A 110,859-nucleotide genomic window follows, 5' to 3' on the forward strand; every position below is an offset into this window, starting at 1 on the left:
CGGAATAGGTGTCGTGGGTCAGCGCGGCGCGGATGCCCGGCACCTTGTTAGCCGAGATGCAGACGCCGATGCCGGTGCCGCAAAACAGGATGCCGCGCTCGTTCTCGCCATCGACGATGGTCTGCGCCAGCTTCTGCGACAGGTCGGCGTAGAAGCCGGACTGGCTGAGGTCGCTGACCTCGAGGTCGGCCTTGCCCTTCAGGTGAGCCGCGATGACGTCGAGCAAGGGCTTGCCGGCGCTGTCTGCTCCGATTGCGATTTTCATGATGGTTCCTTTCCGTCGTTTTGGTTGGCGTGCGGAGGCTCAGATCGCCCCGGAGACACGCTTGAGAATGTCGAGATACCCGTTGACGTCCCAGGCGGAGCGGCCGATGAACAGGCCGTCGATATGCGCCTGAGTAACCAGTTCCTCGCAATTGCCGGGATTGACGCTGCCGCCGTAGAGCACGGGAACGCGCACGCCGAGCGCAGCCTCCGCCACATCGGCGATGCGCTTGTGGCGCTCGTCGGCGTAATCGGATGTGGCCGGAATGCCGTTGACGCCGATGGCCCAGACCGGCTCGTAGGCAAGCAGGATCGTCGCCTTGCGGGCGTCGCCGTCAAGAAGCGCCAGCGCGCCTTCCACCTGCCGCTTCAACACGGCATCCGCCTCGCCAGCCTCGCGCTCGGCAAGCGTTTCACCAATGCAGATCAGCGGCACAAGGCCATGACGCACGGCTGCCGCCGTCTTCAGGCCAACGGTCCGGTCGGTCTCGCCGAAATGCTCGCGCCGTTCGCTGTGGCCGAGCTCGACCACGTCGAGATTGCAGTCCCTCAGCATCACCGGCGACACCTCGCCGGTCCAGGCGCCGGCATCATCCCAATGCATGTTCTGTGCGCCGACCTTGACGCTGGTTTGAGCCAGCCGGTCCTTGACCTGGCGAACGGCGGTAAAGGGCGGAATGACGAAACGCTGGATGCGATCGTCGCGCGCAGCGTCCGCTGCCGCCAGTCCGTCGGCAAAGACCATGGCCTCGGCCAGCGTCTTGTTCATCTTCCAGCTTGTGCCCACCCAGAGCTGCGGCGTCGTCATGCTTTCTCCGATACTTTTTGTGTGTCGACCTTGACCAGGCGTACGCCGGCTTCGCTCAGCGCGTCGGCATGCTCATCCGCCACCTCGGCGCCTGTCAGCACCGCGTCGAAGGCGTCGAGCCCGGTCAGAAAATGCAGGGCGGATCGCCCGAACTTGTCGTGATCAACAAGCAGATACTTGCGCGCCGCCGATTTCACCATCAGGCGCTTCGCCTGCACGACCTCCTGGTCCTGGTGGAAGGCTGCCGTGCCAGCGACGGCGGAGCTGGAAAGGAAGGCGATGTCGACGCGCAGCGAGCGCAGCGCCTCTTCCGTCACAATGCCAAAGAAGCCATTGAACTTCTTGCTGTACTGGCCGCCGAGCGCGATCACGTTGATACCCGGCGCGCCGGAGAGGCCTGAGATGACGCCGAGATTGTTGGTGATGACGGTGAGCGGCCTGATGTCCCGGATGCAGGCAGCAATCGCGCCAGCGGTCGAACTGTCGTCGATGAGGATGCTCTGCCCCGGCTCGATCAGACCAGCCGCATATTCGGCGATCCGGTTCTTCTCGGCGGCGGCAATCTTCTCACGGTAGCGGAAATCGCTTTCGAACTGCGGGCTCGACTGGATCGAGGCGCCACCATGCACCTTGCGCAACAGGCCGGCCTGTTCAAGGTCGTCGAGGTCGCGATGCACAGTCATCTTGCTGACGCCGAAACGGAGCGAAAGATCCTCGACGGACGCCGTGCCGGCCTCCATCAGAACATCCATGATCGCCTGTCGCCTGTCTTCCGGCTTCATCGCCATCCGCCTCGATCCGATGGCGCAGGAGCACGCCATCACTTCCGGGAAGATAACATCTGAATGTTATATTTCAATATATATGGTGATATTTTGTGATTTTTTAATGTGATTTTGATGGTCGATTGAAGCCCGTGTCGATGTAGGGCTCCCAGAACTCCACGGATTCCCGGATCATATCGACGACATTGTGATCCGTTGGCTCACGCTCGCGGAAGGAAAGCTCCAGGCAGATCTCGTTATCGGTGCCGCCGCCGGCCTTGACCGCGTCGATCAGCTTTTCCGGCGTGATGCGTCCGTCCTTGTTGTAGGCGGCGGTGAACGGCCAATGCCCGCCCTTGTTCATCGACGACTGCTTGATGTGGATGATCGGCGAGCGCTCGGGAAAGGCGCCAGCCCAGGCATAGGGGTCGATATCATCGGGATCGTCGGAGGTGACGTCGCCGTGGTCGATATCGACCATCATCTTCATCGGGATCGGCAGGCCGGCCTCTGCCAGCCGCCGGTCGAGCGCACGGCACTCGGCGATCGTGTGGCCGAACTCGCGGCCGACCGACATCGGCTCCCAGAAGACATAGGAAAGACCGGCCGCCTTGCCGTGCTCCGCCACCTCGCGCCAGCAGTCGATGGCGATCTTCATCAGCTCCTCGCGCCGCGCCGGGTCGTCGTAATCCCGGAGCGTGAAGATCGCGAACTGCGTGCCCATGCCGGAAGCGCCGAGCTCGGCGGAGATATCAGCGAAGGTCTTGAACCAGTCGACGTAGTAACGCCGCACATCCGGATCCGGGTGGCCGAAATGATTGAGCCTGCCATAGGGCCCGGTCATGCCCGAGGTGATCTTCACGCCGGTGCGGGCGAGTGCCGCCCTGAACTGGCGTATGGTCTTGGAGATCGTCGCCGCCGGCCAGCCCGGATTGACGAACTCGTGCGTCAATTGCACGTAGCCGATGCGGATTTGTTCGCCGATCGTCTCGATCAGGTCGTCGGGTTCGGCAAAGCGGTTGACCAGCGGATTGGTGTTGAGCGACAGCGTGAAGGCCAAGGCAGTACTCCTGACTACCAGAGAAATTTCGGAAGGATGAAATCGGGAGTAGCGCCATGGTCGGCAAAAAGCTTTTGCCGCTCCGCGTCGGAGGCATGTTCCAATATGCCCGTGGTCACCAGCACCGAGCCGAGCCCGGCACTCGCCGCGCCGGCGATATCGTGCTCGATGCTATCGCCGATGGCGCAGACACGCGACGGATCGGGACGGCCGAGAAAGTCGAGGGCAAAATCGTAGATGTCGGAGAATGGTTTGCCGATCCATCGCACCTTGCCGCCAATGTCCTCGTAAAGCTCGGCGATCCGCCCAGCGCCGAAGGCCGTTCCGCTCTTCGTCAGCATGACCTTGTCGGGGTTGGTGCAGAGGCACGGCACGCCGCGCCGCGCCGCCGGCGCCAGCAGCGCCTCGTAGTGCGACAGCGGCAGCACATCGCCTTCGCTTGCCGCCAGCAGCACAAAGTGCGCCTCTTCACCCCAGTGAGTGCGCTCAAGATCGAGCCCCTTCAGCGGCGAGAGGTCGCCGTCACGGCTGACCAGGAGGCATTTGCGCGGCAGCCCGCTTGCCTGCCTGCCTTCGCGCTTCAGGATCTGCCAGGCCACCTCGCCCGAGGTCAAAAACCAGTCCCAGCTGCCGGCGACGAAACCGAGGTCGACGAGGCGACGATCGTTTTCCGCCGAGCGCTTGCCGGAATTGGAGAGAATGACGATGCGCTTGCCCTGATCCTTCAGCCGCACCAGCGTCTCGGCGGCGCCGAGATAAGGCCCGCGACCGTCGCGCAGCACACCGAACTGATCGATCAGAAACGCATCGTAACGATCGGCGATATCGGCAAGGCCGGTGATGTCGGTTGTCATAATATACCTGCCTGTCTTGCGCCCATGAGCGCCAGCCGCGCCGCGCCGGCCGCGGCTTCCTCGGAGCGCACCGCCAGGAACGGCACGCCGAGCTTGCGTGCGCGGATTGACGACCACACGCCATTTTTAGCACCGCCACCGACGGTGCGGATGGAGCTGAGCTTCGGCCCGCCAAGTGCTGTCAGCCTGTCATAGGCGAGGCTTTCGACACCGGCGATGCCCTCGAAGATCGCCTGCAGAAACACGGCATCATCCTCAGGCCGCGGTGTCATGCGCGGTGCCAAGTTCGGATCGGCGATCGGAAAGCGCTCGCCCGGCTTGGTCAGCGGATAATAGTCGAGCCCGGTATCGCTGGCCGGATCTATGCGGGCGGAGAGCGCCTCGATTTGTTCGCCGGAGAAATGCGCCGCCAGAACCACGCCGCCGGTGTTCGACGCGCCGCCCGCCAGCCACATGTCGCCGATGCGGTGGCTGTAGAGCCCGTATTCCGGCGCAAACAGCGGCCGGTCGGAAAGCACCTTCACCGTCAAGGTCGTGCCAAGCGCGCTGACGCCATCACCTGGCCGGTCAGCGCCCGTCGCCAGGAACGAGGCGCAGCCATCAGTGGTGCCTGCAACGACGACCACCTCTCGCGAAAGGCCGAAAGCTTCGGCAGCCGCCGGCGAGATCGTCGCCACCGGCTCTCCGGCAGGCAGCACCTCCGGCAGCAGCCCGGTGCACGCCCCGGTCTTTTCGATCCAATCGGGCCAGCATCGTGCAACCGGATCGTAGCCTGTCTTCAAGGCATTGTTCTCGTCGGACACATCGTAAAGCCCGGTAAAATGCCCGGCCAGCCAGTCGGCCTGGTGGATCACGCGGAAGACGCCCGGCACCGACTGGAATGTCAGCGCCTTGGCAAGCCCTGATGTCGCGCCATGAGCGGCACTTTCCTTTGGCGCATGGGCGGCAATCGCCTGCAGGATTGCAGCATCGCCAACCGCATCGTTGTACATCATCGGGCGGGCGAGCGGCGCACCGTCGGCGGTCACCGGCAGCATCGTTCCAGAGGTGCCGTCGATGCTGATCGCCCGGATCACACCGCGATCGACCGCGACGAGCACGTCGCCAAGTGCCGCCTGCACCGCCTTCCACCAGCCGATAGGATCGCGGTGATCGTCCGAGAAGGCAGAAAGCCTGGCGGCGCCAGACGCGGCAATCGCGCCATCGGATGCCATCGCGACGGCGCGCGCACCCGAGGTGCCGATATCGATACCGACGACGAGAGCGTCGTGTTCTCCACTCATTGCAGCGCCTGCCCTGCCCGGTTGAGTTTCTGGCGATATTTCTCCGCGTCCCAACCGAGCAGCTCCGCATTTTCGGCGGCGCTCAGGTAGCGCAGCCGCCCGCTCGCCGGGATGCGGGCCGTAACGTCGGCAAGGCAGCGGGCCATGGCGAGCGCACCGGCGGAAATGCCCTTCTCGACCAGCACGCCCTTGCCGGGAAAGAGCAGCAGCGGCGGCAGGCTTTCGCCCCGCTCCGTCCTGCCCTTCTCGATCGAAGCCGCTGTCTCGCCGGGCGCGGCGATCACGGCCCCCTTGCCGAGGAAGATGACATGGTCTGGATAGAGGCTGCCGCCGGCGGCAATCCGGCAGCTTTCCAGATCGGTTGCGACCGCATGCAGCCTGATATCGTCGGGCAGGCAATAGCCACTATCAACGGCAAGGCGCGACAACACCGCGAGGTCCGCCGCGGGCGCCGTCCGGCGCTGTACGGTCAGCCGCCGAGAGACATCGGTCAGAAGGATCGCCGCATCGGCGACGGTCTCGGCGGCAACGGCCAGGCCGTGATTGCCGAGGATCAGCACTGAGGTCTTCTCCTGCATTCGCTCGGCAATCGCCCGGGCAAGCGGCAGGCCCGGCCGGGCATAGGGCACGAAGACATGCGGGATGCCGGCGAGACGCTCGGCGGCGATGGCGGCACCGTTTGTCTGGACCGCTGTCGCAATCGTTTCGACGCAATGAACGTGGATCACCACCTTCTGCGGCATCAGCGCATGCACCGTCGTCTCGATCGAGGGCCTGAGGCCGGAAGGGTTCATCTCGGAAATGACGAAGTCCTGCGCCTTCTCGGTGGCGGGGTCATTGCGTTCCAGCGCGTCCAGCAATGGGTCGAGCGCCACCGGCACCATGACGTCGCGCTGCCGGGCATGGGCAAGCCAGAGGCCGGAGGCCTTGATCCAGAGCGTGCCGACCTCCTTGATCGACGTGTTGCCGCCCGCCCCCTGCACCAGTAGTGGATCGGCGCCGACACGCGCCGAGATATCAAGCAAGGCCTCGAATTCCAGACTGCGCATTCCCACTCTCCTTCAGGCCGCCGCCTGCTGGCGTTCCAGCCAGCCGGTGAAAGCCTGTCGTTCGGCCGGCGTCATGTGCAGGCCATGTTTCGTCCGACGCTCCAAGAGATCGTCGGCAGTCATGGCCCATTCGTTGTCGATCAGGAAGCGGGCCTCGCATTCGCGAAACAGCGGACTGAAGACGGCACCGAGGTCGTCGAGCGACCGGGCATTGCCGATCAGATCATGCGCGCGCGTACCGTAGAGCCGCGCATAGTGCTTGGCGAGATCGGCCGTCAGCCAGCGATAGCGTGCCCTGAGATTGCCAAGAAACTGCTCGAAATCCGCATCGGCCATGTCGCCCCCGGGCAGATGCGCCTTTGCCGTCCAGGCCGCGCCCATCTGAGGGAAAAACGGTTTCAGCCGCTCCAGTGCATGCTCCGACAGCTTGCGGAACGTGGTGATCTTGCCGCCGAAGACGGAGAGCAGCGGAGCCTGGCCGTTTGCGGCATCCACCTCGAAGATATAGTCGCGCGTCACTGCCGACGGGTTCTCGGCATTGTCGTCATAGAGCGGCCGCACGCCTGAGAAGGAATGAACGATATCGTCCTCGGTCAGCTGCTGCTTGAAATAGCGGTTGACCGATTTCAGCAGATAGGCGATCTCGTTGCCGTCGGCAGACACATCCTCGGGACGGCCCTCATAGGGGATGTCGGTCGTGCCGATCAGCGCCAGGTCGTTCTGGTAGGGATTGATGAAGATCACCCGCTTGTCCGGGTTCTGCACCAGATAGGCCTGCCGCCCCTCCCAGAATTTCGGCACGACGATATGGCTGCCCTTGACCAGCCGCACGCTGCGGCTGGAATTGAGCCCGGCGATCCGCCCGATCACGTCGTTGACCCATGGCCCGGCGGTGTTGACGACCGAGCGCGCCCGGACCTCGGATTTCGCGCCGGTGCGCAGATCCGTCATCTCCACGTGCCAGAGGCCGTCGACGCGGCGGATGGCGCTGCAGGCGGTACGGGTCAGGACGCGCGCGCCCTTCTTCTGCGCATCGAGCGCGTTGAGCACGACGAGCCGGGCGTCATCCACCCAACAGTCAGAATATTCAAAGGCCTTGCGATAATCCCGCTTGATCGGAGCGCCCTCCGGTGCGGTTCTCAAATCGAGGCTGCGTGTGCCCGGCAGGCGCTTGCGACCGCCGAGGTGGTCGTAGAGGAAAAGCCCGAGCCGGACGAGCCAGGCGGGCCGGTCGGCCGGATTGTGCGGCAGCACGAAACGCATCGGCCAGATGATATGCGGCGCGGAGGAGAGCAGCACCTCGCGCTCGATCAGCGCCTCGCGCACCAGCCGGAACTCGTAATACTCAAGATAGCGCAAGCCACCATGCACAAGCTTGCCCGAGCGCGAACTCGTGCCCTGCGCCAGGTCGTCCTTTTCGCACAAAAGCACCGAGAGCCCGCGTCCGGCGGCGTCGCGCGCGATGCCGGCACCGTTGACGCCGCCGCCGACGACGAAGAGATCGTATATTCCCGTCTCGGAACCCACGTTCTTGCCCCCTGTCATCAGCACGGATTGACCGGCGGCAGGCCGGCGATGTAGCGGCGCACTTCTTCCGCCGCCATCTCGGCGGCAAAGGTGACGGTGCGCACCGAGGCGCCGGCGATATGCGGCGTCAGCGTCACGTTCGGCAGCTGCAGCAGCGGCCAGTCCTCCGGCACCGGCTCCACCGAGAAGGTCTCGAGCATTGCCGCCGAGAGATGCCCGCTCACCAGGTTCTCATAGAGCGCGTCATAGTCGCAGAGCGGCCCTCGCGCCGTGTTGACGAAGATCGCGCCGGGTTTCATCTTGGCGAAGGTCTCGGCATTCATCATGTTCCGGGTTTCCTCGGTCACGCGCGGGTGCAGCGTCACGACGTCGGAGCGCGACAGGAGGTTGTCGAGCGAGACGTGTTCGACACCGCCGTTGAGGTCGTCGGCCGACAGTTGCACATAGGGATCGTGCACCAGGACCTTGGTGCCAAACGCCCGGAGCAGCCGCACCACCTTGGTGCCGATATTGCCATAGCCGATGACGCCGACGGTCAATTCTGAGAGTTCGCGGCCGGTGCGGTCCGCCCGGTAGAGATCGCCGCGCCACTCCCCCTTGCGCAACGCCTCGTGGCCGGTGCGGATCAGCCGCGTCTCGGCGAGGATCGCGCCAAGCGTGAATTCGGCAACGGCACTGGCATTTCGGCCGGGCGTGTTGACGACGCTGATGCCGGCGTCACGCGCGGCCGCCATGTCTATGTTGACAGGGCCGCCGCGCGAGACGGCAACGAGCTTCAGCCCGGGAAGCGAGGTCAGCATGCCTCGCGACAGGGGCGCCAGTTGCGTCACCAGGATTTCGGCGTCGCCGATGAACTCGATGATATCGTCCGCCTTGCCGAGATACTCTTTCAGGCCGTCCATGCCTTCGACGGCGTAGCCATGTTCCATCGGCACATCCGGCCAGGGCAGTTCGAGGGTGCGGATGTCATGGCCGTCGCCGCTTGCTTCGACGATCTTGTCGCGAAACACGTCCGGCAGCATGAACCGGTCGCCGATGATGGCTATCTTCTTCATTTCAGTCTTTCCTGTTGTGGTCCCGCGGCCGCACCCTGGGAAAGTGCGTGCCAGACAGGGCGAAGCGCGATGCGCGACTGCTGGTAGGAGGGGAAAAGGCCGTCGTAACGGCGCGCCAGCGCCTCGTCGGCCGGTTCGGCGGCACGCTGGTGCGGCGACACCCAGTCGCGCACGCAGTCTGCCATCGAGGGATAGATGCCGAGCGACACGGCGGCGATCATGGCGGCACCCGCCGCCCCCGCTTCCTCGCGCTCGCTGGTCTGGACGCTGGCGCCGAGGGCGCCCCCGAGAATGCGCCGAAGCGAGGCGCTGCGCGCCGCACCACCGGTCAGCCGGATGCGGCCGGGAAGCGGCCCCATTTCGGCGTAGCAATCGCGCGCGGCCATGGCGAGCCCGTCGAACACCGCCTTCACCATGTCGCCGAAACCGTGGGTGATCGACAGCCCGACAAAGGACGCCCGCGCCGAAGCGTCGACGAAGGGCCCGCGCTCGCCGGCTTCCGAGATATAGGGCTGGAACATGAGCGAGCTATCCTTGGCCTCAGCCAGCCAGCCGTCGACGTGGGACAGAAGCTCAGCCTTGGTCTTCTCGACGCCCATGCCCTTCAGGAGCCCGCCAGCAACCGAAAGGATCCAGTCGATATTCAGCGTTGCCGCCATGTTCGACTGCATCTGCGCGTAGGTGTCGGCAATCGGCATGCACATGGTGTAGCCGGTGAGATCGCGGTTGAGCCGCACGTCGTCGGCGCTGGTCGCAAGTCGCATGTGCATGCCTGTCGAGCCGATGATCGAGCAGCCGGTGTCGGTGCCGGGATCGTAAAGCCCGGCGCCAAGGGCCGTGCAGACCACGTCGACATAGCCGAGCACCACCGGTGTGCCCGTGGGAAGGCCAGTGGCGGCAGCCGCATCCGTCGAGAGCAGATGATGCGATGTCGCCCCGTCGACGATCTCCGGCAGGAAATGCTTGAGCTTTTGCAGGCCGAGAAAACGGATGACGTCGTCGTTGTAGCTGCGGGTGCGGAAGTTGCCGAAGGTGAAATTGGCTTCGGACGGATCCGTCGCACGCACCTGCGTCAACTTGAAATAGAGCCAGTCCTTGCAGTGGAACGTGGTCGCGACACCCGACAGCATTTCCGGCGCGTTGTCGCTCATCCAGCGCAGTTGCGCGCCCTGCTGGCAGGCAGCAAGGCCGGAGCCTGTGCTGGCAAAGCGCTCGACATCGCCGCTGTCGCCGCGCAGCCGCTCGACGGTGTCGCCGGCGCGCGCGTCGAGCCAGAGCCAGCCCTTGCCGATCGGTTCGCCTCCCTTGTCGATCATCCAGGTGCCATCGCCCTGGCCTGTCACCGCGATCGCGGCAACGCGGCCCGGGAGGTTCTCGATCTTGGCCGACAGCTCCGTCAGGGTGGTGACGGTATCGGCCCAGGTGCGGTTGAGATCCTGCACGCTGCCGGTCCTGCCGACGGCCTCATAGGTGTTCGGCACCGCGGCCATGGCGAGCTGCCGCCCGCCGAGGTCGAAGGCCACCGACTTGATGACCGACGTTCCCGCATCGATACCGATGAGGATGTCCCGCATCAGGCAAGCTCCTCGCCATGGCTGATCGCCTTGCCGCTGTCGCCGTCGAACACGTGCAGGCTGGACGGGTCGAGGCGAATGCCGATCGGCTGGCCGACGGCAAGTTCCGTGCGGTCATGCTCCACCAGCACCATGGTGCCACCGGCAAAATCCGCGGCGATATGCGTCTGGTCGCCGAGCCACTGGTTGACGGCCACCCGGCCGGCGACCCCGTCGGCGCTGCGGCGCACGGAGTAAGGTCTAATGCCGAGCACCACCTTCTGCCGCTTCATCAGCGCATCACGCACGGCATGGGAAAAGTCCGACGCCGGATATTCGAGCCTGACGCCATCCTTGAGGCCGAATGAGACCCTGGTCTCGGAACCGGTGATGCTCGCCTCGAACACGTTCATCGGCGGCTCGCCGACGAAAGTGCCGGTGAAGAGATTGGCCGGACGCTCCTTGATCTTCTGCGGCGTATCGAACTGCTGCAGCACGCCGCCCTCCATGACGGCAATGCGGTCGGCAAGAGCGTTTGCCTCCGTCTGGTCGTGAGTGACGAGGATCGCCGTCAGCCCGCGCTCCTTGATGTAGTGCTTGATGCGGCCGCGCAACACGGCGCGCAGCTGCGGCTCGAGTTGGCCCATCGGCTCGTCGAGCAGGTGCAGGCTGGCGTCGCGGATCAGCGCTCGGCCGAGCGAGGCGCGCTGCTGCTGGCCGCCGGAGATCGAGCTCGGATAGCGCCCGAGAATGTCCTCGATTTCCAAGAGCTTGGCGATACCGGCCACCTTGTCGTCGACGACGCTTTGCGACAGCTTGGAAGCCTTGAGCGCGAAGGCGATGTTCTCGCGCACCGTCAGTGGCGGGTAGAGCGAATAGCCCTCGAAGGCCATGGCGACGTTGCGACGCACCGGTGCAAAGGTCTGCACCTCGCGTCCGCCAAGCGAGATCGTGCCGCGCGACACCGCCTCGAAGCCGGCGATCATGCGCAAGGTCGAGGTCTTGCCGCAGCCCGACGAGCCCAGAAGCGCGATGATCTCACCCTTCCTGACGTCCATGTTGAGCTTCTTGACGGCATGGACGCCGTAGTCGACGGGCCCATAGAACTTGTCGACGTCCCGGATCAAAAGAGCGGTGTCGGTCATGCCGCTTCTCCATTGCGCTTGGATTCCATGTCGGCGCGCGGCAGAAGCCGGCCGCTCGCCTTGTCGAAGAGAAAGGCCTGGGCGCCGTTGACGGCGATATGGGCAGGACCTGCCAGCGGCCCCGGCGTTCCGGCCGGGCGCGACACCAGGATTTCGCGACCGCGCGCCGTCATCGCCAAAGTCACCGTCTTTTCGTTGAGCGGCGTTTCCGCCTCGACCGTCACGGGAATGGCGCCCGGCGCCGATGCGTCGACAAAGACGATGGCCTCAGGGCGAAGACCGAGAACGCAGGCCTTGCCCGAGACATCGCCATCATAATCGGAAAGGCGCACCCGGACGTTGGAAAGTTCGACGAAAACACCGTCGCCGCTCTTTTGCGGCGTCACATCCAGTAGGTTGATCGTCGGATCGCCGAAGAGGCGGGCAATCTCGATATCGGCGGGCGCGTTGTAGATCTGCTGCGGGGTTCCGATCTGGCGGATGCGGCCCTGCGACATCACGGCGATCCGGTCGCCGAGCGCCATCGCTTCCTTGTAGTCCTGGGTGACATAGACGACCGTTGCGCCCTGGGCGGCCAACAGCCGCGGCAGTTCCAGCCGCATCTCGAAGCGCAGTTTCGCATCGACATTGCGCAAGGGATCGTCGAGCAAAAGCAAAGGCGGCGAGCCGACGAGCGCACGGGCAAGCGCCGTGCGCTGCTTCTGGCCGTTGGACAGCGCCTTCGGGTGATGGCTCAGCACATGGTCGATCTTGAGCAGCTTTGCGACCTTGTGCACGCCGGCGGCAATCGCATCCTTCGAAGAACGCGTCGCCGTCAGCGGGCTGGCGATATTGTCGAAGGCGCTCATGTGCGGAAAGAGCGCAAAGTTCTGGAAGGCCATGCCGACACCGCGATGCTCGGCATCGACATCGGTCATGTCCTCGCCGCCGATCAGCACCCTGCCCTCGTCCGGCTCGATGACGCCGGCGACCAGGCGCAGGAGCACCGTCTTGCCGGAACCGGACGGGCCAAAGAGCACCAGGCGTTCGCCATTGGCGACGTCGAGCGACAGGTCGTCGAGAACCGTGTGGCTCTTGTAGCGCTTGACGATGTTTTTCAGTTGAAGCGTCGTCATGTCTTACCCTTTCACCGCGCCAAGCGACAGGCCTTCGACGAGGTAGCGCTGAGCGTAGAGTGCGAGCGCCAGCGTCGGCGTCACCGAGAGAACGATGGCCGAGGCGATCTGCCCGTATTGGATGCCTGAAGAGGTGATGAAGGCAAGCGCGCCCACGGTCACCGGCTGCTTGTCGGCGGACGCCAGCACCAGCGCAAAGACGAAATTGTTCCAGGCGAAGATGAAGGCGAGCAGGCCGGCCGCCGCAATGCCCGGACCGGCAAGCGGCAGGGCGATCTTGCGGAAGGTCGCAAACCAGGAGTGGCCGGCGATGCGATAGGCATATTCGACGTCGGCCGAGATATCCTCGAAGTAACCGCGCACGATCCACAGGATCAGCGGCAGGCAGATGAGCTGGTAGACCCAGATCAGGCCGAAATAGGTGTTGGAGAGGCCCAGCCACTGGAAATACTGGGTCAGCGGCAGGAGCACCAGCAGCGGCGGCGCAAAGCGGAACGACAGCAGCGTGAACGCGATGTCCTCCGATCCCTTGAACTTGTGCCGGGCAAAGGCATAGGCCGCGGGGACACCCAGCACCAGCGCCACGGCAACGGAGGTCACCGACAGGAAGATCGAGTTGCCGAGATTGCGCATGAACGCGATGTCGAGCGTGCCGGCGGCCGTCTGCAGCTTGCCGGTGATCAGCGCGGCATAGTTCGACAGCGTCGGCGAAAACACGATCGACGGCGGGATCGACAGGATCGTCTCGTTCGTCTGGAACGACATCAGGAAGATCCAGAAGATCGGGAACATGAAGAAGACGACGACGAGCGTCAGGGCGAGTGCGCGCAAGACCCGTTCGACAGGAGACATGGTATCCATTGGAACCTCCTTACGCTTCGCCGCGAGCGCGTTCGCGCAGGCGCAGCCAGTTTTTGATGAAGACATTGGAGAGCGTGTAGGTGATCGCCCAAAGGATGATCAGAAGCGCTGCCGAACGCCCGACATTGGTCGACTGGAAGAAATTGAGATAGGCCTCCACCTGGAAGACGGTCAGCGTATTGCCGGGGCCCCCTTGCGTCATCGCATAGATGATGTCGAACTGCTGGATGCTGTCGAGCAATCGGAACAAGGTCGCCGTCAGGATATAGGGCGTCAGCATCGGCAAGGTGATGCGGAAAAACACAAAGCTTCTCGGCACGCCGTCAAGGGCAGCCGCCTCGAACGGCTGGGTCGGCAGCGACCGGAGGCCGGCCAGAAGCAGGATCATGATGAAGGGCGTGTAGACCCAGATATCGACCAGAACCACGGTCAGAAGTGCGGTATCCGGTGACGAGGCCCAGCGGAAATCATGCAGACCGATCAGGCTTGCGAGATAGCTGAGAATGCCGAAGCTCGGATTGGTCATCAGCTTCCACATCAGCGCCGCCAGCGCCGGCGCGATCATCAGCGGCAGAAGCAGCATGATCGAGATGAAGTTGTTGATGGTGGAGCGGCGCTGCAGGAGCAGCGCGATGCCGAGGCCGAGCAGCAGTTCCAGCGTCACGGTGATGCCGGCATAAAGCAGCGATACCCTCAGCGTGTTCCAGAAGGCCGGGTCGGTGACGAAGTTCAGGTAGTTTTCGCCCCAGTTGAACTGGCGCGCCCAAGGCTGGCTCAGCCGGTAGCGCTGGAACGAATAGATGACCGCCGTGAAGAAGGGGATGAGAATGCCGATGCACACCAGAAGCGCCGGCAGGCTCAGCACATAGGGAAGCATCTTCCTGCTGATCCTGAAACCCGACGCCGGTTTGCGGAGGGTTGCTGTTGAAGCCATGTCAAGCTCCGTTCTCTAACTCTTGAAGAAAGCACGCGGCACGCGAGGCGTCTCGCGCCCGCGCCAGTCCATCGGCATCTCAGGTTGCTTTGGGCGGCCACCGGCCGGTCGCGGGACGCCCGACGCTCAAGTGCCTTTTGCGTTCATGTGAACACGCGGCTCTCAAGTCGCCGGGCATCGCTTGGGAGGCCTATCAGCCGAGACCAGCTTCCTTCAGCTGGCGATCGATGCTTTCGACGAGCTGGTCGAGACCTTCATCGACCGGCACCTGCTTGGCGACCATCTTCTGCAGCGTCGCCGCCCACTCGGTGGTGACGTCGAAGAACAGCGGCTGCGCGGTAAAGTGGATCTTGGCGCCCGGTGCGGAAATGTCGTGCATCTCCACATAACCCGGATAGCTCTTGTTCAGCCGCTCGCGGAAGATCTCGTCCTTCCAGACCGATGCGCGAACCGGGTTGACGAAGTCCATCTTGGTTGCGCCGAAGATGGCATGCTCGAGGCCGGTCGCCCACTGCAGGAAGTACCAGGTCGCGTCCTTGTCCTTGGCGAAGTTGGACATGGCAAGCGACCAGATCCAGATGTTCGGCGTCGGTGCGGAAGCGGCCGGATTGGCGGCGAACGGCGCGTAAGCCAGCTTGCCCGCCATCTTGTTGTCGCCGCCGTTCATGAAGTAGCCGAGAATGTCGGCATCGTAGATCATGGCGGAGGCGCCAGCGCCGAGATCGGTGCCGACCTGATACCAGGTGTAGGTCGACCAGTCCTTCGGCCCGCTTTCCTGGATCATCGACACCCATTTGGTGTGGAAGGCCTTGGATTCGGCAGTGTTCATCGCCGCGGAAAGCTTGCCGTCAGCCGAGACGTTCAGGTCCTTCTGCCCGAAATTGGCGTAACCCGACAGGAAGCCCGGATGGATCGTCGCCCACGAGCGCGAACCACGCACGCCGATGCCGTAGACACCGCCACCAACATCCTTGGTGAGTTTCGCTGCAGCTGCGGAAAGCTCGTCGAGGTTCTTCGGAACGGCGACGCCGGCCTTGTCGAACATTTCCTGGTTGTATGAGAGGTTGTTCTGCTCATAGCCCCACGGAATGCACCATTGCTTGGCGTCTTCCGAACCGAGCGCGCCGCCCGGCTGGCCGTTCCAGGCGCAGGAGTTCTTCACGCCCGGCAGGAAGTCGTCCCAAGCATATTGCGGATTGGTCTTGGTCGGATCCTTGATCCATTCGTTGAGATCGGTGATCCAGCCTGCGGGACCGTAGGTCCAGGTCATGTAGGCGCCGGTCATGAAGGCGTCGTACTCGGTGGAACCCGAGGACAGCGCTGCCGTCACCTTGTCGAAATAGACGTCTTCCGGGAACACGTCATAGGTAACTTCGATACCGGTCAGATCCTTGAAGGCCTGAAGGTTGGCAATCATCGCGTCGGCATAGGGATGCTTGTTCAAAAGCAGCTTCAGCGACTTTCCGGAATGCGCCTTCCAGTCGAAATCGGCGGCCAGCGCCTGGGTCGACATCATGTTGAAGAGCGTACCGGCGGTGCCGGCGGCAAGGCCCGCAGCACCGAGACCCTTGAGCATGCCGCGACGATCTACCTCTCCGCGCAGAAACGCGCTGATGAGGTCTTTCTCCTTCTCGTACATAAGTCTTCTCCTCCGTTGCGGGTATGATTGCATCATGCGATCACCGGCTACCCGACCGGTATTCCTCCCCTTGAGGCTTGAGAGCGACACCTCTTCGCCCTCGCCTCTCGACTTGTCAGACACTCCTCATTTGACGTCGGCGGCGAGCGCCCGTGCCGTCTTTTCGTCGGTGATGAGCCCGCTCAACAGGCCGCTGCCAAGCACGGCGCGAATGGCGGGCGTCTTGATCTTGCCGCCGGCGACCGCCACCGTGCGACGATCCTTCAGGTCGTCGCGGCTGAGCGTGAAGGTGCGGTTCGACAGCGTCGTCTCGATCGGGCGGCCATCCTCATCGAAGAAGTGGCCGAGCAACTCGCCCTTGCCGCCGCCCCTTTGAATTTCCTCGATCTCGCTCATTTCGATCATGCCGGTCGAAACCAGCGACGCCTCGCGCTCCGCCGTGCCGATGCCGACCATCAGCAGGTCTGCTGTCTTGGCGAGATCGAAGACCTCGCGCACGCCGCGCTGGCTGAAGAGCACATCGCGATCCTCGACCGTGTTGGCGAAGAACGGTACGGGCATGACATAGGCCTCGGCACCCGTGCGCTCGGCCAGCCGGTGGATCACGTCATGCGGGTTGGCCGAGAACTTACGGGTGAGCCCGCCGAGCAGTGAGACGAACCGGGTGTTGTTGCTGGTCGTTCGCGGCAGATATTCGACGCACGCGGCAAGCGTACGGCCATGGCCTACGCCGACGAGCGCGGTCTCGCCGCGTTCGATCTCGCGCTTGAGGAACTGCGCGCCGGATATGCCGAGCGCCTTCAGCGGCAGGTCGTCCGCATCGAAATCCGGAACAACCTCGCAATAGTCGAGGCCGTAGCGCGCCGAGAGCTTCTGCTCCAGCTCGACACATTCCGACACTTCGCCGTCGATATAGACCTTCACCAGGCCTTCCTGGTTGGCCTTCATGATCAGGCGGTGGGCCTTGAGCGATGTCAGCCCCAGCCGTTTGGCGACCTCCGCCTGGGTTAGACCGCCGGCATAGTGCAGCCAAGCCGCCCGCGTCGCCATGCTGGTTTCGTCGTCGCGAAGGTTTGTACCGCCGATGATCGCCATCGTTCCCACCCGATTTTATGTTGCAGTGCCCGATATTTTTTGCACTGCATGATATTTTTATCTCGTTGATGAAAGAAATTTCATGTCGTGAAAAAAATGTCAAGCGAGAACGCGCAAGCGGCGATCACGGTTTGTGGATCGGTGGGCGTAATGAGGAGAAGGGATCAGCGACGAGGGTGCCGCTGGCCGAGAAAAAATGGCAACGAGACTGCTGCCTTCGGCGGACCAATGGAAAGCAGCGGGCGCCGCGAAGCGCCGAATCCCTGTGCCCGCTACAGGGTTGCAACCAACCTAAATCATTGCACTGAAAGCGCTTTTAACGCGACAGACGTCAGGTCTCTGGATTCCGGCACAAGGCGGGAACGAGGGAGAATGGATTGTGCAACACCTCCAAGCCCCCTCTGAAAGGTCTCGTACGCCCCTACTGGCCGAGATTGCGCAGATAGAGCGAGAGAAGCTGCGTCTGCGAGGAGATGCCGAGCTTGCGGTAGACATTGCGGCGGTGAACCTTGACGGTCCCGGTCGAGATGCCGAGCTTCAGCCCGATCGATTCCGACGAATGCCCCTGCAGCACCAGTTCGATGATCGAGGATTCGCGCTCGGTCAGATTGAGATGTTGCCAGACGCCGTCGGCCGGTGGATGCGTGGACTTCCGGCGGCTGCGCCCGGTCTTTGCCAACGCCGCGTCGAACCGGCGCCCGAGATCGGCCCAATGGTGGCGCACGAGTGCCGAGACCAGCGGCTCGGCCTTCTTCAACAGGGCGAATTCTGCAGGACTGAAGGCCCCGGTCGCCTCGCGCCGCATCAGCGACAGCACGATCGTGATCTCGTCGCTGATCGGCACGAAGAACCCGACCTCCTCGGCCAGCCCCGTCTGGACGTAGTAGGTCCGGTAATACTCGCTGGAGAAAAACCGGTCCGGCGCCCGCTCGCGCATCCGCCAGACGCCCGGCTTGCCTTCGCAGGCCGCGTGGTAGAACGGGTCGAGCAGATAGGGACCAGCCTGGTAGAGGCTGACGAACAGCACATGATCCCTGGCATTGAAGGTGCTGTAGAGATCGATCGGCCGTTCCTTGCCGCGATAGGCGAACACCACCACGTAATCGAATGTCATCAGCGCCGACATCAATTGCCGATAGGCCGAGCCCACGGCCTCGTCTTCCATCGCCGCCCCGTCGACCATGGGCGCCAAGACCTGAAATAACCCCTCGAGATCGATGCCCAAACCGCTCTCCCGCCGATCCGGCCCTGTTCAGGGGTATACTCCTCCCACAAGCCATTCTGAGTTAAAATACCTCTCTCGGGGTATATACCGGCACCGGGCGCTTTGACTAGGCTGCCTGTCAATGACGGTGGAACGCCAGGGCATCCGAGCCTTGGCGGTATCCGACAACAACCGCAGGGAACAGACGTGACATCCGCTTCGACGAACGACATCGAGTTCCGTTCGGTCGCCAAACGCTATGGCAGCGTGACCGCCGTTTCGGACATCAACTTCGCGGTGCCCAAGGGCGCCTTCATGGCGCTGCTCGGCCCATCCGGCTGCGGCAAGACCACCTGCCTGCGCATGATCGGCGGCTTCGAGCAGCCGAGCGAAGGCACTGTTTATATCAGCGGCGAGCCGATGAACGGCGTTGCCGCCTACCGGCGCCCGGTCAACATGGTGTTCCAGCAGTATGCGCTGTTTCCCCATCTCGACGTCGAGCAGAACGTCTCCTACGGCCTGAGGCAGATGCGGCCGCGCATCGCGAGCGCCGAGATTACGCGCCGCGCCCAGGAGGCGCTGGAGATGGTCCGCCTCGGCGGCTTCGGCAAGCGCCGGATCCATGAAATGTCCGGCGGCCAGCAACAGCGCGTGGCGCTTGCCCGCGCTATCGTCAACAAGCCGAAAGTGCTTCTGCTCGACGAGCCGTTGGCGGCCCTCGACAAGAAGCTGCGCACCGCCATGCAGATCGAGTTGCAGACCCTGCAGCGCGAACTCGGCATCACCTTCGTGCTCGTCACCCACGACCAGGAGGAAGCGCTGTCGATGAGCGACTTCGTCTGCGTCATGAATGCCGGCCGCATCGTCCAGGTCGGGCCGCCGCAGGAGATCTACGACCGCCCGGCAAGCCTTTTCGTCGCCGATTTCGTCGGCAAGACCAACAGGATCTCTGCCACTGTCGACAATGGTGGAGCCTCGCTCGTCTTTGCCGATGGCACCCGGATTGCATCACCCGCCACGGCGACGCCGAGCGCCGGTTCAGCCATGGTCGCCCTACGCGCGGAAGCAATCAGCCTGAAACGCAACGGCGCGGCAGGCACCGCTGCCCTCTCCGGCACCGTCACGCACCGCATTTTCCTCGGATCGTCGGTCGAATACTCCGTCGACGTCGACGGCCTCGGTGATTTCCTCGTTACCGCCGATCGCAGGGCGCTCGGCGACAGCGATCTTGTCGAGCCTGGCGACAAGGTCGGGCTCGCCTTCGATCCCAACGCGCTTCACGTCTTTCCGGCCTGAAATCTCTTCCCGGCCAAGCCGGCCGGGACCTTGCATGAACGTCAAACAATAAAGGGAACAGCGTCATGACCAAATGGTACAGAGAAAATGCCCCGATCACCGCCGAGCAGCTCGCCGACGAACTGATGCGCCTGAAGCGCGGTTCGGTCACCCGCCGTCATTTCCTCGGCGTTACCGGCCTTGGCCTTGCAACCGCAGTGCTGGCGCGCCAGCCCGGCCTGTTCTCCTCGACCGCTTTCGCGCAGGATCTCGGCACCCAGATGTCGATCGCCACCTGGCCGAACTACCATGACCCAGCCACCTTCGAGGCGTTCCAGGCCGCAACCGGCGTTGCCGTCGAGGTCAACGTCTTCGGCTCCAACGAGGAGATGCTGGCCAAGCTCCAGGCCGGCGGCACCGGCTGGGACCTGTTCGTGCCGACCAACTACACGATCTCCACCTATGTGAAGCTCGGCCTCATCGACGAGCTCGATCTCTCCAAGCTGCCGAACTACGACGCCGCGACCGAGACCGCGCGCTTCACCAACGAGGGCGTCGTCGACGGCAAGACCTATGCCGTGCCGAAGAACTGGGGCACCACCGGCATTGCGCTCAACTCGACCAAGATCAAGACCCCGATCACCAGCTGGAAGGACTTCTTCGAGGTGGCCATGACCGAGGCCGACGGCCGCGCCATGGTGCACGACTACCAGTTGACCACCATCGGCAATGCGCTGGTCTCGCTCGGCTATTCCTTCAACTCGACCAAGCCGGACGAACTCGCCAAGGCCGAGGAACTCTTGATCAAGGTGAAGCCGCATCTCTACGCCATCAACAGCGATTACCAGCCATCGATGCGCGCCACCGATGCCTGGATGACCATGTGCTGGACCAACGACGGCGCGCAGCTCAACCGCGACATGCCGGAAATCCAGTTCGTGCTCGGCAAGGACGGTGGCGAGATCTGGTCGGATTTCTACGCGGTCCCGAAGAGTGCCGCCAACAAGGCGGCCGGCTACGCGCTGCTCAACTACCTGATGGCGCCGGAAAACGCCGTCAAGGAACACATCGCCAACGGCGCGCCCACCACCGACAGCCGCGTGCTGAAGCTGCTTCCGGCTGATGTTACCGGCAACAAGATCGTCTATCCCGACGAAGCCTCGCTGACGCCACTCGAATTCGGCGCTGCGGTGACACTGACCGATCCGGGCCGCGCCGAACTGATGGCACGGTTCAAGTCGGCCTGATCAGCGCCCGGACCGTACTGTCCTCACTTGCGTCGAGAGGGAAGCGCCCCTCATCCGCCTGCCGGCACCTTCTCCCCGTTCTGACGAGGAGAAGGGACAAGTGACGGGCTCACCGCTCCCCCTTCCCGCTGTTCATGCGTGGGACCGGGCGAGCGCCACGTGTCTCCTTCCCCCCGCCTGCGGGGAGAAGGTGGCCGGCAGGCCGGATGAGGGGCTTCACTCACCGTGTGGAAGATGGGCTTCCATCACCGTGCGAATGAGGAGGCTCCCTCGCTGCGCCGATGGGCCCGAAAACACGACTGAAACGCGAACGGATAAGCTTTATGCCTGTGGCAACGAACACGAAGAGAAACCTGGTGACGGCGGCGCTGGTGGCGCCGGCGGCGGCATGGCTGATGATCTTTCTCGTGCTGCCGTTCATCGCCATGCTGGTGTTCGCCTTTGGCGAACGCGCGCCGGAAGGCGGCTATCAGGCAGCCTTCACCTTCGCCCAGTTTGCAAGACTTCCGACGCGGGCGGCCGCCTTCTGGAATACGATGGTGCTGGCGCCGGTCGGTGCGCTCGTCTGCCTGCTGGTCGCCTACCCCGTCGCCTATTATCTCGCCGTCAAGGCCGATCCGCGCTACCGCCTGATCCTCGTGTCGCTGGTGGTCGTGCCCTTCTGGACGAGCCTGCTCGTGCGCACCTATGCCTGGATGTACATCCTCGGCTCGCGCGGCATCCCGAACCTCCTGTCGATGATCGGCCTTGAGGATGTGCGGCTATTGAATACGCCCGGCGCCGTGCTGCTCGGCATCGTCTATGGCTATCTGCCGCTGATGATCATGCCGATCTATGTCAGTCTCGAAAAGCTCGACCGCCGACTGCTCGAAGCCTCCGCCGATCTCGGCGCCAAACCGGTATCGACGTTCTTCGGCGTCACTCTGCCCTTGTCGCTACCGGGCGTGATGACCGGCGTCGCGCTCGTCACCATCCTGCTGCTTGGTGAATACCTGATCCCGCAATTGCTTGGCGGCGGCAAGGTGTTCTTCATCGGCAATGCGCTGGTCGATCTCTTCCTGCAATCGCGAAACTGGCCCTTCGGCTCGGCGATCGCCGTAACGCTGGTGGCCGTGGTCGTGGTGATCCTGATGGTGGCGATGCGCATCGCCTTCAGGGTCGCCGGTACAAGACAAGTGGATCTCGTCTGATGCGCGCCTTCATCTCCTCGGTCTACATCTTCCTTTACGCGCCGATCGCACTCGTCGTCTTGTTCTCGTTCAATGCCGGACGCAGCGCCAGCGAGTTCACCGGGTTTTCGACCGCCTGGTACGGCAAGGCGCTCGGCAATACCTTCCTGGTCTCGGCGCTGCAGAACAGCCTGATGATCGCGTTCACCAGTGCGACCCTTGCCGCGATCTTCGGCACCATGGCCGCCCTTGGCATGGAGCGGTTGGCACCGCGCAACCGGGCGATCTTCGATGCGCTCTTTGCCGCGGCAATCGTCGTGCCGGGCGTCGTCATCGGCATCGCCACGCTGGTTGCCCTCGTTGCGGTCTTCTCCTTCGTCAACCCGGCGCTCGCCACGATCTGGCCGGGCGAGCAGCCGCCACAACTCGGGCTCGGCTATGGCTCGATCATCGCCGCGCACGGCCTGTTTTCGATGGCGCTCGTCACCATGATCGTCAAGGCCCGCATCGCCAGCCTCGGACGCGATATCGTCGAAGCCTCCAGCGATCTCTATGCGACACCGCTGACCACCTTCCGGCTGATCGTGCTGCCGCAGATCCTGCCGTCGATCCTCGCCGGCTTCCTGCTCGCCTTCACCTTCTCCTTCGACGATTTCATCATCGCCTTCTTCGTCGCCGGCTCGAAGACGACCTTGCCGATCTACGTCTTCGCCTCGATCCGCCGCGGCGTGACGCCGGAGATCAACGCGATCGCGACGCTCGTCCTCGTCGCCTCGCTGCTCCTGATCCTGACCGCCCGCATCCTGATGCGGGATAAAAAACCGAAATCCGGGGAGTGAACAGATGATCCTGAAAGACCGGGTCGCGATCGTGACCGGAGCGGGCTCCGGGATTGGACAGGCAGGCGCTGCCATCATGGCGCGCGAGGGCGCGCACGTCGTCGTCGTCGACCGCAGCGTCGAGGCCGGCAGCCTGACCGTCGACACCATTCGCGCCATGGGCGGCAAGGCCGAGGCCGTCACCCTCGATGTCACCGACGACGCGGCACTTGCCGACGGCATCGCTGATGTCCTCTATCGCCACGGCCGCATCGACATCCTGCACAACCACGCCGGCGCACAGGTTGCGGGCAGCCTTGAAGACGTGGAGGTCTCCGGCTTCGACCGCTCCTGGAGCCTCAATGTCCGCGCCCATTTCATGGCCGCCCGCCTGGTCGTGCCGTCGATGAAGGCCGCCGGCCGTGGTGTCATCGTCAACACCTCGTCATCGTCAGGCGTGCTCTACGACCGCGAGATGATCGCCTACACCACGACGAAACACGCCGTTATCGCCATGACCAAGCAGATGGCCGGCGATTACGCCCGCCATGGCATCCGCGTCAACGCGCTCTGCCCCGGCTGGGTCGATACCCCCTTCAACGAGCCCTTCATTGCGCAAATGGGCGGCCGCGGCGCGATCGAGGCCTATATCCGCGAAAAGGTGCCGCTCGGCCGCTGGGCGAGCGTCGAGGAGATCGCCGAGTCGGTCCTTTTTCTCGTCTCGGATCGCTCGTCCTACATGACCGGCCAGATCCTGGTGGTCGATGGCGGCGAGACGGTGGTGTGATGGTCAGGTGTGCAGGGATGCAGTACATCCCGCCGCCTCAGGTTGGTGAGTGCCTAGTAGCCCCGCAGCGGTCCCACACCTCCTCGTTCCTGTGCTCGTCACAGGGATCCAGCCACGGCGCGTCCGCGCCGTGAATGACTGTTGCGGGACACGGGGCGAGCGAGTCGCTGGCGCCGCCGACGCGGCACCGCTGGATCCCTGTGACGAGCACAGGGATGAGGGTCGGCGCGCAGCAAAGGCCCTCACACCTTCACATGCCCGATGCCTTTTGCAGCAATCTCCTCGAAACTCTCCTCGTACCCCGCATCGGCATAGCGGATGACACCGAGCGACGTATCGTTGGTGAGCGCATGGTCGAGCCGCTCGTCGGCCTCGACTGTGCCGTCGGCAATCACCGTCACGCCGCAGCTGGTCATATACCCGGCATAGCCGCCACCGCCGGAATGCACGACAACGAGATCGGCCATCGACGAGCAGAGCAGCATGGCGTCGAGCAACGGCCAGTCAGCGATCGCGTCCGATCCGTCCTTCATCCGCTCGGTCATGATGTTGGGATGCGCCATGGCGCCGGCATCGAGATGGTCGCGCGAAAAGGCGACCGGGCCTTTCAGTTCGCCGGATGCCACCAGCACGTTGACGCGGCGGGCCAGCGCCGTGCGCTCGCCATGGCCGAGCCAGGCGATGCGGGCCGGCAGGCCCTCGAACGGGATATGCTGGCGCGCAAGCCTGATCCAGTTGGTGACGATCTTGTTGTTCGGGAACATGTCGAGGAGCAGGTCGTCGATGCGGGCGATGTCGCTCTCTTCGCCCGACAGCGCCATCCAGCGGAAGGGGCCGATTGCCCGGGCAAAGAGCGGGCGCAGATAGGCCTCGGTGAAGATCGGAATGTCGAAAGCGTTGGCGACGCCACCCTCGCGCGCCTGTGTGCGGATCAGGTTGCCGTTGTCGAAGACCTCGGCGCCTTGCCTCTGGAAGTCGAGCATCGCCTTGACGTGCTCGACGATCGAGGCCCGGCTTGCCGCCATCAACTGTCCCTGGCCGTCGTCGCGCAGCGATTTCACCTGGTCGACCGTCATGCCCTTCGGCACGTAGCCGTAGACGAGATCGTGCGCGGAAGTCTGGTCGGTCACCACATCGGGCACGATGCCGCGCCTTGCGATCTCCGGATAGATTTCCGCGGCATTGCCGACGAGGCCGACGGACAGCGCCCGCTTGTCCTTCACCGCCGCGTCGATCATCAACAGTGCCGTATCGAGATCCGGCGCGATCTCCTGGAGATAGCCGATCTCCCGGCGTTTCTTCGCCCGCTCCGCATCGATGTCGACGCAGAGGATCGCAGCCCCGGCCATGCGGCCGGCAAGCGGCTGCGCCCCGCCCATGCCGCCGAGGCCTGCCGTCAGCACGAAGCGGCCGGCAAGGTCGCCACCGAAGCGGCGCTCGGCGATGCGCATGAAGATCTCGTAGGTGCCCTGGATCACCCCCTGGCTGCCGATATACTGCCAGGCGCCGGCCGTCAGCCCGCCCCAGCAGATCAGACCCTTGCGCTGCAATTCATAGAACACCTCGGCCTTCGCCCACTGGCCGACGATGTTGCAGTTGGCCATGATGACGAGCGGCGCCTTGGCATGAGTCTTGAGCAATCCCACGGGCTTGCCCGACTGGATGATCAGCGTCTGGTCCTCATCCATCTCGGTGAGTGCCTTGACGATGGCGCGATGCGCCGGCCAGCTGCGCGCCGCCTTGCCGAGGGCGGCATAGACGATGAGGTTATCCGGATCCTCGCCGACGGAGAGCACGTTTTCGAGCAGCCGCAGCAACGCCTCCTGCCGCCAGCCCCTGGCGCGCAGCTCCGGTCCGCCGGGGATGGGAAAGTCAGGATGACGGGGGTTGGCCTTGGGCATCGTCTCGTTCCTCTTTGTTGTCTTGGGGATTGAGCGTTTGCCCCTCACCCTAGCCCTCTCCCCGCAAGCGGGGAGAGGGGATCGCGTTGTGCTCGCCGCACCTGCAGCATACAGATTGCAACGTTTCACGCCCGTATCGGACGAGTAACCGGCTCATTGCCTGCCGCGACCGATCTTATGGATCGCAGCGGTGTCCCCTCTCCCCGCCTGCGGGGAGAGGGCTAGGGTGAGGGGCCAATCGCCAACGCTCGTTGGCACAACAGACAACCGGCTTTCACTTCGGCGGCAACGTCTCCGCGAACGCTATCGCGCCATCGAGCAGCCGCTTGCGCAAAGCGTCGTCGCCATAGGCCTCCGCCCCGGCCCGCACCCAGCCATGCATCGCCCGCCCGTTCATCACCATCAGCTCGATATCGGGTTGCACCAGCGCCCAGCCGTCATTGCCCTTGCCGAGCCTGACCAGCATCGAGCCTTCGCGGGCACCGCAGAGCAGGTTGCCGTTCAGCAGAAACGCCCAGCCACCGAACATCGCCTTCTCCGAGAGCCCCGGTCGACCGGCGAGCTCGTCCTTGATCAGTTCCTCAAGTCCCGCATCCCGTGCCATGACGGCGCTCCCTTGATTACCGCCCAGCGAGCGCGTAGCGGGCAAGCTCGATGCCCATGGCTTTCTCCACCGAGGGATAAACCGTCGGATCGAGAACGCTCGAGGCAAGCGGAATGACGGTCTTCGGCACATGCAGCACGAAGATTTCCATGCCGACCTGCAACTGACCGACACTCAAGGGCTCGCCCTCCGGCGACAGCGTGGTGATGACGTCAGGGAAGGTGGCGAGCCGCGTGCCTTCCGCAGAGTCAACCGCCATGTATTCGTTCATCACGTGCAATACGGTTGAGTCAGAGCCCTTCCCCAGCGTCACCGTGCCGATGTCGAAGGCTTCCCTCGTGTAAACCACGGATTTTTCGGTGATCACACCTTCGGCAAGCAGCGCGCCATTGGTCGTCTTGACGATCGCATCGATTATGGCGCTACCACCCTTTGCCTCGGCCGCGATGATCGCCTCGCCGAGCGACAGGGCCAACGAGATACCGCCGAGCGCCGCATTGTCCCTGACATAGGAGGCGCGCACCGGATTGCGGCAGGAAGCGATGAACCCGCCGGACATGTCCGACGCCGTGCGCAGGATCGGCGACACCCTGGCCGTTGCGCCGCGCACCACCAGCTCGATATAGCGGTTCTCGTCGCGATTTCCGCCAACCGCCGTCTGGATCATCGGCTCGGGCGAGCCGGCAAGGCCGATCGAGCCCATGTCGCCGGTCGGATGCGCGCGGATGTCGCCGACCGCGTCGACCACCTTGGTGCCGAGAATTGCGGATGGCAGCCAGCCGTTCAGCGTCGAGGACTTGCCGTTCTGGCCGATGATCAGGCCGGTGAGCTTTTCGCCCAGCGCCTCCTGCAGCATTTGCACCGCCTTCACATAGTCCACGCCGCGCATTTCCCAGGGCGTGGTCGATGCCGGTGCGCCGATGGCCGCCGCCGTCGCCACCCAGTCGTTCGCATCCAGTTCGTCGATCGACACCAACTCCGGCTTGCCGATCGAGACCGCGGCATAGCCGAGCATGCGGCCATGATCGGCCCAGCCGCCACCGCCGGCAGCATAGACGGAGCCGCCCTTGACCGCTGCCTCCACATCCTTTTCCTTGAGTATCCGGCCCATCTCAAACCTTCTCCTGCAATCTCTTGTCGAGCGTCTTCACCGTTTCCAAAAGAACGGCGGCGCCGAGCGCGATGTCATCGTTCTCGGCCCACTCCTCGGGGGCATGCGAGCGCCCGCCGAGGCACGGGATGAAGATCATCGCCGAGCGGGTTATACGGCCCATCCAGGCGGTGTCGTGTCCGGCGCCCGATGCCATGCGCCGGTGCCGGGCACCGATCCCGTCGCAGCTTTCTTCCAGCGTCGACAGCAACAGCGCATCGCCGGGCGTCGGGTGATTGTCGGAAATCACATTGGCAGGCGCGATCGTCACGCCGGCATCGCCGGCGACATCGAGGCAAAGCGGCCCGAGCTCCGCGAGGAACCGTTCCATCTGCGGCCGCAACTCGGCGCGGGCGTCGATCAGCAACCGCACCTTCGACGGCACCACATTGGCTGCGTTCGGCTCGATCGAGAACTCGCCGACCGTAGCGGTGAAATGCCCCTCGCCCTTGGAAAACTCTGTCGCCAGCGCCTCGATCGCGAGCACCAGCCGCGAGGCCGCAACCAGCGCGTCACGCCGGTGGCCCATCGGCGTCGTGCCGGCATGGTCTGCCTGGCCCTCGACGATGATCTCGATACGGGTGATGCCCGAGATGGCCGTGACGACGCCGATATCGAGCCGCCCTTTCTCCAGTACCGGCCCCTGTTCGATATGCAGCTCCAGAAACGCCTTGATGTCGGAGCGCTTCAGCGCTGACAGCCGCGATGGATCACCGCCGACTTCGACGATGCCCTGCCGCAGGCTGAGATCCCCCTGCATCCGGCTCAGCCAACCATCCGGCAGGATGCCGGCCATGCCGCGGCTGCCGACGCAGGAGACGCCGAAGATCGACACTTCCTCCGCCAGGAAGTCGACGATCTCAAGATCGTGGTCGAGTTCGATGCCGGCGTCTGTCAATGCGCGCGCCACTTCAAGCGCGGCGGCGACGCCGGCAATGCCGTCGAAACGGCCGCCTTCCGGCACCGTGTCGGAGTGCGACCCCAGCATCAGCGTGCCGAGCGCCGACTTTCGCCCCTTGCGCCGACCAATAAGATTGCCGGCCGCATCGATGCGCGTCTCCAGTCCCGCCGCCCGGAAGCGCCGATCGAGAAAGGCGCGGCCCTCGAGGAACAGCGGCGTGAAGGCGCGGCGGGTATAGGGCCGGTCCGGTTCGGTGATACCCGCAAGCCCGTTGACGATACCGGCGATCCGGCTCGCATCCACCGGCAGGTTGGTCTTGACGCTAGTGCTCATCGGGCCTCCTGCAGGGCAAGGGTCTGAAGTGGGCGAACGAAGAAGCCGGTGCCGGGCTTGGCAACGACGGTGCGCCCATCGAAGGCAAGCGCCCCGCGCAGATAGGTGGCAGACACCCGCCAGGGCAGCTGGATGCCGTTATAGGGCGACCAGCCGACGACATTGTTGCCGCTTGTCGCCGCGTCGTACGTGTAGGGCTCCGGCGTCATGACGATGATGTCGGCATCCTTGCCGGCTTCGAGCGCGCCCTTGCGGTGGTCGAGCCGGAAGTGCCGCGCCGGGTTCAGCGTCATCAACTCGGCTGCCCGCGTCAGCGGGATGCCGCGCTCCAGCGCGCCCTTGATAAACAGCGGAACCATCACTTCGAGACCGGGCACACCAGAGGCATTGGAGAGCATATCCGGGTTGGTCTTGCGATCCTCCGACCAGCTGACATGGTCTGTCGAGACCATCGTCACCGTGCCGTCGGCCACGTGTCGCCAGAGCTTTTCCACCTCCGCACGCGGCCGTATCGGCGGATTGATCTTGGCCTTGCCGCCGAGGCGACGAACGTCGTTCTCCTCGTCGAGCGTCAGGTAGTGGATGCAGCACTCGATCGTCGCCGCATGGCCCTGGGCGCGGTAGGCGGCGGCAATCTCGTAGCCGCGGCCGAGCGAGCAGTGCACCACATGCGCCGGGCATCCGGTCGCAGCCCCGGTCTCGTAGATCTGGTTGGTGGCAAGCAGCTCCGTCAGCGGCGGGCGCGACAGGCCGTGAGCGCGATAGTCGGCAATGCCAGCGGCCCTCACGCGCTCGATCGCAGCGCGCACCGCCTCGTCATCCTCATTGTGCACGCCTGCGGAAAGTCCCGTCGGCGCGATGGCGCGAAAGCAATTCTCGAGCAGGGCTGCCGGAATGCGCGGAAAGCGCTTGGGATCGGTGCCGAAGGTGGAGAACTTGAAGGCGGCGACACCGGCCTCGACCATTTCGAGGATGCGGGCCGGTCCCTCCTCGGGATCGACGGTGCCGTAGAGTGCGAAGTCGACGCGCGCCTGCGGGCTCGCATGCTCCACCTTGTAGGCAACCGCCTCGGCCGAGCAGACGAGATTGCCCTCGTCATAGGGCATGTCGACAATCGTCGTCACGCCCCCGGCAGCAGCCGACCGTGTCGACCAGACGAAATCCTCCTGGTTCTTCTGTGACAACGAATGCGTCTGCGCATCGACGGCGCCGGGCAGGATCATCGCCGTCCCGAGATCGTGGCGCTCGCGGGCCGCGGGTGCCACCCCCTGCCCGACATGCACGACCTTGCCGTCGCGCACCGCCACATGTCCGCCCTCGACGATCCGGTGAGGAAGGACCACGGTGCCTTTCAGGACAAGATCGAAATCGGACATCGTGCTCTTCCCTCGGATCAGGCTGGTTGGATCAGTGCTCGGTCACTTGCTCAGCGCAAAGAAGTCGTCGAACTCCGGCATCGGCGCCATGGCAACGAAGGTGCGCAAGAGGTCATGGCAGGTGAAGGCCTGCTGTAGCGCCTCGATCTCCTTCGAAAGCGGCCTGTCCTTGATGTACATCGGGCTGATCGACCGGGTGCGCTCATGCGCAAGCTTGACGATCCCCTGCGGCGCGTCGCCGACGAGGTCGATTGCCTGCGACGACAGGATCGCCTCGATCGCCGCCAGTTGCCTGAGATCGCGCACCTGGGTTTCCATGCGTTCGACGATCAGAGGCAGGAACGTCGCCTCTTCTTCCAGCCCGCCGGCAACGACGATCGACTGGGCAGAGAGCGGTACCGCCATCGACTGCACGCGCATGTAGAGTTCGACGGCAAGCTTCATCAGCGGGCCGAGACCAGTCGCGACTTCCCCCGGTGCTACCAGATTGACCGACAGGTTGCGGCGCCCGCCGTTCGACAGGAGGATGCAGCGATTGAGCACGTTGCGCGCCACATGCGAAAAGGCGATCTGCGCGGTCTCGACATAGAGCGTCGTCGTCAGGGGCAGCGACGCGCCCGAGGCATGCACCTGACCGCCGAGCACCACCGGATTGTCGTCGGAGAGATAGGTCGCCTCGACCAGCCGACCGGCGGCGACCAGCAGTGTATCGACGACGGCGCCGAACACCTGGGCGGTCATGCGCAGGCTCAAGGGATCGTGGATGGCCGTCGGCAGCGGCCAGTCGGCAACGCCGGACTGGCCATAGAGCCAGGAGCCGACCAGCGCCTCGCCGCGCGTCGACAGCGTCGCTGCCACCCGCCACGGATCGGCCGAGGCACCGAGTGCCTGGGAAGACATGACGCCGGTGACGAGCAACACGCGAATGGCCGCTGCCGCCTCGCGCAGCACGTCGGCTGCTGCCGAATAGGCGATTGCGTTGACGCTGAGGGCGGCCAGCGCATCGCGCGGCCGCATCACCAGGGGTTCAAGCCCGGCATCGGCAAGGGCTGTTTCGGCCGGCACCAGCCGGCCACGATGATAGGCTTCGCCGACCCCGGTCAACACGGCGGCAATCTGCCCCATCAGGCCGATATCGGCGCAGCCCATCGAGCCGTGGCGACGCACCGCCGGAATGATGTCGTGTTCGATGAGGGCGAGGAAAGCGGTGATCAGGTCGGGGCTGCAGCCGGTATGCCCGCGCATCGCGGTGTTGCAGCGGATGGCGATCGCCTTGCGCACGATCGGCACCGTGAAGAACTCGCCGGTGCCGAAATGGTGGGCGCGCACCAGCGAAGTGTTGAACTCGGCCAGATCGTCCGCCGTCCACAGCCGGTCCTTCATCGAGCCGACGCCGGTGTTGGAGCCGTAAACCGGCAGGCCGAGCGCGACGCGATCGGCAATCACCTTATGTGCAGCCGCGACCCGCTCCATGCCGCCCTCGTCCGCAACAGGCCGCGCCGCCCCGGAGCCGATTTCCTCGAGCGTCGCGAAGTCGAGCGGTTTCCCGCAGAGAACGATGGACTTGACCTGTTGCAGCATGCCTAGAGAACCTTACCACGCGAGCCGCCCCGACGTCGAAACGATGCGTGGATGCAAAGACTTGATCCTATCCCGCCCCGTTGGACGAGGGATTGCCTGCAGGCATGCTATGCGTTTTGTTCGCTCTCGTGATATATCCCAAATCCGGAACGGATGATGCCTAAAGCCGAACGAGGTTCGGGTGGCGCTACCGGCGGAGAACCCTTTGCGATGGATATTGCCACGATCCTGCTCGTCGAGGCCGTGATGAACGAAGGCGGCATCCGGCGCGCTGCCGCCTCGACCAACCGTGCACCCTCGAGTGTCAGCGCCGCCGTTCGCCGCTTCGAGCAGGCCGTTTCGATCCCGCTCTTTCGTCGCGATGGCAACCTCCTGGCGCTCACCCTCGAGGCCCGCTCGCGCCAAGCCGATGTGGCGGCGGCGAGCACCACCATCCGGGCACTGCTCGCCACCGCCAACACCGAACCGACAGCGGCAATCCCGCCTGTCGGCCTCGTCGCGCTCGATCGGTTCATGCGCATCGCTCGCGCCGGCAGCATCCGCGCTGCCGCCCGCGTCCTCGGCCTAGGCCAGCCACAACTGACGCGACAAATCGCCGATCTCGAACACCATTTGCAATGCCGGCTGTTCGAACGCTCCCATGGCGGCATCGCCTGCACGAAGACCGCTCTCGACCTCATTCCCGACGTCGAACGCCTGCTCGACATCTGGGCGCGGTTGACGCGCGCGTCTGCCGACCGCTTCCGGCGCGACGTCACCACCTGGCGCCTCGGCGCCGTCATGCCGCTCGGGCCGGAAAGCGAGATCGCCCGCATGCTGGCGGCATTGACGGCCACCTGGCACCGCTCCCGCCCGCGCCAGTCGCTGTTCATTTCCAGCACCACCGCCGATGAGCTTCTGGCCGGCCTCAAGAGCCGGCGCTTCGACGCAGCCCTGCTCGACATCGCCGGCATCCCCCCCGATTTCGACGGCCGGCTCGTCACAGAGACACCGCTGGTGCTTGCCGGCCCGGCGCCGGCCTTGTCCGATATGGGTGGCGATTTCCCGCGGCTGCTCGCCACCTGCCCGATCGCCGTGCCGAGCGCCCGCAGCGGTCTGCGCCGCGAGGTCACGCGCTTTCTCGAAGACAGGCTGAGCGATGCGGAGCGGCGCCGGGTGACGTTGGTCGAGGTCGATTCCATTCCCGTCATCATCAACCTAGTCACGCATCACGGCTATCTCTCGGTGCTGCCGGAAACCTCCCTGTCGCGTATCCACCGTCCACCCGCGATGATCAGGCTCGGGCCCCAATACCGCCAGTCGCTGACGCTGATCTGGCCGCGTGGCGCCTTTTCCAGTGAGGTCGGCGAGCTGATGATTTCGATGATGCGAACAAGCGCGCAGACGTGACGGCGTGCGCTGTCACGCAGGGTTCAGCACAAAATTTCGCGAACTCGGGTTCTCCATCCCTCATTCCTGTGACGAGCACAGGAATGAGGGATGGAGAACCCATCGTCGACGAAGGCAGGCCCAATGACTGAAGCAACGGCTTTGGAATCAATTCCTGATCATCCGCGGCCAACCACCTGAAACGACTCCCGAATTCGTACCCTGAATCAGTACTTGAAGTGCGCTTTCAGCCCTTCAGCTTCAGTCGCCTGCGCGTCTCGCTCGGGCTTTCGCGATAATGGGCACGATAGCTGCGCGAGAAGGACGACGACGAGTTGAAGCCGGAGATCGCGGCGATATCGGCAAATTCCATGCGCGTCTCGATCACCTTGCGACGTGCAGCGTTGAGCCGCAGCGCCAGGTAATGCTCGTGCGGCCCCACCCCCATTGTGTCGCGAAACAGGTCCTGCAGGTGACGGACGCTGACGCCGATGCGGCGGGCGAGACGCGCGAGTGTCAGCGGCGCTTCCACTGTTTCTTCCATAAGCTTGACGGCAGTGCCGACGCGGGGGTCGAGAATGCGCATGTTGCCGATTGCCGGCATCTGCAGGAGGTCGCCGCGCGTGCGCTCCTGCTCGTAGATGAACAGTCGCGACACTTCGAGCGCCAGCGAGTAGCCGTGCGCCCGGCGGATCAGCTCCAGCATCAGGTCGAGCGTCGGCAGCGATCCTCCCGTCGTGATGCGCTTGCCGTCGATGACGAAGCGTTCGGGCACCATCGTCACCTGCGGATAGCTGGCGGTAAAATCCTCGAAGTCTTCCCAGTGGGTGGTGGCCTTCGAACTGTCGAGCAAGCTGGTTTCTGCCAGCAGCCACGAGCCGGACTCGATGCCCGCCATCATCTCACGGTGCCGGGCCGTTTGCGACAGCATCATCTTCAGCTGCGAGGTGGCGCTCCTCTGCCAGTTGTAGCTTGAGAGAATGAACAGTGGCGCCGTCTCGCGCTGCGGCCGGAAGGCGCCGGAGACGGGAATAGGAATGCCGCTTTTTGTCTCGATCGGCTCGCCGTCAGGGCTGTAGATCGTCCAGTCATAGAGCGGCCGCCCTGCGATGCGGTTGGCGGCGCGCATCGGCTCGATAACCGAGGCAACCAGGATCAGATTGGTCTCCGGCAGCACCAGGATATCGACGTGCTGCACCTGCGAAACGTTCTGATCCATGCCCAAACTTCTCCAGCCTACCGCCGATAATGTATAGGATGGAACCGATAATGAAAAGCAGCGCGGTCTTTCTTGGCTCGTAATGAGGGCAATAAAAGGGAGACAGCAATGCCGCTCAGCATGAACCGCGAGGTATTCATCACCTGTGCCGTCACCGGCTCGGGAGACACCGTTTCAAAGTCCAGCCACGTTCCGATCACGCCGAAACAGATCGCCGAAGCGGCAGTCGAGGCGGCCAAGGCCGGCGCCGCCGTGATCCACTGCCACGTTCGCGATCCGGAGACCGGCGCACCCTCCCGCAGGCTCGATCTCTACAGGGAAGTGACCGACCGCATTCGCTCCGCCGATATCGACATCGTGCTGAACCTGACGGCCGGCATGGGCGGAGACCTGGTGTTCGGCAATGTCGAGAGCCCCTTGCCCGTCAACGAGAAATTCACAGACATGGCCGGCGCCACCGAGCGCGTCGCCCATGTGGCCGAATGTCTGCCGGAGATCTGCACGCTCGATTGCGGCACCATGAACTTCTCGCTCGGCGACTATGTCATGACCAACACGCCGTCGATGCTGCGCGAAATGGCCCGCCAGATGACGGCGCTCGGCGTTCGCCCCGAGATCGAGGCCTTCGATACGGGCCATCTCTGGTTCGCCAAGCAGCTCGCCGAGGAAGGCCTGATCGAGGATCCGGTGCTGATCCAGCTCTGCATGGGCATTCCGTGGGGTGCGCCCGACGATCTCAACACCTACATGGCCATGGTCAACAACGTGCCTTCCAACTGGACCTTCTCGGCCTTCTCCATCGGTCGCAACGCGGTTGCCTATCCGGCAGCAGCCGTCCTTGCCGGCGGCAACGTTCGCGTCGGCCTGGAAGACAACCTCTATATCGGCAAGGGCCAGCTCGCGACCAACGGCCAGCTCGTCGAAAAGGCTGTCGGCGTCATCGAGGGCATGGGCGCCAGGATCATCGGGCCGGATGAAGTCCGCAAGAAACTGAAGCTGACGAAGCGCTGAGCCAATCGAGCGAGGCCCCCTCATCCGCCTGCCGGCACCTTCTCCCCGCAGGACGGGGAGAAGCCAGAACGCCGAAGGCGCACAGTCCCCTCTCCACGGGAGCGGGGACAGGGTCAGGTCAAGAGCAGTTTGCCATTTTACAAGTCGAGGTGAGGAATGACTGAAATCAAGAATGCAGCCTGCGTTGGTGGCGGTGTTATCGGCGGCGCCTGGGTGGCGCGCTTCGCCCTTGCCGGCATCGACGTGAAGATCTTCGATCCGCATCCGGAAGCCGAGCGCATCATCGGCGAAGTCATGGCCAATGCCGAGCGCGCCTATGCCATGCTGACCATGGCGCCGCTGCCGCCGAAGGGAAAACTCACCTTCTGCAAAAGCATCGAAGAAACCGTCAAGGACGCTGATTGGATTCAGGAAAGCGTGCCCGAGCGACTGGAGCTGAAGCGCGGCGTCATCACGCAGATCGACGCGGCGGCACGGCCCGACGCGCTGATCGGCTCGTCGACCTCGGGCCTGCTGCCGTCTGATCTGCAAGCCGAGATGAAACATCCCGAGCGCATGTTCGTGGCGCATCCCTATAACCCCGTCTACCTGCTGCCGTTGGTCGAACTCGTCGGCGGCAAGAAGACCTCGAAGGCGACGATCGAGCGCGCCATGCAGGGCGTCGAGCAGATCGGCATGAAGGGCGTCGTCATCGCCAAGGAGATCGAGGCCTTCGTCGGTGACCGCCTGCTGGAAGCGCTGTGGCGCGAGGCGCTGTGGCTGATCCAGGACGATATCTGCGATACCGAGACGCTCGACAACGTCATGCGCTATTCCTTCGGCATGCGCTGGGCGCAGATGGGCCTGTTCGAGACCTACCGCATCGCCGGCGGCGAAGCCGGCATGCGCCACTTCCTCGCCCAGTTCGGCCCCTGCCTCAAATGGCCCTGGACCAAGTTCACCGACGTCGTCGACCTCGACGATGCGCTGGTGGAAAAGATCGGCGCCCAGTCGGACGCGCAGGCCGCCGGCCGCTCGATCCGCGAACTCGAACGCATCCGCGACGAAAACCTCGTCGGCATCATGCATGCGCTGAAATCGGGCAATGGCGGGGAAGGCTGGGGGGCCGGCAAACTGCTTGCCGATTTCGAGGCGAAGCTCTGGGCCAACGCCAAGAAACCTGATGCCGATCTCGGCGACGTCAAGCCGCTGCACATTCTCGACACCAAGGTCAGCGCTGCCTGGGTCGACTACAACGGCCACATGACCGAACACCGCTATCTCCAGGTCTTCGGCGACACCTCTGATGGCCTCTTGCGCCTGATCGGCGTCGACCTCGAATACGTCCGCGACGGCCACAGCTACTATACGGTCGAGACCCATATCCGTAATCTCGGCGAGGCCAAGCTTGGGGACGCGCTCTACTCGACCTGCCAGCTCCTGTCCTCGGACGAAAAGCGCCTGCATCTGTTCTCGACGATCTACAATGCCGAAACGAAGGAAGCGGTCGCGACCGCCGAGCAGATGATGCTGCATGTCGACAGCAAGGCCGGCAAGTCGGTCGCAGCGCCTGCCAAGGTCCTCGACAAGCTGAAGGCGATCACCGAGGCGCATGCCGGCTTGCCGACACCCGAAGGCGCCGGACGGTTTGTCGGGCAGAAGCGCTGAGATTGGGCCTCCACCTTCGGAGGGATCGCGGGTAACGTAGGGTCAAGCCCCTCATCCCGCTGCCGCGACCTTCTCCCCGTAGACGGGGAGAAGGGATCTGCCGCAACCGCTGGCTCCTTCAAAGGTCGCAGCGGTTCTGGTGGCCGCAGCGATGAGCTGCGCGAGAGGCGTCCCCTCTCCCCGCCTGCGGGGAGAGGGTTAGGGTGAGGGGCAGGATAAGCACGCCTGCGGTCGATGGGGAGATTGACCGCAGAACGCGCCAAACGAATTGCGAGGGAGAACACATGAATTTCGCACTGACCGAAGAACAGCAGATGATCGTCGACACGGTCAGGAGCTTTGTCGAAACCGAAATCTATCCACATGAAGACGAAGTAGAGCGCACCGGCATCGTGCCGCGCGAACTCGGCCAGGACATTGCCCGCAAGTGCAAGGAACTCGGCTTCTTCGGCTGCAATTTCCCCGAAGAGGTCGGCGGCGCCGGCCTTGATCACACGTCTTTCACGCTGGTCGAGCGCGAACTCGGCCGCGGCTCCATGGGCCTCACCGTCTTTTTCGGCCGCCCCTCGGGCATCCTGATGGCCTGCAACGATGAGCAGCGCGAAAGATATCTGCTGCCGGCCGTCAAGGGCGACAAGTTCGACGCGCTCGCCATGACCGAGCCGGATGCCGGCTCGGACGTGCGCGGCATGAAGTGTTTTGCCCGCCAGGACGGCGACGACTGGATCGTCAACGGCACCAAGCATTTCATCAGTCATGCCGACATCGCCGACTTCGTCATTGTCTTCATCGCCACCGGCGAGGAAGACACGCCGCGCGGCCCGAAGAAGAAGATCACCTGTTTCCTCGTTGATCGCGGCACGCCGGGCTTCGAGATCCGCAAGGGCTACAACTCCGTCTCGCACCGCGGCTACAACAATTGCGTCCTGACCTTTGACGACTGCCGCCTGCCCTCCGCCCAGATCCTCGGCGAGGTGCACAAGGGCTTCGACGTCGCCAACGACTGGCTGTTCGCAACCCGGCTGACGGTGGCGGCAACGTCGGTCGGCCGCGCCCGTCGCGCCTTCGACTATGCGCTCAACTATGCCGCCGAGCGCAAGCAGTTCGGCAAGCCGATCGGCGCCAACCAGGGCGTCTCCTTCAAGCTCGCCGACATGATCACCGAGATCGACGCCGCCGATCTCCTGACGCTGTCGGCCGCCTGGCGCCTCGACCAGGGCCTGCCGTCCAACCGCGAGATCGCGTCTGCCAAGGTCTACGCCACCGAAATGCTCGCCCGCGTCACCGACGAGGCGATCCAGATCTTCGGCGGCATGGGGCTGATGGACGACCTGCCGCTCGCCCGTTTCTGGCGCGACGCCCGCGTCGAGCGCATCTGGGACGGCACCTCCGAAATCCAGCGCCACATCATCAGCCGCGATCTGCTCAGGCCGCTGGGAGCGTGATCGGATGATCGAGCAGGCGTCCTCTCCCTTCCTCATTCCTGTGCTCGTCACAGGAATCCAGCAGCGGCACGTCCGTGCCGCGCAAGACCAGAACCGGACCGGCGTTGGCGCCGTGAAAAAGAGCGCACCTACGGGCTTGCCGACGCAAGCCGGCTGGATTCCTCTGACAAGCACAGGAATGAGGGCGTTGGCGGCTAGCAGTCAGACGGCCAGCGACCCGGCGCCAGGCGCTCCTGCGGCCATCGACATGAGGGAGTGCGAAGCGGCATGATCCACGCTCCCCGTTCCCTCGACCGTCTGATCCGACCGAAATCCATCGCCGTCTTCGGCGGCAAGGAGGCGCGTCGGGTCATCGAACAATGTGACAAGATGGGTTTTGCCGGCGATATCTGGCCGGTGCATCCGAGAGAGGACCGGATCCTCGGCCGCAAATGCTACCGCTCGGTGGCGGAACTGCCCGGCGCCCCGGATGCCTCCTTCGTCGGCGTCAACCGACAGCTCACCATCGATATCATTGCGGCGCTGGCTTCGCGCGGTGCCGGCGGCGCTGTCTGCTATGCCTCGGGTTTCCGCGAGGCGGCAAGCGAACTCGACGACGGCAACGACATGCAGGAGGCGTTGGTCGCGGCGGCCGGCGACATGCCGATCGTTGGCCCCAATTGCTACGGCTTCATCAACATGCTCGATGGCGCCCTGCTCTGGCCCGACCAGCATGGCATGCAGCGTGTCGACAGGGGCGTCGCCGTGCTGACGCAATCCTCCAACATCGCCTGCAACATCTCGATGCAGACGCGCGGCCTGCCGCTTGCCTACCTGATGACCGCCGGCAACCAGGCGCAGACGGGCCTCTCAGACATTGCCTGCGCCGTGCTCGAAGACCCGCGCGTCACGGCCGTCGGCCTGCATATCGAAGGCTTCGACAGCATTGCCAGCCTCGAGCGGTTAGCAGCGCGCGCCCGCGAACTCGGCAAGCCGGTGGTGACGCTGAAGGTCGGCAAGTCGGAGGCAGCCCAGCTTGCCACCGTCTCGCACACGGCCTCGCTTGCCGGCAACGACCGGGTCTCGTCGGCACTGCTTGCCCGCCTCGGCATCGGCCGCGTCGACACGCTGCCGGCGCTGCTCGAAACGCTGAAGCTGCTGCATGTGGCCGGCCCGCTCGAGAGCAACGAGATCTCCTCGATGAGCTGCTCGGGTGGCGAGGCCTCGCTGATGGCCGATGCCGGCGTGCGCTACCGGGTGAACTACCGGGCGCTGCGAGACGAGCAACGCCGCCCCTTGAAGGAAGCGCTCGGCGAGATGGTCACGATCGCCAACCCGCTCGACTACCACACCTTCGTCTGGGGCAATCGCGAGAAGCAGACGACGGCCTTCAGCGCCATGATGAAGGGCGGCTATGCGCTGAACCTGATCGTGCTCGACTTTCCCCGCCAGGACCGCTGCGACGCGGCCGACTGGGTGACGACCTGCGACTCGGTGATCGACGCGGCGACGGCAACCGGCGCCCGCGCCGGCATCGTCGCAAGCCTTGGCGAAAACATGCCGGAACAGACGGCGCTGTCGCTGATGGCCGCCGGCGTCATCCCCTTCTTCGGCATCGACGAGGCTTTGGCGGCGGTCGAAACCGCGGCCGGCATCGGCGCGGCCTGGGCAAAGCCAGCACCGCCGAAGCTCCTCAATGGCGGTGTTTCCGGCGGTGGCGGAGCGTCGATCACGCTCAGCGAGCATGACGCCAAGACGGAGCTTTCCGCCTCGGGCTTGAGCATCCCGGCAGGCAGAACTGCATCGACGCCGCAGGATGCTGCCAATGCTGCCGAAAGCCTCGGCTTTCCGGTCGTTCTCAAGGGTCTGGGCGTTGCCCACAAGACCGAGGCGGGCGCGGTCAAGCTCAATCTGGCAACCCGCGAGGAGGTGCTTGCGGCGGCGGAAGCCATGGCTTCTGTGGCGTCGGGCTATCTCGTCGAGAAGATGGTGGCAAAGCCGGTGGCCGAACTGATCATCGGCGCGATGCGCGATCCGGTGGCCGGCCCGGTGCTGACCATCGGTGCCGGCGGCATCCTCGTGGAACTGCTGGATGATTCCGCCATCCTGACGCTGCCGACGACGCCGGATCTCATCCGCGAGGCGATCGACGGCCTGAAGATCCGCAAGCTTCTCGACGGCTATCGCGGTGGACCGAAGGGGGATTTTGCCGCCCTTGCCGACGCTGTCGCCGCTGCAGCATCCTATGTCGTTTCAAACGCTTCAATGCTCGAAGAACTCGATATCAATCCTTTGATGGTGTTACCGGAAGGCCATGGAGCCATCGCCGCCGACGCCCTGATACGCCGGAGGAACTGACGCCATGACCGGACCGATCCTGACACGCCGCGAAGGCGGCATTCTGGAAGTGACGATCGACCGGCCGAAGGCGAATGCCATCGACCTGAAGACCAGCCGGGTCATGGGCGAAATCTTCGCCGACTTCCGGGACGACGACAGCTTACGCGTCGCCATCATCACCGGCGCCGGCGAAAAATTCTTCTGTCCGGGATGGGACCTGAAGGCGGCTGCCGCCGGCGATGCGGTCGATGGCGATTACGGCATCGGCGGCTTCGGTGGCCTGCAGGAGCTGCGCGACCTCAACAAGCCGGTCATCGCCGCCGTCAACGGCATCTGCTGCGGTGGCGGTCTCGAGATTGCGCTCTCCACCGACCTGATCCTGGCGGCAGAGCATGCGACCTTCGCGCTGCCGGAAATCCGCTCGGGCACCGTTGCCGACGCCGCCTCCATCAAGCTGCCGAAGCGCATCCCCTATCACATCGCCATGGACATGCTCCTGACCGGCCGCTGGCTCGATGTCGTCGAGGCAAACCGCTGGGGCTTCGTCAACGAGATCCTGCCCGCGGATAAGCTGATGGCACGCGCCTGGGAGCTGGCACGGCTGCTCGAAAGCGGCCCACCGCTCGTCTATGCCGCGATCAAGGAAGTGGTGCGCGCTGCCGAGGGCGAGACCTTCCAGACGACGATGAACAAGATCACCCGCCGGCAGTTCAAGACCGTCGACATTCTCTATTCGAGCGAGGACCAGCTGGAGGGCGCAAAGGCCTTTGCCGAAAAGCGCGACCCGGTCTGGAAGGGGCGCTGACACGCTGCGTGCGGCGACGCAGGACTGAAAAACGTGCCGGTAATCCGGCCAAACGACGGCATGGAACGCGCGGGGGCATACTCGCGCGCCGCCGAAGGTCATGCATAAGTCATGCTTATGGAAATAAATGATAATTTAGGACGTTACAAGGTTCATCCAAGCGATTAGGCTTATCGATCTGAAGCCAAAAGCGTCCGCCCGGGAAAGGAGACAACAGGCAATCGAAGATGAAAAATGGCCCGAACGGCCGATCCGAAAGCCATCCGCAAGGTGGCGGTACGCAGCAATCTCTACCAACCACAACGAACGGCGAATGCCGACAAAGAAGGGAACAGGGGAATGAGCGATTACAAGGATTACCTCACACGACAGGTCATGCTCGGCAAGATGAACCGGCGTGAATTTCTCGGACGCGCGGCTGCAGCCGGCATCCTCGCATCGACCGCCGGCACGCTGTTTGCCACGAGCGCGGAGGCCCAGGAGCCCAAGCGCGGCGGCCATCTGAAGCTTGGCCTCGAAGGCGCTGCCGCAACCGACAGCAAGGACCCGGCCAAGGCACTCTCGCAATTCATGTTCGTTGTCGGCCGCAACTGGGGCGACATGCTCGTCGAAAGCCATCCGACCACAGGCGCGCCGGTGCCGGCGCTTGCCGAATCCTGGGAACCGTCAGCCGACGCCTCGACCTGGACCTTCGCCATCCGCAAGGGCGTGAAGTTTCACGACGGCAAGGAGCTGACGATCGACGACGTCATCAAGACACTGCAGCGCCACACCGACGAAAAGTCGGAGTCCGGCGCGCTTGGCGTGATGAAGTCGATCAAGGAAATCAAGGCGGACGGCGACAAGCTGGTCTTGACCCTGACGGAAGGCAATGCCGACCTGCCGCTGCTCCTGACCGATTACCACCTGATCATCCAGCCGAACGGCGGTCTCGACGCTCCCGACGCCATGATCGGCACCGGCCCCTACAAGGTCGCAAGCTTCGAAGCCGGCGTGCGCGCCACGTTCGAGCGCAATGCCGACGACTGGCGCACCGATCGCGGCTTCGTCGATTCGGTCGAACTGATCGCGATGAACGACGCCACGGCCCGCATCGCGGCCCTGTCCTCCGGTCAGGTCCACTTCATCAACCGCGTGGACCCGAAAACCGTCAACCTCCTGAAGAAGGCGCCGACCGTCGAAATCTTGAATACGTCCGGCCGCGGCCACTACGTCTTCATCATGCACGCCAACACCGCGCCGTTCGACAACAATGACCTGCGCATGGCGCTGAAATATTCGATGGACCGCGAAACCATGGTCCAGCGCATCCTCGGCGGTTACGGCAAGGTCGGCAACGACTTCCCGATCAACGACACCTATGCCCTCTTCCCCGAAGGCATCGAGCAGCGCGCCTACGACCCCGACAAGGCGGCCTTCCACTACAAGAAGTCCGGCCACAGCGGCCCGGTGCTGCTGCGCACCTCCGACGTCGCCTTCCCGGGCGCGGTCGACGCGGCCGTTCTCTACCAGGAAAGCGCCAAGAAGGCCGGCATCGAGATCGAGGTCAAGCGCGAACCGGGCGACGGCTACTGGACCAACGTCTGGAACGTCCAGCCCTTCTCGACATCCTACTGGGGCGGTCGCCCGACCCAGGATCAGATGTATTCGACGGCCTATCTGTCGACCGCCGACTGGAACGACACCCGCTTCCTCAGGCCCGACTTCGACAAGATCCTGCTCGAGGCCCGCGCCGAACTGGATGAGGCCAAGCGCAAGGACATGTATCGCACCATGGCGATGATGGTGCGCGACGAAGGCGGCCTGATCCTGCCGATGTTCAACGACTTCGTGAACGCCTCCACCAAGCAGGTGAAGGGCTTCGTCCACGATATCGGCAACGACATGTCGAACGGCTACGTCGCCACCCGCGTCTGGCTCGACGCCTGATGATGGAAAGCGGACCGCTCACTGGTCCGGTTCCGACGGATGGGACCGCGGATGGAACACATCCGCGGTCTGCCGCTCTTTCCGGTGTACCAGCAAAACCCAACCCCGCCGATGCCAAGGGTGAAATCGACGGCACCTTCTGGCGGCGCTTCACCTTTCGCCGCCCGCTCGCGGCGCTGATCCTGCAGCGCCTCGGCTTGAGCGTCGGGCTGCTTTTTGCCGTGTCGCTGATGATTTTCGGCGGCATCGAGGCGCTTCCGGGCGATTTCGCCACCACCTATCTCGGCCAGTCGGCAACGCCGCAGGCCGTCGAAAACATTCGCAAGGACCTCGGCCTCGACAAGCCTTGGAGCGAGCGATATCTCTCCTGGCTCGGTGGTGCCGTGCAGGGTGACTTCGGCACGTCCTGGGCCAGCAAGAATTCGGTCGGCGAACAGATCGGTAAGCGGCTCGGCAATTCGCTGTTCCTCGCCTTCTTCGCCGCAATCGTCTCCGTACCGCTTGCCGTCGGCCTCGGCATGCTGGCGGTGCAGTTCCGAAACCGGCTGCCCGACAAGATCATCAACGTCGTCTCGCTTGCGGCCATCTCGCTGCCCGAGTTCTTCGTCGGTTATCTTCTGATCATGTTTTTCGCCGTCAAATTCGGCGTCGCCACCTTCCCGGCGACGGTCTATGACAGCATGAGCTTCACCGAGCGCCTCTCCGCGATCGCGCTGCCGGTCGCAACCCTCGTGCTCGTCGTTCTCGCCCACATGATGCGCATGACCAGGGCCGCGATCCTCAACGTCATGTCGTCGGCCTATGTCGAGACGGCCGAGCTCAAGGGCCTCGGCATGTTCCGTATCATCGCCCGCCACGCCGCTCCCAATGCCGTGGCGCCCGTCATCAACGTCATCGCCCTCAATCTCGCCTATCTCGTCGTCGGAGTTGTCGTGGTCGAGGTTGTGTTCGTCTATCCCGGCATGGGGCAGTACATGGTGGATGCGGTGACCGTGCGTGACATGCCGGTGGTTCAGGCCTGCGGCCTGATCTTTGCGGCCTTCTACATCTTCCTCAACATGGCGGCGGACATTATCGCCATTCTCGCCAATCCGAGACTGAGGCACCCGCGATGAACCTGAGATCCATCCCTCTGAGCGCCTGGATCGGCATTGCCGGCATAACGATCGCGATCTTCTGCGCGCTGTTTGCGCCTGTTATCGCCCCGTTCGGCGAACGCGAAGTCGTCGGCGACGTCTGGCTTCCCGCCGGCGGCGACTTCCTGCTCGGCACCGACAATCTCGGTCGCGACCTGCTGTCGCGTCTGATCTATGGCGCCCGCACCACCATATTCGTGGCTTTGGCGGCAACCGTGCTGTCCTTTTCGCTCGGCATGATCCTGTCGTTCACGGCGGCTGTCATGGGCGGCTTCGTCGACCAGTTCTTTTCCCGCTTCAACGATCTGATGATGGCGATCCCGACGCTGATCTTCGCCCTCGTCGTACTGGCGGTGCTGCCGCAGCATCTCTGGATCCTGATCCTGGTCATGGCGGTGCTCGATAGCACCCGCGTCTTCCGTATCGGCCGGGCCGTCGCACTCGATGTCGCCGTCATGGAGTTCGTCGAGGCGGCGCGGCTGCGCGGCGAAGGCAGCACGTGGATCATCTTCCGCGAGATCCTGCCCAACACGTTGTCACCGCTCTTGGCCGAGTTCGGCCTGCGCTTTGCCTTTTCCATCCTGTTTCTCTCCACCCTCTCCTTCCTCGGCCTCGGCATCCAGCCGCCTGCAGCCGACTGGGGTGGCATGGTCAAGGACAACAAGGACGGCATCATCTTCGGCATCTCCGCAGCCCTCATCCCGGGTGCGGCGATCGCGACGCTGGCGATCTGCGTCAACCTCGTGGTCGATTGGCTGATGAAGCGAACCTCCAGCCTCAAGGGAGGACGCGGCGATGCCTGAGTCTTCATCTGCAAAGAACATGCTTCTTTCGGTCAGAAACCTGAAGATCGAAGCAACCAGCTATCCACCGGGCGAACCGCCGAAAACCGTGACGCTTGTCGAAGGTGTGTCCTTCGACCTTGAGAAGGGAAAGGTGCTCGGCCTGATCGGCGAATCCGGTGCCGGCAAATCGACCATCGGCCTGTCGGCGCTCGCCTATGGCCGCGGCGGCGTGCGCATCACCGGCGGCCAGGCGCTGCTCGATGGCAAGGATATCCTGACGCTCGACAAGAACGGCATCCGCTCGATCCGCGGCGCGCGTGTCTGCTACGTCGCCCAATCGGCAGCCGCCGCCTTCAACCCGGCGCACCGGCTCGGCGACCAGGTGATCGAGGCGTCGCTTCGCCACGGCATCATGAACCGCGAAGAGGCGAAGAAGCGCGCACTCTATCTCTTCCGGGTGCTCGGCCTGCCGAACCCGGAGACCTTCGGCGACCGTTACCCTCATCAGGTCTCGGGCGGCCAGTTGCAGCGGGCGATGACCGCGATGGCACTCTGCCCCAATCCGGAGCTGATCGTCTTCGACGAACCGACGACGGCGCTCGACGTCACCACCCAGATCGACGTGCTGGCGGCGATCAAGCACGCGATCGAGGAAACGCACACCGCAGCCCTCTACATCACCCACGATCTCGCGGTCGTCGCCCAGATCTCCGACGACATCATGGTGCTGCGCCACGGCAAGACAGTGGAATATGGCACGACCCAGCAGATCATCGAGGCACCAAAGGAAGACTATACGCGCGCCCTCGTCAGCGTGCGCCAGACCAAGCGCGACGAGGCGCCTGATCAGACCGGCACGCAGCTGAAGATCGAGCATATCAGCGCCGGCTATGCCAACGGCTTCAAGGTGCTGCATGACGTGTCCATGCATCTGCCTAAGGGCCAGACGCTGGCGATCGTCGGCGAAAGCGGTTCGGGCAAGTCGACGCTGGCGCGCGTGATCACTGGCCTGCTACCGCCGACCGAGGGCCGCATCACCTTCGAAGGCAAGGAACTGCCGCGGGCGCTGAAGGGCCGCAGCAATGACGAGCTGCGCCGGATCCAGATGATCTACCAGATGGCCGATACGGCGATGAATCCGCGCCAGACAGTGCGCGACATCGTCGGCAGGCCGCTCTCCTTCTACTTCGGCATGCACGGCGCCAAGAAGACGGCGCGGGTCAAGGAACTGCTCGACCAGATCGAGATGGGAACGCGTTTCCTCGATCGTTATCCGGCCGAGCTTTCCGGCGGACAGAAGCAGCGTGTCGCCATTGCACGAGCGCTTGCCGCAGAGCCGGAACTGATCCTCTGCGACGAACCGACCTCGGCGCTCGATCCGCTGGTGGCCGAAGGCATTCTGAATCTGCTTCTGAAGCTGCAGGAGGAAACCGCTGTTTCCTATGTCTTTATCACCCACGATATCGCCATCGTCAGGGCGATTGCCGACAGCGTCGCCGTGATGCATCGCGGCAAGCTTGTGCGGTTCGGGCCGAAGTCGAAAGTGCTGGCGCCACCCTTCGACGACTATACCGACCTCTTGCTGAAATCCGTGCCCGAGATGGAAATCGGCTGGCTGGAACGGGTGCTGAAGACGCGGCGCATGGAAAGCGCCGGCAACTGAGGACCGACACGGTCTCCTCTCCCGGCTCACCGGGAGGGGAGAAAGCAGCGATCATTTCGCCTTGCAGGCGACATCGCCCAGCCGCTGCGCCGCCTGGCCTTCGAATGTCACCGTCGGTTCTCCCTTGGCGGTGCAATCTCCCGCAGCACCACTGCCGGAGCGAAAATGCACCACCGGCTGCCCCTCGATCATGATGCTCGGCACCACCTCGTAAAGCTCTGGCGGGCAGTTGGCGACGTCGGAAAGCCTGAGCGCCGGTTGGCCGCCGATCATGACACTGGTGGAGCCCGAAAGCGCGCAGGCCGGGATCGGTGGGCGCGCGTCTTGCGCCTCCGACGGCATGGCCGAGACCACGAACAGAAATCCTGACCCGACAACAGCAGATTTCATCGGCTTCCCTCAACGATACGGTCACTTGCTCCTGGCGCAATCTAGGACGGCAACGCCAAGGCCGCCACCTCAATAATCGGTCGGCACCGTCAGCACGTCGGCGTCAGGCGTTTCGAGAAAGGTTCGCACCGTCGCTGGCAATTGCCGCGACCCCGCAGCCAGCACCCCGCAGCGCGACAGCATCTGCCGCAGATCCGGCTCCTGACCAAGCGTGCGCCAGATCATCCGCGAGGCATAGGGCAGGTTCTCCTTGCGCCAGGAGACGCCCATGGTCGTGCCGCGCAGATAGACGCGCTGATGCACCTCGAACGGCATCAGTATCGTCTGCGACAGCATAGGCTGGCGCCCGACGCTGCGCTCGGCGATGAAGATGCGGTTGCGCCAGAAGGTGACGAGGCCGACATACTTGGAAAACTGCTGGATTTCGTTGGCAGCGTCGCGGATGCGCTCGATCGATTTCACCCGGATCGAGCCGCTCTCCTCATGGATACGGGCGCAGGAGCAGACGACGCGGCCCGGCCAGGACGGCGACAGATGATAGGTCTGGTAATAGCCGACATGGCGGCGCAGCCCGGCGAGATCGCCCGGAAAGCCTTCTAGCAGCAGCCCGGCTTCGGAGCGGTCGCGATCGGGCCTGACCACGCGGGTCTCGAACAGTTTCGACGACAGCGAAAAGTCCTGCGCCTGCAGCCCGAAGAAACTGGCGATGCGGGCGACATTGTGCGCTGAAGGCCGCGCCTCGCCGCTGATATAGCGGTTGAACTGCTGACGGTTGATGCCGATCTCGCGGCAGATCTGCGAGATCGAACGTCGCGTCGCGCAGGCAAAACGAAGGTTGGCGGCAAAGAGGTCGGCGTCGTGCACGTGCGGCTCCCCAATGGTCTGGAGATGGTAGCGTAAAGTCGCGTAAACCAGCGTCAAGTCGCGAAATTGTGTGACCTGCTGCAGGGGTTAGGTTTTCCCTTGAAACAACACATAAGAGGGAACCTGCACATGACCGATTTCACCAAGCGTCCCGACGGCCTTCTGGTACCGGCCGGCATCAACCGCCGCGGATTTCTGGCCGGCACCGCAGCTCTCGGTCTGGCGGCAGGCCTTGGCGGCACGATGCTGGCAGGCGATGCGCGCGCCGAAGAGCCCAAGCGCGGCGGCCACCTGAAGCTGGGCCTCAAGGGCGGCGCCACCACCGATACGCTCGATCCCGCCGGCTACAGCGGCTCGGTCTCCTTCGTCATCGGCCATCTCTGGGGCGACACGCTGGTCGAATCCGATCCGAAGACCGGCGCGCCGCTGCCGGCCCTTGCCGAATCCTGGGAGCCCTCGGCGGATGCGTCGCAATGGACCTTCAAGATCCGCAGTGACGTCAGCTTCCATGACGGCAGCAAGATGACGATTGCCGATGTCATCGCCACGCTGAAGCGGCATTCGGACGAAGGTTCGAAATCGGGCGCGCTCGGCCTGATGCGCTCGATCAAGACCATCGAGGAGAAAGCCGGCGCGCTGGTGCTGACGCTGACCGAAGGCAATGCCGACCTGCCGCTGCTGCTCACCGATTACCACCTGATCATCCAGCCGCGCGGCGGCGTCGACAACCCCGCCTCGCCGATCGGCACCGGCCCCTACAAGCTTGCAAGCTACGAGGCGGGCCTGCGCTCGACCTTCGAGAAGAACACCAACGACTGGCGCCAGGATCGTGGCTTCGTCGACAGCGTCGAAATCATCGTGATGAACGACACGACCGCCCGCATTGCGGCGCTCTCCTCCGGCCAGGTGCACTTCATCAACAACATCGATCCGAAGACGGTGCCGCTCTTGAAGCGCGCGCCGCGCGTCGAGATCCTCAGGACCGCCGGCAAGGGCTTCTACAGCTTCCTGATGCACTGCGACACCGCCCCCTTCGACAACAACGACCTCCGGCTGGCGCTGAAGTATGCGATCGACCGTCAGGCGATCCTCGACCGGGTCGTCGGCGGCTTCGGCACGCTCGGCAACGACTACCCCGTCAACGAGAACTATGCGCTGGCGCCAGAGGGCATCGAGCAGCGCGCCTACGACCCCGACAAGGCCGCCTTCCACTTCAAGAAGTCGGGCCACGACCGGCCGATCCTCTTGCGCACCTCGGATGCCGCCTTCCCCGGCGCCATCGACGCGGCGGTCCTGTTCCAGGAAAGCGCCAAGAAGGCCGGCATCGAACTCGAGGTTCGCCGCGAGCCGGAGGATGGCTACTGGACCAATGTCTGGAACGTCCAGCCCTTCTGCGCCTCCTACTGGGGCGGCCGCCCAACGCAGGATTCGCGTTACTCCACCTCCTACCTCTCGAGCGCCGAGTGGAACGACACCCGCTTCAAGCGCGAAGACTTCGACAAGCTCCTGCTCCAGGCCCGCTCGGAACTCGACGATGCCAAGCGCAAGGAGATGTACAAGACGATGGCGATGACCGTGCGCGACGAAGGCGGCCTGATCCTGCCGGTGTTCAACGACTACGTGAACGCGGCCACCGCCTCGCTGAAGGGCTTCGTGCACGACATCGGCAACGACCTGTCGAACGGCTATGTCGCAAGCCGCGTGTGGTTCGACAGCTAAGACGGCGGATTTTGGCCGGCAAAGAAAGAGACAGGGCATTTCCAGCAAAAGCGCGTGACGGTCTTGCCGGAAATGCCTGAAAACCATGAGAATGAGCGGAACAAGCGATATGTCAGACCGTGACTTCACCCTGATCGAGAACGAGTGGATCCGATTGAAGGACGGCACCCGCCTTGCCGCCCGGATCTGGATGCCCGCCGGCACGGACGCAGATCCTGTGCCGGCTGTGCTCGAATACCTGCCCTACCGCAAGCGCGGCGGCACCAGCCTTCGCGATGAATCGACCTATCCAGTGTTTGCCGCCGCCGGCATTGCCGGCGTGCGTGTCGACATCCGCGGCTCGGGCGAAAGCGACGGCGTCATCGACGGCGAGTATACGCCGCGCGAGCTTGCAGACGGCTGCGAGATCATCGAGTGGATCGCCGCCCAGCCCTGGTCAAACGGCAAGGTCGGCATGATGGGCATCTCCTGGGGCGGCTTCAACTGCCTGCAGGTCGCAGCCCTCAAGCCGCCGGCCCTGAAAGCCGTCATCTCCATCGCCTCCACCGTAGACCGCTATAACGACGACATCCACTACAAGAACGGCTGCCATCTCTCCGCCCAACTCTCCTGGGCAGCGACGATGCTGGCCTATCAATCACGCTCGCCGGACCCTGCCATCGTCGGCGATCGCTGGAAGGAAATGTGGCTGGAGCGCCTGGAAAACGAGCCCTATTTCATGGAGGAATGGCTTGAGCATCAGCGCCGCGACGCCTTCTGGCAGCACGGCTCGATCTCGGACAATTTCGACAGCTTCGACACGCCGGCGCTCGTCATCGCCGGCTGGGCCGACGGCTATCGCAACACGCCGCTGAAAGCCGTCGAGGGTCTCGGCACGAAGGCCAAGGCGATGATCGGCCCCTGGGTGCACAAATATCCGCATTTCGCCTGGCCGAAGCCGCGCGCCGATTTCCACGGCGAGGCGATCCGCTGGTGGAACCGGTTTCTGCGCGACGACAACAACGGCGCCGAGGGCGGACCGCAGGTGCGCGCCTACATCCTCGACGGCCCGCGCCCGGCAGTGCGGCGCGACAACGACCCCGGCCGCTGGGTCGCCAAGGATGTCTGGCAGACGCCGGTGATGCAGGTTCTCGGCGTCACACTCGACGGCCGGCTTGCGGTGGAGACCAAAGCCGTGGGCATCGGCGAGGTCTACCTGAAATCGCCGCTCGACACCGGCACGGCGTCAGGCGAGTACTTCACCCTGAAACCTGATGCCGAAATGGCCGGCGACCAGCGCATCGACGATGCCGGCGCGCTGACCTTCGAAACCCGGCCGCTGCTGGGGGCTGAAGACTATCTCGGCCAGGCAAGCCTCTCGGTCGACGTCACCTGCGCCGCAGACACCGCCAACCTCGTCGCCCGCATCGTCGACGTGCACCCGGATGGCACGTCCACCCGCATTGCCTTCGGCGTGCTCAACCTGGCGCACCGCGACGGCAATGCCGAACCGCGAGCGATGGAAAAAGGTCGGCGGACCCGGATCACCCTGGTGCTCGATGCCTGCGGCTACCGCGTGCGCGCCGGTCACCGCATCCGGCTGTCGCTGTCGACCTCATATTGGCCGATGATCCTGCCGCCGCCGAGCGATCCCGGCCTGACAATCGACACGTCCACCCTGGCGTTGTCTCTCCCGCTGCTCGGCCAGCACAACGAGGTCGTGGTGCCGGAGCCGGAAAACCCCGATCCGCTGCCGAAATACATCGAGCATACGGCCGGCAGCACCAGCCGCACCGTCGAGCGCGACATGACCAACGGCGTCACGCACTACCGGATCTACGAGGATGGCGGCCTGAGCGAGCACCCCGATACCGGTCTTTCGACGCAGGACATCCGCGACGAGACCTGGTCGATCGCCCCCGACGATCCGCATTCGATGGTCGGGACCTCCACATGGACCTGCATCGCCAGGCGCGACGGCTGGTCGGTGCGCACCGTCTCGACCTCGGTTCTCACCTGTGACGCCAACGACTGGATCACCGAAGCCAAGATCGTCGCCTATGAAAACGACGCTCCGATCTTTGAGAAGACCTTCTCCAAGCGGGTCGCGCGCGACCTGATGTAAGCGCATCATGTAAGCGCATCTTGACTCCAACGGCGCATGACTGTACCAATCGGTAAACAATTTACTGATCGGTACAGTCATGCGCCGTTTCTTCTTTCGTCACCAGCCTCCCATCCACATCGGCCGCGGCCTGATCGCCGGCATCGGCGGCCTTGTCGCCATCGCCGCCGTCGGCGCGCTCACCAACATCGTCGGCGAGCCACTGCTGATGGCGCCGTTCGGCGCCAGTTGCGTGCTGATCTTCTCGGTGGCCGGCAGCCCGCTTTCCCAGCCTGCCAACGTCGTCGGCGGCCATCTGGTCGCGACATTCGTTGGCCTAGTCCTGCGCGCGCTCCTGCCTAACGAATGGTGGGCGGTCGGCCTTGCCGTCGGCGCGGCGATCGCGCTGATGGCGGCGCTGCGCATCACCCACCCGCCGGCCGGCGCCAACCCGCTGGTGGTCTTTGCCAGCGACCCCGGCTTCGAATTTCTACTGTTCCCCGTTCTGACCGGCTCGCTGATACTGGTCGCCGTCGGCACGCTGTTTCATCGTTTCGGCAAGGTCGAGTATCCGCTCTTGAGGAAGCCCGCATGAGCCGCGTCGTCGCCGAACGCCAGGACGTCATCGCCACGCTTGCCGAGGTCTTTCGCGAGCACGGTTATGACGGCGCGAGCCTGAGCCTGATCACCGAGAAGACCGGGCTCGGCAAGGGCAGCCTCTATCACTTCTTTCCCGGCGGGAAGGAAGAGATGGCCGAGGCGGTGCTTGGCGACATCGCCTCATGGTTCCAGACCCACATCTTCGTCCGGCTGAACGACAGTCAAACGCCGACAGCGGCGATCGACGACATGTTTGCTTCCGTCGACGGCTACTTTCGCCAGGGTCGCCGCCTCTGCCTGATGGGCGTCATTGCCGCGAGCGGCGCCCATGATCGCTTCTCGGTCGAACTCAACCGCTACTTCGCCGACTGGCGGACGGCGCTGGCCGAAGCGCTCGGCCGCCAGGGCATGGCGGAAAAAGAACGGCAGGCGCTCGCCGAAGAGGTCATCGGCGGCATTCAGGGCGCGCTCATCCTTGCGCGCAGCCTCGATGATCCCCAGGCCTTCAGCCGGATCCTCGCCCGCCTCAAGGCGCGCTGCCAGCCCTCAAAAAACTGACAAACATCAGGTCCGGGCCCCTCGCGCCTTGACAATTCCCTGCTCGTCCAGTTATTAACCTTCAAGTTAAATAACTTTCGAGTTAAAGAACCGCCACGCACGACGATTGCGCTGGCCGCGGGAGGTTTGTCATGGCATTGGCCGGGGAAAGCGCATCGCGCGAACACAGACTGAGCCTCGAGATCACCAGGAACTTCGATGCACCGCGCAGCCTCGTCTTCAAGGTCTGGTCGACGCCCGAGCACGCCTTGCGCTGGTGGGGGCCGCGCGACTTCACCGCCCATTCCATGAAGATGGACTTCCGCCCAGGCGGCGCCTGGCGCGGCTGCATCCGCTCGCCGGAAGGGCAAGACTATTGGATGGGCGGCGTCTATCGCGAGGTGATCGAGCCGGAAAAACTCATCTTCACCTTTGCCTGGGACGAGGAGGGCAAGCCGGGAGCTGACACCCTGATCACGGTGTCCTTCACAGATGTCGGCGGCAAGACCCGCCTGACCTTCCACCAGACCCCGTTCGACAGCGTGGACGAGCGCGACTCGCACCAGGAAGGCTGGGGCGAGTGCCTCGAAAGGCTGCAGGAGTATCTCTCTGATGTCTGAGCCGATCGACACGACAAGCACGGCACCTGGCCCGAAGGCGACGCGGCGGGAATGGATCGGCCTTGCCGTCCTTGCCCTGCCCTGCATGCTCTATTCCATGGACCTGACCGTCCTGAACCTCGCGGTTCCACAGCTCACCGAACAGTTGAAGCCCACGGCTTCGCAGCTTCTGTGGATCGTCGATATCTACGGCTTCATGGTCGCGGGATCGCTGATCACCATGGGCACGCTCGGCGATCGCATCGGTCGCCGCCGGCTGCTGATGATCGGCTCGATCGCCTTCGGCATCGCCTCGGTGCTCGCCGCCTTTGCCTGGAGTGCGGAAACGCTGATCCTGGCGCGCGCAGTCCTTGGCGTCGCCGCCGCCACGCTCGCGCCCTCGACGCTATCGCTGATCCGCAATATGTTTCTCGACGACAAGCAGCGCACACTCGCCATCGGCATCTGGATCGCCAGCTTCTCCGCCGGCGGCGCCATCGGTCCCGTCGTTGGCGGGCTGATGCTGTCGCAGTTCTGGTGGGGCTCGGTCTTTCTGCTCGCCGTGCCGGTGATGATCCTGCTTCTGATCCTCGGCCCGATGCTGCTGCCGGAATTCCGCGATCCCGATGCCGGCCGGCTCGATTTCATCAGCGCCGGGCAATCGCTTGTTGCCGTTCTGTCGGTGATCTATGGCATGAAGCGGATTGCCGAAGATGGTCTCGACGTCACCGCCGTGTTCTTCATCCTGCTCGGGCTGACGGTCGCCCTCCTGTTTGCCAGGCGCCAGAGCCGGCTTGCCGATCCGCTGATCGACCTTGCGCTGTTCAGGACCCCGGCCTTCAGCGCGGCGCTCGGCGTCAACATTCTCGGCCTGTTCGTCGGCTTCGGCGCCTTCCTGTTCGTGGCGCAGTACCTACAGCTCGTGCTTGGCCTGTCGCCGTTCGTTGCCGGCCTCTGGTCGGTGCCGACGGGCGTGGCCATGGTGCTCGGCTCGATCCTCGTGCCGTCACTGGCTACGCGTTACGCTGCCTCCAACCTGATTGCGGCCGGCTTCGTCCTGACCGCCATCGGCTTTGCCATCTGCACCCAGGTCGAAACGACGAGCAGCCCCCTGCTCGTCACGACAGGCCTGGTCGTCCTCTGCCTCGGCTTCGCACCGGTCGGCACATTGACCACGGACCTGATCGTCGGCTCCGCCCCGCCGGAGCGCGCAGGCGCGGCATCGGCGATCTCTGAGACAAGCTTCGAATTTGGCGGCGCGCTTGGCATCGCCGTGCTTGGCAGCATGTTGACGGCAGCCTACCGCAGCCGCATGGACGCGGTGGTCGTCACCGGCCTTCCCGAAGACACGGTCGAGGCGGCGCGCCAGACGCTGGGTGGTGCCGTCGCCATCGCCGAACAGCTTCCGGGGGAACAGTCCGAACGGTTGCTGACTGCCGCCCGCGACGTCTTCACCAATTCCTTCGCCTTCACCGCATCGATCTGCGTCGCCCTGTCGCTGCTGACGGCGCTGCTCGCCTTCCTGCTTCTGCGCAAGGCGACCGGCAACGGCGCCGACAACGATCCTGTGATCGCCGACGAGGCGGAAGTCTCGGCCAAGGCCGGATAGCAAGTGGCGTCCGCGTCGCGGACGCCAGCCCATGATTTGCATCAACGTCCATCTCTGCAGCGTCATCGTCCCCGGCCGAATGACCGGGGCCGGCTGACCGCTGCCCAACGACAGGAGACCTTCCGATGAAAAAGCCCTATCGCGGCAGCTGCCATTGCGGCACCGTTGCCTTCGAATGCCAGCTCGATTTTGCCGAAGGCATCCGCCGCTGCAATTGCAGCTTCTGCGCCAAGACGCGCATGCAGAAATCCTTCGCGCTCCGCGACGAATTTTCGATCATGAGGGGCGAGGAAGCGCTGACGAGTTATCGGGCGCAGCCGTCGAACTGGCAGGAGGGCGACGTCGACCATTATTTCTGCAGCCGCTGCGGCGTCAGGCCGTTTTCCCGCGGCTACCTCAAGGATTTCCTCGGCCATTTCTACGCTGTCAACGTCGCCTGCCTCGACGGCGTCAGCGATGAGGAACTGGGCGCGGCCCCCATCATCTACGAGAACGGCCGTCACGACGACTACGAAAACCCGCCCGCCGACATCCGCTTCATGTGATCGGCAAAGCCCGGAAAGCCGGTAAGGTACCAAGCGGGGTCAGGTCAGGCGGGGCTCAGCGCCCGCAGTGCCTCAAGCGCACGTTCGGCGTCCGCCTCAGGTACGAAGATGTGGTCGTGATAATAGGCAGCGACGACATTCGCGCTGATGCCTTCGCGCGTCAGCGCCGTCGCCACCGCTGCCGTGAGCCCGACGGCTTCGAGCGCCGAATGCACGTTGAGCGTGATGCGAGCAAGCAACGGCCCATAGGAAAGGTCGGCGGCATCCGCCGCCGGGCGCTCCAGGATCAGGGTCACCCCTTCGTCCTCGCGATAGGTCGCAAGCGGCTCGAGCGTCATGTAACGCTGCGCCTCGTCATGGGGCACGGTGCAATAGACATAGGTTTGTGGAAACAACACCGGCGCCATCGTCGCCAGCAGCTTCGCAAGATCCGTTTCCCCGGCCATCATCCCTCCCCGCAATGTCTCGCGATCCTCATTTCGAGGGGCCGCCGAGTCCTCGTGACTGTGGTAGCGGATCGTCACATTGCCGTGAAGCACGCTCTTGCGATTTGCTTTCGAAAGGTCTCGCGAAAAACATGGGCGCAACACGGCCGCCGCCCGACCGCGGCAGAGGAACCCACCGATGTTTGCAAAACCCGACAGTCAGCCACGCACTGTGAAGGCCGGCCGACGCTTGCAATGGATTGCCCGCGCATTCGCACTCAGTGCCACGATTTCCGGCGCATCGATGGCAAGAGCCGCCGAACCGGCCATATCCATTCCGCCGCCGTCACTCGACGAAAAAACCGCCAGCGGACCGGAGACGGCGGTGTTTGCCGGCGGCTGCTTCTGGGGCGTCCAGGGTGTGTTCCAGCATGTGAAGGGTGTGAGCAAAGCCGTCTCCGGCTACGCCGGCGGCAGCCGCGACACAGCATCCTACGAGGCCGTCAGCAATGGTGATACCGGCCATGCGGAGTCGGTGGAAGTGACCTACGACCCGAGCAAGGTCAGCTATGGCAAGCTGCTGCAGATCTTCTTCTCTGTCGGCCACAACCCGACGCAGCTGAATTATCAGGGGCCTGATCACGGCACGCAGTATCGCTCGGCCCTGTTCGTCACCACGCCGGAGCAGAAGAAGATCGCCGAGGCCTATATCGCCGAACTCGGCAAATCCGGCGCGTTCCCGGCCGCGATCGTCACCGAGATTTCGCCGCTCAAAGGCTTCTATGCCGCCGAGGCCTATCACCAGGATTTCCTGACGCGCAATCCGACCTACCCCTACATCGTCTATAACGACATGCCGAAGATCGAGAACCTGCGCCAACTGTTCCCGCAGAGCTTCCGCACCAATCCAGCGCTGGTGTTCAAGGCGAAGAGCTAGCCCGACCCAGAAAGAACCGAGGCGCACTGAAGCCGGATTTACGCATCCATCAGGACCGAAACGTTCATCCGGTTCCAACAAGAACGGCAATGCCGCCAGCCAGACGGCGAAAGCCTTCCAGCGCACCCTCGCTCATGTGCCGGGCGCGAAGCCAGGCATGGATCATCTGCGGCTCTTCGCGAAAGGTGACGTTGACGCCAGCCATCGTGAGCCGTGCAGCATAGATGCGGGCGTCGTCGCGCAACGGATCGAAGAACGCGCCGGTGATATAGGTCGGCGGCAGACCCGAAAGATCCGTCTCCGCCAGCGGTGCTGCAAACGGATTATCGGCCGGCGCCTGCAGTATGTCCCGGTAGTACTTCGTATCGGCCGTCGTCAGCCCCGGCGCTTCGGACATCTCGATATAGGAGCCGGAAACGAGATCGCCGCCGAGACCGGGATAGATCAATGCCTGCCCGACGATACCGGGCAGTCCGTCGGCCCGTGCCTTGAGCACAATGCCCGCCGTCAGATTTCCACCGGCGCTGTCGCCGGCAACGACAACAGGACGGCCATCCGCGAGCAGGGCCTGAAGCACCGCGTAGCAATCCTCGAAGGCAGCCGGCCAGACATGGTCCGGCGCCAGGCGGTAATCGACACTGACGAGTTCGGCGTGAGCGAAATCGGCAAGCTCGGCGCAGATGGCATCATGGCTGTCGAGCGAGCCGACGACGAAGCCCCCGCCGTGAATGTAGTAGATCCGGGTGTCGGTAGAGACCGTCGCCGGCCGGTAGCGCCGGATCGGGATGCGGTCCTCGACAAGCGCATCCTCGCGCGTCAGGCCTTCGGGCGATGGCGCGTCGAACTCGGCGCAGAGCGCATCGTACCACTTGCGCTGCTGTTCGATCGACGCATCCACCGCATCGGCGGGATAGAAGGCTTCGCAGCGCCGATGGAAGGCGAGGATGCCCTCTTCCGTCGGCATCGGTTTCAATACGCCCTGATCCAAAGTCCGCCTCCCTGATCTTACCGGCGCAAGTCTAGCATCGGCCGGCCCGCCTTCTGTCCGGAAACCGACATCATCCAGAAAATCCCGCCGCGGTTGCATTGTCGGGGACGATCTCGTGGCCGCGCTTGCAACCGCGCCTTCACAGCGATTAACTGCGCGGATGGCCTTCACCTTCAGACAGTTGCAGTACTTTGTCGCCGTCGCCGAGCAAGGCTCGATCACCCGCGCGGCCCAGAACCTGTCGATCTCGCAATCCTCGATCACCGAGGCGATCAAGGAGCTTGAAGGCGACCTCGGCGTCGAACTGTTCGACCGACATCCGCGCGGCCTGTCGATCACCCACAATGGCCACCAGTTTCTGCGGCACGCGACAAAAATCCTGTCCAATGTCTCCGACGCAAGACGCAGCTTTTCCGACAGCCGCGAGGAGACGGGAGGCAAGCTCAATCTCGGCGTAACATCGCTGGTGGCCGGCTACGTGCTGTCGGACCTGCTCGCGCGCTATCGCCGCGCCTGCCCCGGCGTCGATGTCAGTGCCATCGAGGACAACGGCTCCTATCTCGAACATCTCTTGATCGGCGGTGAACTCGACGTCGCCGTCATGGTCATCTCCAACCTTCGCGACCGCATGGCGCTGCAGGCCGAAATCCTGGAAACCTCCCCCTATCGCCTCTGGCTGCCGATCGGCCATCCGCTGGTCAGCGCCGACATCATCTCGATCAGCGATATCGCCAAGGAACCGCTGATCATGCTGACGGTCGACGAAATCGAGGAGAACACCGGCAAGCTCTTGTCGGCGCTCGGCGCGCGGCCGCATGTCGCCTTCCGCACCCGATCGGTGGAGGCCGTGCGCAGCCTGGTGGCGACAGGCGCGGGCATCGCCCTTCTGCCCGACCTCGTCTACCGCCCATGGTCTCTTGAAGGCGACCGGATCGAGAGCCGCGACGTCTCGGGCGCCCTTCCGGTCGTCCAGGTCGGCATGGTCTGGCGCAAGGGCTCCAGCCTGCCGCAATCGGCACGCGATTTCGTCGGTATCGCCGAAGCGCTGCGCAGCGCCCGTCCACGCTAAAAATCCGAAACAGGTCAAAAATACAAAGAAAATCATGAGGATGCGTCACCGCAGATGAGTGCGCTCCCGTTCACTTACGTCGATATATCGGAAAAACCGATAGCGGCATTCTGATTAATGAATTTGCGAATGCGGAGAAATCAAGGCACGCTTCAACCTGGGAACGAAGCCGTAAAATGCGGCTCAAAACTGGGAGAATTCAGATGAAGCAGATCCTGAAATCCTGCACTGCGCTGACGCTGTCGCTCGGCCTCGTGGCGCCTGCCTTGGCGCAGGAACCGCTGAAGGAACTGGGCAAGGGCGAAGGCGAACTGTCGATCGTTGCATGGGCCGGCTATATCGAGCGCGGCGAGACCGACAAGAACTACGACTGGGTCACCGATTTCGAAAAGCAGACCGGCTGCAAGGTCTCGGTCAAAACGGCCGCCACCTCGGACGAAATGGTCGCGCTGATGAACGAGGGCGGCTTCGACCTCGTCACCGCCTCGGGCGACGCCTCGATGCGGCTCGTCGCCGGCAAGCGTGTCCAGCCTGTTAACACCGATCTCATCCCCAGCTGGAAGACCATCGACGAGCGCATGCAGAGCGCGCCCTGGCACACGGTCAACGGCGTTCACTACGGCACCCCTTATGTCTGGGGCCCGAACGTGTTGATGTACAACAAGGACGCCTTCAAGGGCGAAGCGCCGAAGAGCTGGAACGTCGTCTTCGAGGAAATGACCCTGCCTGACGGCAAGTCCAACAAGGGCCGCGTCCAGGCCTATGACGGCCCGATCCACGTGGCGGATGCCGCCAACTACCTGATGAAGCACAAGCCGGAACTCGGCATCAAGGATCCCTACGAACTGAACGAAGACCAGTACAAGGCAGCGCTCGAGCTGCTGCGCACCCAGCGCACGCTCGTGGGTCGCTACTGGCACGACGCGATGATCCAGATCGACGACTTCAAGAACGAAGGCGTCGTCGCCTCCGGCTCCTGGCCGTTCCAGGTCAACCTGATGGAAGCCGAAAAGCTGCCGATCGCCTCGACCATTCCGGAAGAAGGCGTGACCGGATGGGCCGACACCACCATGCTGCACGCCGAAAGCGCCCATCCGAACTGCGCCTATATGTGGATGGAGCATTCGCTTTCGCCCAAGGTCCAGGGTGACGTCTCCGCCTGGTTCGGCGCCAACCCTTCAGTCGGCGCCGCCTGCAAGGGCAACGAGCTTCTGACCGACGCCGGCTGCAAGACCAACGGCTACGAGGACTTCGAGAAGGTCAAGTTCTGGAAGACGCCGGTGACGAAGTGCGCAAGCCAGGGCGAATGCGTGCCCTACCACCGTTGGGTCTCTGACTACATCGGCGTCATCGGCGGCCGCTGAGCCTCAGCCGCATCGCAAGCATTAGCCCCTCGCCCTGACCCTCTCCCCGCATGCGGGGAGAGGGAACGCCCCCGGCAAACCCGCCGGATGAGCTTTGGGCGAGACGCCGACCGCACATCCCCTTCTCCCCGCGAGCGGGGAGAAGGTCGCGGCAGCGGGATGAGGGGCTGGAATCCTGGAGCAATTTGATGTCCACCGCCGTTCTTTTCGACAATGTTTCCCGCCACTTCGGCGCCGTGCGCGCGGTCGATGGCGTGAACCTCGAGATCGCCGAGGGCGAATTCTTCGCCATGCTCGGCCCCTCGGGCTCGGGCAAGACCACGTGTCTCCGCCTGATGGCCGGCTTCGAGCAGCCAACCGGCGGCCATATCGAAATCTTCGGCGAGACAGCCGAGGGCGTGCCGCCCTATCGCCGCAGCGTCAACACCGTATTCCAGGACTATGCCCTCTTCCCGCACCTCTCGATCCTCGACAACGTCGCCTATGGGCTGATGGTCAAGGGTGTCGGCCGCGAGGAGCGTCGCAAGGCGGCCGAGGATGCGCTCGCCATGGTCAAGCTGCCGAGCTACGGCAGCCGCCGCCCAGGCCAGCTCTCCGGCGGCCAGCGCCAGCGCGTGGCGCTCGCCCGCGCCCTCGTCAACAAACCGAAGGTACTGCTCCTCGACGAGCCGCTCGGCGCGCTCGACCTCAAGCTGCGCGAGCAGATGCAGGAAGAACTGAAAACCCTGCAGAAATCGCTCGGCATCACCTTCGTGTTCGTCACTCACGACCAGGGTGAAGCGCTGTCGATGGCCGACCGCATCGCCGTCTTCAACGATGGCCGCATCCAGCAGCTCGGCAGCCCCGAGGAAGTCTACAAGCAGCCGAAGACCCGCTTCGTCGCCGATTTCGTCGGCTCGTCGAACGTGCTGCCGGCAAAGCTCTGCCAGAAGCTCGGCGTCAGATCCGCCTATGCCAGCCTTCGCCCCGAGGCGATCGTGCTGTCGGCACCGGGCGAAGGCGCGCTCAGCCTCAACGGTACCGTCTCCGCCCATAGTTTCCTTGGCGCGGTCAACCGCGTCGTCGTCGATGTCGATGGCGCGCGCATCGCGGTCGCAAGCCCGGCCGCACTTGCCGTGCCCAAGGTCGGCAGCCCCGTCACCATCAGCTTTGCGGCGCATGAGTTGCACCCGATGGAGGACGCATGACCGCCGTCACTGAAAATATCGTCCTGCCGGACCGCCGCGGCCCAGCGGGCCGGCTGTCGGACTTCTTCTGGAAGCATCCGCACGTATTGCTCACCGTCCTGCTGGCGCCGCCGCTTCTGTGGCTCGGCGTCGTCTATGTCGGCTCGCTCTTTGCCCTGCTGCTGCAGAGCTTCTTCTCGATCGACGACTTTTCCGGCCTGATCAATTACGAGTTCACCTTCGCCACCTACCGCCAGCTGCTCAGCGAAACCAACCTCGACATCATCCTGCGCACCGTGTCGATGGCGGCCATCGTCACCATCGCCTCCGCGCTCATCGCCTTCCCGATCGCCTACTACGCCGCGCGCTACGCGCAAGGCAAATGGAAGGTGCTGTTCTATCTCGGCGTCATGCTGCCGCTCTGGTCGAGCTACCTCGTCAAGATCTATGCGTGGAAGCTCATTCTCGCCAAGGAAGGCATCGTCACCTGGTTCCTGGGAAAGCTGCATCTGCAGTGGCTGCTCGACGCCTGGCTCTCGCTTCCCGTCGTCGGCGGCAACTCTCTCTCGGTCAGCTACACCGGCACTTTCATCGTCTTCGTCTATGTCTGGCTGCCGTTCATGATCCTGCCGATCCAGGCAGCGCTGGAACGCGTGCCCGGCAACCTGATCGAGGCCTCCTCCGATCTCGGCGGCACGCCGGCACAAACCTTCCGCCACGTGCTTTTCCCCCTGGCGCTTCCCGGCATCGTCGCCGGTTCGATCTTCACCTTTTCGCTGACGCTCGGCGATTACATCATTCCGCAGATCATCGGCTCGTCCCGGCTGTTCATCGGCCAGGCGGTCTATGCCCAGCAGGGCACGGCCGGCAACATTCCGCTTGCCGCCGCCTTCACCGTCGTGCCGATCGTCATCATGGGCGCCTATCTCTTCGTCGCCAAACGCATGGGGGCCTTCGATGCGCTCTGAACGCAACCGCTCCCCCCTCGGCCTCAAGATCGCCGCCGCCGCCGGCCTTGCCTTCATGCATGTGCCGATCCTCTTGATCTTCCTCTACGCCTTCACCACGGAGGAAAAGAGCTACCAGTTCCCGCCGCCGGGGCTGACGACGCAATGGTTCGCCGTCGCCTGGAACCGGCCGGATGTCTGGGCAGCGCTGACGCTGTCGGTCAAGGTCGCCTCGATCGCGACCGCCGTCGCGCTGGTGCTCGGCACGCTCTGTGCCGCCGCCGTCAGCCAGACGCGCTTCTTCGGCCGCGAGACGATCTCGCTCCTGGTCATCCTGCCGATCGCGCTTCCCGGCATCATCACCGGCATCGCCTTGCGCTCGGCTTTTTCCATGGCGGAGATCCCGTTTTCGTTCTGGACGATCGTGCTCGGCCACGCGACCTTCTGCATCGTCGTCGTCTACAACAACGCAGTCGCCCGCTTCCGCCGCATCTCCGGCTCGCTGATCGAGGCCTCGATGGATCTCGGCGCCGACGGCTTCCAGACCTTCCGCTACATCATCCTGCCGAACATCGGCACGGCGCTTCTGGCCGGCGGCATGCTCGCCTTTGCGCTGTCCTTCGACGAGGTGATCGTCACCACCTTTACCGCCGGCCAACAGTCGACGCTGCCGATCTGGATGCTCGAAGAGCTCATCCGCCCGCGCCAACGCCCGGTGACCAACGTGGTCGCCATGATCGTGGTGCTGGTCACCTTCCTGCCGATCCTCGGCGCCTACTACCTGACCCGCGACGGCGACCAGATCGCCGGCGGCGGCAAATAATTCGACGTTCAAGGGAGAACAGACATGGACACCCAGCTTTTGATCGGATCGCGCTTCGAGGCCGGAACCGAAGCCGAGGAGCTTATCCTCAACCCGCGCACCGGCGCCAAGATCATCGATCTCGCCGAAGCCTCGCACATGCAGGTCGAGGCGGCCGTCGACGCGGCGGAGCGCGCCTTCGTTTCCTGGTCGATGACAACGCCCGGCGAGCGCTCCGGTTATCTGCTGAAGATCGCCGACGCGATCGAAAGGAACGCCGACGATTTCGCGGCGCTCGAAGCCCTCAACTGCGGCAAACCGATCAACGCGGTAAGGAACGACGAGCTGCCCGCGATCGTCGACTGCTGGCGTTTCTTCGCCGGCGCCATCCGCAACCTGCATGCGCCGACGGCAGGCGAATACCTCCCGGGGCACACGTCCATGGTCCGCCGCGATCCGGTCGGCATCGTCGGCTCAATCGCGCCGTGGAACTACCCGCTGATGATGATGGCGTGGAAGCTGGCGCCGGCGATCGCCGGCGGCAACACCGTCGTCTTCAAGCCGTCGGAACAGACGCCGCTGACGGCGCTGAAACTCGCCCGCCTTCTCGCCGACATCCTGCCGGAAGGCGTGGTCAACGTCGTCACCGGCCGGGGCGAAACCGTCGGCAATGCGCTGATCAACCACCCGAAGATCGCGATGGTCTCGATCACCGGCGATATCGCCACCGGCAAGAAGGTGCTGACGGCCGCCGCCAAGACGGTCAAGCGCACGCATCTGGAACTCGGCGGCAAGGCGCCCGTCATCGTCTATGACGACGCCGACCTCGAAGCGGTCGTGGGCGGCATCCGCACTTTCGGCTACTACAATGCCGGCCAGGATTGCACCGCCGCCTGCCGCATCTATGCCGAGGCCGGCATCTACGAAAAGCTCGTCGCCGACCTCAGCTCGGCCGTCTCCACTATCCGCTACAATCTCGCCGACGACACCGAAAACGAGATCGGCCCGCTGATCTCGCGCCGCCAGCGCGACCGCGTCGCGAGCTTCGTCGAGCGTGCCGCCGACCAGAAGCACATCGAAATCACCACCGGCGGTGCGCCCGGCAGCGCCGATGGCTTCTTCTTCCAGCCGACGGTGATCGCCGGTGCAACCCAGGAGGACGAGATCGTCCGGCGTGAGGTGTTCGGCCCGGTCGTTTCCGTCACCCGCTTCACCGGCAAGGACGATGCCGTCGCCTGGGCCAATGACAGCGATTACGGCCTTGCCTCCTCTGTCTGGACCAAGGACATCTCCAAGGCGATGAACGCCGCATCGCGCCTGCAATATGGCTGCACCTGGATCAACACCCACTTCATGCTGACCAACGAGATGCCGCATGGCGGCGTCAAGCAGTCCGGCTATGGCAAGGACATGTCCGTCTATGCGCTGGAGGACTACACTGCGGTGCGCCACATCATGATCAACCACGGCTAGGAGTTAAGGGCGTGGCGCGGCCTTCGCTCAGGCAGCGCCCGCCCCCTCAGGCCACCACAAACGGGAGGAAATACCATGTACCGCCGCCAACTGCTTGTTGCTGCAGGTGCTCTGGGTCTGAGCGCCGTTCTGCAGGTGCCCTCAGGCTTTGCCGCCGATGCGGCGCCTGATGTCGTCAAAGCCTATGTCGCAGCGTGGAACGCCCATGATGCGAGCAAGGCCGCATCCTACTTCGCCGATGACGTCACCTATTACGACGCATCCGTCGGCAAGCCGGTCAACGGGAAGGACGCCGCCAAGACCGGCGTCATCGACAACTTTCTCAATGCAGCTCCGGATGCCGTCTGGACCATGAAGGGTGATCCCATCGCCGCCGGCGACAAGGTCTCCTTCGAATGGGAGTTCTCCGGCACCAATTCGGGCGCCTGGGCCGATGGCACGGCCGCAACCGGCAAGGCCTTCAAGTTCACCGGCGCCTCGGTGTTCACGGTCAAGGACGGCAAGATCGCCGCACAGAACGACTATTACGATGCGCTCGGCTTCTACAAACAGCTCGGCCTGCTGTAACCGAGAACAAAACCGGCCACTGGCAAACCGCGAGTGAAGGCTTGCGGTTCTTCCCGGCTCGCTTTCCCAGCATCGAAACATGGTCGCAAATCATAAAATGACTTGCGCCTGAAGAAATCATGAGTAACACGATCACCTTATGAGTTTCTGACCGTTGCTCAGAAGGTGTATCGCATGCTTGCAACAAGGTTCGCTGCTTCAGCCGGGCGCCCGGTTGTGTCTCGCTCGCGTAAGGTGATGCGATGACGGCTGCCGCGTCCGAAGCGATCATGGAGACGGGCGGCACCAAGGTGCTCTCATCCGCCTTTTCCGGGCCACATGCCTGGTGCAACGAGAAGATGATGCTGTCGGGCGATCTTTCCGACGGCATCGCGCTGCCGGAGTTCTTCGCCTCCGGCGCCTTTGACCGCGCGCTCGACACCTACGCCGAGAAGTCAGGGGGAACAGACCGCCGCGCGGTCGCCTCCATGTGGTCGCTCTACTATTTCTCGGCCCTCACCATCCCCTACCTCGTCGCCCGCGTGCTCGATCATCAGGTGCTGCCGGTCGCCTTCAACCGCATGAAGGTGGCGCTGGCAGACGATGGCCTGCCGCGCGCCTTTGGCGTTGACGATGCCGGCGACTGGCAGGCGGGTGATGACGACGACGTCTTTGCCACCCTGGCGCCGCTGATGGGCGAGCACCTGCGCGAGGTCGTCGGCTATCTCAAGTCGAGCGGCGGCATCGCCCCGAAACTCGCCTGGAACAACGCGCTCGTTTACATCGACTATGCCCTGCGCGCTGCCGGCGTCGAGCCGCTTCATGCCCAGGCTGAAGCCTTGATTGGCAGCAAATCCCTGCCGGACGGCTCTCCCAATCCCTTCTTCGATTGCCTGCGCCACGAGGAAGAGGACGGTGCGCGCGTGTGCCGACGCAAGATCTGCTGCCTGCGTTACCTGCTCCCGGGCGTTCGCAGCTGCGGCAGTCTCTGCGCCCTCCCCAGCCAACGGAATCAGTAGTTTGCTTCATCTCGCTTTGCGGTCCGCGGTCCGGATTATACTGGCCCTCCTCGTCACCATCCCGCTTTTCGCCATGCCCGCACGGGCCGAAGGCAAATGGCCGATGACAGTGAAGGACGCAGCCGGGCGCGAGGTGACGATCTCAGCGCCGCCAAAGGCGATCCTGCTCGGTAGCGGCTTTAACCTCGTCGCCCTGTCGCTCATCCATCCGGATCCCGTCAGCCTGCTCGCCGGCTGGTCCGGCGACATGAAGGGTGCCAATCCCGAGATCTACGAGAGCTTCCGCCAGAAATTCCCGGCGATATCAGACGTGCCACTGATCGATGACGGCACGATTCCGGGCCTGTCTTACGAAACACTGCTGACGCTGAAGGCTGACCTCGCAATCCTCGCCAACTGGCAGGCCGACAACGAGCCGGGCCAGCGCGCCATCGACTATCTCACCAGCACCGGCGTGCCTGTCATCGTCGTCGATTTCAACAGCGATCCGCTCAAGACCACGCCCGACATGATGCGGCTTCTCGGCCGGATCCTGGAGCGCGACGAGCAGGCGGAAGCTTTCGCCCGCTTTTACGAAGACAAGCTGGCGCTCATCCGCTCCAGAGTCGCCGCCAAGCCCGAGCCGCGGCCGAGCGTGCTGATGGATGCCTTCCCGAAGCCCGACCAGTGCTGCTGGGCCTATGGCGTCGGCGGCCTCGGCGAGTTCCTGACGATTGCCGGCGGCCGCAACATCGCCGAAGGCACGCTGCCGCGCCCGGGCGGCACAGTGAGCGCCGAAGCCGTCATCGCCGCAAATCCGGATGTCTACATTGCCACTTCGTCTCCCGGTGGAACCTACAGCAGCTTCTCGATCGGCCCCGGCGTTGCCAGGGATGAGGCCGAACAGACACTGGCCGCTGCGGTCAAGGCGCCGGTCCTTACCGGTATCGCAGCGGTCGAGAGCGGCCGCGTCCATGGCATCTGGAACTTCTTCAACGCCATCCCGCTCAACATCGTCGCTGCCGAAGCCTTCGCCCATTGGCTGCGCCCCGACATCTTTGCCGATCTCGACCCGGAAAAGAGCCTCGCTGAGATCAACGAACGCTTTGCCGCCGTGCCCTTCGAAGGCACCTATACCGTCAGCCTGGGCGCCGATACGCCGCGTTAGAGACCCCGCGAAACCCAACACAATTGCAATGGCAGCAAGGGGTTGGCGAAAAGACGTGCGATCCAAACCAGGAAATGCCGAAGGCGTGACCTTCGAGCGCGCCCGGCGATGTTGCCACCCGCTCCGCACCCTATATAAGGGTTGATAAGGAGGAGCTTCATGCTTTGGTTGGTAGCGTTGGTTGGCGTGGCGATCGTGTATCTGGCGGCGCGTTTCAGCCGCTTTCGCCGGTGGGCCGAGCCCATCCTTTCGGTCGCAGTGGCAATCGCCCTGCTCTCCGCTTTCATCGTCTGGATCAGCGATCGCGGCGAGCGCAAGGCTCAGGCACCTGAGCCAGTAGCGACAGTTCCCGCGGTTCCGGCAGCAAAGAACATCAGTCTCGGCGATATGACCTTCGAGCAAAGCCAGCCCGAGCGAAGCTTCCGCCTGCGCGGCACGGTCACCAACAACGGCGCCACACCGCTCGAATATTTCCGGCTCTCCGTGACGCTTGAAGACTGCCCCCAGGACGCCTGCACGAAGATCGGCGACGACACCGCGCTTGTGCTTTCCCGTGTGCCCGTCGGACAGGCAAGGCCATTCGAAACCTTCCTCACCTTCCCGAGCCGCGAGGGCGAGAGCCTGACGACGCCGAAGTGGACCTACCAGGTGCTGGAAGTCCGCGGCGCCGCCAGCAAGTAAGTCTCTGCCAGCTTTGCGGTCCGCTCAAGCCGCCGATGCCGGCCGCAACGCCGAGACGATCTGCGCTGTCGTCGTCACCTCTGCGAATTCCGCCCGCAACGTCGCGACATGTGCCCGGTGAATGTCCCGCGCCGGGATCGTGCCGCCCGCGCCATCTGGCTGGTCGAAACAATCGCAGGCATCCTCCACCAGGATGACCCGATAGCCGAGATTGGCGCCGACCCGCACGGAGGTCGAGACACACATATCCGTCGAGATGCCGAAGAGCACGATCGTATCAACGCCGAGCCGGCGCAGGCGCAGATCGAGGTCGGTACCGACGAAGGCGGCGTTGACGCTCTTGCTGACCAGTGGCTCGTCGCCGACGGGTGCAAACCCCGTACGCGGCGCATTGCCGGCCGCACCCGGCGCAAGGGTCGAGCCCGGCGCGACGCTGTCGTGGCGCACATGGATGATCGGCCGGCCGGCCGCGCGCCATGAGGCAAGCAAGGCGCGGCCATTTTCATCGACGGCATCATTCCAGCGCGGCGGCCAGGGAGCGGCATCGAACGCCTGCTGCATGTCGATCGGGATAAGCACGGCATTGTCGGGAAGTCGCTGTTTGGTCATGGCTAACGCTCCTTGGTTGCCTGAGGAAGCTAGCTGCCTTATCGTCCGGTTTCACTGGACAAGATGACGTCCGGCCGGACGAAGTTCCGGCCTGGCGCGCATGGGGGCGACACATTGACAGAAATGGATGAGAAAGACCGGCTTCTGGTAGCAGCGCTTCGACAGGATTCGCGTCAGAGCCTCGTGGCGCTTGCCCGCCATTCTGGCCTGTCGCGCAGTGCTGCCCATGAACGTCTGCGCCGGCTGGAAACGAAGGGCGTGATTGCCGGTTACACCATTCGCTTGGGGGTCGAGGACAAGGCACCGGTGGTGCGCGCGCTGATCGCCGTCTCCTTCCAGCCCGGCAAGAACTGCGACCACATCGTCCCGCATCTGGCCGGCATGCCGCCGGTCGTCAGCTGCTGGTCGCTTGCCGGCGAGACCGATCTTATGCTCCTGATCGAATGCGCCTCCAATGGCGATCTCGACACCATCCGCCGTCAGATCTCGCTGATCTCGGGCGTCGCGACGGTGCAGACCCATGTGGCACTGCGCACCCATTTCGACCGACGGGATTGATCGCGCAACGGCGCTGCACGACGCGCTTTGTTTCGGCCTCAATGCCGTAACTGAGCCATAGATACTTGCCTCAATCCCGTGCTCGTCACGGGAATCTAGCGACGGCGCGTCCGCGCCGTCAGTGAGGTGCTTCGCCCAGCTGCAGTGTTCAAAGTGTTTTCACACCGCCGACGCGGCGCTGCCCGCTCCCTGTGGCAGGCTCATGGATGAAGGTTGGGACGGCCGGCTGATCTCGTCGAGATACCAGTTGATGTAGCGCAGCTCGTTCTGCTCCATCGGCGCGATCGGCCCCGGCACGAAATAATGCGAGCGCACGCCGCGCGAGGTGTGCTCGATGATCGTCTTGTCCTCGTCCGTCGTCACCGTCCACAGCCAGATGAGCTTTTCGAGATCGTAGTCCCGTCCCTCCTCTGCCTTGCCGTCGACGAGCCAGATGAGTTCCATCTCGCAGGTGCCGGCCGTCTTCGGAATGAAGCGGTAGATCATGCCGTGGTCGGGGTAACAGACGAGGAATGTCGTGCCGCCGAGATGGATGGAGGTAACGCCGCCATCGAAATCGCTGAAGCGGCCCATCAGGGTGCTGAGCGGCTGGCCATCCTTGCTGCCGGTCTTGACGCCGTCATAGAGCGCGTAGCGGAAGGCATGCACCGTTTCCTTGCCGCCTGCCGAGGACTGCCAGTGGTCGCCGGAGCCGACCTCGATACCGAGCGCGCAGGTGCGCGCTTCCATCTTGGCATTCAGCTCCTCGATCATGTGCAGCGGCTGTTCCAGCGCATGCGTCTCGGAATATTCCGGATGGGCCGGGCCGCAATGGTAACACTCGACATAGTTCTCGACTGCGAGCTTCCAGTTGGCATCGACGGGATAGGATTGCCGGTGCGCGACCTTGGCCTCCGCCCAGCCATACTGGCCGCAGGTAGCGTGCAAGAGGTTCTCGACCTCGGAGAAGTCGAGCGGCTGTTCGGCAAAGGAGATGAAGATCAGACCTTCGACCACGCGCACATGCAGCTTCTTCAGCCCATGGTCCTCGCGCTTGAAATCCTTGGGCATCAGCCGCGCCGCCTTCAGCGCGCCGTCGTTGCCATAGGTCCAGGCGTGATAGGGACAGACGAAGGCGCGGGCATTGCCCTTGTCCTTGGTGCAGACCTCGGCGCCGCGATGGCGGCAGACATTCAGCATCGCATGGATCGCGCCGGTAGCGGTGCGTGTGACGATCACCTGCTCGGAGGCCATGCGAAAGACTTCGAAATCATTGGGGTTCGGGATCACGCTTTCATGCGCGACGCAGTGCCAGTGGCGGCGAAACACCCGGTCGAGATCGCGCTCGTAGATGTCCTCGTCGTGGTAGAAGGCGCGGGCGAGCCCATGGCCCGGCCGATGCGCTGCCACCAGCTGATCGATGCGGTCGCCCGCGACGGTGGTATTGGAAAGGTCCGATGCGAACATGGGCCTGTACTCCCGAAAGATGGACCGGAAGAACCGCGTTCCGGCGCGCGTATTTTCGTTGTGCCTCGAAAGGCCCCTCATCCGCCTGCCGGCACCTTCTCCCCGCAAGCGGGGCGAAGGGACATCGCAGCACCCACTCGTTCCCCAAATCCATTTGCGACTCCGCCATTTCGACGACTGCCATCGTATGGCAAGCGTGCCGCATTCTCGTCCCCTCACCCCGCCTGCGGGGAGAGGGTTAGGGTTTGGGGCAACTCCAAGCGCGAGTTCACATCCGCACCCGCTCCGCCCGTGGGTCGTACATCGCCTTCAGCGACGCCTCGGCCTTCACCCGCGTGCCGGCGATCTCGATCTCGAAGCTGGAGCCAAGCACATCGGCGTCGCTCTCGCCTTCCGACGGCACGTAACCGAGGCCGATGGCACCGCCGAGGTGGTGGCCGTAGTTGCCCGAGGTGATGGTGCCGACGATCTTGCCGTCGCGCACGATCGCCTCGTTGTGGAAGAGCAGCGGCTCCGGATCGGCGAGGCGAAACTGCACCAGCCGGCGCGACAGCCCACGATTGTGTTTGGCAAGCACCGCCTCGCGCCCGATGAAATCGCCCTTGTCGGTTTTGACCGCAAAGCCGAGCCCGGCTTCGAGCACGTGGTCCTCGTCGGTGATATCGTGACCGAAATGCCGGAAGGCCTTTTCGATGCGGCAACTGTCAAGCGTGTGGATGCCGCAGAGCTTCAGCCCGAGATCCTGCCCCGCCGCCTCCAGCGCCTCGAACACATGCGCCGTCTGGTCGGTGGAGACATAGAGTTCCCAGCCGAGTTCGCCGACATAGGTGACGCGGTGGGCACGGGCGAGCCCCATGCCGATCTCGATCTCGCGCGCCGTGCCGAAGGGATGCGCGGCATTCGAGAAATCGTTCGGGCTCACCTTTTGCAGAAGGTCGCGCGATTTCGGCCCCATGACGCAGAGCACGCTTTCGCCGGCACCGACATCGGTGATGACGACGAACTCATCGCGCAAATGCTTGCGCAGCCAGGCGAGATCGCGTTGCAGCGTGGCGCCAGGCACGACGAGCAGGAAGGCGGTCTCCGAAAGGCGCGTGACCGTCAGGTCGCTTTCGATGCCGCCGCGGCCGTTGAGCATCTGGGTGTAGACGATGCGGCCGGCCTCGACATTCATCTCGTTGGCGCAGAGCCTCTGCAGGAACGAAAGCGCGTCGCGCCCCTCAACCCGGATCTTGCCGAAGGAGGTCATGTCGAACAGGCCAACGCCATTGCGCACGGCCAGGTGCTCGGCCTTCTGGTTCTCGAACCAGTTCTGCCGCTTCCAGGAATAGCGGTATTCGCGCTCCTGGCCGTCATTGGCAAACCAGTTGGCCCGCTCCCAGCCTGCGACTTCGCCGAAGACGGCGCCGCGGCTCTTAAGGTGTTCATGCAGTGGCGAGCGCCGCACGCCGCGGGCCGTCGCCATCTGGCGATAGGGGAAATGATCGGCATAGAGCAGCCCCAGCGTCTCGGAGACCCTATCCTTGAGGTAGGCGCGGTTCTTCTGGAACGGCTGCGCCCGGCGGATATCCACTTCCCAGAGATCGAACGGCGGCTCGCCGTCGTTCATCCATTGAGCCAGCGCCATGCCCGCCCCGCCGGAAGAAACGATGCCGATCGAGTTGTAGCCGGCAGCAACCCAGTAGCCTTTCACCTCCGGCGCCTCGCCGAGATAGTAGCGATCGTCGGGCGTAAAGCTCTCCGGGCCATTGAAGAAGGTATGGATGCCGGCCGTCTCCAGCATCGGCATGCGATTGACCGCCATTTCGAGGATCGGCGAGAAGTGGTCGAAATCGTCGGGCAACTGGTCGAAGCAGAAGTCCTCGCGGATACCGTCCATGCCCCAGGGCTTCGCCTTGAGTTCGAAGGCGCCGACCAGCATCTTGCCGGCATCCTCCTTGTAGTAGGTGCACTCGTCCGGCACGCGCAGAACCGGCAGGCGCGTGAGGCCGGGGATCGCCTCGGTGACGATGTAGAAGTGCTCGCAGGCATGCAGCGGCACGGTCACGCCGGATTGCCGCGCGAACTCGCGGCCCCACATGCCGGCACAGTTGACGACGTGGTCGGTCTCGATCGTATAGGTCTCGCCATTCTGCTCGCAGGTGACCCCGGTTACCCGGCCATCCTTCTTCAGCACGGCCGTAACCTTGACGCCCTCGATGATCGTAGCGCCGTTCTGCCGCGCACCCTTGGCAAGCGCCATGGCGATGTTGGCCGGGTCGCACTGGCCGTCGAGCGGCAGGTGCACGGCCGCCTTCACGTCCGAGGTGTTGAGGTGCGGATACATCGCCTTCACCTCGTCGGGCGTGATCTCACGCACGTCGACATTGAAGGCGCGCGCGAGCGATGCCTGGCGATAGATCTCTTCCTTTCGCTCCTCCGTCAGCGCCACGGTGATCGAGCCGTTCTGGCGCATGCCGGTGGAAATGCCGGTCTCGGCCTCGAGCTTGACGTAGAGGTCGGCGGAATATTTCGCGAGCCGCGTCATGTTCTGCGAGGCGCGCAGTTGCCCGATCAGGCCGGCCGCATGCCAGGTGGTGCCCGACGTCAGCTGCTTGCGCTCAAGCAGCACCACGTCGGTCCAGCCGAGCTTGGCCAGGTGATAGGCGACGGAACAGCCGGAGACGCCGCCGCCGATGATGACGGCCCGGGCTTTCGAGGGGATGGGCTTGGTCATGCGCGCAGTCTTTCATTGGAGGGATCCCAGAGCGGCTGGTCGGCCTCGACCGTCGCCTTGAAGCGGTCGCCGAAGATCTCGACCTCGATCTCGTTGCCGGGTACGGCGAGATCGGCCCTGAGCATGCCGAGCGCGATCGACTTGCCGACGCGGTAGCCCCAGTTGCCCGAGGTGGTCTCGCCGACCACCTGGCCGTCCGCCCAGAGCGTCGACATATAGGGCGCATCGCAGCCGTCGGCGGCGACCGTCAGGGTGACGAAGCGCTTGGAAACGCCCTGCTGCTTCTCCCGCTCCAGTGCGGCCTTGCCCTTGAAGCCCGGCTTTGCCCAGTCGACGAAGCGCTCGAGCCCGCCCTGCAGGATGGTGTAGTCGGTGGAGAGATCGCCCTTCCAGGCGCGGTAGCCTTTCTCGATGCGCAGGCTGTCGAGCGCCTCCATGCCGAAGGGTTTCAGGCCATGCTTCTCGCCGGCCGCCCACACGGCGTCGAAGATCGTTGCCGTGTCCTCGACCTTCGTATGGATCTCCCAGCCGAGTTCACCGGCAAAGGAGACGCGCACCAGCTGGCAATAACGCCCGGCGATTTGCGCCGTCTGGTGCGTGAGCCACCCCTTGGCGAGATCCGCGTCGCTGACCTCTGCGAGGATGTCGCGCGATTTCGGCCCCGTCAGGATCTGGCAGCTGAATTGCGTGGTGACGTCGTCGAGCGTGAAGGCGGCATCTGCCGGCAGGTGCTTTTGCAGCCACTCGAGATCGTGCCACTGCGCCGTTGCCGCCGTGATCAGGAAGAAGAAATCCTCGTCCAGCATCATGACCGACATTTCGGTGACGATGCGTCCCTTGTCGTCGGAGAAATAGGCAAGGCCGATGCGGCCGGGCTTCGGCACGCGCCCGGTGATCAGGCCTGACAGCCACTCGGTCGCGCCCTTGCCCTTCACCCGGAAGCGCGAGAAGCCCGGCAGGTCGAGAATGCCCGCGGCATCGCGCACGGCGAGACATTCCTCCTCGATGCGTTTGGCCCATGGCCCTGCCCGCCCCCAGGTCTGCGTCGCCTCTTCCGAGGTGTCGTCGCCCGGTTTGGCGTACCACATCGCCCGTTCCCAGCCGTTATAGGGCTTGAACTGGGCGCCGAGCGCTGCGATCCGGTCGTGGATCGGCGACAGCTTCTTGCCGCGGCCGGCAGCCCAGTAATGCTTCGGGAAATGCATCGCGTATTCGTGGCCGTAGATCTCCATGCCCTTGGCGATGCAATAATCCTGGTCGGTATAGTCGGTGTAGCGGCGCGGATCGCAGGACCACATGTCCCACTCCGTCTGGCCCTCGGTGATCCACTCGGCGAGCACCTTGCCGGCACCGCCCGCCTGGCAGATGCCGAAGGTGAAGACGCAGGCCTCGAAGGCATTGGGCACGCCAGGCATCGGCCCGATCAGAGGGTTGCCATCGGGCGCATAGGGGATCGGCCCGTTGATGATCCGCGACAGCCCGGCGGTTCCGAGGATCGGCACGCGCTCGACGGCATCGTTCAGATACCATTCCAGCCGGTCGAGATCGTCAGGGAAGAGCTGGAACGAAAAGTCTTCGGGCATCGGGTCGTCGGGCGTTACCCAGTGGGCGCGGCAGTTGCGCTCATAGGGCCCGAGGTTCATGCCGTTCTTCTCCTGGCGGAGATAGTAGGAGCTGTCGACGTCGCGCAGGAGCGGCAGCTTGTGGCCTGCCTCCTTCGACCAGGCGGCAAGCTCCGGGATCTCGTCGAACAGGATGTACTGATGGCTCATCACCATCATCGGCACGTCGCGGCCGAACATCTTGCCGACCTCGCGGGCGTAATAGCCGGCGGCGTTGACGACGTATTCGCAGCGGATTTCCCCCTGCGGCGTGGTGATCACCCACTCGTCGTTCTCGCGGCGCGCCGCCGTGACGGGACAGAAGCGGATGATCTTTGCGCCCATGTCGCGCGCGCCCTTGGCCAGCGCCTGCGTCAGCTGCGCCGGATCGATATCGCCGTCATAGGGGTCGTAGAGCGCGCCGGTCAGATCATGCGTTTCGAGGAACGGGTAGCGGCTGCGCATTTCGTCCGGCGACAGGATATCGAGGTCCATGCCCTGGTAGCGGCCCATGCCGACGACGCGCTTGAACTCCTGCAGCCTCTCCTTGGAGTGACCAAGCCGGATCGAGCCGGTGACATGATAGTTCATCGGATAATCGACGAGCGCGCCGAGATCGCGATAGAGCGACGCGGAATAGCGCTGCATGTTCATGATCGACCAGGACGACGAAAACGTCGGCACGTTGCCGGCCGCATGCCAGGTCGAGCCGGCCGTCAGCTCGTTCTTTTCCAGAAGCACGCAGTCGGTCCAGCCGGCCTTGGCAAGATGGTAGAGCGAGGAAGCGCCGATCGCTCCCCCACCGATGATCACGACACGCGCGTGAGACGGCAAATTCGACATGCACTGTTCCCTCGTTTTGCCGGAATTCTTGCCGTTGAAACGAGGCGCCATCAAGCGACGGAAACAGGCTTTATTGATCGATGAATTCGATTAGATTGGACGGACCTTCGAAAACGGACGCAATGCCGATGCAAGTGGATCTGATCGAGACGTTCCTGGACCTGATGGAGACCCGCTCCTTCAACCGCACCGCCGAGCGGCTGAACATCACCCAGTCCACCGTTTCCCACCGGGTCAAGGCGCTGGAGGGCCAGTTCAACCGCAAGCTCTTCACCCGTAACAAGGGCGGGACCGTGCCGACGGCTGCAGGCCTCAGGTTTCTGGATTACGCAAAAGCCCTGCAAAACCAGTGGCATGAGGCAACACGCGCGGTCACCAGTGCGGGCGCGCTGGAGCGCTCGATGCGGCTCGGCATCCAGCACGATCTCGCCGAAGCCTTTGCCGGCGAATGGCTATCTGCCATCCGGCTGGAGCTGCCGACCACCGAATTTTACATGGAGGCGGATTACTCCAACCAGATGAACCGGGATCTCGGCGCCGGCGATCTCGACCTCGCTTTGCTCTACACCCCGCACTACCTGCCCGATCTTCACTACGAAAGGATCGGCGATGTGCATTACGTGATGGTCGGCACCGATGCCGCCTCGCTGTCAGATATCAAGGTCGAGACCTATATCCAGGCAATCTATTCGCCGGCGTTTGACCGCGCTCACCGGCTGGCTTTGCCGCATCTCTCGGCGGCACCGGTGGCGACCGGCCAGAACATGGCGATTACCGTGCTCCTGCACTCGCTCGGCGGTGCCGCCTATGTCACCGCCGCAACAGCCGATCGGCTCGTCCAGTCCGGCCGAGCAAAGCTCGTCGCCGATGCGCCGGTGATCCCGCAGTCGATCTATGCCGCCACCAGCCTTCGCACCCGCCACGCGCACCAGCACCGCAAGATCATCGGCGCGATGCAGGCTCTGCTTTCCGCAGGAAGTGAGGCCCTGGGCTGAAGCTAGGCCATGCGGCGCTGGATCAAGCGCTGCAGGACCATCAGGATGGAGACGATCGCCAGATAATAGACGAGCGCTGCCGAATACCATTCGACGAAGCGGAAGCTTGAGGCGATCGCGTCGTTGACGACGGCCATGATCTCTCGCATCGAGATGACGTAGGCAAGCGAGGTCAGCTTGATCAGGTTGATGAACTCGTTGACGAGCACCGGCATGACGATGCGCAGGGCCTGCGGCAGCACGACGAGGAAGAAGGTCTGCAGCCGGTTGAGCCCGAGCGCGCGTGCCGCGTCGGTCTGCCCCTGGCCGATCGCAGAAAGCGCGCCGCGCATTGCTTCCGCCATATAGGCGGTGGTGACCAGCGTGAAGGCGATGAAGGCGGCGGCAAAGGGCGTGTACCAGGGCGCCCGCGTCAGGCCGGGAAAGAGCTGCGGCGCACCGTTCCAGACGATCAGCAGCACGAGGATCAGCGGGGCCGAGCGAAACAGCCAGACATAGATCTGGGCCGATGTGCGCCGAACCGCCGCCATCGAGTTGAGCGCGACGGCGAGCGGCAGGCAGAGGAGGAACGAGGCGGCCTGAACCAGGATGGAGAGCAGAATCGCGATCGCCGCCCCCTGCAGCATGACCGGCATGGTCAGGGCATCGAAAAACAGTTTGGTGTCGAAGTTCATGCCCTGCCCGCTTCCTTGGATTAAGTTAGCGCGGGATGCGGGCGGCAAACCGCGCACACTTTTCCTCATCCCGCTCTCAAGCATCAACGATCGTAATCGACGTCGAACAGCGCCGGGTCGAGGCCATATTTCTTGGCGATGCCGCTGAAGAAGCCCTGTTCCTTCAAAGTCTTCAGCCCCGCCTTGACCGCGGCAGCATCGCTGCCTTCGCGCCTGGAGTAGATGCCGTAGGTGAAATCCGACGCCCAGGTATAGGGGAGCTGCAGCGCCCCGTCGGAGCGCGAGGCGCGATAGGCGCCCTCGGCCTCTTCGGTCATCGTCGCATCGACGCGGCCGACGAGCACCTGCTGGTAGGCCGCCTGTTGGGTCGGATATTCCTGCACCTCGACCGGCGGCTGGCCCTTGGCAGCGAGCGCCTTGTTCAGGGGCTCGATCCGCTCCTGCTTGTAGTAGGCGCCGGCTTCGAGCGCGATCACCTTGCCGCTCAGATCCTCCGGCACCTTGATGGTGTCGGTGCCGGCCTTGGTCACCATTGCGGTCGCCGATTTCATGTAGGATACGCCGTCGTAAGTCTCGCGGCGCTTGGCGTTGATGTAGATGCCGCTGATGATCACGTCGCAGCGCCCGGCGCCGAGCGTCGGCAACAGCCCGGCAAACTCCGTGACCGTATAGCCGACCTTGGCGTTCCAGAGGCCGGCAAGCGCCTCGACGATCTCGATATCGATGCCGGTCGGCTGCGCATCCGCCGGGCTTTCCTTGAAGGTGAGCGGCGGAAAGGCGGCGGTGGTGCACACGCCGATGTCGCCATCTGCGGCAAAGGCTGGTATTTCCGCATGGGCAAGCCCCGCCGACAGCAGAATGGTCCCGAGAAGGGTTGCATGCGATGCCAGTCTGATCATCTGTCTTCCCCTCGATTAGGTTGGTGAAACTCGCCCGACGATGTCGCCATAGGCCTGGCTGTCGAAGGCGGGAAGGATAAGCGGGTCGACGAACCCGTCGCGCCGCGCCGTCAGCACGTATTGCATCATCGACGCATTGTCGGGCATCTCGAAAACCTGGACGAAGTCGTAGGTTCCGAGCGTGGCGTAGAAGGCGACCGAGCGGCCGCCGAGCGCAGAAACGCGGTCTTCGCTGACCTTGCGCCGCGCGCCGCTGTCGGCAAGTTCGGCCAGTCCCTTGGCCGTCAGTCTCATCAGCGAGATATATCTTTGCATGGGGCATCATTCCGTTGAAACGGTTGGCAGAGCGCTTTGAAATGGGAGTGTGCTGTCGGCGTTAGCCGCTGGCTTTGGCCAGACCGGCGATGACGGCGTCGCTGGTCGAAACCGTGCCGAAAATGCCGTTCTCGATCGAGATCATGTTGATCGCCGCCTCATGCGCCCATTGCTCGCCACTGGCGCAGCAATCCGAGATCGTCAGGCACTGGAAATTGCGATCGCAGGCTTCGCGCAGCGTCGTGTGGACGCAGACATCGGTGGTGCAGCCGGTAAAGAGCATATGGGTGATGCCCCGCGCCCGCAGCACATGCTCGAGATCCGTATAGGTGAACGAGCTGTTGCAGGTCTTGTCGATGATGACGTCGGTGTCGGCGACATCGAGTTCCGGCAGCAGCTGGAAGCCGGGGCTCGAGCGCAGCAGCACCTGCGTGTTCTCGAGGCCCGAACGCTTTCGCCGCCATATTTCGTAAGGCGTCATGTCGGCGAGGTCGGCACGGTAGCCCTGCCGTGTATGGATGATCAGGCAGCCGGCCTTACGCGCCGCCGATATCACCCCGTTGACCGCCGGCACGATGGCGGCGAGCGGCGCGGGATCGTAGCCCATCGAAGCGAAGTATCCATCGGGCGAACAGAAGTCGATCTGAAGGTCGATCACCATCAGCGCGGTCTGTGACGGAACCAGCTTGCCGTCATAAGGAAAATCAAATGGTTGCGCTGCAATCATGGTGTAACTCCCTCTCTCCGACCCGATTCATAGGAGCAAAAATCGATTGGGAATAGCGATTTTTTATGCTTGATATTGTCTAGTTTGGCTAAACAATTATCGATGATGCAAACGCGTCGATCGACTGCAAATCACGGCTTGGAGCTCAAATGAAAGCGCTGCATTTCCTGCCCTATCTCAGGGTCTTCGAAACCGTTGCCCGGATCGGATCGGTGCGCCAGGCAGCAGATGAACTCGGCCTCAGCCCCGGAGCCGTATCGCTGCAACTGCGCCGGCTTTCTGAAACGACGGGCCTGACGCTTCTGGAAAAATCGGGGCGCAATATCCGCCTGACCGCAGCCGGGCGTGATTTTGCCCAAACCGTTTCCCACGCCATCGGCAATCTCGCCATCGCCGTTGAAAACAATGCGGAACGTCAGCTCGCAAACCACCAGACGAAGCTGACGGTCGCCTTGCCCCCGGCCCTGGCAATCGCCTGGATGGCGAGCCTGCTGGTGCAATTCGCCGATGCGCGCGGGGTCAGTGATCTCGCCATGCGCAGCTGTATCCGCGCAAGCGACGTGCAATGGGATGATGTCGACCTGGCCGTGGTCTACGACAATCCGCCCTTCAACGGGTTGTGGTGGCAGGTGGTCAGCGACGTGAAGCTCAGGACCATTTGCTCGCCGCTTCTTTTCCCGCGGCTGGAAGGGTCACACCGCGACCGGAAGCTGCGCGACGTCACCTTGCTGCATGAGGACGACGGCCGGGAATGGACGCGCTGGTCGGCCGCCGCGCGCATATCGCTTGAAGGCAGCCGCAGCGTCCGGGTGCCTTCAGTCGCCGTCGCGGTGGCGTCCGCCCTACAGGGACAGGGCATGGCTCTCGTCTCGGATGTCCTGACCCGTTCCTATCTGCAGGAGGGCCGGCTGATCCAGCCGTTTCCGACGGCGATACCGGCATCGGCAGGCTACTACCTTCTCTGCCCGACGGAGAAGGCCGAGGCGCCGCTGATCCAGGCGCTTGCCCATCAGATCGCCGCCCATCTGCGCGGTGACTGACATGGCCGGCGTTCAGTAGCGCCCCTTGAGCAGCGCCTTCAGCCGGGTCGCGTCATCAGTCGTCACCCCAGGCGGATCGACCACCTCCATCCACGCATCGATGTAATGTTCCGGCGCATAGACATGGCCGTAGCCGATCGGCGTCGTCGTACCCGTAGCCGCGTCGGCCAAAAGCTGGAACATCGTTACCACAGGGAACCATCTAAGGTCGGGCGAGACGTCATGGCCGCGCGGCGCCTTCATCCAGTCCGGCTCGCGATAGAAGGAAAGCGGATCGAAGAAGGTGATCGGGTCGCTGGCATATTGCAGGTAGACGATGCGGACATTACCCCATACCGCGCCGGGGATATCCAGCGCATTCTTCTGGCCGGTGAAGCGGATTACCGAACCGTCGCGATAGCGCGGCAGCCACTCCGGAGAGCCCGGATTTCGGGCCGCCGTCACCGAAAGCCAGGTCCGCGTCGGGAACGGCGTGCCGACCCAGAGAGCGCCCTGGAATGGGTCGCTGATGATGTCGAACAGGTCGACCGAGCCCTGCGAGTTCATCGAGCCGAGACTGAGGCCGTAGAGGTAGAGGCGCGGACGTTTGTCCTTGGGCAGCGTCGTCCAGTAGCCGTAGACGGCGTCGAACAAGGCATTGGCAGTCTCGCCGCCATATTCCGGCTCGACCAGAAGCGACAACCAGCTAGCCAGATAAGAATACTGCACCGCGACACTCGCGACGTCGCCCTTCAAGAGATACTCGACAGAATCGATGCCCGGCGGATCGACCCAGCCGGTGCCTGTCGGCACGACGATCATCAGGTTGGACCGCTCGAACCCGCCGACACGCTTCAGTTCTTCGAGCGCCAGCTTGGCCCGTTCCTTCGCCGTCTCGGCCGAATTGAGCCCGGCATAGACGCGCAAGGGCTCCTTCACCTCACCACTGAAGACGGCGCCGATATCCCCGGCGCTCGGCCCCGAGGCGATGAACTGGCGTCCCTGCCGGCCGAGTTCGTCCCAGGTCATCAGCGACGCGCCGCTGCCCGTCTTCAGCGGGTCGCTCGGCGGCGCCACATCAGGGTCGATCAGCGCATCGAGCCTCCGGAAGGAGCTGTCGGCCGCATGCAGAGCGAAGCGGAAGATCACCCCGTCGGTCGCCGACCAGAAGAGAGCGATGGCCGCGGCAATGGCCGTGACCTTTGCCAGCGGCCGCGTCAGCACATACTCGAAGCGCTCGGCAAGAAAGCGGAATGTCAGCCGGAACAGGCGTGCCAGCAACACGATGAGGATGAAGACGACAGCGGCGATGAGGCCAAGCTTGAACGGCTCGGCGCTCTCGACGGGATCGAGCCCCATGAGGCTGCGCACGGTATTCTGCCATTCCGCCGCCCGCCAAAGAAAGGTCAGCGCAAAAATTGCGCAGCCGAGGGCCGCCGCAATCTTGAGGAACAGGCCAGTCTTCGGCCGTACGTCCGGCAGTTCGAGATAGGACCAGAGCCAGCGCAGGAACACGCCGATGGCATAGCCGGCAGACAGCGAAAGGCCTGAGATCAACGCCTGAATGACATAGGGCCGCGGGATCAGGCTCGGCGTCAGAGACGCGGCGAAGAACAGCACTGCGACGATGAGCCCCGTCGTCGACAACGACGCCCAAAGCCCGGACACGAAACGTGGAACGGGCCACCTCGTCCTGCGCAGGCCTATCTCTTCAAGGTGATCCACCGGCAGGCTCCTTGTTGTCAGTCGTTCGTCAAGAGCGCCATTCGGGTTGACGCGGTGCCCGATTGATAGTCGCCAGCCGCAGCAGCGACCACCTCGCGTCGGCAGTGTCACCGCCACCGACGCCATCCCCTACACGCGGCATGCGCGGATCAGCTTTTCTGGAAGGCCAGGTGCACGCCGAGCCCGACGAGCACGCCGCCGCCGGCGCGCTGCATCGCACGCTGCGCCATGCTCGAGCGCTTGAGCCTGGCCATCAGTACCCCCGCCAGAATGACACAGACGATATCGGCCGACGAAAACATCAGGTTGACGATCGTGCCGAGGATGACGAACTGCAGCCAGACCGGGAACGCCGCGGATGCATCGATGAACTGCGGCAGGAAGGCCACGAAAAAGATCGCCGTCTTCGGGTTGAGCACTTCGACGGTGATGCTTTCGAAGAAGGCGCGCCGGCCGGATTTCGCCCCGATGCCCGGCAAGTCGCCGGTCCCATTCGCCTTGGCGCGAAACAGCGAAATCCCGAGCCAGACGAGATAGGCGGCACCGGCAAACTTGACGATCATGTAGAGCACCGGCACCGCATGAAACAGCACCGACAGACCGGCGGCCGCAGCAAAGACATGCACATAGCCGCCGAGGTGAATGCCGAGTGTCGCCATCAAGCCGGACCAGCGGCCGCGCGCCATCGTCTGCGCCGCCGCATAAAGCATCGCAGGACCCGGGATATAGGCGAAAATTGCCGTGGTCACGACGAAGGCCAGAAGCAATTCCATGGACGGCATCGCAATGCTCCCAAAAGGTCATATGGTGTGCAATTTCCGGCAGTAGACAATGCCTGCGCGCGCTTGGCAAGGCGAGATCGATGCCCGCACGCACGCGGACCTTGCAGAGGCGAACCGAACAAGATCACTGTCGTCCTGGATGCAATTGCCTAAAGGCAATTGTCGCTCAGATCCGCCGCTCCTTGATCGTGTTCATCACGAAGCTTGTCTCGATCGAGGCCACGCATTTGAGCCGGGCGATCTTCTCCTTGATGAACCGTTCGTATTGTTCCAGCCCGGCGCTCATCACCTTCAGCACATAGTCGCGCGAGCCGGTGACGAGATGGCATTCAAGCACTTCGTCCCAACCACGGATCGCCTGCTCGAACATGACGATCTCGTCCTCGTGCTGGCGGCTGAGGCGGACTGTGGCGATCGCCGTCATCGTCCAACCCTCGACTGCCGGATCGATGAGCGCGGTATAGCCGCGGATGACGCCGGTTTCCTCCAGTCGCCGCAGCCGCCTGAGGCAGGGCGAAGCCGACAGGCCGACACGCTCGGCCAGGTCGTTGTTGGTGATGCGTGCGTCGGCCAGCAACTCCCTCAGGATTCTGCGGTCAGTCTCGTCGGCAATTTTCTGCGTCATATCTCTTCAATCCCGGCAATAGTTTGCGCAACTCAAGGGTATGTGATTGCAAATAGCAAGGATCGGTCCAAGCGTCTGATATAATTTGCCTGCCAGTCGCCCCGTTTCGCTTCAGGAGAAAGCCATGACCGCGCCGCACCCCTACAAGACCCATATCGGAAACCACAAGCTGCATCCCGAAACACTGATGCTGAACTATGGGTACGACCCTGAACTGTCTGAGGGGGCCGTCAAGCCGCCGGTGTTCCTGACTTCCACCTTCGTCTTCCGCACCGCCGAGGAAGGTCGTGATTTCTTCGATTTCGTCTCGGGCCGTCGCGAGCCGCCGGCGGGTGTGGGTGCCGGCCTCGTCTATTCGCGCTTCAACCATCCGAACAGCGAGATCGTCGAGGATCGCCTCGCCGTCTACGAGCGCACGGAAAGCTGCGCGCTGTTTTCCTCCGGCATGTCGGCGATCGCAACGACGCTGCTTGCCTTCGTGAAGCCCGGCGATGCGGTGCTGCACAGCCAGCCGCTTTACGGCGGCACCGAGACGCTGCTGGCGAAAACCTTCCTCAATCTCGGCGTTTCGGCCGTCGGTTTTGCCGATGGCGTCAACGAAGCGGCGGTGACGGAAGCTGCTGAAGCGGCGATGGCGAAAGGCCGTGTCTCGGTCATCCTGATCGAAACGCCCGCCAACCCGACCAACAGCCTCGTCGACGTCGCCATGATCCGCCGCGTCGCCGACGCCATCGGCGCCAAACAGGGCCACACGCCGGTCATCGCCTGCGACAACACCCTGCTCGGCCCGGTGTTCCAGCGACCGATCGAGCACGGCGCCGATATCTCGCTCTACTCGCTGACCAAATATGTCGGCGGTCACTCCGACCTGATCGCCGGCGCCGCCCTCGGGTCCAAGGCGGTCATGAAGCAGGTGAAGGCGCTGCGCGGCGCGATCGGCACGCAACTCGACCCGCATTCCTGCTGGATGCTCGGCCGCTCGCTCGAGACCCTGTCGGTGCGCATGCACAAGGCCAACGACAATGCCCTGGTGGTGGCGGAATTCCTGCGCGACCATCCCAAGGTCGAGCGCATCCACTACCTGCCGTTCCACGACGAAGCCTCGCCGCTCGGCAAGGCCTATGCGGCGCAGTGCACCGGCGCCGGCTCGACCTTCTCCTTCGACATCACAGGTGGCCAGGAGGCGGCCTTCCGGTTCCTCAACGCGCTGCAGATCTTCAAGCTCGCGGTCAGCCTCGGCGGCACGGAATCGCTGGCAAGCCATCCGGCGGCGATGACCCATTCCGGCGTGCCGATCGACGTTCGCCGCCGCATCGGCGTTCTCGACACGACGATCCGGCTTTCGATCGGCATCGAACATGCCGACGATCTGGTCGCCGACCTCGCGAACGCGCTGACGCTCGCCTGATCTGATAGGCTGGCCGCCGATCCCTTCGGCGACCGGCCTCCTCAATGGGACAGGATGTTGATCACATTGCCGAACGGATCGCGCATATAAAAGCGCCGCACGCCCCAAGGCTCGTCGGTAAGCTCGTAGACGACGTCCACGCCCTTCTTCCGTGCTTGCGCATAGACCGTATCGACATCGTCCACTTCGATCGACAACACCGGCACCGACGTGCCGTTTCCGCCCTCGCTCGCCACGCCCACCTGCGGCATCGCCGTTTGCCCTTTGGCGGCGAATGTCAGGATCCAGCCATGATCCATCACCAGCTCAAGCCCGAGCAGGTCGGCGTAGAAGGCGTGCGCGGCCTTGGGATCCGGCGCGTATAGATTGGAAACGATGCGTTTGACTGCCATGTCGCTCTCCCGGTTTTCGGGCGCAATCTGTATCGCGGCAACGCGTTTGCCTACTGCATAATTCCTTAAATCAGAATCGATTTAAGGAATTATGCAGCAATTTATAGTGCTACAGCGTCCTTAGCGCGCCATATTTGGCGCGCGGCGCTGTAGAGCGCCGTCACGTGCTGCAAAAGGATAGAGCGGCCTTTTCGCGTCCTGTCAGACGCCCGGTGCCGCCGGCGATCGCGGCAGCACCGTGCGGATCGCCGTTTCCACCAGGGCCTTGAAGCGAGCGATTTCCGGCCGCCGCTGTTGTTGGCGCGAGGCTTCCAGAAAGACCGTTCCCTCGGTGCCGTCGATCGCGAGCGGGCGGATGGCGAGCGCCGGGTGCAGCGCCGTCAGATGGCGGGCAAGCGACGACGGAACGGTGGCGACCAGCCGGCTGGCAATCAGCGCGTCGCCGATCCCCAGATGCGATGGCATGGTCAGCATGATCCGGCGCGAGCGCCCATCGCGCGCCAGCAGCCGGTCGAAGTGATTGTCCGACGCCGGCCAGGGCAGCGAATAGAGATGCGCGGCCGAGAGATAGTCGTCGACCGCCACCTCATCCGCGCCGGCAAGTGGGCAGAGCGGTCCGAACAGACAGACGAGCCGGTCGCATGCAACCGGTATCCGCTCGACGAGACTGCGGTCGTCCCGATCGCCACCGACCGAGATGACCGCATCGACCTCGCCCTGCGACAGCTCGGTGGCATAGGAGCGGCGCTCGAAGACGCGGATCTCCAGGCTATGGCCCGCATGGTCCTGAACCAGGCTCTGTATCAGCACCGGCAGGAGTTGCTGGCGCAGACCGTCCGGCACCACGAGCGTGAAACGCCGCGCCTGCGGCAATGCCTCCAGTGCGCCCGATGAAACCGCAAGGGTGATGCTGGCGATCATTTCGCTGAGCGGCACCGCGATCTCTTCCATGCGCGGCGACGGCACCATGCCGCTCGGCGTGCGCACGAACAGATCGTCGGCAAAGTCTTCCCGCATGCGACGGAGCCTGTGGCTGATCGAGGATGCCGTTACCCCCAGCCGGTCGGCTGCCCTGCCGACATGGCGCTCCAGCATCAGCGCATGCAGCACTTTCAGGTTGTTGAGGTCGATCCGACGCCAGTCGAGCATGCTGAATTCCATTCAATGCGAGATGAGGAGCAATCATTTTCCAGCGATCACGGGCTTTGCTAGAGCGCCTCCTTAACACAGGAGACCTGAATGCTTGACCTGAAGCGGATCGCCCGCAGCACTTTCCTGACGCTTCTGTTGCTGCCGACGCCATCGACCGCCGAAGATGGCGGCCCGCACCTGACGAGCTGCGAGGCGATCGCCCCTATGGTTGCCGGCTGGCAGAAGCAGCCACCGGAATGGCCGGATGTCGAGCTGACCGCCGAAGTTGTATCGCTGGAGGTCCAGGATCCGATCGCCGTCACCACGCTTTGCCCGAACACCAGGACCCGCGTCGTCTGCCTCGAATACAACAACAGCGCGCTGAAGCCGGGAGATCGGGTCGACGTCAGCGGACTGGTGTCCGGCACATTCGAAAACGGCGTCGTACTCGACCCCTGCGGCACCACCAAGGTCGAGGCCAACGGCAAACCCTGAAGCCGGAAATCAGCGGGCGGACATCGCCGCGCGGACCAGCATTGCCGCCGCCTTGCCGGCACTCTCCATGTAGCTTGCATCCCGATGCAGGAGGACGACGGCAAAACTGCCGTCGAGCAAAAGCAGCATGTGGCGCGCCAGTTCACCGGCATCATTGATGCCTGCCTCGGCAAACACCTGCGCCAGCCAGGCCTCGAAAGTCTTCTTGTGGGCGGCACCGATGCGGATCGCGGGATGGCCGGGCATATTGGCGAGCTCGGCCGAGGTGCGCAGGAAACCGCACCCTTTCCATTTGGGATGTCGCGCGGCCCGGGCGAGATTGACGAAGATCGCCTCGGCCTTTGCGGCCAGATCGCCGTCTGCCGCTTCGAACCATTTGCGAAAAAGCAAAAGGTTCGGCTGGTCGCGGCCTTCGAGATAGGCGGCGATCAGCTCGTCCTTGCTTTCGAAATGATAGTAGAGCGTGCGCTTCGTCACCCCTGCAGCCTCGGCCACCGCATCGACGCTGACGGCGCGGATACCCTGAGCATAGAAGAGCTTTGCTGCGGACGCGACGATCGTTTCCCGGGTCGATTTCTGAGCCTTCGCCATCACAATGTATACCGACTAGTTAATATACATGATATCCTCCCTCACCTAACCTCTCCGTGTCAACACTTGCCGGAGAGCAACCATGTCCAACACCGTGCTGATGCAGATTTCCGAAGGCATTGCCCAACTGACGCTGAACCGGGCAGAGAAACTCAATGCTCTGAACTACGAGCTGATAGACCGCCTACTGGCCCTGCTCGACACCATCGAGGTCAACGACAAGGTCGGCGCGGTGATCATCACCGGCGCGGGCGAGCGGGCCTTCTCCGCTGGCGGCGATATTCACGAATTTTCCGAAAGCGTGGCGAAGGGCGTGAACCCGGCGGTGCGCGATTTCGTTCGCCGGGGCCAGCGGCTGACCGCGCGGCTCGAGTCCTTCCCGAAGCCGGTCATCGCTGCCGTCAACGGCATCGCCTATGGCGGCGGCTGCGAGATCACCGAGGCGGTGCATCTGGCGATCGCCAGCGAGCGGGCACGCTTTGCCAAGCCCGAGATCAAACTCGGCATGCCCCCAACCTTCGGCGGCACGCAGCGCCTGCCGCGGCTTGCCGGCCGCAAACACGCACTCGAGCTGCTGCTGACGGGCGAGGATTTCTCGCCGGACCGCGCCCGGGACATGGGCCTCGTCAACCACGTCGTTGCCCATGAGGAACTGATGCCTGCCACCCGCGACCTTGCCAGACGCATCATGGGATATTCGCCGCTCGCCGTCCGCTCGATCATCACCGCCGTCACCCGCGGCCTCAACATGTCGATATCGGAAGGGCTGCTGGTGGAAAGCGAGCAGTTTGCCCAGATGGTGCCGACCGACGACCTCTCCGATGCGCTCGCCGCCTGGAAGGGACGGCATATCCATGATGATCCGCCGCGTGGCCGCTCCTTCTCGCGCTACTACTAAATTCAACCAAACGGTTGACAATAACTATCGCATCGGCAATATTCAACAACATGGTTGAATATAAGAACGATCGGCTCGACGCCGTATTCCATGCGCTCTCCGACCCCACGCGGCGAGCGATGCTTGAGGATCTGTCGGCGGGCGAACGGCTGGTGGGCGAGCTTGCCGCCCCCTTCTCCATTTCGCTTGCCGCCGCCTCGAAACACATCAAGGTGCTCGAGGGCGCCGGCCTCGTGCGGCGCGAGGTGCGCGGCCGCGCCCATGTCTGCCGGCTCGACGCCGAACCGATGCATGCCGGCATGGAGTGGATGCGCCATTACGAAGCCTTCTGGCGCCAGCGCATCGACGTGCTGGAAGCGCTGCTCCTGGCGGACGACGCGGCAAAGGGTGCGGATGCGCAGGCAACGACGGAGAAGAAGGGATGATTTCGTCAACCGGCAACGACGACGGATATGCCCGGATCGTCGCGCCGGATGCGGCGCGCATCGAGCGGCTGTTGCCGGGGCCGATCGAGCGCATCTGGGCCTATCTGACGGAGGAGGACAAGCGCCGCCTGTGGATGGCAGCCGGCACCATAGGGGCTGCAGCCGGGACGAAGGTCGAGCACATCTTCCGTCACGAGGAACTCGGCACGGATTGCGGCGAACCGCCTGCCAAATATGCGGCCCTTGCCGGCGAGAGCCGAATCCATGGCCGCATCATCGCCTGCGAACCGCCGCATCTGCTCGCCTATAGCTGGGGCGAAGGCACGCCGACGCCATCGCAGGTGCAGTTCGATCTGGAAATGAGGGGTGCCAACGTGCTGCTGGTCGTCACCCATTCGCGCATCGCGAAACAGGAGACGATGGCGAGCTTTGCCGCGGGCTGGCATACCCATCTCGACATTCTCGCCAATGTGGTTTCCGGCCGCACGTCGCGCGGCTTCTGGAACAAGCATACCCTGCTCGAACTGGAATATGCCCGGCGGCTGTCGCCGCCCTAGCACCCTTTAACCATCAGAAATTGCTGCGTGATTTTCCACCTGGGATCCCTGCCGACCCAGGGGCCTCATGCCGCACGTCCATTCAACGAGGCAGGATCAACGGAGTTTGACATGTTGCTTCAAAACAAGGTGGCCATCGTTTATGGCGGCAGCGGCGCGATCGGCGGCGCTGCGGCGTCTGCCTTTGCCCGCGAAGGTGCTGATGTCTTTCTGGTCGGACGGACAGCCGAAACCTTGAGCCGCACGACCGGGACAATTCGAGCGGCGGGCGGAAAGGCAGAGTTCGACGTTCTCGACGTGCTCGATCAGGCCGCCGTCGAGCAACATGCGCAATCGGTCGTCGATCGCGCCGGCCGGATCGACGTGGTGCTGACAGCAGTCGGCTTTGCCCATGTTCAGGGTCCGCCGCTTTCGGCGCTGACGCTGGAACAGTTCGAACGTCCGATCTCCGCTTACACCCGCGCCAATTTCATCACCGCCAAGACGGCCACAACGCATATGGAGAGAAGCGGCGGCGGCGTCATCCTGACGGTTTCGACGCCAGGCTCACGCCTGTCGGGCTCCGGCTTTCTTGGCTACGGCACCACCTGCGGCGCCATCGAGACCTTCTCGCGCATTCTGGCGGGCGAAGTCGGCAGCCACGGCATCCGCGTCATCTGCCTGCGCCCCGATGCCATTCCCGAGGCACTGCCGGTTTCACACGCACGTGCCGTCTTTCAAGGCTTTGCCGACCGCTTCGACACGACGGTGGAGGAGATGCTCGACGGTCGCGCGAAGACTGGGACATTGCTCGGGCGCTTCCCGAGGCTCGACGAAGTCGCCGACTATGCGGCCTTCGTCGCCTCGGACCGGGCGGGCGCCATGACAGGCGCAATCGCCAATCTCACCTGCGGTTCGCTCGTCGATTGACGGGAACGACCGGCGCACCCTCGTCAAGGTCCGCCGGTCGCCGCGTGTCAGGCGCGTGCAAATCCGAGGATGAACAGCGCCAGCGACCCGATCGAAGTCACCGTGCGCACATGGTTCCACCAGATCCAATCGGTCAGGTAGCGCTGCTGCCAGAATTCAGTGGCAGCCTGGCCGGGCGTGACAGCACCCAGCGCATCGTTCATCGGAACGTTGAAGATGATGGTGACGATCAGCACGCCGGCGACATAGACGATGCCGCCGGCAGCTAGGAGCAGGCTGCCATTGCCCCCCCAGACGAAGGCGGCAATCACCAGGGCAAGCGCAAGAAGCGCAGTGCCCATGAAGACGCTCAGAAACAGCGGGTTCTGGATCACCACGTTGATGGCGTTCATCGCCGCGATCCCCTGCTCGGCCGGCAGCCGTGATAGCGCCTGCATGATGCAGACCGAGAAGATGAAGAACAGCCCGGCCATCAGGCCGGAACCGATCGCGGCGGCAAACGCCAGAGCGGGGATGAGCGGGATCATGCGGCAATACTCCAGACACCGGTTGCAGCGGTCTCCCGGGCGTAAGTTGCAAAGTCGCGCGGCCGGCGCCCAAGCACGCGCTCGACATCGGACGTCACACTCGAATTGCGCCCATCGAGCACCGAGGTGAAGAGATAGCGGATCAATTCGACATAGTCATCCGGCACGCCGTCGGCCTTCAGCTGCGCGGCAAAATCGTCAACCGGAACGGACTGATAGCTGATCCGACGATTGGCAGCCGCAGCGATCTCGGCCACAGCGTCGGCAAAGGTCATGAGCCGCAGGCCGGTCAGCGAATAGACCTGGCCAACATGGCCTTCATCCAGAAGAGCGGCAACCGCAACGTCGGCGATGTCGTCACAGCTGATGAAGGGTTCGGTGACCTCATCCGTCGGCAGGAAGACGGACCCGCTCACGATGCCATCGGCGAGAAAACCTTCGCTGAAGTTCTCGAAGAACCAGCTGGCCCGGATGATCGTCCAGTCAGCGCCGGAGGCCTGAAGCGCACGCTCGGCGGCTTCCGCCTCATCCTCGCCGCGGCCCGACAAAAGCACCAGCTGCTTGATGCCTGCGTCGACGGCAAGGCGTGAAAACTTGGCGATGATCTCGACGGAGCCCGGCACCGCCAGGTCGGGCTGGAAGCAGACATAAATGCGATCGACATTTACAAGGGCCGGCGCCCAGGTCGCCTCGTCGGTCCAGTCGAAAGAAGGCGACGCCGAGCGCGCGCCGATGCGCACCGCAACGCCCCGCTCCTGAAGGCGGGCCGCGACCCGCCGCCCCGTCTTGCCGGTACCGCCCAGAACCAGTGTCAGTTTGTCCGTCATCGCTTCCTCCTGAGGTTGGCCTACTAACATGAGCATCTCTCACATTTGCAAATGTGATAAATCCTCGTATTTTAGGAGTCAAGTCAAAATGTGAGCATCACTCATGAATCAAGAGACAAGCCCAACCGCGGCTCCCCCCGACGACGAGACCGCGCTGCGCCGCACGCCGAGCCAGAAGCGCAGCCGAGAGCGTGTCGAGCAGATCCTCGCCTGCGCGACGGCACTCATCCAGGAGAAGGGCAGCGACGCCATGCGCATGAGCGAAGTCGCTGAAAAGGCTGGAATTTCGATCGGATCGCTCTACCAGTACTTTCCCGACAAGGCGGCGATCGTGCGCACGCTGGCCGAGCGCTACAATGCGGTGTGCAACGAGTGTATCGCGGCCGAGCTTGCCAAGGTGACGTCGCTCGCCGAGCTGCGTGAAGCCTTCGCCGTATTGTTCGACATCTATTACGATATGTTCCTGGCCGAGCCCGTCATGCGCGATATCTGGTCGGCGATGCAGGCCGACAAGGCGCTGCGCGAAATCGACCTCCAGCAAAGCCGTGCCGGTGGCCAGCTTCTCGCCGACGTCTGGGCGCGGTTTGCGCCCGGCACGCCGCGCGAGGCGATCGATAGCGCCGCCTTTTTGATCATGCATCTCGGCGATTGCACCATGCGGCTTGCGGTCTCGGTGGACCGGGCCGAGGGCGACCAGATCGTCGAGGCCTATAAACGCATGATCCTTCGGGATTTTGTCGCGGATGGGCCGGGCGGCGGCGCAAGTTTAATTGACATCTCCGGGGTGCGATCCTAATCATCATCAGATCGATTGGTTCCCGCAACGCGAACGCGTTTCGGGAGTAAACGGGAACGTGACGGATGGACCCATGCTGGGCATTCAAATCACGGCCGACCCCGCGACTGTAGAGCGACGTGAATGCGCCGTTCCGGAGCGATCCGGAAGAAGCCACTGGAGACGAGACCGCGAGAGGGCGGACCTTGGCTCTGGGAAGGCGAGGCAAATCCAGGGTGATCTCACCCGACGTCCTGAGCCAGGAAACCTGCCAGTCGATGCGGGCATAGGGCCCAAACCGGGAAATTTCCCGATGCCATCACGGAGGTTGTCATGGCTACGTCTACAGTTTCGAGCATTCCGCTCTCCCTCAGCGATCGTCTGACCGCGGGTATCATCGCGCTTCTCATCGGCGGCTTCCTCGTCTTCGGCGCGGGCCTGGCGAATTCGGCCGTGCTGCACGACACCGCGCACGACACCCGCCACTCCTACGGCTTCCCCTGCCACTAAGCGATGCGGAGGGACGCGACATGCGTTCCGCGTCGACATAGCTGCGGACAAAAACGCTTCCGGCAAACAGCCGGACGCGTTTGCTTGCGTCTGATGCAGACCAAAGATCTGCCGGCCGGAGCCGTTCGCAGGATTGCCAATGGGACACGGCGCTGCCTGCAAGGCGCATGGCGCGCCGATATCGAGGGATATCGAAAATGATTGTCAGAACGCTTCTGGCCGCGATCGTGGCTGGATTGATTGCCGGTGTCTTCATGACCGGCGCCCAGGAACTGCGCGTCGTACCGCTGATCCTGCACGCGGAAGAATTCGAAGGCGCGGCACCGGCAGCCGGTGAACAGCCCGCCGCCCAGCCGGGAACGGCCGATCCGGCCGCCGCAAACCACGAGCAGCATTCGTCGCTGAAGGCGGTTTCGCCGATTGGCGCCCTGCTCGACGCGCTGTCGCCGATCACGCCCGCCTACGCCCACGAGGGCGAACACGAGGAAGGTGGCATCATGTTCGGCATGAGCCGCTTCTCCGGCACGCTGATCGCCAATCTGGTGACCGGCTCCGGCTTTGCGCTGCTGCTGGCCGGCGTCAGCCTCGTCATCGGCTATCCGATCACGCTCAGGAACGGCGCGCTCTGGGGCGCCTGCGGCTGGCTTGCCGTACACATGCTGCCGGCCATCGGCCTGCCGCCGGAACTACCGGGCTTCCCGGCCGCCGAGCTCGGCGACCGCCAGGTCTGGTGGCTGGCAACGGTGGCGCTTTCCGCCGTCGGCCTTTATCTGCTGGTCCTGCGCGAAGAGATCGTTGCCAAGATCATCGGCCTCGTGCTGATCGCAGCACCCCACGTCTATGGCGCGCCGCAGCCGTCGGATATTTCCAGTAATGTTCCGGCCGTACTGGGCGCCGAGTTCGCCGTGGCGGCGCTCGCCACCACGCTCGCCTTCTGGATCGTGCTCGGCGTCGTCTCGGGCTTCATCAACGACCGTTTCGCCAAGGCGTAAGCCGCCCGGCCACCGTGACAAACGAGCCCCTGATATCGCCGATATCAGGGGCTCTGTCGTTTGAGATGATCAGCCCGTCTGCGATGCAAGCAGATGCGCCTGCAATCGTTCCCGACGCTCCTGCGGCGCCAGCAGCACGCAACTGTCGCAGAAGCTGCCGCCTTCGGTTCGATAATAGAGACAGCAGCCGCCGCGCAGGCGATAGACGCGCGACAGCGCTTGATCGCCGCTCCCCTCGTCGAACTTGGCCTTGATGGCCTCATAGCAGAGCTTGTCGGAATAGAGCGGCGTGCCTTCGCGCTTGACGATCGCCAGCGCCTTGGACATCGCATCCTCTTCGTCGCTGAGCGCGCGACCGATCTCCAGGAAACCACCCGCCAGCGAATCCGCTGCCAGCCGCCATTGCGCGCCGGACGAAAGACCCGTGCGACGCTTCAGCATGGCGATGACTGGCGCCACATGCACTGCGAAGGTTTCACCGAAAGCATCCGCGTCGCCTGGGGCATTATCGCCGACCGCAGGCATGCTTAGGCTGAAATGAAACCGTTTGGCCGCCACCAGGCGCTCACCATAGGCGCGCGAAAATTCTTCGAAGCGAAGGCGGCGAACCCCCGCCACGATGCCCGCACCGAGATAGAGGCTGCCAAGCGCGAGCGCCAGTTGGTTGCCGTAGAACGCGATCAGATGGGCGGCTCGGATCTTGTCGTCCATACCGACGGCGAAACAATCCTGATAGGCGAGCCCGGCTTCGAGCCCCGCACCATCCTCGGCCCAGAACTGCGCCGCGGAAAGACCGTCGTAACCGCCAGCATCGAGCGAAAAGCCGACTTCGGGAAAGTATGGCTGCAGGCGCGCGAGCAGGTCGAGAGCGCTCCGGCGTTGCGCCGCGTCCATGCCCTCTGCCGCCGGGTGATCGTCCTGCCGCTCGTGAGCGAAGCTCATGCCGTCTCCCTTGCCGCAAGCCAACCGCCGCGAAAATCCGCCTTCTGCAAGCCGCGCCGGATGGCCGGGACGCCGCGCGTCAGCTGCCAGACAAAACCGTTTCTGGCGTTCTCGATCATCATCACGACGAGCCCCTGGTCAAGCCCGACCACGCGGTCGTCGACCCACCCTTCAGGGCCTGCGCCGGACAGGCTTGGATTGAACCCGCCGGGAAAGCGGCCTTCGCACAGGAGGTCCGGATAGCGGTTTTCGAATGCGGCCAGCGCTGAGCGTGAAGCATCCGCGGCGAAGGGCAGACAGGCAACCGGCGCCCAGGGGACCAGCGTGCCGTCGTCGGGTCCACCGGGCGCACCGCGGGCGGCATAACCGAGCATCCGCTGCCAGCGCCCGTCGACAAGCCGCGGCCGCCCCTTCGGTCCGTCACCGGCGCTGAGGCCCCATCCAACCCGGTCATAGCCGGCGAAACCTCGGGGATTGTCGTCGGCATACTGGCGCTGCAGGTCGATCGCCCGGCAGGTGTTCTCAAAATAATCCGTCGCCTTGTCGCGCATCGGCGGATCGCGAAGACCGCGAAGGTCGATCCAGGCCTGCGGAAAGAGATGGATGAACAGCGGGCCGGCCTGCAGATGCGGCGCACCGTCGACCGTCGTCCAGTCGTAGGCGGCGGTGAAGGCGCGGTAATGCTCCGACCCGATTGCATGGTGCGGCGCGCCGAGCGCCAGCACGTAGAGCAGCAGCGCCTCGCTATAGCCCTGCCAGCGATATTTCAAAAACCGCCCCGGCGGCCGCCAGCCCATCGTCAATGTCTCGCCGCGGCCAAGCGCCCAGCGCCAGTCGACCCGGGCATAGAGTTTTTCCGACAGCGCCCGGATCTCCGTCTCCGTCGCATCCTCGTCGGTGAAATGGGCGGCAGCCGTCAGGACGCCGGCAATCAGCAGCGCGGTGTCGATGGTGGAAAGCTCTGACTGCCACACCCGCTCGCCGGTTTTCATGTGGAGAAAGTGATAGTAAAAGCCGCGATAGCCGCTGGCGAGCGTATCTCTCCCCTGCCGGCTTTGCGCCAGAAACCGCAGGGTCGTCAGCACCCGCCTGGCCGCGTCGCCGCGCCCGATCCAGCCGCGTTCGACGCCAACGGGGTAGCAGGAAAGCCCGAAACCGGTCGCAGCAACGCTCGAGGGCGCATCGGCAAGCGAGGTATCGGCGACAAGCCCCGTTTCGGTGTCGCTATAGCGCAGGAAATAATCGAAGGCGGCGGCTTGCAGCCTATCGACCTGAAAACATTCCGTATTCCGTGTCTGCTGAAGCATTTTACCGGCTCATTTGGATCCGCTGGCACAGTATCGTTCGGCTGTCACCTATGTCGATATCACCTTTTATTGAAGGCCGGCCAACCCCAGACAGTCGCCGACGGCCAATCCTGTGCTACATTTCGTCAGATAACGCGGCTCGCAATGACGGGTTGAAGCTATGTTGAGCATGCTGGCGTTGATCCTTTCCCTGACGGGCAGCCCGACCCAATCGGGCGCTGCGCCGACCGATGTCGACGTGGAACTGGTGCTGGCCGTCGACATGTCGGGCTCGATGGACCTGGACGAAGCACGGGTCCAGCGCTCCGGCTATGTGCAGGCGCTGCGCCATGCGGAATTCCTCAATGCGGTGAAGAGCGGACGTTATGGCCGCATCGCCCTTGGCTATTTCGAATGGGCCGGCACGGTCAACGAATCCTCCGTCGTCGCCTGGCGGGTGATTTCCAACGCCGCAGAGGCCGACGCCTTTGCCGCGATGATCGAGGCGCGGCCGGTCGGCACACGCCGCGGCACCTCGATTTCAAACGCGATCAGCTACGGCACGGCGCTGATCGATTCCAACGCCTTTTCCGGCATGCGCCGGGTCATCGATGTCTCCGGCGACGGCCCCAACAACATCGGCCCACCGGTCACCCCTGCCCGCGATATCGCGATTGCCCGCGGTATCATCATCAATGGACTGGCGATCCTGATCAGGCCGTCGGTCTCGACCGGGCCGCTCGACCAGTATTATGCAGAATGCGTCGTCGGTGGACCCGGCTCCTTCGTGCTGCCGGTGCACGAGCCGGAAGATTTCGCCATCGCCATCCGCCAGAAGCTGATCCTGGAGGTGAGCGGCCTGCCGCCACCGCCGCGCGTGCGCCTCGTCGATGCCACGCCGGCGCCCGACTGCCTGATCGGCGAAAAGCTACGGCCCGGCTTCCTCGATCGGGTGTACCCCGAACTCGACAAGTAGCCGGCAGCGATCTACCACCATGCCAGATTGTCGTTTCCCTTCACCGCGCGCGACGATAAGATGCCGCACTCATTCGCGGATAGATCTCCTTCATGCCCCTGACCACCCATTCGGCACCTGCCGACGTCCCCACCGACACCAGCACCCGCCAGATCCACGACAAGCTGCGCGATGCGATCGTCGAACGACGGCTTGCGCCGGGAACCAAGCTGTCGGAAAGCGATGTCGGCGAGCTCTTCAATGTCAGCCGTACGCTGGTGCGCGCCGCCCTGCAGGCGCTGGCCTATGAAGGGCTGGTCACTGTCGAGAAAAATCGCGGCGCCTTCGTCGCCCATCCCTCTCCGGATGAAGCCCGCCAGATTTTTGCGACCCGCAGGCTGATCGAGCCAGGCCTCCTGCGCGCGGCTGCGGCCCGGATCGGTCCCGTCGAAATCAATGAACTGCGCCGCCTGCTCGCCACCGAACAGCACCTGACCGCGCAGCGCGGCCGCTCGGCCCGCCGCGCCGAGATCAAGGCGTCGGGCGACTTCCACCTGGCGCTCGCCGACCTCACCGGCAATACCATCCTCAGGCGCTTCATGGACGAACTGGTCGCCCGCTCCTCGCTCGTCATCGCGCTCTACGGACAATCGACCGTTTCGAGTTGCGGCCACAGCGAACACGACGACATCCTGACCGCGATCGAAACCGGTGACATCGAGACTGCCGCAGCGCTGATGATCCACCATATCGACCACATCGAGGCCGATCTCGACCTCAGGGAGCGCAAGCCGACCGACCTCAGGGCCGCGCTCGATCTCTGATGCCTGCCGCCCGAAGGGCACCGCGGTAGCGGTCCATCGACGCGCATCATGTGGCGCCGCTTGCGCACGACCTGCGTTGAGGCCGACCATCACCCCTCCCTCCCGCACCTCCATCAACCGAAAAATCTTTGGCGAAATCTGTCACGGCCAAAGTGTGGCCGCGTTCGTCCGAAAGCCTTGGCTTTGGGGACTTTCGGCAGCCGCGGCCGCATCGACCATGTCGGGTCGCCGTCCTCATGGTTAAAAAACTGCATTCGCCGAGGGAACCATCGGCGATCCCCGGCGTTGCCCTCCCGCTCAAAAGACTATGAATGAGGAATGCAAGATGAGCGAAAAAACCTTCGCAACGCCGATCCACCTGAAACTGTCGTCCAAGCGGCAGACCGTCGTCAGGACGGTCTGGGAGGCGCTTGAGCTGCTGCGGCAATGGCCGGGCAGACGTGGACGGGAATATCGTGCCGCCCTTCAGCGCTGCCTGGATGCGCTCGATGGGCTGACCAGCGTCAACAGGGCAAGCCGCTGCTTTACCGCAGCCGCCCGTGAGTCAGGCCTCCTGCTCGCCTGAGAAAAACTCCAGTTTTCCGAAGTTCACGCACCGGCTGGACCGCCGGTGCGTCCACCGCCGCTACTGCGTCGGCCTGGCGAGGGTTTCATCCCTGTCGGAAACAAGTGCGGCGAGTGACGCCTTGTCCAGCCGCCAATCCGGCGAACCATAGCCGAGCGGCCACTTGTAGGGTTCCTTGTCGTTGAAGAACACCACGGCGGTCAGCAGCGGGAACCGATCGCGATAGGTGTTGCGATCGAAGATCTCCGCATACCAGGCGCGCTTGTAGTCGGGCGAGCCGGAAACGCCGAGCTCTGCAACCATCACAGGTTTGCCGAAACTTTCGACCCGCCGATATTTTTCGCCAAGCGTCTCGCCGAAGCTGCGCTCGCGGCCCCAATAGTCCACATCCATCTTCTGCAGGCCCCAGACGGGAATGCCGATGGCATCGACCACATCGTCGCCCGGATAATAGCCGGTCAGGTTGCGATGGCCTTTGGGCGACCAGACGAAGCGCACGTCGGGCGCAAGCGTGCGGCAGCTTTCGACGAAGTAACGAAACGCCTTCCTGTATCCATCCGCATCGCGCCGTGCCCAGGGATAGCGCCCGTCAGGATCTTCCATCTCGTGGCCCCAGCGCATGTAGACCGGGGCAGCCACCGCACCGGCGCGCTTGCAGATATCGCGGATCTCGCGATCGAAGCGGCCGCGGCCGATATCGGCAAACAACCGCTCGCCACCTGCCCGCCAGTCGCTCGCATGGGTATAGGGCTCGACGGAGATCATCAGCGCCCGGCCTTGCGCCTCGGCAATGGCGATCTTGCGCTTCAGCATCGCCTTGTCGAGCGCCTGCCAGTAGACGAACACATGTTCGATCGTCAGCGCATCGCTGCTCGTCACCGCGTCATGCGGATCATAGACGCCGATCGCGACCGCGCCGCCGGATTTTCCCGCGGCCTTGCCGGCCGTACCGATAGAGGCCGTCGTCAGCACCCGGTCAACCGTGTCACCGAGATCGGCAGCCGCGGCATGCGCCGTCCCCAACGCCGGCGAAAGCGCCACGAGGCCGGCCAGCACCAGCGATCTGAACATCGCAATCGACACGATATGTCTCCGTCTGAGGATCTGGAGCGTTTCGCGGAACAGAGCGAAAAAGGCTCATCCCAAAAGATGCATGACTGCAAGGAACTGGAGTATTTCGTCGCTCAAAACCCCAAGCGGAAACACTCTAACGACACTATATGAAGACGAACCAATTCAAGCGCATCACCCAAAAGGGGAACGGCTTTACAGCGAACTTCTGAGGAAGCAGCGCGACGTATGGCCGAAGCCACTCGGCGAGCAGATGTAGGGCGCACGGCCGAGATAGGAGGTGACCCGCTTCCTTGCCGGCAGTGGCTCGACCATATCGTCATCCTGCGCAACCTTGATCAGCTTGCCCGCTTTCGGAACGGCACCCGGCGTGCCCGTCACGGCCTTCGGACCGGCAGACGCAAACAGGGGGCTTTCCGCCATGCCCGCCGACGAACAGCCAGATGAGACAAGCAGAAGACCGAGAAACGAGGCAGGTACGAGATACTTGAAACCTGAAACGGTGGTGCGGCGGAGACCGCCCAAGGCGGTTAGGCTTCGCATAAGCATCCTTTCGAACGAGCGGCCATCGCCGCCTGGCAATTTCCCTAGCGGGAATCGACCGTGAAGTTCAACCCTCACTTCTTATTATTGACAGCTAAAATTAAGAGTTTCTTTCTGAGCGCCGGCTTTTCGAACGCGAGGCCGCTGCCAGACCGCAGCCGCCCGCACCGGTCCCGACCCTGCCGACCGCGCTCCAGCGGCGTCGAGACCCACAACCACAACAAAGAGCCGCCACGAAATCATGAGGTTAGACAACCGATCCGCACGCACCAAAGACAAGGGGATAGCGCTATCGGCCGCACTCCCCCCACCTCATGGTGCATACCGAGGCATCCGCCATCGAAGCCGTGCGCGCCGACGCCCTGTCAAGCCGGAACAAACGTTCTCCTGCGGGATGCTCGATGCAGGCACTGGACGGCACACGCACCCGCTCCGACCAAAGTCCCCCTCATTTCTGGCCACCCGCCGTTTACACAGTGTTGACCTCTGTGACGCACCTTGGCTTCCAGGCGCAACATGTTTGAGCGTATGCGCCCACTCCAAAACTGCCCGCTTCTGGCGGGCATTTTTTTGGCATCGCAGAGCGCTAGGATCCGGCTGTTATACGATAGCGTGCTGGCTCTGCTGGTTCGCAGCCAGAGAAAGCTCAGGTCCCGGTATCGGCTACTCCTACGTCCAGCTTGGAACGCCGCCGCATTTTGCTCTATCGCCTGTTCACGTGGCGCATTGGCCGGCTGAAACTTCGCTTGTCGACGTGGGGCCTTGGTGTGCTTCCGTTCAGGATCCTTGCATGAGGTTACGCGCAATGTGCAGCAGCGCTGAATCGCTGCAGTCTGACCCCTTTGTTGGTTTTCCCGCCTCCAGCCAGCAGACGGTCATGACCGCCAGAATGTCCTCATCGGATTGGATCACTCCTGCCGCATCAAAGTCTCTTCGAATTATCGCAAGAATGTTGCTGCGTTCGACGTCCAGCGCCGCCATCGCAAGATCATCCGAGTAGGTCTTGGCATTCTCGCCGGCAAGGGCCAGTTTCTCCGCTGCCCAGAAACCGACCAGCTTGTTGCGACGTACAATTCGCATCATGTCCGCGCCCAGACCAGCCATCGAAATTCTCCATTGCTGCCTGATCGGACATCGTAGCAGAAACGACGAGGAAAGGGGTTGGGATTATCCGACGTTGGAAGAACACATCTTGCACCATATCGCGTAGCAAAAAAATCGCTGGAAAGTGTCCCTCGCCGGCGTGCATATCAAATGGGACACACGTAGCCAGAAAACTTAGCAAATTTAATACTCAGAGGGGATTGGTGGGCCCGGAGGGACTCGAACCCCCAACCAAGCGGTTATGAGCCGCCGGCTCTAACCATTGAGCTACAGGCCCACGCCGGATTTGGTCCGGGACTCAGCGAACCAATGGCAGTTCGTGATCGGCAATGGCTCTAGCCGAAAACCTTTTTGACGACAAGCCATTGCCGCAATGCCCACACAATCGATAAGCATGAAGTGAGCAGGGACAGAAACAACCGGAGAGACACGACCCATGACTTCCACACGCACTGCCCGCACGCTTTCCATCGCTGCCTTTGCCGCCGCCTTTGCGGGTATTGCCGCTGCCGGCGCGCACGCGCAGGATGCCGCCAGGGACCGCGAAGCGATCATCACGGTTGCCGGCGAAGGCCGCTCGTCGATCGCGCCCGACATGGCGATCCTGCAGCTGAGCGTCGTCAAGGACGCCAAGACCGCTCGTGAGGCGCTCGACGCCAACAACAAGACGATGGCCGAGGTTCTGACCGCCCTCAAGGCAAGCGGCATTGCCGACCGCGACCTGCAGACGAGCGGCTTCTCGATCAACCCGCAGTTCAACTTCCCGACCAACAATGACGGCGGCAACCGCCCGCCGGAGCTGATCGGCTACCAGGTGGCCAACGGCGTCAGCGTGCGCGTGCGCGACCTTACCAAGCTTGGCGAGATCATCGACAAGTCGGTCACGCTCGGCGTCAACCAGGGCGGCGGCATCCAGTTCACCAATGACAAGCCGGAAGGCGTGATCACCGAAGCGCGCAAGGCTGCTGTCGCCGATGCCATCGAGAAGGCCAAGGTCCTGGCGGAAGCTGCCGGCGTTTCGCTCGGCAATGTCGTCAACATCACCGAGCAGGGTTTCCGCCCGGAGCCGGTGCCGATGATGCGCGCCGGCATGGCCAAGGAATTTGCAGCCGACTCCGTGCCGATGGCAACGGGCGAAAACAGCTACAACGTCACGGTCAACGTTACCTTCGCGATCAAGCAGTAACGCCTGCCGCAAGAAGCCCGCACGCCAACAGCGCTGGCGGGCATTTGCGGTTTGCGACCGGCCTCGGACGACGCTCGGAGACCGCGGCACCGGACAAGACAAAGCCCCGCGCAGTGGAAACCGCGCGGGGCTTTTTTGTGCCTGGCTCAAGCTCGATGCATGCTCGTCGTGTACGAATTTGCCATTGATAACCTGCGAAAACAGCAGCTTGAGGCAGGGAATTCTCGATGATCGCAACGACGAGTTCCGGCCCGCAGAACCGCGCTTCCCACCGCTCGCTGATAGCATCGCGCGTCAAATGTAGCGTGCAGAGGACGCGATACCCCTTTCGACCCGCTGCATCGTTTCACCCTTAGATCGGATTGTCGGGCTTATGCCGCAGCCAGTTCCGTCGCCGATGCCAGGAACTCGAACGGCGATCTCCCGGCACAGCGCCGAGCGAAGCGGTTGTTGCCACGTCGTACCGAGTCGTTTCTGCGGAGCGCGCGCCCTCTCGGGCGCACCAGCCCATCCCCGAGCCCGCGCAGCCGCGTCCCTTTTGTGCGCGGAAATCTGCGCAAGGCAGTCGCTTGCTCATGCGGCCGTTTCGCATCACCGCGAGGCGATCGCACCGATTGCAACACCGGGTCCGTTTGCAAGCACGAGGAAGGTCCGTTTCGGTTCCGACGGACCTGTGCAAGCGGGTTGGCATGATCCGGACAAAAAAAACCCCTCACACCTGGGGTGTGAGGGGCGCATTTCCGCCGGCCGGGGGAGACAAGGCGGAAAGACGGGGATTACCAGCGGCCGATAACCGGGCAACCGCGAACGTTGGCGAACGCGATCGTCTGGCGGTAGCCGCGGCGGCTGCCTTCGACGACGATGCGGCGGTGCGAGACGTCGGCGACATAGGCGCGGCGCAGGCCATGGTCACGGGCCTTGTCGACAGCCATCCAGGGGGCGCAGCGGCTGCGGCGGCCACCGCCATCCCAGCCACGGTCCGGACCGCGGCGATCGCGACCCCAGTCGCGCTCGTCGTCGTAGCCACGGTCAAAATCGCGATACTGAACCTGAACGCCATCGCCCGACCCGAAGCCGAATTCGACGGTGTCTGCGGACGCGGTGGAGGCGGCACCGACAAGGCCGGTCAAACCGATGACGGCGGCTGCGGCGGCGTTGATGAGGATGTTCTTCATGGTCTTTCTCCGAGGGCTTGAAGGGTTCGATCTGCAATCACCGTCCCAAGCGATTGATCGGACAATAGCGGCGCCAAACTGAACGCTAGCGGAACTACACATTCATGCGGGGTTCAGATTGCGGGCGCCTGACGCAAGCGCGCGGGCAACGAAGATTCGTTCGACTTCCAGGCGAGATGCCCCGGCGAGTGGCCGGCAAGCGCTGGCCCATCTTTTTCGAGTGATATCAATATGCTAGAGGATTGACCGACACATGGCGTTGCCATCCCCTGCGCGACAGGTGGCGTGAAATGCGGCGCGATCTTCCTGAGGAGGTTGCGATGCGAAGACGCGGTTCAGCCGGCAAGTTCGGCTTCGAAAGCGCGCATGTTGCGATAGTGGCTGACCCGCGTGATCGACTGATCCTCGATCTCGATGACGAAGACGCTCGGGATCGAATAGGTCTGGCCGGAGGCGGTGGGGAAACCGTCGAGCGTCTCGCGGTAAGTGCCACGCGCCGTCAGGTCGGCGGCGATCCGCTGGCCGAAATTGTCGCGCATCAGCACGATGTCGCCATAGGTTTCGTCGAAATGGCGCAGGAAGGTCATGATGCTGGATCTGAGCGGCTCGACGCCGACGGTGCGCTGTCCGGTCAGAGAATCGAGCGCCACATCCTCGTCGACAAGCCGCGCCAATGCGTCGAAATCGCGGTCGTTCAATGCGTCGATGAAGCGGCTGGCGATGGTTTGGGCGTCGGTCATATCTGCCTCGGATGCTGATGTCGGGTTCGTCCATGTCTTTTGGACTGCAGCCATGGAAACGACGAAAGCCAATGTCGGTTCCATGCGCCGCCCTCCAACGAATATGGAGGGGCGACGACGCCCTTCAAGTCGCCGCCACGATCGATCGGGCGATCGGGTCGCATCAGGCGCCAAGATGCAGCACGATCTCGCGGCGATGCGCCCGGTCGCGGTGTTCGAACAGATAGAGGCCTTGCCAGGTGCCAAGCGCCATGCGGCCGGCATTGACGGGGATGCCGATCGAGACCTGCGTCAGCGCGGCCTTGATGTGAGCCGGCATATCGTCGGGCCCTTCCTGCGTGTGCACCACCCAGCGCATCGATGGATCGGAGGATGGCGGCACCAGCCGGGCAAAAAACTCGCTGAGGTCGCGCTTCACGTCAGGATCGGCGTTTTCCTGGATGAGGAGCGAGCAAGAGGTGTGGCGGACGAACAGGGTCAACAACCCCTCGCCCCCGCTATTGGCGCTGACGAACTCTGCCGCCTCGTCGGTGAACTCGTAGAGCCCCTGACCGCGGGTGGAAATGACGATCGTGGTCTGCGGCATGGCTGCCCGTCTCCCTTGGCGCGCGGCGGCGGCATGCGCGCCGCCATCGCGACGGATCCGACAAAACCCGCCGCCAAGTCAAGCAAACGGCGCCTGTGCTCGAAAGCTATTTCTCGAGAAAGGCCTCGAAGCCGCCATAGATCATGCGCTTGCCGTCGAACACGTCTCTCCAGGCCTCGCCCTGCAGCCGCGGATCCTCCATCACCTTGGCAACGATCGCGTCCCGGTCGGCTCGCGACTTGTAGGTGATCCAGGAGAAAACCACGGTCTCGTCTTCCCTGGCCTGCACGGCGCGAGGAAAGGACGTCACCTCGCCATAGGGCACATCGTCACCAAGGCACTCGGCATAGGAAAGCGCACCATGCTCCATCCACACGTCACCCGCTTGCCGCGCCATGTCCTTGTATGCCTCGATATTGGCCTTGGGCACCGCAACGATGAAACCATCTACGTAGCTCATGTCGATATCCTCCTCGGTTGCTTCGACCACCAAAGGACGAACGGGATCGAAAAGTTCCGACAATAGCCTCAGATTTTCCAGTTGATGCATGTTTGCCGCCTTTCAAGGGCTGTCGTCGGCGGTCGCGCACGGCCTTGCGAAATACTTGCGAAATAGTTGTGACCGCCTGTCGGCAAGTCCCCTTCCCGTTCGTCCTTGGCACAGACCATCACCAAGGGAGCAACCGCCATGCAGAAGATCACGCCCTTTCTCTGGTTCGACAACCAGCTTGAAGACGCGATAAAGTTCTACACCGCCATCTTCCGCAATGCCCGCATCACTGACGTCAAGAAAGGGCCTGATGGCAAGGCGTTCACTGCCGCCTTTGAGCTCGAGGGACAGGCGTTCATGGGGCTCAACGGCGGGCCGCATTTCAAGTTTTCCGAAGCCGTCTCGTTCTTCGTGCGCTGCGCCGATCAGGCGGAGGTCGATTATTACTGGGAACGCCTGCTCGACGGCGGCACGCCGCAGCGCTGCGGCTGGCTGAAGGATCGCTTCGGCCTGGCCTGGCAGATCATACCCGATGCGCTGATGCGGCACCTGAGCGATCCGGATCCGGCACGCGCCGGCCGCGCCCAGCAGGCGATGATGGGCATGGTCAAGATCGACGTTGCAGGCCTTGAAAAGGCAGCCGCCGGCTGAGCCTTGTCCTAAAGCATGTCGCGCAAAAGTGTGCCGCGGTTTTGCGATAACGACATGCGCAAAAACAAGAACTTAAAGCGCGTCAAGCGAATCTGAAAGATCGCGACGCGCTTTAGCCACCGCAGCTTTTCAGCTGGCGGCTATAAAGCGAGGCCATTCCGGTGGCGCGTTTGGCGCCGTTCTTGGCTGTGTCGCTCCAGTTGCCGCGGGCGTAGCCGGCATGGCCATGGTAGTAGGCGATGTAGAGCCGATAGGTGTCGTTGAGCCCGATGCCATTTTTCTGGGCGCTTTCGCGGTGGTACCAGCCGATGAAGCGGATGGCATCGCCGAAGTCGGAACGCCGTGCCGTCCAGCGGCCGGTTTCGCTCTGGTAGCGCGCCCAGGTGCCATCGAGCGCCTGCGAATAGCCATAGGCCGACGAAACCCGCGTCCACGGAATGAAGCCGAAGAGTTTGGTGCGCGGCGGCTTGGCATTATGGCGGAAGCCGGATTCCGTATAGATCGTCGCCATCAGCACCGGCACGGGCACGCCGTATTCGCGCTCCACCTGATAGGCGGCGCGGCGCCAATTGTTGAAAAGGCCATCTCGCTGTTCGAAAACCGCGCATGCGTTTCGGGTGTCTCTCGGCACCGTGGCGCAACCGGCCAGCAACAGGAGGACGACGACAAAAACGCAACGCATCTTCGAACCTCTCGTTTCCGAGAGATTGATAAAACGTAAACGTTAAGGATCGGTTTTGAATCGAATGCGAGTGATCGCGGTTGACGCGTGCAGCGCCTGAGATTGTACTATCTGACGTTTCAGGTTTGGCCTATTCTCCGCGTGCGGAAGGATGGCGGCAGACGGGCGGCCTCCCGAGGCCAGCAGGCATTCGAAGGCGATGGGAGAGCGCGGGAACGCCAAAGGCGCCATGCGCAAAACGAGGAGAGCGAACGCATGCGATTTCGTTCCTTGATGTTTGCAGCCTTTGTCGGACTGACGGGCATTGCACCGGCGGCATGGCCCGACGATTGCGCCAATGCCAGCGACCAGGCGACGATGAGCGAATGCGCCGACAAGGCCCTCAAGGCTTCCGACGGCGAACTCAACACCCTCTACAAGCAGATCGAGGCGCGCCTGAAGGACGATCAGGACAAAACCAGACTGCTGGTTGCGGCACAAAAGGCATGGATCGCCTTCCGCGATGCCGAGTGCGACTTTTCCGCAGCTGGCGTTGCAGGAGGCTCGGTCTATCCGATGATCGTTCTGCAATGCAGGGATGGCTTGACGCAGAGCCGCGTCAAGGACTTCAAGACCTATCTGAGCTGCGAGGAAGGCGACCTCAGTTGCCCAGTGCCCTCAGCCAACTGAAGCCTGCCGTCACGAAGGCGGCGAAGACATGCGTCTTCGCGGTCGCGCTTGTCAGTGCGTGGCTTTGCGGCGCAGCACAGGCAACCGAGCCATCGCACCTCTACATCAGCGATGCGATCGTCACCGGCACCGGCGAAGAGAACCGGCAGATCGGCTTTCGCGAATGCCTGAGCGAGGTGCTCGTCAAGGTCTCCGGCGATTTCACCCTCACCAATAGCGCGGCACTTGCCGCCCTGCAGGTGCGGGCAGCGGAGTTCGTCGCCACCTTCTCCTATCGCGACCGGTTGGAAGGCATCCCGATCCACGACGAGCAGGGAACACACGACCGGCCGCACGATCTCACCTGCCGTTTCGATCCCGCCACAATCGATCGGCTTTTGGCAAAGCTCGAGCACAAACCATGGCTGTCGCCGCGCCCGGTGATCGCCGTGTTGTTGGCCGTTCACGACCAGAGGCGTCGGTTCGTTCTGGCGCGCGACGGCGGCGAGAGCCCCTACATGGCGCAATCACTCGCGGCCGCCTCGGTTCCGCTGGCCCTTACGGCAAGCCTTCCCGATGCGGCAACGCTTGCCGCCAACAGGCTGGATTTCGAGCGTTTGTCGCGGATGCAACCAGCCGAGTTGAAGCGGCTAGCCATCGACGTCGGCGCAGACATCCCCCTCGCCGGCACGCTCGTCTGGTCCGACGCCGCGCGTGGCTGGGTCGCCAACTGGTGCCTCATCGAAAACAGCAAGGCATATCGCTGGCAGATCAGCGGCGTCAGCTTCGATGACGCATTTCGCAACGCCATGCAGGGCGCCGCACGCGTTCTCTCCCGCAACGGCCCGCCGTAGACGGGCATTGCGCGCTTGCCGGCTGTTGCTCAGCGCTGCTGATCTCACCCGAGAGACGCAACCAGCTCGCGGTAGGCCGCTTCCGGGAATGCCTTGAGGGTGCGGGTGCGCACATTGCCGCCCATACCGAGCGTCATGGCAAAACGCGCCGCCACCGCATCGTCAGGCGCTTCGCAGATCGCCACCATGTCGTACTCGCCCATGGTCAGAAAGAAATGTTTGAAGGAGCCGCCCATGTCGGCGAGCATCTTCTTGGCCGCGTCGAGCCGCTTGGGAGACTCGCGCACATTCTTCACGCCCTGCTCTGTCCAGTTGAGGAGCACGACATAAGTGGTCATTTCACACCTCCATGAGGACACGTTTCACGCCCGCGGTGCGACTGCTCCCGCGCTTTGGCCGGGTGCCCCGATTGCTCGGAAAGGGAGAGTATAGTCCTCCGGCCAAGCCCCCACAAGAAAACCGGTGAAGCGCTTGCATGGAAACAAAAAAGCCGGGCGCTGGGCCCGGCTTTCTGGATGATTCGCTCTTCGAACGCTTAGCTGTCCAGGAAGCTTCTCAGCTTCCTGGAGCGGCTCGGGTGCTTGAGCTTGCGCAGCGCCTTCGCCTCGATCTGACGGATACGTTCGCGGGTAACCGAGAACTGCTGGCCGACTTCTTCGAGCGTGTGGTCGGTGTTCATACCGATGCCGAAGCGCATGCGCAGGACGCGCTCTTCGCGCGGCGTCAGCGAGGCGAGGACACGCGTCGTCGTTTCGCGCAGGTTCGCCTGGATGGCGGCGTCGATCGGCAGAAGCGCGTTCTTGTCCTCGATGAAATCGCCGAGATGCGAATCCTCTTCGTCACCCACAGGGGTTTCGAGCGAGATCGGCTCCTTGGCGATCTTCAGGACCTTGCGGACCTTTTCGAGCGGCATGGCCAGCTTCTCGGCCAGTTCTTCCGGCGTCGGCTCACGACCGATTTCGTGCAGCATCTGGCGCGACGTGCGAACGATCTTGTTGATCGTTTCGATCATGTGCACCGGAATGCGGATCGTGCGGGCCTGGTCGGCGATCGAGCGGGTGATCGCCTGGCGAATCCACCAGGTCGCATAGGTCGAGAACTTGTAGCCGCGGCGGTATTCGAACTTGTCGACCGCCTTCATCAGGCCGATGTTGCCTTCCTGAATGAGGTCGAGGAACTGCAGGCCGCGGTTGGTGTACTTCTTGGCGATGGAGATGACGAGGCGCAGGTTGGCTTCGACCATTTCCTTCTTGGCGATGCGCGCTTCGCGCTCGCCCTTCTGCACCATCGAGACGATGCGGCGGAATTCGGCGATCGAGATGCCGGTTTCGGTCGCAAGGTTCTGGATCTCCTGGCGGATGTCGCGGATCGTCTGGTTTTCGCTCTTGGCGAATTCCTTCCAGCCCTTGCCGGCCAGGTTGCTGATCGACTTCATCCAGTTCGGATCGAGCTCGGCACCGGAGTACTGCTCGAGGAACGAGTCGCGCTTGACCCCGTAGGATTCGGCAAGCCGCAGCAGGCGGCCTTCGTTCTGCATCAGGCGCTTGGAAATGTCGTAGAGCTGCTCGACGAGGCTGTCGACGCGGTTCTGGTTGAGCGACAGCGACTTGACCGCCTTGATCAGCTCGTCCTTGAGCTCCTTGTAGCGGCGCTCCTGGGCAGGCGACAGCGTGCCGGTGGCAGCAAGGCGGGCTTCCACCTGCTGGTCCTGCAGCTTGCGCAGCTTCTTGTAGGTCTCGGCGATGATGTCGAGCGTTTCCATGACCTGCGGACGCAGTTCCGCTTCCATGGCTGCGAGCGAGAGGTTCGACTCGTCTTCGTCTTCCTCTTCTTCCTCGCTCGGCATGACATCGCCGCCGACATTGGTGATGTCGTCGTCGCTGGGGGAGCGAACCTTGCGGGTCTTTTCCTTTTCCTCGGCGGCCTTGCGGTCTGCCTCGATCTTTTCAGGGCTCTGGAACTGCGGCGCAGCCTTTGCCTCTGGTCCGGAATAGGTGGTTTCCAGATCGATGATCTCGCGCAGCAGCGTCTGGCCTTCGTTGAGTTCGTCGCGCCAGATGATCAGCGCCTGGAACGTCAACGGGCTCTCACAGAGACCGGCGATCATCGTCTCGCGGCCAGCCTCGATGCGCTTGGCAATCGCGATTTCGCCTTCGCGCGACAGAAGCTCGACCGAACCCATTTCGCGCAGATACATGCGCACCGGGTCGTCCGTCCTGTCGGTCGGCTCTTTCTTCTTGGTTGCCGCAAGCGCCGTGCCGCCGCTGGAGGTGGCCAGTTCGCCGCCTTCGCCGTCGTTGTCGTCGTCGCTGCTCTCGTCGTCGCTGCTGCCGCCGGCGGCTTCCTCAGCTTCCTCGTCTTCGATGACGTTGATGCCCATATCGGAGAGCATCGCCA

At 63.6% G+C, this 110,859-nt stretch carries 108 protein-coding genes, 1 tRNA gene and 1 riboswitch (2 of these 110 running past the window's edge); of the genes, 52 read left to right on the forward strand and 57 right to left on the reverse strand.

Annotated features, from left to right (window positions below; all coding sequences use genetic code 11):
- The 17 genes from derI to AC1Q80_RS12030 all read right to left on the reverse strand — a co-directional run.
- On the reverse strand, window positions 1-265 hold the 5' portion of the coding sequence (gene derI / locus AC1Q80_RS11950; protein WP_492360556.1) for a D-erythrulose-4-phosphate isomerase. The gene continues 173 nt to the left of window position 1, outside the view; only the first 265 of its 438 coding nucleotides appear in the window; it begins with the start codon at window positions 263-265; the stop codon falls past the left edge of the window.
- Window positions 266-304: 39 nt separating this feature from the next.
- Window positions 305-1,072, reverse strand: a complete 768-nt coding sequence (locus AC1Q80_RS11955) for a triose-phosphate isomerase (protein WP_492360557.1) — start codon at window positions 1,070-1,072, stop codon at window positions 305-307.
- Window positions 1,069-1,854: a DeoR/GlpR family DNA-binding transcription regulator gene (locus tag AC1Q80_RS11960; protein WP_492360796.1), complete on the reverse strand. Its 786-nt coding sequence runs from the start codon at window positions 1,852-1,854 to the stop codon at window positions 1,069-1,071. The genes AC1Q80_RS11955 and AC1Q80_RS11960 overlap by 4 nt, the downstream gene beginning before the upstream one ends.
- Window positions 1,855-1,957: 103 nt before the next feature.
- Complete coding sequence (locus AC1Q80_RS11965) at window positions 1,958-2,896, reverse strand: sugar phosphate isomerase/epimerase family protein (protein WP_492360558.1); 939 nt, start codon at window positions 2,894-2,896, stop codon at window positions 1,958-1,960.
- Window positions 2,897-2,910: 14 nt separating this feature from the next.
- Complete coding sequence (locus tag AC1Q80_RS11970; protein ID WP_492360559.1) at window positions 2,911-3,750, reverse strand: TIGR01459 family HAD-type hydrolase; 840 nt, start codon at window positions 3,748-3,750, stop codon at window positions 2,911-2,913.
- Window positions 3,747-5,033 (reverse strand): FGGY-family carbohydrate kinase, encoded by a 1,287-nt coding sequence (locus tag AC1Q80_RS11975; protein WP_492360560.1) that lies wholly within the window; start codon window positions 5,031-5,033, stop codon window positions 3,747-3,749. The genes AC1Q80_RS11970 and AC1Q80_RS11975 overlap by 4 nt, the downstream gene beginning before the upstream one ends.
- Complete coding sequence (locus AC1Q80_RS11980; RefSeq protein WP_492360561.1) at window positions 5,030-6,082, reverse strand: class II aldolase/adducin family protein; 1,053 nt, start codon at window positions 6,080-6,082, stop codon at window positions 5,030-5,032. The genes AC1Q80_RS11975 and AC1Q80_RS11980 overlap by 4 nt, the downstream gene beginning before the upstream one ends.
- Window positions 6,083-6,094: 12 nt before the next feature.
- A complete protein-coding gene (locus tag AC1Q80_RS11985; protein WP_492360797.1) occupies window positions 6,095-7,627 on the reverse strand; it encodes a glycerol-3-phosphate dehydrogenase in 1,533 nt (510 codons plus the stop codon).
- Entirely contained in the window at window positions 7,627-8,664 is a 1,038-nt protein-coding gene (locus AC1Q80_RS11990; protein ID WP_492360562.1) for a 2-hydroxyacid dehydrogenase, read from the reverse strand. The genes AC1Q80_RS11985 and AC1Q80_RS11990 overlap by 1 nt, the downstream gene beginning before the upstream one ends.
- Window positions 8,661-10,238: an FGGY-family carbohydrate kinase gene (locus AC1Q80_RS11995; protein ID WP_492360563.1), complete on the reverse strand. Its 1,578-nt coding sequence runs from the start codon at window positions 10,236-10,238 to the stop codon at window positions 8,661-8,663. Before AC1Q80_RS11995 ends, AC1Q80_RS11990 begins: the two co-directional genes overlap by 4 nt.
- Complete coding sequence (locus tag AC1Q80_RS12000; protein ID WP_173420662.1) at window positions 10,238-11,362, reverse strand: ABC transporter ATP-binding protein; 1,125 nt, start codon at window positions 11,360-11,362, stop codon at window positions 10,238-10,240. The genes AC1Q80_RS11995 and AC1Q80_RS12000 overlap by 1 nt, the downstream gene beginning before the upstream one ends.
- Window positions 11,359-12,477 (reverse strand): ABC transporter ATP-binding protein, encoded by a 1,119-nt coding sequence (locus tag AC1Q80_RS12005; protein ID WP_492360564.1) that lies wholly within the window; start codon window positions 12,475-12,477, stop codon window positions 11,359-11,361. Before AC1Q80_RS12005 ends, AC1Q80_RS12000 begins: the two co-directional genes overlap by 4 nt.
- 3 nt (window positions 12,478-12,480) lie before the next feature.
- A complete protein-coding gene (locus tag AC1Q80_RS12010) occupies window positions 12,481-13,338 on the reverse strand; it encodes a carbohydrate ABC transporter permease (RefSeq protein ID WP_173420664.1) in 858 nt (285 codons plus the stop codon).
- A 10-nt stretch (window positions 13,339-13,348) separates the two neighbouring features.
- Window positions 13,349-14,272 (reverse strand): carbohydrate ABC transporter permease, encoded by a 924-nt coding sequence (locus tag AC1Q80_RS12015; RefSeq protein ID WP_209790672.1) that lies wholly within the window; start codon window positions 14,270-14,272, stop codon window positions 13,349-13,351.
- 193 nt (window positions 14,273-14,465) lie between these two features.
- Window positions 14,466-15,911, reverse strand: coding sequence for an ABC transporter substrate-binding protein (locus AC1Q80_RS12020; RefSeq protein ID WP_173420665.1), 1,446 nt, complete (start codon window positions 15,909-15,911; stop codon window positions 14,466-14,468).
- A gap of 126 nt (window positions 15,912-16,037) precedes the next feature.
- Window positions 16,038-17,006: a sugar-binding transcriptional regulator gene (locus AC1Q80_RS12025; RefSeq protein WP_173420666.1), complete on the reverse strand. Its 969-nt coding sequence runs from the start codon at window positions 17,004-17,006 to the stop codon at window positions 16,038-16,040.
- A 421-nt stretch (window positions 17,007-17,427) separates the two neighbouring features.
- The gene (locus AC1Q80_RS12030) at window positions 17,428-18,231 is read right to left on the reverse strand and encodes a helix-turn-helix transcriptional regulator (protein WP_492360565.1); all 804 of its coding nucleotides are present in this window, start codon (window positions 18,229-18,231) and stop codon (window positions 17,428-17,430) included.
- Window positions 18,232-18,417: 186 nt separating this feature from the next.
- Between AC1Q80_RS12030 and AC1Q80_RS12035 the strand changes: the two genes are divergently transcribed.
- The 5 genes from AC1Q80_RS12035 to AC1Q80_RS12055 all read left to right on the forward strand — a co-directional run bounded on the left by AC1Q80_RS12035 (window position 18,418) and on the right by AC1Q80_RS12055 (window position 23,506).
- Window positions 18,418-19,506: an ABC transporter ATP-binding protein gene (locus AC1Q80_RS12035; protein WP_492360566.1), complete on the forward strand. Its 1,089-nt coding sequence runs from the start codon at window positions 18,418-18,420 to the stop codon at window positions 19,504-19,506.
- A gap of 65 nt (window positions 19,507-19,571) precedes the next feature.
- Window positions 19,572-20,732 (forward strand): polyamine ABC transporter substrate-binding protein, encoded by a 1,161-nt coding sequence (locus AC1Q80_RS12040; RefSeq protein ID WP_492360567.1) that lies wholly within the window; start codon window positions 19,572-19,574, stop codon window positions 20,730-20,732.
- A gap of 323 nt (window positions 20,733-21,055) precedes the next feature.
- A complete protein-coding gene (locus AC1Q80_RS12045) occupies window positions 21,056-21,922 on the forward strand; it encodes an ABC transporter permease (RefSeq protein ID WP_492360568.1) in 867 nt (288 codons plus the stop codon).
- The gene (locus AC1Q80_RS12050; RefSeq protein ID WP_173420671.1) at window positions 21,922-22,740 is read left to right on the forward strand and encodes an ABC transporter permease; all 819 of its coding nucleotides are present in this window, start codon (window positions 21,922-21,924) and stop codon (window positions 22,738-22,740) included. The genes AC1Q80_RS12045 and AC1Q80_RS12050 overlap by 1 nt, the downstream gene beginning before the upstream one ends.
- Window positions 22,741-22,744: 4 nt before the next feature.
- Window positions 22,745-23,506: an SDR family NAD(P)-dependent oxidoreductase gene (locus tag AC1Q80_RS12055; RefSeq protein WP_492360569.1), complete on the forward strand. Its 762-nt coding sequence runs from the start codon at window positions 22,745-22,747 to the stop codon at window positions 23,504-23,506.
- A 242-nt stretch (window positions 23,507-23,748) separates the two neighbouring features.
- Here the strand turns inward: AC1Q80_RS12055 and ertB are convergent, their stop codons facing one another.
- From ertB to AC1Q80_RS12085, 6 genes are all read right to left on the reverse strand, one after another.
- Complete coding sequence (ertB, locus tag AC1Q80_RS12060; RefSeq protein WP_492360570.1) at window positions 23,749-25,407, reverse strand: thiourocanate hydratase; 1,659 nt, start codon at window positions 25,405-25,407, stop codon at window positions 23,749-23,751.
- A gap of 274 nt (window positions 25,408-25,681) precedes the next feature.
- Entirely contained in the window at window positions 25,682-26,011 is a 330-nt protein-coding gene (locus tag AC1Q80_RS12065; protein ID WP_492360571.1) for a TfoX/Sxy family protein, read from the reverse strand.
- 16 nt (window positions 26,012-26,027) lie between these two features.
- Window positions 26,028-27,122 (reverse strand): thiohydantoin desulfurase, encoded by a 1,095-nt coding sequence (ertC, locus tag AC1Q80_RS12070; RefSeq protein WP_492360572.1) that lies wholly within the window; start codon window positions 27,120-27,122, stop codon window positions 26,028-26,030.
- A gap of 1 nt (window position 27,123) precedes the next feature.
- Window positions 27,124-28,395: a Zn-dependent hydrolase gene (locus tag AC1Q80_RS12075; protein ID WP_173420676.1), complete on the reverse strand. Its 1,272-nt coding sequence runs from the start codon at window positions 28,393-28,395 to the stop codon at window positions 27,124-27,126.
- On the reverse strand, window positions 28,392-29,771 hold the full coding sequence (gene ertD / locus AC1Q80_RS12080; RefSeq protein ID WP_492360573.1) for a hydantoin-5-propionate amidohydrolase: 1,380 nt from the start codon (window positions 29,769-29,771) through the stop codon (window positions 28,392-28,394). Before ertD ends, AC1Q80_RS12075 begins: the two co-directional genes overlap by 4 nt.
- 42 nt (window positions 29,772-29,813) lie before the next feature.
- Window positions 29,814-31,352 carry an aromatic amino acid lyase gene (locus AC1Q80_RS12085; RefSeq protein WP_173420678.1) on the reverse strand — a complete coding sequence of 513 codons (1,539 nt, stop codon included), beginning with the start codon at window positions 31,350-31,352 and terminating at the stop codon, window positions 29,814-29,816.
- Window positions 31,353-31,562: 210 nt separating this feature from the next.
- Between AC1Q80_RS12085 and AC1Q80_RS12090 the strand changes: the two genes are divergently transcribed.
- Window positions 31,563-32,741 (forward strand): LysR family transcriptional regulator, encoded by a 1,179-nt coding sequence (locus AC1Q80_RS12090; RefSeq protein ID WP_492360574.1) that lies wholly within the window; start codon window positions 31,563-31,565, stop codon window positions 32,739-32,741.
- Window positions 32,742-32,967: 226 nt separating this feature from the next.
- Here AC1Q80_RS12090 and AC1Q80_RS12095 read toward each other — a convergent pair whose 3' ends face one another.
- Entirely contained in the window at window positions 32,968-33,939 is a 972-nt protein-coding gene (locus AC1Q80_RS12095; RefSeq protein WP_173420680.1) for a GlxA family transcriptional regulator, read from the reverse strand.
- Between the two features lie 108 nt (window positions 33,940-34,047).
- On the opposite strand from AC1Q80_RS12095, the gene bcoG reads away from it, so the two are divergent.
- The 9 genes from bcoG to AC1Q80_RS12140 all read left to right on the forward strand — a co-directional run bounded on the left by bcoG (window position 34,048) and on the right by AC1Q80_RS12140 (window position 46,679).
- The gene (bcoG, locus tag AC1Q80_RS12100; protein WP_492360575.1) at window positions 34,048-34,950 is read left to right on the forward strand and encodes a 3-dehydrocarnitine:acetyl-CoA trimethylamine transferase BcoG; all 903 of its coding nucleotides are present in this window, start codon (window positions 34,048-34,050) and stop codon (window positions 34,948-34,950) included.
- Between the two features lie 156 nt (window positions 34,951-35,106).
- Window positions 35,107-36,597, forward strand: coding sequence for a carnitine 3-dehydrogenase (locus AC1Q80_RS12105; RefSeq protein ID WP_492360576.1), 1,491 nt, complete (start codon window positions 35,107-35,109; stop codon window positions 36,595-36,597).
- Between the two features lie 284 nt (window positions 36,598-36,881).
- On the forward strand, window positions 36,882-38,042 hold the full coding sequence (locus AC1Q80_RS12110; protein ID WP_173420683.1) for an acyl-CoA dehydrogenase family protein: 1,161 nt from the start codon (window positions 36,882-36,884) through the stop codon (window positions 38,040-38,042).
- A gap of 267 nt (window positions 38,043-38,309) precedes the next feature.
- Window positions 38,310-40,379, forward strand: a complete 2,070-nt coding sequence (locus tag AC1Q80_RS12115; protein WP_492360577.1) for an acetate--CoA ligase family protein — start codon at window positions 38,310-38,312, stop codon at window positions 40,377-40,379.
- Window positions 40,380-40,383: 4 nt separating this feature from the next.
- Entirely contained in the window at window positions 40,384-41,166 is a 783-nt protein-coding gene (locus tag AC1Q80_RS12120) for a carnitinyl-CoA dehydratase (protein WP_173420685.1), read from the forward strand.
- A 339-nt stretch (window positions 41,167-41,505) separates the two neighbouring features.
- Window positions 41,506-43,095 (forward strand): ABC transporter substrate-binding protein, encoded by a 1,590-nt coding sequence (locus tag AC1Q80_RS12125; protein WP_173420686.1) that lies wholly within the window; start codon window positions 41,506-41,508, stop codon window positions 43,093-43,095.
- Window positions 43,095-44,210, forward strand: coding sequence for an ABC transporter permease (locus AC1Q80_RS12130; RefSeq protein WP_209790654.1), 1,116 nt, complete (start codon window positions 43,095-43,097; stop codon window positions 44,208-44,210). Before AC1Q80_RS12125 ends, AC1Q80_RS12130 begins: the two co-directional genes overlap by 1 nt.
- Window positions 44,207-45,034, forward strand: a complete 828-nt coding sequence (locus AC1Q80_RS12135; RefSeq protein WP_173420688.1) for an ABC transporter permease — start codon at window positions 44,207-44,209, stop codon at window positions 45,032-45,034. Before AC1Q80_RS12130 ends, AC1Q80_RS12135 begins: the two co-directional genes overlap by 4 nt.
- Window positions 45,035-45,053: 19 nt before the next feature.
- Window positions 45,054-46,679, forward strand: a complete 1,626-nt coding sequence (locus tag AC1Q80_RS12140) for an ABC transporter ATP-binding protein (RefSeq protein WP_173421058.1) — start codon at window positions 45,054-45,056, stop codon at window positions 46,677-46,679.
- Between the two features lie 51 nt (window positions 46,680-46,730).
- On the opposite strand, the gene AC1Q80_RS12145 is transcribed toward AC1Q80_RS12140, so the two are convergent.
- A complete protein-coding gene (locus AC1Q80_RS12145) occupies window positions 46,731-47,069 on the reverse strand; it encodes a PAAR domain-containing protein (RefSeq protein WP_173420689.1) in 339 nt (112 codons plus the stop codon).
- A gap of 69 nt (window positions 47,070-47,138) precedes the next feature.
- Window positions 47,139-47,933: a helix-turn-helix domain-containing protein gene (locus AC1Q80_RS12150; RefSeq protein WP_492360578.1), complete on the reverse strand. Its 795-nt coding sequence runs from the start codon at window positions 47,931-47,933 to the stop codon at window positions 47,139-47,141.
- 129 nt (window positions 47,934-48,062) lie between these two features.
- Between AC1Q80_RS12150 and AC1Q80_RS12155 the strand changes: the two genes are divergently transcribed.
- The 7 genes from AC1Q80_RS12155 (at window position 48,063) to AC1Q80_RS12185 (ending at window position 55,625) form a co-directional block, all read left to right on the forward strand.
- Window positions 48,063-49,652 carry an ABC transporter substrate-binding protein gene (locus AC1Q80_RS12155; RefSeq protein WP_492360579.1) on the forward strand — a complete coding sequence of 530 codons (1,590 nt, stop codon included), beginning with the start codon at window positions 48,063-48,065 and terminating at the stop codon, window positions 49,650-49,652.
- Window positions 49,653-49,761: 109 nt separating this feature from the next.
- Window positions 49,762-51,756, forward strand: a complete 1,995-nt coding sequence (locus tag AC1Q80_RS12160) for a CocE/NonD family hydrolase (RefSeq protein WP_492360580.1) — start codon at window positions 49,762-49,764, stop codon at window positions 51,754-51,756.
- Between the two features lie 79 nt (window positions 51,757-51,835).
- On the forward strand, window positions 51,836-52,330 hold the full coding sequence (locus AC1Q80_RS12165; protein WP_492360581.1) for an HPP family protein: 495 nt from the start codon (window positions 51,836-51,838) through the stop codon (window positions 52,328-52,330).
- A complete protein-coding gene (locus AC1Q80_RS12170; RefSeq protein WP_492360582.1) occupies window positions 52,327-52,893 on the forward strand; it encodes a TetR/AcrR family transcriptional regulator in 567 nt (188 codons plus the stop codon). The genes AC1Q80_RS12165 and AC1Q80_RS12170 overlap by 4 nt, the downstream gene beginning before the upstream one ends.
- A 131-nt stretch (window positions 52,894-53,024) precedes the next feature.
- Complete coding sequence (locus AC1Q80_RS12175) at window positions 53,025-53,492, forward strand: SRPBCC domain-containing protein (RefSeq protein ID WP_492360583.1); 468 nt, start codon at window positions 53,025-53,027, stop codon at window positions 53,490-53,492.
- A complete protein-coding gene (locus tag AC1Q80_RS12180; protein WP_492360584.1) occupies window positions 53,485-55,080 on the forward strand; it encodes an MFS transporter in 1,596 nt (531 codons plus the stop codon). Before AC1Q80_RS12175 ends, AC1Q80_RS12180 begins: the two co-directional genes overlap by 8 nt.
- A 125-nt stretch (window positions 55,081-55,205) precedes the next feature.
- Window positions 55,206-55,625 carry a GFA family protein gene (locus AC1Q80_RS12185; protein WP_492360585.1) on the forward strand — a complete coding sequence of 140 codons (420 nt, stop codon included), beginning with the start codon at window positions 55,206-55,208 and terminating at the stop codon, window positions 55,623-55,625.
- A gap of 44 nt (window positions 55,626-55,669) precedes the next feature.
- On the opposite strand, the gene AC1Q80_RS12190 is transcribed toward AC1Q80_RS12185, so the two are convergent.
- Window positions 55,670-56,071, reverse strand: coding sequence for an ACT domain-containing protein (locus tag AC1Q80_RS12190; protein WP_209790646.1), 402 nt, complete (start codon window positions 56,069-56,071; stop codon window positions 55,670-55,672).
- 178 nt (window positions 56,072-56,249) lie between these two features.
- On the opposite strand from AC1Q80_RS12190, the gene msrA reads away from it, so the two are divergent.
- A complete protein-coding gene (gene msrA, locus AC1Q80_RS12195; protein ID WP_492360586.1) occupies window positions 56,250-56,987 on the forward strand; it encodes a peptide-methionine (S)-S-oxide reductase MsrA in 738 nt (245 codons plus the stop codon).
- A gap of 64 nt (window positions 56,988-57,051) precedes the next feature.
- On the opposite strand, the gene AC1Q80_RS12200 is transcribed toward msrA, so the two are convergent.
- Window positions 57,052-57,975: an alpha/beta hydrolase gene (locus tag AC1Q80_RS12200; protein WP_492360587.1), complete on the reverse strand. Its 924-nt coding sequence runs from the start codon at window positions 57,973-57,975 to the stop codon at window positions 57,052-57,054.
- Window positions 57,976-58,135: 160 nt separating this feature from the next.
- Here AC1Q80_RS12200 and AC1Q80_RS12205 point away from each other — a divergent pair, with 160 nt between their 5' ends.
- The 10 genes from AC1Q80_RS12205 to AC1Q80_RS12250 all read left to right on the forward strand — a co-directional run bounded on the left by AC1Q80_RS12205 (window position 58,136) and on the right by AC1Q80_RS12250 (window position 68,189).
- The gene (locus AC1Q80_RS12205) at window positions 58,136-59,044 is read left to right on the forward strand and encodes a LysR family transcriptional regulator (protein ID WP_173420700.1); all 909 of its coding nucleotides are present in this window, start codon (window positions 58,136-58,138) and stop codon (window positions 59,042-59,044) included.
- A 203-nt stretch (window positions 59,045-59,247) separates the two neighbouring features.
- A complete protein-coding gene (locus AC1Q80_RS12210; RefSeq protein WP_173420701.1) occupies window positions 59,248-60,408 on the forward strand; it encodes an ABC transporter substrate-binding protein in 1,161 nt (386 codons plus the stop codon).
- A 188-nt stretch (window positions 60,409-60,596) separates the two neighbouring features.
- Entirely contained in the window at window positions 60,597-61,595 is a 999-nt protein-coding gene (locus AC1Q80_RS12215) for an ABC transporter ATP-binding protein (RefSeq protein WP_492360588.1), read from the forward strand.
- Window positions 61,592-62,542 (forward strand): ABC transporter permease, encoded by a 951-nt coding sequence (locus AC1Q80_RS12220; protein ID WP_173420703.1) that lies wholly within the window; start codon window positions 61,592-61,594, stop codon window positions 62,540-62,542. The genes AC1Q80_RS12215 and AC1Q80_RS12220 overlap by 4 nt, the downstream gene beginning before the upstream one ends.
- On the forward strand, window positions 62,532-63,344 hold the full coding sequence (locus AC1Q80_RS12225) for an ABC transporter permease (RefSeq protein ID WP_492360589.1): 813 nt from the start codon (window positions 62,532-62,534) through the stop codon (window positions 63,342-63,344). Before AC1Q80_RS12220 ends, AC1Q80_RS12225 begins: the two co-directional genes overlap by 11 nt.
- Before the next feature lie 24 nt (window positions 63,345-63,368).
- On the forward strand, window positions 63,369-64,796 hold the full coding sequence (locus AC1Q80_RS12230) for a gamma-aminobutyraldehyde dehydrogenase (RefSeq protein ID WP_492360590.1): 1,428 nt from the start codon (window positions 63,369-63,371) through the stop codon (window positions 64,794-64,796).
- Between the two features lie 75 nt (window positions 64,797-64,871).
- Window positions 64,872-65,363: an ester cyclase gene (locus AC1Q80_RS12235; protein WP_209790642.1), complete on the forward strand. Its 492-nt coding sequence runs from the start codon at window positions 64,872-64,874 to the stop codon at window positions 65,361-65,363.
- A 242-nt stretch (window positions 65,364-65,605) separates the two neighbouring features.
- Entirely contained in the window at window positions 65,606-66,361 is a 756-nt protein-coding gene (gene fhuF, locus AC1Q80_RS12240; RefSeq protein WP_173420707.1) for a siderophore-iron reductase FhuF, read from the forward strand.
- Entirely contained in the window at window positions 66,354-67,508 is a 1,155-nt protein-coding gene (locus AC1Q80_RS12245) for an ABC transporter substrate-binding protein (protein ID WP_492360798.1), read from the forward strand. The genes fhuF and AC1Q80_RS12245 overlap by 8 nt, the downstream gene beginning before the upstream one ends.
- A gap of 159 nt (window positions 67,509-67,667) precedes the next feature.
- Window positions 67,668-68,189, forward strand: a complete 522-nt coding sequence (locus tag AC1Q80_RS12250; protein ID WP_209790639.1) for a hypothetical protein — start codon at window positions 67,668-67,670, stop codon at window positions 68,187-68,189.
- A 24-nt stretch (window positions 68,190-68,213) separates the two neighbouring features.
- On the opposite strand, the gene AC1Q80_RS12255 is transcribed toward AC1Q80_RS12250, so the two are convergent.
- Window positions 68,214-68,798, reverse strand: coding sequence for a cysteine hydrolase family protein (locus AC1Q80_RS12255; RefSeq protein ID WP_492360591.1), 585 nt, complete (start codon window positions 68,796-68,798; stop codon window positions 68,214-68,216).
- A 123-nt stretch (window positions 68,799-68,921) separates the two neighbouring features.
- Here AC1Q80_RS12255 and AC1Q80_RS12260 point away from each other — a divergent pair, with 123 nt between their 5' ends.
- Complete coding sequence (locus AC1Q80_RS12260) at window positions 68,922-69,356, forward strand: Lrp/AsnC family transcriptional regulator (protein ID WP_234941860.1); 435 nt, start codon at window positions 68,922-68,924, stop codon at window positions 69,354-69,356.
- 159 nt (window positions 69,357-69,515) lie between these two features.
- Here AC1Q80_RS12260 and AC1Q80_RS12265 read toward each other — a convergent pair whose 3' ends face one another.
- The 3 genes from AC1Q80_RS12265 to AC1Q80_RS12275 all read right to left on the reverse strand — a co-directional run bounded on the left by AC1Q80_RS12265 (window position 69,516) and on the right by AC1Q80_RS12275 (window position 75,962).
- On the reverse strand, window positions 69,516-70,802 hold the full coding sequence (locus AC1Q80_RS12265; RefSeq protein WP_492360592.1) for an aromatic ring-hydroxylating oxygenase subunit alpha: 1,287 nt from the start codon (window positions 70,800-70,802) through the stop codon (window positions 69,516-69,518).
- A 268-nt stretch (window positions 70,803-71,070) separates the two neighbouring features.
- Window positions 71,071-73,518 (reverse strand): GcvT family protein, encoded by a 2,448-nt coding sequence (locus AC1Q80_RS12270; protein WP_492360593.1) that lies wholly within the window; start codon window positions 73,516-73,518, stop codon window positions 71,071-71,073.
- Window positions 73,515-75,962 (reverse strand): GcvT family protein, encoded by a 2,448-nt coding sequence (locus tag AC1Q80_RS12275; RefSeq protein WP_492360594.1) that lies wholly within the window; start codon window positions 75,960-75,962, stop codon window positions 73,515-73,517. Before AC1Q80_RS12275 ends, AC1Q80_RS12270 begins: the two co-directional genes overlap by 4 nt.
- 128 nt (window positions 75,963-76,090) lie before the next feature.
- On the opposite strand from AC1Q80_RS12275, the gene AC1Q80_RS12280 reads away from it, so the two are divergent.
- Window positions 76,091-76,957: a LysR family transcriptional regulator gene (locus AC1Q80_RS12280; protein ID WP_492360799.1), complete on the forward strand. Its 867-nt coding sequence runs from the start codon at window positions 76,091-76,093 to the stop codon at window positions 76,955-76,957.
- Window positions 76,958-76,959: 2 nt separating this feature from the next.
- On the opposite strand, the gene AC1Q80_RS12285 is transcribed toward AC1Q80_RS12280, so the two are convergent.
- The 4 genes from AC1Q80_RS12285 to AC1Q80_RS12300 all read right to left on the reverse strand — a co-directional run bounded on the left by AC1Q80_RS12285 (window position 76,960) and on the right by AC1Q80_RS12300 (window position 79,572).
- Window positions 76,960-77,631, reverse strand: a complete 672-nt coding sequence (locus tag AC1Q80_RS12285) for an amino acid ABC transporter permease (protein ID WP_492360595.1) — start codon at window positions 77,629-77,631, stop codon at window positions 76,960-76,962.
- A gap of 83 nt (window positions 77,632-77,714) precedes the next feature.
- The gene (locus tag AC1Q80_RS12290; protein WP_492360596.1) at window positions 77,715-78,530 is read right to left on the reverse strand and encodes a transporter substrate-binding domain-containing protein; all 816 of its coding nucleotides are present in this window, start codon (window positions 78,528-78,530) and stop codon (window positions 77,715-77,717) included.
- Between the two features lie 15 nt (window positions 78,531-78,545).
- Window positions 78,546-78,845, reverse strand: a complete 300-nt coding sequence (locus AC1Q80_RS12295; RefSeq protein ID WP_173420717.1) for a GYD domain-containing protein — start codon at window positions 78,843-78,845, stop codon at window positions 78,546-78,548.
- 61 nt (window positions 78,846-78,906) lie between these two features.
- Entirely contained in the window at window positions 78,907-79,572 is a 666-nt protein-coding gene (locus AC1Q80_RS12300) for a cysteine hydrolase family protein (protein ID WP_492360597.1), read from the reverse strand.
- 149 nt (window positions 79,573-79,721) lie between these two features.
- Here AC1Q80_RS12300 and AC1Q80_RS12305 point away from each other — a divergent pair, with 149 nt between their 5' ends.
- On the forward strand, window positions 79,722-80,612 hold the full coding sequence (locus AC1Q80_RS12305; RefSeq protein WP_492360598.1) for a LysR substrate-binding domain-containing protein: 891 nt from the start codon (window positions 79,722-79,724) through the stop codon (window positions 80,610-80,612).
- Between the two features lie 12 nt (window positions 80,613-80,624).
- Here the strand turns inward: AC1Q80_RS12305 and AC1Q80_RS12310 are convergent, their stop codons facing one another.
- The 3 genes from AC1Q80_RS12310 to AC1Q80_RS12320 all read right to left on the reverse strand — a co-directional run bounded on the left by AC1Q80_RS12310 (window position 80,625) and on the right by AC1Q80_RS12320 (window position 83,723).
- Window positions 80,625-82,316 (reverse strand): alpha/beta hydrolase, encoded by a 1,692-nt coding sequence (locus AC1Q80_RS12310; RefSeq protein ID WP_492360599.1) that lies wholly within the window; start codon window positions 82,314-82,316, stop codon window positions 80,625-80,627.
- Window positions 82,317-82,465: 149 nt separating this feature from the next.
- A complete protein-coding gene (locus AC1Q80_RS12315; RefSeq protein ID WP_492360600.1) occupies window positions 82,466-83,098 on the reverse strand; it encodes a LysE family translocator in 633 nt (210 codons plus the stop codon).
- Window positions 83,099-83,264: 166 nt separating this feature from the next.
- Window positions 83,265-83,723, reverse strand: coding sequence for an Lrp/AsnC family transcriptional regulator (locus tag AC1Q80_RS12320; protein WP_077499731.1), 459 nt, complete (start codon window positions 83,721-83,723; stop codon window positions 83,265-83,267).
- Between the two features lie 124 nt (window positions 83,724-83,847).
- On the opposite strand from AC1Q80_RS12320, the gene AC1Q80_RS12325 reads away from it, so the two are divergent.
- Window positions 83,848-85,131: a cystathionine gamma-synthase family protein gene (locus AC1Q80_RS12325; RefSeq protein WP_492360601.1), complete on the forward strand. Its 1,284-nt coding sequence runs from the start codon at window positions 83,848-83,850 to the stop codon at window positions 85,129-85,131.
- A 41-nt stretch (window positions 85,132-85,172) separates the two neighbouring features.
- On the opposite strand, the gene AC1Q80_RS12330 is transcribed toward AC1Q80_RS12325, so the two are convergent.
- Entirely contained in the window at window positions 85,173-85,523 is a 351-nt protein-coding gene (locus tag AC1Q80_RS12330) for a VOC family protein (RefSeq protein WP_173420723.1), read from the reverse strand.
- Window positions 85,524-85,724: 201 nt separating this feature from the next.
- Window positions 85,725-86,672 carry a LysR family transcriptional regulator gene (locus AC1Q80_RS12335; protein WP_492360602.1) on the reverse strand — a complete coding sequence of 316 codons (948 nt, stop codon included), beginning with the start codon at window positions 86,670-86,672 and terminating at the stop codon, window positions 85,725-85,727.
- 90 nt (window positions 86,673-86,762) lie between these two features.
- Here AC1Q80_RS12335 and AC1Q80_RS12340 point away from each other — a divergent pair, with 90 nt between their 5' ends.
- A complete protein-coding gene (locus AC1Q80_RS12340) occupies window positions 86,763-87,149 on the forward strand; it encodes a hypothetical protein (protein ID WP_492360603.1) in 387 nt (128 codons plus the stop codon).
- Between the two features lie 9 nt (window positions 87,150-87,158).
- Here the strand turns inward: AC1Q80_RS12340 and AC1Q80_RS12345 are convergent, their stop codons facing one another.
- A complete protein-coding gene (locus AC1Q80_RS12345) occupies window positions 87,159-87,740 on the reverse strand; it encodes a TetR/AcrR family transcriptional regulator (protein ID WP_492360604.1) in 582 nt (193 codons plus the stop codon).
- A gap of 82 nt (window positions 87,741-87,822) precedes the next feature.
- On the opposite strand from AC1Q80_RS12345, the gene AC1Q80_RS12350 reads away from it, so the two are divergent.
- From AC1Q80_RS12350 to AC1Q80_RS12365, 4 genes are all read left to right on the forward strand, one after another.
- Window positions 87,823-88,638: a crotonase/enoyl-CoA hydratase family protein gene (locus AC1Q80_RS12350; protein WP_209790626.1), complete on the forward strand. Its 816-nt coding sequence runs from the start codon at window positions 87,823-87,825 to the stop codon at window positions 88,636-88,638.
- A gap of 50 nt (window positions 88,639-88,688) precedes the next feature.
- The gene (locus AC1Q80_RS12355) at window positions 88,689-89,063 is read left to right on the forward strand and encodes an ArsR/SmtB family transcription factor (RefSeq protein WP_173420728.1); all 375 of its coding nucleotides are present in this window, start codon (window positions 88,689-88,691) and stop codon (window positions 89,061-89,063) included.
- Window positions 89,060-89,620, forward strand: a complete 561-nt coding sequence (locus AC1Q80_RS12360) for an SRPBCC family protein (RefSeq protein ID WP_492360605.1) — start codon at window positions 89,060-89,062, stop codon at window positions 89,618-89,620. The genes AC1Q80_RS12355 and AC1Q80_RS12360 overlap by 4 nt, the downstream gene beginning before the upstream one ends.
- 111 nt (window positions 89,621-89,731) lie before the next feature.
- Complete coding sequence (locus AC1Q80_RS12365; RefSeq protein WP_173420730.1) at window positions 89,732-90,529, forward strand: SDR family NAD(P)-dependent oxidoreductase; 798 nt, start codon at window positions 89,732-89,734, stop codon at window positions 90,527-90,529.
- A gap of 47 nt (window positions 90,530-90,576) precedes the next feature.
- Here AC1Q80_RS12365 and AC1Q80_RS12370 read toward each other — a convergent pair whose 3' ends face one another.
- Together AC1Q80_RS12370 and AC1Q80_RS12375 are read right to left on the reverse strand one after the other, a co-directional pair.
- On the reverse strand, window positions 90,577-91,056 hold the full coding sequence (locus AC1Q80_RS12370) for an anthrone oxygenase family protein (RefSeq protein ID WP_492360606.1): 480 nt from the start codon (window positions 91,054-91,056) through the stop codon (window positions 90,577-90,579).
- Complete coding sequence (locus tag AC1Q80_RS12375) at window positions 91,053-91,883, reverse strand: NAD(P)H-binding protein (protein WP_173420732.1); 831 nt, start codon at window positions 91,881-91,883, stop codon at window positions 91,053-91,055. Before AC1Q80_RS12375 ends, AC1Q80_RS12370 begins: the two co-directional genes overlap by 4 nt.
- Window positions 91,884-91,986: 103 nt before the next feature.
- Between AC1Q80_RS12375 and AC1Q80_RS12380 the strand changes: the two genes are divergently transcribed.
- The 3 genes from AC1Q80_RS12380 to AC1Q80_RS12390 all read left to right on the forward strand — a co-directional run bounded on the left by AC1Q80_RS12380 (window position 91,987) and on the right by AC1Q80_RS12390 (window position 94,160).
- The gene (locus AC1Q80_RS12380) at window positions 91,987-92,679 is read left to right on the forward strand and encodes a TetR/AcrR family transcriptional regulator (RefSeq protein ID WP_492360607.1); all 693 of its coding nucleotides are present in this window, start codon (window positions 91,987-91,989) and stop codon (window positions 92,677-92,679) included.
- Window positions 92,679-92,948: riboswitch (cobalamin riboswitch) on the forward strand. Its footprint overlaps the gene before it by 1 nt.
- A 43-nt stretch (window positions 92,949-92,991) precedes the next feature.
- A complete protein-coding gene (locus AC1Q80_RS12385) occupies window positions 92,992-93,168 on the forward strand; it encodes a CbtB domain-containing protein (RefSeq protein WP_025427862.1) in 177 nt (58 codons plus the stop codon).
- Window positions 93,169-93,365: 197 nt separating this feature from the next.
- On the forward strand, window positions 93,366-94,160 hold the full coding sequence (locus AC1Q80_RS12390; protein WP_492360608.1) for a CbtA family protein: 795 nt from the start codon (window positions 93,366-93,368) through the stop codon (window positions 94,158-94,160).
- Window positions 94,161-94,229: 69 nt separating this feature from the next.
- Here AC1Q80_RS12390 and AC1Q80_RS12395 read toward each other — a convergent pair whose 3' ends face one another.
- Window positions 94,230-95,102, reverse strand: a complete 873-nt coding sequence (locus AC1Q80_RS12395) for a (2Fe-2S)-binding protein (protein WP_492360609.1) — start codon at window positions 95,100-95,102, stop codon at window positions 94,230-94,232.
- Complete coding sequence (locus tag AC1Q80_RS12400; protein WP_492360610.1) at window positions 95,099-96,409, reverse strand: glucoamylase family protein; 1,311 nt, start codon at window positions 96,407-96,409, stop codon at window positions 95,099-95,101. Before AC1Q80_RS12400 ends, AC1Q80_RS12395 begins: the two co-directional genes overlap by 4 nt.
- 160 nt (window positions 96,410-96,569) lie before the next feature.
- Between AC1Q80_RS12400 and AC1Q80_RS12405 the strand changes: the two genes are divergently transcribed.
- From AC1Q80_RS12405 to AC1Q80_RS12415, 3 genes are all read left to right on the forward strand, one after another.
- On the forward strand, window positions 96,570-97,364 hold the full coding sequence (locus AC1Q80_RS12405) for a DUF1194 domain-containing protein (protein ID WP_173420736.1): 795 nt from the start codon (window positions 96,570-96,572) through the stop codon (window positions 97,362-97,364).
- Window positions 97,365-97,456: 92 nt separating this feature from the next.
- Complete coding sequence (locus AC1Q80_RS12410; protein WP_492360611.1) at window positions 97,457-98,167, forward strand: GntR family transcriptional regulator; 711 nt, start codon at window positions 97,457-97,459, stop codon at window positions 98,165-98,167.
- A gap of 325 nt (window positions 98,168-98,492) precedes the next feature.
- Window positions 98,493-98,732 carry a DUF982 domain-containing protein gene (locus AC1Q80_RS12415; RefSeq protein WP_077500014.1) on the forward strand — a complete coding sequence of 80 codons (240 nt, stop codon included), beginning with the start codon at window positions 98,493-98,495 and terminating at the stop codon, window positions 98,730-98,732.
- 60 nt (window positions 98,733-98,792) lie between these two features.
- Here AC1Q80_RS12415 and AC1Q80_RS12420 read toward each other — a convergent pair whose 3' ends face one another.
- From AC1Q80_RS12420 to AC1Q80_RS12435, 4 genes are all read right to left on the reverse strand, one after another.
- Window positions 98,793-99,815: a glycoside hydrolase family 26 protein gene (locus AC1Q80_RS12420; protein ID WP_492360612.1), complete on the reverse strand. Its 1,023-nt coding sequence runs from the start codon at window positions 99,813-99,815 to the stop codon at window positions 98,793-98,795.
- 183 nt (window positions 99,816-99,998) lie between these two features.
- A complete protein-coding gene (locus tag AC1Q80_RS12425) occupies window positions 99,999-100,346 on the reverse strand; it encodes a hypothetical protein (protein ID WP_492360613.1) in 348 nt (115 codons plus the stop codon).
- 777 nt (window positions 100,347-101,123) lie between these two features.
- Window positions 101,124-101,450: an ATPase inhibitor subunit zeta gene (locus AC1Q80_RS12430; RefSeq protein WP_209790615.1), complete on the reverse strand. Its 327-nt coding sequence runs from the start codon at window positions 101,448-101,450 to the stop codon at window positions 101,124-101,126.
- A gap of 201 nt (window positions 101,451-101,651) precedes the next feature.
- Window positions 101,652-101,727, reverse strand: a tRNA-Ile gene (locus AC1Q80_RS12435).
- Between the two features lie 159 nt (window positions 101,728-101,886).
- Between AC1Q80_RS12435 and AC1Q80_RS12440 the strand changes: the two genes are divergently transcribed.
- Window positions 101,887-102,636 (forward strand): SIMPL domain-containing protein, encoded by a 750-nt coding sequence (locus tag AC1Q80_RS12440; protein ID WP_492360614.1) that lies wholly within the window; start codon window positions 101,887-101,889, stop codon window positions 102,634-102,636.
- A gap of 776 nt (window positions 102,637-103,412) precedes the next feature.
- On the opposite strand, the gene AC1Q80_RS12445 is transcribed toward AC1Q80_RS12440, so the two are convergent.
- From AC1Q80_RS12445 to AC1Q80_RS12460, 4 genes are all read right to left on the reverse strand, one after another.
- Entirely contained in the window at window positions 103,413-103,811 is a 399-nt protein-coding gene (locus AC1Q80_RS12445) for a hypothetical protein (protein WP_173420758.1), read from the reverse strand.
- 335 nt (window positions 103,812-104,146) lie between these two features.
- Window positions 104,147-104,551, reverse strand: coding sequence for a ketosteroid isomerase-related protein (locus tag AC1Q80_RS12450; protein ID WP_173420759.1), 405 nt, complete (start codon window positions 104,549-104,551; stop codon window positions 104,147-104,149).
- A 163-nt stretch (window positions 104,552-104,714) separates the two neighbouring features.
- Window positions 104,715-105,137, reverse strand: a complete 423-nt coding sequence (locus AC1Q80_RS12455) for a secondary thiamine-phosphate synthase enzyme YjbQ (protein ID WP_492360615.1) — start codon at window positions 105,135-105,137, stop codon at window positions 104,715-104,717.
- Window positions 105,138-105,243: 106 nt separating this feature from the next.
- Window positions 105,244-105,597, reverse strand: coding sequence for a DUF1428 domain-containing protein (locus tag AC1Q80_RS12460; protein ID WP_173421062.1), 354 nt, complete (start codon window positions 105,595-105,597; stop codon window positions 105,244-105,246).
- A 228-nt stretch (window positions 105,598-105,825) separates the two neighbouring features.
- Here AC1Q80_RS12460 and AC1Q80_RS12465 point away from each other — a divergent pair, with 228 nt between their 5' ends.
- Window positions 105,826-106,278 carry a VOC family protein gene (locus AC1Q80_RS12465; RefSeq protein WP_492360616.1) on the forward strand — a complete coding sequence of 151 codons (453 nt, stop codon included), beginning with the start codon at window positions 105,826-105,828 and terminating at the stop codon, window positions 106,276-106,278.
- 112 nt (window positions 106,279-106,390) lie between these two features.
- Here AC1Q80_RS12465 and AC1Q80_RS12470 read toward each other — a convergent pair whose 3' ends face one another.
- The gene (locus tag AC1Q80_RS12470) at window positions 106,391-106,960 is read right to left on the reverse strand and encodes a transglycosylase SLT domain-containing protein (RefSeq protein ID WP_492360617.1); all 570 of its coding nucleotides are present in this window, start codon (window positions 106,958-106,960) and stop codon (window positions 106,391-106,393) included.
- A 255-nt stretch (window positions 106,961-107,215) separates the two neighbouring features.
- On the opposite strand from AC1Q80_RS12470, the gene AC1Q80_RS12475 reads away from it, so the two are divergent.
- Window positions 107,216-107,629, forward strand: a complete 414-nt coding sequence (locus AC1Q80_RS12475) for a lysozyme inhibitor LprI family protein (RefSeq protein ID WP_492360618.1) — start codon at window positions 107,216-107,218, stop codon at window positions 107,627-107,629.
- A complete protein-coding gene (locus tag AC1Q80_RS12480; RefSeq protein WP_492360619.1) occupies window positions 107,605-108,462 on the forward strand; it encodes a DUF8605 domain-containing protein in 858 nt (285 codons plus the stop codon). Before AC1Q80_RS12475 ends, AC1Q80_RS12480 begins: the two co-directional genes overlap by 25 nt.
- Before the next feature lie 44 nt (window positions 108,463-108,506).
- On the opposite strand, the gene AC1Q80_RS12485 is transcribed toward AC1Q80_RS12480, so the two are convergent.
- Together AC1Q80_RS12485 and rpoD are read right to left on the reverse strand one after the other, a co-directional pair.
- Window positions 108,507-108,800 carry a GYD domain-containing protein gene (locus AC1Q80_RS12485; RefSeq protein ID WP_025427881.1) on the reverse strand — a complete coding sequence of 98 codons (294 nt, stop codon included), beginning with the start codon at window positions 108,798-108,800 and terminating at the stop codon, window positions 108,507-108,509.
- A gap of 197 nt (window positions 108,801-108,997) precedes the next feature.
- On the reverse strand, window positions 108,998-110,859 hold the 3' portion of the coding sequence (gene rpoD, locus AC1Q80_RS12490) for an RNA polymerase sigma factor RpoD (protein ID WP_173420764.1). It continues 199 nt past the right edge of the window; only the last 1,862 of its 2,061 coding nucleotides appear in the window; its start codon lies beyond the right edge, outside the window — the gene reads right to left on this strand; the stop codon is at window positions 108,998-109,000.

The organism is Ensifer sp. GW823-FHT05D09, assembly GCF_058795755.1.

What these genes read in the sequence shown, in the direction of transcription:
- AC1Q80_RS11955 (WP_492360557.1), bottom strand. Translation starts at nt 1,072, where the DNA reads ATGACGACGCCGCAGCTCTGGGTGGGCACAAGCTGGAAGATGAACAAG.
- AC1Q80_RS11960 (WP_492360796.1), bottom strand. Translation starts at nt 1,854, where the DNA reads ATGAAGCCGGAAGACAGGCGACAGGCGATCATGGATGTTCTGATGGAG.
- AC1Q80_RS11970 (WP_492360559.1), bottom strand. Translation starts at nt 3,750, where the DNA reads ATGACAACCGACATCACCGGCCTTGCCGATATCGCCGATCGTTACGAT.
- AC1Q80_RS11975 (WP_492360560.1), bottom strand. Translation starts at nt 5,033, where the DNA reads ATGAGTGGAGAACACGACGCTCTCGTCGTCGGTATCGATATCGGCACC.
- AC1Q80_RS11980 (WP_492360561.1), bottom strand. Translation starts at nt 6,082, where the DNA reads ATGCGCAGTCTGGAATTCGAGGCCTTGCTTGATATCTCGGCGCGTGTC.
- AC1Q80_RS11985 (WP_492360797.1), bottom strand. Translation starts at nt 7,627, where the DNA reads ATGACAGGGGGCAAGAACGTGGGTTCCGAGACGGGAATATACGATCTC.
- AC1Q80_RS11990 (WP_492360562.1), bottom strand. Translation starts at nt 8,664, where the DNA reads ATGAAGAAGATAGCCATCATCGGCGACCGGTTCATGCTGCCGGACGTG.
- AC1Q80_RS11995 (WP_492360563.1), bottom strand. Translation starts at nt 10,238, where the DNA reads ATGCGGGACATCCTCATCGGTATCGATGCGGGAACGTCGGTCATCAAG.
- AC1Q80_RS12000 (WP_173420662.1), bottom strand. Translation starts at nt 11,362, where the DNA reads ATGACCGACACCGCTCTTTTGATCCGGGACGTCGACAAGTTCTATGGG.
- AC1Q80_RS12005 (WP_492360564.1), bottom strand. Translation starts at nt 12,477, where the DNA reads ATGACGACGCTTCAACTGAAAAACATCGTCAAGCGCTACAAGAGCCAC.
- AC1Q80_RS12010 (WP_173420664.1), bottom strand. Translation starts at nt 13,338, where the DNA reads ATGGATACCATGTCTCCTGTCGAACGGGTCTTGCGCGCACTCGCCCTG.
- AC1Q80_RS12015 (WP_209790672.1), bottom strand. Translation starts at nt 14,272, where the DNA reads ATGGCTTCAACAGCAACCCTCCGCAAACCGGCGTCGGGTTTCAGGATC.
- AC1Q80_RS12020 (WP_173420665.1), bottom strand. Translation starts at nt 15,911, where the DNA reads ATGTACGAGAAGGAGAAAGACCTCATCAGCGCGTTTCTGCGCGGAGAG.
- AC1Q80_RS12025 (WP_173420666.1), bottom strand. Translation starts at nt 17,006, where the DNA reads ATGGCGATCATCGGCGGTACAAACCTTCGCGACGACGAAACCAGCATG.
- AC1Q80_RS12040 (WP_492360567.1), top strand. Translation starts at nt 19,572, where the DNA reads ATGACCAAATGGTACAGAGAAAATGCCCCGATCACCGCCGAGCAGCTC.
- AC1Q80_RS12045 (WP_492360568.1), top strand. Translation starts at nt 21,056, where the DNA reads ATGCCTGTGGCAACGAACACGAAGAGAAACCTGGTGACGGCGGCGCTG.
- AC1Q80_RS12050 (WP_173420671.1), top strand. Translation starts at nt 21,922, where the DNA reads ATGCGCGCCTTCATCTCCTCGGTCTACATCTTCCTTTACGCGCCGATC.
- AC1Q80_RS12055 (WP_492360569.1), top strand. Translation starts at nt 22,745, where the DNA reads ATGATCCTGAAAGACCGGGTCGCGATCGTGACCGGAGCGGGCTCCGGG.
- ertB (WP_492360570.1), bottom strand. Translation starts at nt 25,407, where the DNA reads ATGCCCAAGGCCAACCCCCGTCATCCTGACTTTCCCATCCCCGGCGGA.
- AC1Q80_RS12065 (WP_492360571.1), bottom strand. Translation starts at nt 26,011, where the DNA reads ATGGCACGGGATGCGGGACTTGAGGAACTGATCAAGGACGAGCTCGCC.
- ertC (WP_492360572.1), bottom strand. Translation starts at nt 27,122, where the DNA reads ATGGGCCGGATACTCAAGGAAAAGGATGTGGAGGCAGCGGTCAAGGGC.
- AC1Q80_RS12075 (WP_173420676.1), bottom strand. Translation starts at nt 28,395, where the DNA reads ATGAGCACTAGCGTCAAGACCAACCTGCCGGTGGATGCGAGCCGGATC.
- ertD (WP_492360573.1), bottom strand. Translation starts at nt 29,771, where the DNA reads ATGTCCGATTTCGATCTTGTCCTGAAAGGCACCGTGGTCCTTCCTCAC.
- AC1Q80_RS12085 (WP_173420678.1), bottom strand. Translation starts at nt 31,352, where the DNA reads ATGCTGCAACAGGTCAAGTCCATCGTTCTCTGCGGGAAACCGCTCGAC.
- AC1Q80_RS12090 (WP_492360574.1), top strand. Translation starts at nt 31,563, where the DNA reads ATGGATATTGCCACGATCCTGCTCGTCGAGGCCGTGATGAACGAAGGC.
- AC1Q80_RS12095 (WP_173420680.1), bottom strand. Translation starts at nt 33,939, where the DNA reads ATGGATCAGAACGTTTCGCAGGTGCAGCACGTCGATATCCTGGTGCTG.
- bcoG (WP_492360575.1), top strand. Translation starts at nt 34,048, where the DNA reads ATGCCGCTCAGCATGAACCGCGAGGTATTCATCACCTGTGCCGTCACC.
- AC1Q80_RS12105 (WP_492360576.1), top strand. Translation starts at nt 35,107, where the DNA reads ATGACTGAAATCAAGAATGCAGCCTGCGTTGGTGGCGGTGTTATCGGC.
- AC1Q80_RS12110 (WP_173420683.1), top strand. Translation starts at nt 36,882, where the DNA reads ATGAATTTCGCACTGACCGAAGAACAGCAGATGATCGTCGACACGGTC.
- AC1Q80_RS12115 (WP_492360577.1), top strand. Translation starts at nt 38,310, where the DNA reads ATGATCCACGCTCCCCGTTCCCTCGACCGTCTGATCCGACCGAAATCC.
- AC1Q80_RS12120 (WP_173420685.1), top strand. Translation starts at nt 40,384, where the DNA reads ATGACCGGACCGATCCTGACACGCCGCGAAGGCGGCATTCTGGAAGTG.
- AC1Q80_RS12125 (WP_173420686.1), top strand. Translation starts at nt 41,506, where the DNA reads ATGAGCGATTACAAGGATTACCTCACACGACAGGTCATGCTCGGCAAG.
- AC1Q80_RS12130 (WP_209790654.1), top strand. Translation starts at nt 43,095, where the DNA reads ATGATGGAAAGCGGACCGCTCACTGGTCCGGTTCCGACGGATGGGACC.
- AC1Q80_RS12135 (WP_173420688.1), top strand. Translation starts at nt 44,207, where the DNA reads ATGAACCTGAGATCCATCCCTCTGAGCGCCTGGATCGGCATTGCCGGC.
- AC1Q80_RS12140 (WP_173421058.1), top strand. Translation starts at nt 45,054, where the DNA reads ATGCTTCTTTCGGTCAGAAACCTGAAGATCGAAGCAACCAGCTATCCA.
- AC1Q80_RS12145 (WP_173420689.1), bottom strand. Translation starts at nt 47,069, where the DNA reads ATGAAATCTGCTGTTGTCGGGTCAGGATTTCTGTTCGTGGTCTCGGCC.
- AC1Q80_RS12155 (WP_492360579.1), top strand. Translation starts at nt 48,063, where the DNA reads ATGACCGATTTCACCAAGCGTCCCGACGGCCTTCTGGTACCGGCCGGC.
- AC1Q80_RS12160 (WP_492360580.1), top strand. Translation starts at nt 49,762, where the DNA reads ATGTCAGACCGTGACTTCACCCTGATCGAGAACGAGTGGATCCGATTG.
- AC1Q80_RS12165 (WP_492360581.1), top strand. Translation starts at nt 51,836, where the DNA reads ATGCGCCGTTTCTTCTTTCGTCACCAGCCTCCCATCCACATCGGCCGC.
- AC1Q80_RS12170 (WP_492360582.1), top strand. Translation starts at nt 52,327, where the DNA reads ATGAGCCGCGTCGTCGCCGAACGCCAGGACGTCATCGCCACGCTTGCC.
- AC1Q80_RS12175 (WP_492360583.1), top strand. Translation starts at nt 53,025, where the DNA reads ATGGCATTGGCCGGGGAAAGCGCATCGCGCGAACACAGACTGAGCCTC.
- AC1Q80_RS12180 (WP_492360584.1), top strand. Translation starts at nt 53,485, where the DNA reads ATGTCTGAGCCGATCGACACGACAAGCACGGCACCTGGCCCGAAGGCG.
- AC1Q80_RS12185 (WP_492360585.1), top strand. Translation starts at nt 55,206, where the DNA reads ATGAAAAAGCCCTATCGCGGCAGCTGCCATTGCGGCACCGTTGCCTTC.
- AC1Q80_RS12190 (WP_209790646.1), bottom strand. Translation starts at nt 56,071, where the DNA reads ATGGCCGGGGAAACGGATCTTGCGAAGCTGCTGGCGACGATGGCGCCG.
- msrA (WP_492360586.1), top strand. Translation starts at nt 56,250, where the DNA reads ATGTTTGCAAAACCCGACAGTCAGCCACGCACTGTGAAGGCCGGCCGA.
- AC1Q80_RS12205 (WP_173420700.1), top strand. Translation starts at nt 58,136, where the DNA reads ATGGCCTTCACCTTCAGACAGTTGCAGTACTTTGTCGCCGTCGCCGAG.
- AC1Q80_RS12210 (WP_173420701.1), top strand. Translation starts at nt 59,248, where the DNA reads ATGAAGCAGATCCTGAAATCCTGCACTGCGCTGACGCTGTCGCTCGGC.
- AC1Q80_RS12215 (WP_492360588.1), top strand. Translation starts at nt 60,597, where the DNA reads ATGTCCACCGCCGTTCTTTTCGACAATGTTTCCCGCCACTTCGGCGCC.
- AC1Q80_RS12220 (WP_173420703.1), top strand. Translation starts at nt 61,592, where the DNA reads ATGACCGCCGTCACTGAAAATATCGTCCTGCCGGACCGCCGCGGCCCA.
- AC1Q80_RS12225 (WP_492360589.1), top strand. Translation starts at nt 62,532, where the DNA reads ATGCGCTCTGAACGCAACCGCTCCCCCCTCGGCCTCAAGATCGCCGCC.
- AC1Q80_RS12230 (WP_492360590.1), top strand. Translation starts at nt 63,369, where the DNA reads ATGGACACCCAGCTTTTGATCGGATCGCGCTTCGAGGCCGGAACCGAA.
- AC1Q80_RS12235 (WP_209790642.1), top strand. Translation starts at nt 64,872, where the DNA reads ATGTACCGCCGCCAACTGCTTGTTGCTGCAGGTGCTCTGGGTCTGAGC.
- fhuF (WP_173420707.1), top strand. Translation starts at nt 65,606, where the DNA reads ATGACGGCTGCCGCGTCCGAAGCGATCATGGAGACGGGCGGCACCAAG.
- AC1Q80_RS12250 (WP_209790639.1), top strand. Translation starts at nt 67,668, where the DNA reads ATGCTTTGGTTGGTAGCGTTGGTTGGCGTGGCGATCGTGTATCTGGCG.
- AC1Q80_RS12255 (WP_492360591.1), bottom strand. Translation starts at nt 68,798, where the DNA reads ATGACCAAACAGCGACTTCCCGACAATGCCGTGCTTATCCCGATCGAC.
- AC1Q80_RS12260 (WP_234941860.1), top strand. Translation starts at nt 68,922, where the DNA reads ATGGATGAGAAAGACCGGCTTCTGGTAGCAGCGCTTCGACAGGATTCG.
- AC1Q80_RS12265 (WP_492360592.1), bottom strand. Translation starts at nt 70,802, where the DNA reads ATGTTCGCATCGGACCTTTCCAATACCACCGTCGCGGGCGACCGCATC.
- AC1Q80_RS12270 (WP_492360593.1), bottom strand. Translation starts at nt 73,518, where the DNA reads ATGACCAAGCCCATCCCCTCGAAAGCCCGGGCCGTCATCATCGGCGGC.
- AC1Q80_RS12275 (WP_492360594.1), bottom strand. Translation starts at nt 75,962, where the DNA reads ATGTCGAATTTGCCGTCTCACGCGCGTGTCGTGATCATCGGTGGGGGA.
- AC1Q80_RS12280 (WP_492360799.1), top strand. Translation starts at nt 76,091, where the DNA reads ATGCAAGTGGATCTGATCGAGACGTTCCTGGACCTGATGGAGACCCGC.
- AC1Q80_RS12285 (WP_492360595.1), bottom strand. Translation starts at nt 77,631, where the DNA reads ATGAACTTCGACACCAAACTGTTTTTCGATGCCCTGACCATGCCGGTC.
- AC1Q80_RS12290 (WP_492360596.1), bottom strand. Translation starts at nt 78,530, where the DNA reads ATGATCAGACTGGCATCGCATGCAACCCTTCTCGGGACCATTCTGCTG.
- AC1Q80_RS12295 (WP_173420717.1), bottom strand. Translation starts at nt 78,845, where the DNA reads ATGCAAAGATATATCTCGCTGATGAGACTGACGGCCAAGGGACTGGCC.
- AC1Q80_RS12300 (WP_492360597.1), bottom strand. Translation starts at nt 79,572, where the DNA reads ATGATTGCAGCGCAACCATTTGATTTTCCTTATGACGGCAAGCTGGTT.
- AC1Q80_RS12305 (WP_492360598.1), top strand. Translation starts at nt 79,722, where the DNA reads ATGAAAGCGCTGCATTTCCTGCCCTATCTCAGGGTCTTCGAAACCGTT.
- AC1Q80_RS12315 (WP_492360600.1), bottom strand. Translation starts at nt 83,098, where the DNA reads ATGCCGTCCATGGAATTGCTTCTGGCCTTCGTCGTGACCACGGCAATT.
- AC1Q80_RS12320 (WP_077499731.1), bottom strand. Translation starts at nt 83,723, where the DNA reads ATGACGCAGAAAATTGCCGACGAGACTGACCGCAGAATCCTGAGGGAG.
- AC1Q80_RS12325 (WP_492360601.1), top strand. Translation starts at nt 83,848, where the DNA reads ATGACCGCGCCGCACCCCTACAAGACCCATATCGGAAACCACAAGCTG.
- AC1Q80_RS12330 (WP_173420723.1), bottom strand. Translation starts at nt 85,523, where the DNA reads ATGGCAGTCAAACGCATCGTTTCCAATCTATACGCGCCGGATCCCAAG.
- AC1Q80_RS12335 (WP_492360602.1), bottom strand. Translation starts at nt 86,672, where the DNA reads ATGCTCGACTGGCGTCGGATCGACCTCAACAACCTGAAAGTGCTGCAT.
- AC1Q80_RS12340 (WP_492360603.1), top strand. Translation starts at nt 86,763, where the DNA reads ATGCTTGACCTGAAGCGGATCGCCCGCAGCACTTTCCTGACGCTTCTG.
- AC1Q80_RS12345 (WP_492360604.1), bottom strand. Translation starts at nt 87,740, where the DNA reads ATGGCGAAGGCTCAGAAATCGACCCGGGAAACGATCGTCGCGTCCGCA.
- AC1Q80_RS12350 (WP_209790626.1), top strand. Translation starts at nt 87,823, where the DNA reads ATGTCCAACACCGTGCTGATGCAGATTTCCGAAGGCATTGCCCAACTG.
- AC1Q80_RS12355 (WP_173420728.1), top strand. Translation starts at nt 88,689, where the DNA reads ATGGTTGAATATAAGAACGATCGGCTCGACGCCGTATTCCATGCGCTC.
- AC1Q80_RS12360 (WP_492360605.1), top strand. Translation starts at nt 89,060, where the DNA reads ATGATTTCGTCAACCGGCAACGACGACGGATATGCCCGGATCGTCGCG.
- AC1Q80_RS12365 (WP_173420730.1), top strand. Translation starts at nt 89,732, where the DNA reads ATGTTGCTTCAAAACAAGGTGGCCATCGTTTATGGCGGCAGCGGCGCG.
- AC1Q80_RS12370 (WP_492360606.1), bottom strand. Translation starts at nt 91,056, where the DNA reads ATGATCCCGCTCATCCCCGCTCTGGCGTTTGCCGCCGCGATCGGTTCC.
- AC1Q80_RS12375 (WP_173420732.1), bottom strand. Translation starts at nt 91,883, where the DNA reads ATGACGGACAAACTGACACTGGTTCTGGGCGGTACCGGCAAGACGGGG.
- AC1Q80_RS12380 (WP_492360607.1), top strand. Translation starts at nt 91,987, where the DNA reads ATGAATCAAGAGACAAGCCCAACCGCGGCTCCCCCCGACGACGAGACC.
- AC1Q80_RS12385 (WP_025427862.1), top strand. Translation starts at nt 92,992, where the DNA reads ATGGCTACGTCTACAGTTTCGAGCATTCCGCTCTCCCTCAGCGATCGT.
- AC1Q80_RS12390 (WP_492360608.1), top strand. Translation starts at nt 93,366, where the DNA reads ATGATTGTCAGAACGCTTCTGGCCGCGATCGTGGCTGGATTGATTGCC.
- AC1Q80_RS12395 (WP_492360609.1), bottom strand. Translation starts at nt 95,102, where the DNA reads ATGAGCTTCGCTCACGAGCGGCAGGACGATCACCCGGCGGCAGAGGGC.
- AC1Q80_RS12400 (WP_492360610.1), bottom strand. Translation starts at nt 96,409, where the DNA reads ATGCTTCAGCAGACACGGAATACGGAATGTTTTCAGGTCGATAGGCTG.
- AC1Q80_RS12405 (WP_173420736.1), top strand. Translation starts at nt 96,570, where the DNA reads ATGTTGAGCATGCTGGCGTTGATCCTTTCCCTGACGGGCAGCCCGACC.
- AC1Q80_RS12410 (WP_492360611.1), top strand. Translation starts at nt 97,457, where the DNA reads ATGCCCCTGACCACCCATTCGGCACCTGCCGACGTCCCCACCGACACC.
- AC1Q80_RS12415 (WP_077500014.1), top strand. Translation starts at nt 98,493, where the DNA reads ATGAGCGAAAAAACCTTCGCAACGCCGATCCACCTGAAACTGTCGTCC.
- AC1Q80_RS12425 (WP_492360613.1), bottom strand. Translation starts at nt 100,346, where the DNA reads ATGCGAAGCCTAACCGCCTTGGGCGGTCTCCGCCGCACCACCGTTTCA.
- AC1Q80_RS12430 (WP_209790615.1), bottom strand. Translation starts at nt 101,450, where the DNA reads ATGGCTGGTCTGGGCGCGGACATGATGCGAATTGTACGTCGCAACAAG.
- AC1Q80_RS12440 (WP_492360614.1), top strand. Translation starts at nt 101,887, where the DNA reads ATGACTTCCACACGCACTGCCCGCACGCTTTCCATCGCTGCCTTTGCC.
- AC1Q80_RS12445 (WP_173420758.1), bottom strand. Translation starts at nt 103,811, where the DNA reads ATGAAGAACATCCTCATCAACGCCGCCGCAGCCGCCGTCATCGGTTTG.
- AC1Q80_RS12450 (WP_173420759.1), bottom strand. Translation starts at nt 104,551, where the DNA reads ATGACCGACGCCCAAACCATCGCCAGCCGCTTCATCGACGCATTGAAC.
- AC1Q80_RS12455 (WP_492360615.1), bottom strand. Translation starts at nt 105,137, where the DNA reads ATGCCGCAGACCACGATCGTCATTTCCACCCGCGGTCAGGGGCTCTAC.
- AC1Q80_RS12460 (WP_173421062.1), bottom strand. Translation starts at nt 105,597, where the DNA reads ATGAGCTACGTAGATGGTTTCATCGTTGCGGTGCCCAAGGCCAATATC.
- AC1Q80_RS12465 (WP_492360616.1), top strand. Translation starts at nt 105,826, where the DNA reads ATGCAGAAGATCACGCCCTTTCTCTGGTTCGACAACCAGCTTGAAGAC.
- AC1Q80_RS12470 (WP_492360617.1), bottom strand. Translation starts at nt 106,960, where the DNA reads ATGCGTTGCGTTTTTGTCGTCGTCCTCCTGTTGCTGGCCGGTTGCGCC.
- AC1Q80_RS12475 (WP_492360618.1), top strand. Translation starts at nt 107,216, where the DNA reads ATGCGATTTCGTTCCTTGATGTTTGCAGCCTTTGTCGGACTGACGGGC.
- AC1Q80_RS12485 (WP_025427881.1), bottom strand. Translation starts at nt 108,800, where the DNA reads ATGACCACTTATGTCGTGCTCCTCAACTGGACAGAGCAGGGCGTGAAG.